The 110,976-nt window shown below is 67.0% G+C and carries 119 protein-coding genes and 3 pseudogenes (2 of these 122 running past the window's edge); 77 read left to right on the forward strand and 45 right to left on the reverse strand.

The window, feature by feature from the left end:
• The 3 genes from BLV92_RS29640 to BLV92_RS29650 form a co-directional block, all read left to right on the forward strand.
• Positions 1-699: the 3' portion of an ABC transporter permease gene (locus tag BLV92_RS29640; RefSeq protein ID WP_090552601.1), read on the forward strand. Its footprint begins 342 nt before the window's first position; 699 of the gene's 1,041 nt are visible here — the last part of the coding sequence; its start codon lies beyond the left edge, outside the window; it ends in the stop codon at positions 697-699.
• A 140-nt stretch (positions 700-839) separates the two neighbouring features.
• Positions 840-2,093, forward strand: a complete 1,254-nt coding sequence (locus BLV92_RS29645; protein WP_090552604.1) for an SfnB family sulfur acquisition oxidoreductase — start codon at positions 840-842, stop codon at positions 2,091-2,093.
• Between the two features lie 56 nt (positions 2,094-2,149).
• On the forward strand, positions 2,150-3,196 hold the full coding sequence (locus BLV92_RS29650) for a substrate-binding domain-containing protein (protein ID WP_090552606.1): 1,047 nt from the start codon (positions 2,150-2,152) through the stop codon (positions 3,194-3,196).
• A 71-nt stretch (positions 3,197-3,267) separates the two neighbouring features.
• Here the strand turns inward: BLV92_RS29650 and BLV92_RS29655 are convergent, their stop codons facing one another.
• From BLV92_RS29655 to BLV92_RS29670, 4 genes are all read right to left on the reverse strand, one after another.
• Positions 3,268-4,164, reverse strand: a complete 897-nt coding sequence (locus BLV92_RS29655; RefSeq protein WP_090552609.1) for a LysR family transcriptional regulator — start codon at positions 4,162-4,164, stop codon at positions 3,268-3,270.
• 150 nt (positions 4,165-4,314) lie between these two features.
• The gene (locus tag BLV92_RS29660; protein ID WP_090552611.1) at positions 4,315-6,489 is read right to left on the reverse strand and encodes a malate synthase G; all 2,175 of its coding nucleotides are present in this window, start codon (positions 6,487-6,489) and stop codon (positions 4,315-4,317) included.
• A 73-nt stretch (positions 6,490-6,562) separates the two neighbouring features.
• Entirely contained in the window at positions 6,563-6,961 is a 399-nt protein-coding gene (locus BLV92_RS29665) for a heme-binding protein (protein WP_090552614.1), read from the reverse strand.
• A 103-nt stretch (positions 6,962-7,064) separates the two neighbouring features.
• Positions 7,065-7,775 carry a GntR family transcriptional regulator gene (locus BLV92_RS29670; protein WP_090552617.1) on the reverse strand — a complete coding sequence of 237 codons (711 nt, stop codon included), beginning with the start codon at positions 7,773-7,775 and terminating at the stop codon, positions 7,065-7,067.
• Between the two features lie 147 nt (positions 7,776-7,922).
• Here BLV92_RS29670 and BLV92_RS29675 point away from each other — a divergent pair, with 147 nt between their 5' ends.
• Positions 7,923-9,143 carry a pyridoxal-phosphate-dependent aminotransferase family protein gene (locus BLV92_RS29675; protein WP_090552619.1) on the forward strand — a complete coding sequence of 407 codons (1,221 nt, stop codon included), beginning with the start codon at positions 7,923-7,925 and terminating at the stop codon, positions 9,141-9,143.
• A gap of 24 nt (positions 9,144-9,167) precedes the next feature.
• Positions 9,168-12,191, forward strand: a complete 3,024-nt coding sequence (locus tag BLV92_RS29680; RefSeq protein ID WP_090552621.1) for an FAD-binding and (Fe-S)-binding domain-containing protein — start codon at positions 9,168-9,170, stop codon at positions 12,189-12,191.
• 115 nt (positions 12,192-12,306) lie between these two features.
• Here the strand turns inward: BLV92_RS29680 and BLV92_RS29685 are convergent, their stop codons facing one another.
• Entirely contained in the window at positions 12,307-13,218 is a 912-nt protein-coding gene (locus tag BLV92_RS29685) for a LysR substrate-binding domain-containing protein (RefSeq protein WP_090552624.1), read from the reverse strand.
• Positions 13,219-13,547: 329 nt separating this feature from the next.
• On the opposite strand from BLV92_RS29685, the gene BLV92_RS29690 reads away from it, so the two are divergent.
• The 9 genes from BLV92_RS29690 (at position 13,548) to BLV92_RS29730 (ending at position 21,372) form a co-directional block, all read left to right on the forward strand.
• A complete protein-coding gene (locus tag BLV92_RS29690; RefSeq protein WP_425287927.1) occupies positions 13,548-14,543 on the forward strand; it encodes an enolase C-terminal domain-like protein in 996 nt (331 codons plus the stop codon).
• 144 nt (positions 14,544-14,687) lie between these two features.
• Complete coding sequence (locus BLV92_RS29695) at positions 14,688-14,990, forward strand: hypothetical protein (protein ID WP_090552628.1); 303 nt, start codon at positions 14,688-14,690, stop codon at positions 14,988-14,990.
• Entirely contained in the window at positions 14,987-16,531 is a 1,545-nt protein-coding gene (locus tag BLV92_RS29700; RefSeq protein ID WP_090552634.1) for a solute symporter family protein, read from the forward strand. Before BLV92_RS29695 ends, BLV92_RS29700 begins: the two co-directional genes overlap by 4 nt.
• Positions 16,532-16,659: 128 nt before the next feature.
• Positions 16,660-17,718 (forward strand): carbon-nitrogen hydrolase family protein, encoded by a 1,059-nt coding sequence (locus BLV92_RS29705; protein ID WP_090552636.1) that lies wholly within the window; start codon positions 16,660-16,662, stop codon positions 17,716-17,718.
• A 485-nt stretch (positions 17,719-18,203) separates the two neighbouring features.
• Entirely contained in the window at positions 18,204-19,328 is a 1,125-nt protein-coding gene (locus BLV92_RS29710) for a SpoIIE family protein phosphatase (RefSeq protein WP_244283973.1), read from the forward strand.
• A gap of 14 nt (positions 19,329-19,342) precedes the next feature.
• On the forward strand, positions 19,343-19,906 hold the full coding sequence (locus BLV92_RS29715) for a SiaB family protein kinase (protein WP_090553165.1): 564 nt from the start codon (positions 19,343-19,345) through the stop codon (positions 19,904-19,906).
• Between the two features lie 20 nt (positions 19,907-19,926).
• Positions 19,927-20,313 (forward strand): DUF1987 domain-containing protein, encoded by a 387-nt coding sequence (locus BLV92_RS29720; RefSeq protein ID WP_090552641.1) that lies wholly within the window; start codon positions 19,927-19,929, stop codon positions 20,311-20,313.
• An 8-nt stretch (positions 20,314-20,321) separates the two neighbouring features.
• On the forward strand, positions 20,322-21,077 hold the full coding sequence (locus tag BLV92_RS29725) for a GGDEF domain-containing protein (RefSeq protein WP_090552643.1): 756 nt from the start codon (positions 20,322-20,324) through the stop codon (positions 21,075-21,077).
• 43 nt (positions 21,078-21,120) lie between these two features.
• Positions 21,121-21,372 carry a UTRA domain-containing protein gene (locus BLV92_RS29730; protein ID WP_244283974.1) on the forward strand — a complete coding sequence of 84 codons (252 nt, stop codon included), beginning with the start codon at positions 21,121-21,123 and terminating at the stop codon, positions 21,370-21,372.
• Here BLV92_RS29730 and BLV92_RS29735 read toward each other — a convergent pair.
• The 3 genes and pseudogenes from BLV92_RS29735 to BLV92_RS32265 form a co-directional block, all read right to left on the reverse strand.
• On the reverse strand, positions 21,365-22,612 hold the full coding sequence (locus BLV92_RS29735) for an alpha-hydroxy acid oxidase (RefSeq protein ID WP_090552647.1): 1,248 nt from the start codon (positions 22,610-22,612) through the stop codon (positions 21,365-21,367). The two genes, BLV92_RS29730 and BLV92_RS29735, sit on opposite strands and share 8 nt — an antisense overlap.
• 69 nt (positions 22,613-22,681) lie before the next feature.
• Positions 22,682-23,427 (reverse strand): annotated as a pseudogene (locus tag BLV92_RS29740) (aldehyde dehydrogenase family protein).
• Positions 23,428-23,441: 14 nt separating this feature from the next.
• The gene (locus BLV92_RS32265; protein ID WP_167627153.1) at positions 23,442-23,579 is read right to left on the reverse strand and encodes a hypothetical protein; all 138 of its coding nucleotides are present in this window, start codon (positions 23,577-23,579) and stop codon (positions 23,442-23,444) included.
• 364 nt (positions 23,580-23,943) lie between these two features.
• Here BLV92_RS32265 and BLV92_RS29745 point away from each other — a divergent pair, with 364 nt between their 5' ends.
• The 5 genes from BLV92_RS29745 to ssuD all read left to right on the forward strand — a co-directional run bounded on the left by BLV92_RS29745 (position 23,944) and on the right by ssuD (position 30,911).
• The gene (locus BLV92_RS29745; protein WP_090552649.1) at positions 23,944-24,573 is read left to right on the forward strand and encodes a rhomboid family intramembrane serine protease; all 630 of its coding nucleotides are present in this window, start codon (positions 23,944-23,946) and stop codon (positions 24,571-24,573) included.
• A gap of 303 nt (positions 24,574-24,876) precedes the next feature.
• Complete coding sequence (locus tag BLV92_RS29750) at positions 24,877-26,217, forward strand: EF-hand domain-containing protein (RefSeq protein ID WP_143040754.1); 1,341 nt, start codon at positions 24,877-24,879, stop codon at positions 26,215-26,217.
• A 506-nt stretch (positions 26,218-26,723) separates the two neighbouring features.
• Entirely contained in the window at positions 26,724-28,214 is a 1,491-nt protein-coding gene (locus tag BLV92_RS29755; RefSeq protein ID WP_090552655.1) for an esterase-like activity of phytase family protein, read from the forward strand.
• Positions 28,215-28,654: 440 nt separating this feature from the next.
• Positions 28,655-29,473: a class I SAM-dependent methyltransferase gene (locus BLV92_RS29760; protein ID WP_244283999.1), complete on the forward strand. Its 819-nt coding sequence runs from the start codon at positions 28,655-28,657 to the stop codon at positions 29,471-29,473.
• Positions 29,474-29,765: 292 nt separating this feature from the next.
• Positions 29,766-30,911 carry an FMNH2-dependent alkanesulfonate monooxygenase gene (ssuD, locus tag BLV92_RS29765; protein ID WP_208862159.1) on the forward strand — a complete coding sequence of 382 codons (1,146 nt, stop codon included), beginning with the start codon at positions 29,766-29,768 and terminating at the stop codon, positions 30,909-30,911.
• Between the two features lie 806 nt (positions 30,912-31,717).
• On the opposite strand, the gene groL is transcribed toward ssuD, so the two are convergent.
• From groL to BLV92_RS29780, 3 genes are all read right to left on the reverse strand, one after another.
• Positions 31,718-33,340 carry a chaperonin GroEL gene (gene groL, locus BLV92_RS29770; RefSeq protein WP_090552662.1) on the reverse strand — a complete coding sequence of 541 codons (1,623 nt, stop codon included), beginning with the start codon at positions 33,338-33,340 and terminating at the stop codon, positions 31,718-31,720.
• Positions 33,341-33,431: 91 nt separating this feature from the next.
• Positions 33,432-33,749 (reverse strand): co-chaperone GroES, encoded by a 318-nt coding sequence (locus tag BLV92_RS29775; RefSeq protein WP_090553166.1) that lies wholly within the window; start codon positions 33,747-33,749, stop codon positions 33,432-33,434.
• A 171-nt stretch (positions 33,750-33,920) separates the two neighbouring features.
• Positions 33,921-34,556 (reverse strand): diguanylate cyclase, encoded by a 636-nt coding sequence (locus BLV92_RS29780; protein WP_090552664.1) that lies wholly within the window; start codon positions 34,554-34,556, stop codon positions 33,921-33,923.
• Positions 34,557-34,763: 207 nt separating this feature from the next.
• Here BLV92_RS29780 and BLV92_RS29785 point away from each other — a divergent pair, with 207 nt between their 5' ends.
• From BLV92_RS29785 to BLV92_RS29805, 6 genes are all read left to right on the forward strand, one after another.
• Entirely contained in the window at positions 34,764-35,204 is a 441-nt protein-coding gene (locus tag BLV92_RS29785; RefSeq protein ID WP_090552667.1) for an Hsp20/alpha crystallin family protein, read from the forward strand.
• Between the two features lie 71 nt (positions 35,205-35,275).
• A complete protein-coding gene (locus BLV92_RS29790) occupies positions 35,276-35,695 on the forward strand; it encodes an Hsp20/alpha crystallin family protein (protein WP_090553168.1) in 420 nt (139 codons plus the stop codon).
• Positions 35,696-35,807: 112 nt separating this feature from the next.
• On the forward strand, positions 35,808-36,053 hold the full coding sequence (locus BLV92_RS31900) for a hypothetical protein (RefSeq protein ID WP_143040755.1): 246 nt from the start codon (positions 35,808-35,810) through the stop codon (positions 36,051-36,053).
• A 58-nt stretch (positions 36,054-36,111) separates the two neighbouring features.
• Complete coding sequence (locus BLV92_RS29795; protein ID WP_090552669.1) at positions 36,112-36,345, forward strand: hypothetical protein; 234 nt, start codon at positions 36,112-36,114, stop codon at positions 36,343-36,345.
• Positions 36,346-36,432: 87 nt separating this feature from the next.
• Positions 36,433-36,732, forward strand: coding sequence for a hypothetical protein (locus tag BLV92_RS31905; protein ID WP_143040756.1), 300 nt, complete (start codon positions 36,433-36,435; stop codon positions 36,730-36,732).
• A 534-nt stretch (positions 36,733-37,266) separates the two neighbouring features.
• The gene (locus BLV92_RS29805; RefSeq protein WP_090729852.1) at positions 37,267-37,629 is read left to right on the forward strand and encodes an autotransporter domain-containing protein; all 363 of its coding nucleotides are present in this window, start codon (positions 37,267-37,269) and stop codon (positions 37,627-37,629) included.
• A gap of 49 nt (positions 37,630-37,678) precedes the next feature.
• Here BLV92_RS29805 and BLV92_RS29810 read toward each other — a convergent pair whose 3' ends face one another.
• The 14 genes from BLV92_RS29810 to BLV92_RS29875 form a co-directional block, all read right to left on the reverse strand.
• Entirely contained in the window at positions 37,679-38,149 is a 471-nt protein-coding gene (locus BLV92_RS29810; RefSeq protein WP_090553169.1) for a hypothetical protein, read from the reverse strand.
• Entirely contained in the window at positions 38,146-38,469 is a 324-nt protein-coding gene (locus tag BLV92_RS29815) for a (2Fe-2S) ferredoxin domain-containing protein (protein ID WP_090552677.1), read from the reverse strand. Before BLV92_RS29815 ends, BLV92_RS29810 begins: the two co-directional genes overlap by 4 nt.
• Positions 38,470-38,480: 11 nt before the next feature.
• Positions 38,481-38,780, reverse strand: a complete 300-nt coding sequence (locus BLV92_RS29820) for a ferredoxin family protein (protein WP_090552680.1) — start codon at positions 38,778-38,780, stop codon at positions 38,481-38,483.
• Entirely contained in the window at positions 38,777-40,087 is a 1,311-nt protein-coding gene (locus BLV92_RS29825) for an FAD-dependent monooxygenase (protein WP_090552683.1), read from the reverse strand. The genes BLV92_RS29820 and BLV92_RS29825 overlap by 4 nt, the downstream gene beginning before the upstream one ends.
• A gap of 10 nt (positions 40,088-40,097) precedes the next feature.
• Positions 40,098-41,201 (reverse strand): electron transfer flavoprotein subunit alpha/FixB family protein, encoded by a 1,104-nt coding sequence (locus BLV92_RS29830; protein WP_090552686.1) that lies wholly within the window; start codon positions 41,199-41,201, stop codon positions 40,098-40,100.
• Positions 41,198-42,046 carry an electron transfer flavoprotein subunit beta/FixA family protein gene (locus BLV92_RS29835; protein WP_090552689.1) on the reverse strand — a complete coding sequence of 283 codons (849 nt, stop codon included), beginning with the start codon at positions 42,044-42,046 and terminating at the stop codon, positions 41,198-41,200. Before BLV92_RS29835 ends, BLV92_RS29830 begins: the two co-directional genes overlap by 4 nt.
• Before the next feature lie 14 nt (positions 42,047-42,060).
• Positions 42,061-42,399, reverse strand: coding sequence for a nitrogenase stabilizing/protective protein NifW (gene nifW / locus BLV92_RS29840; protein ID WP_090552690.1), 339 nt, complete (start codon positions 42,397-42,399; stop codon positions 42,061-42,063).
• Positions 42,400-42,506: 107 nt separating this feature from the next.
• Positions 42,507-43,643, reverse strand: a complete 1,137-nt coding sequence (gene nifV, locus BLV92_RS29845) for a homocitrate synthase (protein ID WP_090552693.1) — start codon at positions 43,641-43,643, stop codon at positions 42,507-42,509.
• 232 nt (positions 43,644-43,875) lie between these two features.
• Entirely contained in the window at positions 43,876-44,211 is a 336-nt protein-coding gene (locus tag BLV92_RS29850; protein WP_090552695.1) for a 2Fe-2S iron-sulfur cluster-binding protein, read from the reverse strand.
• 12 nt (positions 44,212-44,223) lie between these two features.
• Positions 44,224-46,098, reverse strand: a complete 1,875-nt coding sequence (gene hscA, locus BLV92_RS29855; protein ID WP_090552698.1) for a Fe-S protein assembly chaperone HscA — start codon at positions 46,096-46,098, stop codon at positions 44,224-44,226.
• Positions 46,099-46,165: 67 nt separating this feature from the next.
• Complete coding sequence (iscA, locus tag BLV92_RS29860) at positions 46,166-46,489, reverse strand: iron-sulfur cluster assembly protein IscA (RefSeq protein WP_090552699.1); 324 nt, start codon at positions 46,487-46,489, stop codon at positions 46,166-46,168.
• Positions 46,490-46,497: 8 nt separating this feature from the next.
• Complete coding sequence (erpA, locus tag BLV92_RS29865; protein ID WP_090553171.1) at positions 46,498-46,869, reverse strand: iron-sulfur cluster insertion protein ErpA; 372 nt, start codon at positions 46,867-46,869, stop codon at positions 46,498-46,500.
• A 28-nt stretch (positions 46,870-46,897) separates the two neighbouring features.
• Positions 46,898-47,329 (reverse strand): Fe-S cluster assembly scaffold IscU, encoded by a 432-nt coding sequence (gene iscU / locus BLV92_RS29870; RefSeq protein WP_090552703.1) that lies wholly within the window; start codon positions 47,327-47,329, stop codon positions 46,898-46,900.
• Between the two features lie 68 nt (positions 47,330-47,397).
• A complete protein-coding gene (locus BLV92_RS29875) occupies positions 47,398-48,636 on the reverse strand; it encodes an IscS subfamily cysteine desulfurase (protein WP_090552706.1) in 1,239 nt (412 codons plus the stop codon).
• Between the two features lie 295 nt (positions 48,637-48,931).
• Between BLV92_RS29875 and nifA the strand changes: the two genes are divergently transcribed.
• The 15 genes from nifA (at position 48,932) to BLV92_RS29950 (ending at position 59,906) form a co-directional block, all read left to right on the forward strand.
• Positions 48,932-50,659 carry a nif-specific transcriptional activator NifA gene (gene nifA / locus BLV92_RS29880; RefSeq protein ID WP_090552708.1) on the forward strand — a complete coding sequence of 576 codons (1,728 nt, stop codon included), beginning with the start codon at positions 48,932-48,934 and terminating at the stop codon, positions 50,657-50,659.
• Positions 50,660-50,986: 327 nt separating this feature from the next.
• Entirely contained in the window at positions 50,987-52,573 is a 1,587-nt protein-coding gene (gene nifB, locus BLV92_RS29885; RefSeq protein WP_090552709.1) for a nitrogenase cofactor biosynthesis protein NifB, read from the forward strand.
• An 89-nt stretch (positions 52,574-52,662) separates the two neighbouring features.
• Positions 52,663-52,857, forward strand: coding sequence for a 4Fe-4S binding protein (locus BLV92_RS29890; protein WP_090552711.1), 195 nt, complete (start codon positions 52,663-52,665; stop codon positions 52,855-52,857).
• Positions 52,858-52,926: 69 nt separating this feature from the next.
• A complete protein-coding gene (locus BLV92_RS29895; protein ID WP_090552712.1) occupies positions 52,927-53,331 on the forward strand; it encodes a HesB/IscA family protein in 405 nt (134 codons plus the stop codon).
• Positions 53,332-53,345: 14 nt separating this feature from the next.
• Positions 53,346-53,945 carry a hypothetical protein gene (locus tag BLV92_RS29900; protein ID WP_090552713.1) on the forward strand — a complete coding sequence of 200 codons (600 nt, stop codon included), beginning with the start codon at positions 53,346-53,348 and terminating at the stop codon, positions 53,943-53,945.
• Complete coding sequence (locus BLV92_RS29905) at positions 53,942-54,793, forward strand: 4Fe4S-binding leucine-rich repeat protein (RefSeq protein WP_090552715.1); 852 nt, start codon at positions 53,942-53,944, stop codon at positions 54,791-54,793. The genes BLV92_RS29900 and BLV92_RS29905 overlap by 4 nt, the downstream gene beginning before the upstream one ends.
• Positions 54,786-55,184 carry a nitrogen fixation protein NifZ gene (locus tag BLV92_RS29910; RefSeq protein WP_090552716.1) on the forward strand — a complete coding sequence of 133 codons (399 nt, stop codon included), beginning with the start codon at positions 54,786-54,788 and terminating at the stop codon, positions 55,182-55,184. Before BLV92_RS29905 ends, BLV92_RS29910 begins: the two co-directional genes overlap by 8 nt.
• Positions 55,181-55,456 carry a nitrogen fixation protein NifZ gene (locus tag BLV92_RS29915; protein WP_090552718.1) on the forward strand — a complete coding sequence of 92 codons (276 nt, stop codon included), beginning with the start codon at positions 55,181-55,183 and terminating at the stop codon, positions 55,454-55,456. The genes BLV92_RS29910 and BLV92_RS29915 overlap by 4 nt, the downstream gene beginning before the upstream one ends.
• Positions 55,453-55,848 carry a DUF3024 domain-containing protein gene (locus tag BLV92_RS29920; RefSeq protein WP_244283975.1) on the forward strand — a complete coding sequence of 132 codons (396 nt, stop codon included), beginning with the start codon at positions 55,453-55,455 and terminating at the stop codon, positions 55,846-55,848. The genes BLV92_RS29915 and BLV92_RS29920 overlap by 4 nt, the downstream gene beginning before the upstream one ends.
• 22 nt (positions 55,849-55,870) lie before the next feature.
• The gene (locus BLV92_RS29925; RefSeq protein WP_090552719.1) at positions 55,871-57,022 is read left to right on the forward strand and encodes a cysteine desulfurase family protein; all 1,152 of its coding nucleotides are present in this window, start codon (positions 55,871-55,873) and stop codon (positions 57,020-57,022) included.
• Between the two features lie 28 nt (positions 57,023-57,050).
• On the forward strand, positions 57,051-57,269 hold the full coding sequence (gene nifT, locus BLV92_RS29930; protein ID WP_090552721.1) for a putative nitrogen fixation protein NifT: 219 nt from the start codon (positions 57,051-57,053) through the stop codon (positions 57,267-57,269).
• Position 57,270: 1 nt separating this feature from the next.
• Positions 57,271-57,552 (forward strand): hypothetical protein, encoded by a 282-nt coding sequence (locus tag BLV92_RS29935; protein WP_090552722.1) that lies wholly within the window; start codon positions 57,271-57,273, stop codon positions 57,550-57,552.
• Positions 57,539-58,702 (forward strand): DegT/DnrJ/EryC1/StrS family aminotransferase, encoded by a 1,164-nt coding sequence (locus tag BLV92_RS29940; protein ID WP_090552724.1) that lies wholly within the window; start codon positions 57,539-57,541, stop codon positions 58,700-58,702. The genes BLV92_RS29935 and BLV92_RS29940 overlap by 14 nt, the downstream gene beginning before the upstream one ends.
• A gap of 12 nt (positions 58,703-58,714) precedes the next feature.
• Positions 58,715-59,563 (forward strand): SIR2 family NAD-dependent protein deacylase, encoded by an 849-nt coding sequence (locus tag BLV92_RS29945; RefSeq protein WP_090552726.1) that lies wholly within the window; start codon positions 58,715-58,717, stop codon positions 59,561-59,563.
• A gap of 46 nt (positions 59,564-59,609) precedes the next feature.
• Positions 59,610-59,906: a 2Fe-2S iron-sulfur cluster-binding protein gene (locus BLV92_RS29950; RefSeq protein WP_090552727.1), complete on the forward strand. Its 297-nt coding sequence runs from the start codon at positions 59,610-59,612 to the stop codon at positions 59,904-59,906.
• Between the two features lie 64 nt (positions 59,907-59,970).
• On the opposite strand, the gene BLV92_RS29955 is transcribed toward BLV92_RS29950, so the two are convergent.
• From BLV92_RS29955 to BLV92_RS29975, 5 genes are all read right to left on the reverse strand, one after another.
• A complete protein-coding gene (locus BLV92_RS29955; RefSeq protein WP_090552729.1) occupies positions 59,971-60,213 on the reverse strand; it encodes an FmdB family zinc ribbon protein in 243 nt (80 codons plus the stop codon).
• A gap of 14 nt (positions 60,214-60,227) precedes the next feature.
• Entirely contained in the window at positions 60,228-60,662 is a 435-nt protein-coding gene (locus BLV92_RS29960) for a thioredoxin domain-containing protein (protein ID WP_090552730.1), read from the reverse strand.
• A gap of 71 nt (positions 60,663-60,733) precedes the next feature.
• On the reverse strand, positions 60,734-61,354 hold the full coding sequence (locus BLV92_RS29965) for an ankyrin repeat domain-containing protein (protein WP_090552732.1): 621 nt from the start codon (positions 61,352-61,354) through the stop codon (positions 60,734-60,736).
• 100 nt (positions 61,355-61,454) lie between these two features.
• Positions 61,455-62,063 (reverse strand): hypothetical protein, encoded by a 609-nt coding sequence (locus tag BLV92_RS29970; RefSeq protein WP_090552733.1) that lies wholly within the window; start codon positions 62,061-62,063, stop codon positions 61,455-61,457.
• A 99-nt stretch (positions 62,064-62,162) separates the two neighbouring features.
• Complete coding sequence (locus BLV92_RS29975; RefSeq protein WP_090552735.1) at positions 62,163-62,582, reverse strand: group II truncated hemoglobin; 420 nt, start codon at positions 62,580-62,582, stop codon at positions 62,163-62,165.
• A 393-nt stretch (positions 62,583-62,975) separates the two neighbouring features.
• On the opposite strand from BLV92_RS29975, the gene nifH reads away from it, so the two are divergent.
• The 20 genes from nifH (at position 62,976) to BLV92_RS30075 (ending at position 80,091) form a co-directional block, all read left to right on the forward strand.
• On the forward strand, positions 62,976-63,857 hold the full coding sequence (nifH, locus tag BLV92_RS29980) for a nitrogenase iron protein (protein ID WP_090552736.1): 882 nt from the start codon (positions 62,976-62,978) through the stop codon (positions 63,855-63,857).
• 106 nt (positions 63,858-63,963) lie between these two features.
• Positions 63,964-65,427, forward strand: coding sequence for a nitrogenase molybdenum-iron protein alpha chain (gene nifD / locus BLV92_RS29985; protein WP_090552738.1), 1,464 nt, complete (start codon positions 63,964-63,966; stop codon positions 65,425-65,427).
• A gap of 91 nt (positions 65,428-65,518) precedes the next feature.
• The gene (gene nifK, locus BLV92_RS29990; protein WP_090552739.1) at positions 65,519-67,078 is read left to right on the forward strand and encodes a nitrogenase molybdenum-iron protein subunit beta; all 1,560 of its coding nucleotides are present in this window, start codon (positions 65,519-65,521) and stop codon (positions 67,076-67,078) included.
• 13 nt (positions 67,079-67,091) lie between these two features.
• Positions 67,092-67,412, forward strand: coding sequence for a hypothetical protein (locus tag BLV92_RS29995; protein WP_090552741.1), 321 nt, complete (start codon positions 67,092-67,094; stop codon positions 67,410-67,412).
• Positions 67,413-67,851: 439 nt separating this feature from the next.
• Positions 67,852-68,331, forward strand: coding sequence for a hypothetical protein (locus BLV92_RS30000; RefSeq protein ID WP_090552743.1), 480 nt, complete (start codon positions 67,852-67,854; stop codon positions 68,329-68,331).
• Between the two features lie 360 nt (positions 68,332-68,691).
• Entirely contained in the window at positions 68,692-69,513 is an 822-nt protein-coding gene (locus tag BLV92_RS30005) for a hypothetical protein (RefSeq protein WP_090552744.1), read from the forward strand.
• Between the two features lie 222 nt (positions 69,514-69,735).
• Complete coding sequence (gene nifE, locus BLV92_RS30010) at positions 69,736-71,247, forward strand: nitrogenase iron-molybdenum cofactor biosynthesis protein NifE (RefSeq protein WP_090552745.1); 1,512 nt, start codon at positions 69,736-69,738, stop codon at positions 71,245-71,247.
• Positions 71,248-71,268: 21 nt separating this feature from the next.
• Positions 71,269-72,660, forward strand: a complete 1,392-nt coding sequence (gene nifN / locus BLV92_RS30015) for a nitrogenase iron-molybdenum cofactor biosynthesis protein NifN (RefSeq protein WP_090552747.1) — start codon at positions 71,269-71,271, stop codon at positions 72,658-72,660.
• A 25-nt stretch (positions 72,661-72,685) separates the two neighbouring features.
• Positions 72,686-73,102, forward strand: a complete 417-nt coding sequence (gene nifX / locus BLV92_RS30020; protein ID WP_090552748.1) for a nitrogen fixation protein NifX — start codon at positions 72,686-72,688, stop codon at positions 73,100-73,102.
• Positions 73,095-73,589 carry a NifX-associated nitrogen fixation protein gene (locus BLV92_RS30025; protein ID WP_090552750.1) on the forward strand — a complete coding sequence of 165 codons (495 nt, stop codon included), beginning with the start codon at positions 73,095-73,097 and terminating at the stop codon, positions 73,587-73,589. Before nifX ends, BLV92_RS30025 begins: the two co-directional genes overlap by 8 nt.
• 14 nt (positions 73,590-73,603) lie before the next feature.
• The gene (locus tag BLV92_RS30030; protein WP_090552751.1) at positions 73,604-73,801 is read left to right on the forward strand and encodes a CCE_0567 family metalloprotein; all 198 of its coding nucleotides are present in this window, start codon (positions 73,604-73,606) and stop codon (positions 73,799-73,801) included.
• Positions 73,802-73,817: 16 nt separating this feature from the next.
• Positions 73,818-74,123 (forward strand): ferredoxin III, nif-specific, encoded by a 306-nt coding sequence (gene fdxB, locus BLV92_RS30035; protein WP_090552753.1) that lies wholly within the window; start codon positions 73,818-73,820, stop codon positions 74,121-74,123.
• A 12-nt stretch (positions 74,124-74,135) separates the two neighbouring features.
• The gene (locus tag BLV92_RS30040) at positions 74,136-74,705 is read left to right on the forward strand and encodes a nitrogen fixation protein NifQ (protein ID WP_090552754.1); all 570 of its coding nucleotides are present in this window, start codon (positions 74,136-74,138) and stop codon (positions 74,703-74,705) included.
• 103 nt (positions 74,706-74,808) lie between these two features.
• Positions 74,809-75,426, forward strand: coding sequence for a globin family protein (locus BLV92_RS30045; protein WP_177197899.1), 618 nt, complete (start codon positions 74,809-74,811; stop codon positions 75,424-75,426).
• On the forward strand, positions 75,423-75,884 hold the full coding sequence (locus BLV92_RS30050) for a hypothetical protein (protein WP_090552756.1): 462 nt from the start codon (positions 75,423-75,425) through the stop codon (positions 75,882-75,884). Before BLV92_RS30045 ends, BLV92_RS30050 begins: the two co-directional genes overlap by 4 nt.
• A gap of 60 nt (positions 75,885-75,944) precedes the next feature.
• Complete coding sequence (locus BLV92_RS30055) at positions 75,945-76,931, forward strand: LLM class flavin-dependent oxidoreductase (protein WP_090552758.1); 987 nt, start codon at positions 75,945-75,947, stop codon at positions 76,929-76,931.
• A gap of 98 nt (positions 76,932-77,029) precedes the next feature.
• Positions 77,030-77,704, forward strand: coding sequence for a molybdate ABC transporter permease subunit (gene modB / locus BLV92_RS30060; RefSeq protein ID WP_090552759.1), 675 nt, complete (start codon positions 77,030-77,032; stop codon positions 77,702-77,704).
• Positions 77,705-77,720: 16 nt separating this feature from the next.
• On the forward strand, positions 77,721-78,473 hold the full coding sequence (gene modA / locus BLV92_RS30065) for a molybdate ABC transporter substrate-binding protein (protein ID WP_090553176.1): 753 nt from the start codon (positions 77,721-77,723) through the stop codon (positions 78,471-78,473).
• Positions 78,474-78,485: 12 nt separating this feature from the next.
• Complete coding sequence (locus tag BLV92_RS30070; protein WP_090552761.1) at positions 78,486-79,277, forward strand: sulfate/molybdate ABC transporter ATP-binding protein; 792 nt, start codon at positions 78,486-78,488, stop codon at positions 79,275-79,277.
• Position 79,278: 1 nt separating this feature from the next.
• Positions 79,279-80,091, forward strand: coding sequence for a TOBE domain-containing protein (locus tag BLV92_RS30075; protein WP_090552762.1), 813 nt, complete (start codon positions 79,279-79,281; stop codon positions 80,089-80,091).
• A gap of 178 nt (positions 80,092-80,269) precedes the next feature.
• On the opposite strand, the gene BLV92_RS30080 is transcribed toward BLV92_RS30075, so the two are convergent.
• Positions 80,270-81,592: an LLM class flavin-dependent oxidoreductase gene (locus tag BLV92_RS30080; protein WP_090552764.1), complete on the reverse strand. Its 1,323-nt coding sequence runs from the start codon at positions 81,590-81,592 to the stop codon at positions 80,270-80,272.
• 766 nt (positions 81,593-82,358) lie between these two features.
• Positions 82,359-83,522 carry an alpha/beta fold hydrolase gene (locus BLV92_RS30085; protein ID WP_090552766.1) on the reverse strand — a complete coding sequence of 388 codons (1,164 nt, stop codon included), beginning with the start codon at positions 83,520-83,522 and terminating at the stop codon, positions 82,359-82,361.
• A 114-nt stretch (positions 83,523-83,636) separates the two neighbouring features.
• Here BLV92_RS30085 and BLV92_RS30090 point away from each other — a divergent pair, with 114 nt between their 5' ends.
• Positions 83,637-84,590, forward strand: coding sequence for a LysR family transcriptional regulator (locus tag BLV92_RS30090; RefSeq protein WP_090552768.1), 954 nt, complete (start codon positions 83,637-83,639; stop codon positions 84,588-84,590).
• A gap of 335 nt (positions 84,591-84,925) precedes the next feature.
• Here the strand turns inward: BLV92_RS30090 and BLV92_RS30095 are convergent, their stop codons facing one another.
• Both BLV92_RS30095 and aptA read right to left on the reverse strand, forming a co-directional pair.
• Positions 84,926-85,657 (reverse strand): sulfite exporter TauE/SafE family protein, encoded by a 732-nt coding sequence (locus BLV92_RS30095; RefSeq protein WP_090552770.1) that lies wholly within the window; start codon positions 85,655-85,657, stop codon positions 84,926-84,928.
• Between the two features lie 12 nt (positions 85,658-85,669).
• Entirely contained in the window at positions 85,670-87,019 is a 1,350-nt protein-coding gene (gene aptA, locus BLV92_RS30100) for an omega-aminotransferase AptA (protein ID WP_090552771.1), read from the reverse strand.
• Positions 87,020-87,120: 101 nt separating this feature from the next.
• On the opposite strand from aptA, the gene pdxR reads away from it, so the two are divergent.
• The 5 genes from pdxR (at position 87,121) to BLV92_RS30120 (ending at position 91,761) form a co-directional block, all read left to right on the forward strand.
• Entirely contained in the window at positions 87,121-88,620 is a 1,500-nt protein-coding gene (gene pdxR, locus BLV92_RS30105) for a MocR-like pyridoxine biosynthesis transcription factor PdxR (protein ID WP_090552773.1), read from the forward strand.
• 162 nt (positions 88,621-88,782) lie between these two features.
• Positions 88,783-88,950, forward strand: a complete 168-nt coding sequence (locus tag BLV92_RS32270; RefSeq protein ID WP_167627166.1) for a hypothetical protein — start codon at positions 88,783-88,785, stop codon at positions 88,948-88,950.
• A 25-nt stretch (positions 88,951-88,975) separates the two neighbouring features.
• Positions 88,976-89,992, forward strand: coding sequence for a taurine ABC transporter substrate-binding protein (gene tauA, locus BLV92_RS30110; protein WP_090553177.1), 1,017 nt, complete (start codon positions 88,976-88,978; stop codon positions 89,990-89,992).
• Positions 89,993-90,076: 84 nt separating this feature from the next.
• Positions 90,077-90,865 carry a taurine ABC transporter ATP-binding protein gene (locus BLV92_RS30115; protein ID WP_090552775.1) on the forward strand — a complete coding sequence of 263 codons (789 nt, stop codon included), beginning with the start codon at positions 90,077-90,079 and terminating at the stop codon, positions 90,863-90,865.
• The gene (locus tag BLV92_RS30120; protein ID WP_090552776.1) at positions 90,865-91,761 is read left to right on the forward strand and encodes an ABC transporter permease subunit; all 897 of its coding nucleotides are present in this window, start codon (positions 90,865-90,867) and stop codon (positions 91,759-91,761) included. Before BLV92_RS30115 ends, BLV92_RS30120 begins: the two co-directional genes overlap by 1 nt.
• 352 nt (positions 91,762-92,113) lie before the next feature.
• Here the strand turns inward: BLV92_RS30120 and BLV92_RS30125 are convergent.
• A pseudogene (locus BLV92_RS30125) lies at positions 92,114-93,524 on the reverse strand (ISNCY family transposase); the annotation flags it as partial.
• Between the two features lie 190 nt (positions 93,525-93,714).
• The gene (locus tag BLV92_RS30130) at positions 93,715-94,668 is read right to left on the reverse strand and encodes a LysR family transcriptional regulator (protein WP_090552779.1); all 954 of its coding nucleotides are present in this window, start codon (positions 94,666-94,668) and stop codon (positions 93,715-93,717) included.
• A 101-nt stretch (positions 94,669-94,769) separates the two neighbouring features.
• Between BLV92_RS30130 and BLV92_RS30135 the strand changes: the two genes are divergently transcribed.
• From BLV92_RS30135 to BLV92_RS30145, 3 genes are all read left to right on the forward strand, one after another.
• The gene (locus BLV92_RS30135; RefSeq protein WP_090552781.1) at positions 94,770-95,147 is read left to right on the forward strand and encodes a VOC family protein; all 378 of its coding nucleotides are present in this window, start codon (positions 94,770-94,772) and stop codon (positions 95,145-95,147) included.
• Positions 95,148-95,193: 46 nt separating this feature from the next.
• Positions 95,194-96,336, forward strand: a complete 1,143-nt coding sequence (locus BLV92_RS30140) for an alkene reductase (protein WP_090552782.1) — start codon at positions 95,194-95,196, stop codon at positions 96,334-96,336.
• A gap of 68 nt (positions 96,337-96,404) precedes the next feature.
• Positions 96,405-97,118, forward strand: a complete 714-nt coding sequence (locus BLV92_RS30145; RefSeq protein ID WP_090552784.1) for an SDR family oxidoreductase — start codon at positions 96,405-96,407, stop codon at positions 97,116-97,118.
• 54 nt (positions 97,119-97,172) lie between these two features.
• Here the strand turns inward: BLV92_RS30145 and BLV92_RS30150 are convergent, their stop codons facing one another.
• On the reverse strand, positions 97,173-97,805 hold the full coding sequence (locus tag BLV92_RS30150; protein ID WP_090552785.1) for a Rossmann-fold NAD(P)-binding domain-containing protein: 633 nt from the start codon (positions 97,803-97,805) through the stop codon (positions 97,173-97,175).
• A 171-nt stretch (positions 97,806-97,976) separates the two neighbouring features.
• Between BLV92_RS30150 and BLV92_RS32275 the strand changes: the two genes are divergently transcribed.
• The 4 genes from BLV92_RS32275 (at position 97,977) to hisI (ending at position 99,568) form a co-directional block, all read left to right on the forward strand.
• The gene (locus tag BLV92_RS32275) at positions 97,977-98,132 is read left to right on the forward strand and encodes a hypothetical protein (RefSeq protein WP_167627167.1); all 156 of its coding nucleotides are present in this window, start codon (positions 97,977-97,979) and stop codon (positions 98,130-98,132) included.
• Between the two features lie 91 nt (positions 98,133-98,223).
• Positions 98,224-98,709, forward strand: a complete 486-nt coding sequence (locus tag BLV92_RS30155) for a Fur family transcriptional regulator (RefSeq protein ID WP_167627168.1) — start codon at positions 98,224-98,226, stop codon at positions 98,707-98,709.
• Positions 98,710-98,823: 114 nt separating this feature from the next.
• Entirely contained in the window at positions 98,824-99,048 is a 225-nt protein-coding gene (locus tag BLV92_RS30160; protein ID WP_090552789.1) for a hypothetical protein, read from the forward strand.
• Positions 99,049-99,100: 52 nt separating this feature from the next.
• Positions 99,101-99,568: a phosphoribosyl-AMP cyclohydrolase gene (gene hisI / locus BLV92_RS30165; protein ID WP_090552791.1), complete on the forward strand. Its 468-nt coding sequence runs from the start codon at positions 99,101-99,103 to the stop codon at positions 99,566-99,568.
• Between the two features lie 34 nt (positions 99,569-99,602).
• Here the strand turns inward: hisI and BLV92_RS30170 are convergent, their stop codons facing one another.
• From BLV92_RS30170 to BLV92_RS30200, 7 genes and pseudogenes are all read right to left on the reverse strand, one after another.
• On the reverse strand, positions 99,603-100,949 hold the full coding sequence (locus BLV92_RS30170; RefSeq protein ID WP_090553179.1) for a dihydroorotase: 1,347 nt from the start codon (positions 100,947-100,949) through the stop codon (positions 99,603-99,605).
• On the reverse strand, positions 100,943-101,515 hold the full coding sequence (locus BLV92_RS30175) for a 6-pyruvoyl trahydropterin synthase family protein (protein WP_090552792.1): 573 nt from the start codon (positions 101,513-101,515) through the stop codon (positions 100,943-100,945). The genes BLV92_RS30170 and BLV92_RS30175 overlap by 7 nt, the downstream gene beginning before the upstream one ends.
• 16 nt (positions 101,516-101,531) lie before the next feature.
• Positions 101,532-102,092, reverse strand: coding sequence for a gamma carbonic anhydrase family protein (locus BLV92_RS30180; protein ID WP_090552794.1), 561 nt, complete (start codon positions 102,090-102,092; stop codon positions 101,532-101,534).
• A gap of 334 nt (positions 102,093-102,426) precedes the next feature.
• The gene (locus BLV92_RS30185; RefSeq protein WP_090553180.1) at positions 102,427-103,632 is read right to left on the reverse strand and encodes a CobW family GTP-binding protein; all 1,206 of its coding nucleotides are present in this window, start codon (positions 103,630-103,632) and stop codon (positions 102,427-102,429) included.
• Positions 103,633-103,772: 140 nt separating this feature from the next.
• Positions 103,773-104,993 (reverse strand): zinc metallochaperone GTPase ZigA, encoded by a 1,221-nt coding sequence (gene zigA, locus BLV92_RS30190; RefSeq protein WP_090552795.1) that lies wholly within the window; start codon positions 104,991-104,993, stop codon positions 103,773-103,775.
• Between the two features lie 22 nt (positions 104,994-105,015).
• Positions 105,016-105,663 carry a DUF1826 domain-containing protein gene (locus tag BLV92_RS32280; protein ID WP_167627169.1) on the reverse strand — a complete coding sequence of 216 codons (648 nt, stop codon included), beginning with the start codon at positions 105,661-105,663 and terminating at the stop codon, positions 105,016-105,018.
• A 265-nt stretch (positions 105,664-105,928) separates the two neighbouring features.
• Positions 105,929-106,270: pseudogene (locus BLV92_RS30200) on the reverse strand (TonB-dependent receptor); the annotation flags it as partial.
• A 330-nt stretch (positions 106,271-106,600) separates the two neighbouring features.
• Here BLV92_RS30200 and hflK point away from each other — a divergent pair.
• Complete coding sequence (gene hflK, locus BLV92_RS30205; RefSeq protein WP_244283976.1) at positions 106,601-108,514, forward strand: protease modulator HflK; 1,914 nt, start codon at positions 106,601-106,603, stop codon at positions 108,512-108,514.
• Between the two features lie 44 nt (positions 108,515-108,558).
• Here hflK and BLV92_RS32825 read toward each other — a convergent pair whose 3' ends face one another.
• Positions 108,559-108,723 carry a hypothetical protein gene (locus BLV92_RS32825; RefSeq protein ID WP_243842478.1) on the reverse strand — a complete coding sequence of 55 codons (165 nt, stop codon included), beginning with the start codon at positions 108,721-108,723 and terminating at the stop codon, positions 108,559-108,561.
• 39 nt (positions 108,724-108,762) lie between these two features.
• On the opposite strand from BLV92_RS32825, the gene BLV92_RS30210 reads away from it, so the two are divergent.
• The 3 genes in view from BLV92_RS30210 to BLV92_RS30220 are tightly spaced (at most 44 nt apart) and all read left to right on the forward strand, a layout consistent with a single transcriptional unit that may run on beyond the window.
• The gene (locus BLV92_RS30210; RefSeq protein WP_244283977.1) at positions 108,763-109,590 is read left to right on the forward strand and encodes an SPFH domain-containing protein; all 828 of its coding nucleotides are present in this window, start codon (positions 108,763-108,765) and stop codon (positions 109,588-109,590) included.
• Positions 109,591-109,634: 44 nt separating this feature from the next.
• Positions 109,635-110,705 (forward strand): SPFH domain-containing protein, encoded by a 1,071-nt coding sequence (locus BLV92_RS30215; protein ID WP_244283978.1) that lies wholly within the window; start codon positions 109,635-109,637, stop codon positions 110,703-110,705.
• 8 nt (positions 110,706-110,713) lie between these two features.
• Positions 110,714-110,976 carry the start of a heavy metal translocating P-type ATPase gene (locus BLV92_RS30220; RefSeq protein WP_244283979.1) on the forward strand. 1,819 nt of this gene lie beyond the right edge of the window, so the window shows 263 of its 2,082 coding nt (coding positions 1-263); its start codon is at positions 110,714-110,716; its stop codon lies off the right edge, out of view.

Consider the following 110,976-nt stretch of genomic DNA (forward strand, 5'->3'; position numbering starts at 1 on the left):
GCGCTCGGCGTCGGCACCGGGCTGTTCAACGGCCTGCTGATTACGCGGCTGCGCGTGCCGGACCAGCTCGCGACGCTCGGCACGCTGTTCCTGCTTGCCGGGCTGCAACTGATTCCGACCGGCGGCCGCTCGCTCGCAACCGGCACGATCCTGCCGGACGGCACCGAGACGACGGGATCGTTTCCCGATGCGTTCCTCGCGTTCGGCCGCGCGCGCTGGCTCGACGTCGTGCCGGTGCCGGTGCTCGTGCTCGCGGGCGTCACCGTGGTCGCGGTGCTCGTGATGGAGTTCACGCGCTGGGGTCGCGTGCTGTATGCGACCGGCGGCAACGAGACCGCCGCCCGGCTCGCGGGCGCGCCGACCGCGCGTTATCGCATCGGCGCGTATGTCGCGTCCGGCGCGATCGCGTCGCTCGGCGGCGCGCTGATCGCCGCGCGGGTCGGGCGCGGCGACGTCGGCGCGGGGCATTCGCTGCTGCTCGACGCGGTCGCGGCCGCGCTGATCGGTTACGCGGTGTGGGGGCTGAAGCGGCCGAACGTGCTCGGCGCGGTGATCGGCGCGATCTTCGTCGGCGTGCTGCTGAACGGGCTGACGATGCTGAATGCGCCGTACTACATGCAGGATTTCATCAAGGGCGCGCTGCTGGTGGCCGCGCTTGCGTTCACGTTCAGCATCGGCCGGCAGGCGCGCGGGCGATGAATGCGCGAACGCATCCGCGCATAAGCGTAGGAGCGCCGCGCTGAAGTTCTTATCGCAATCGGTCGGTTGGACACGCCGATGTGCGCTGCTAGATTGAAGCGCTACCGATGACGATCAACCGACTGTTCAGGGAGTAAGCCATGTCAGCGATTCCGGAAGCCGCCGCGCGCGAAGCGCAGGCTGTTGCAGCAGACGTTACGCGCGCCGACGCGCGCGTGATCGGCGACGATGCCGAGGCGATCGAGGTCGCGCGCGACCTGGCGTCGGCGTTCGCCAAAGAGGCGGCCGTGCGCGACCGCGAGCGGCGGCTGCCGTACGACGAAGCCGATGCGTTCTCGCAGTCGGGCCTGTGGGCGATCACCGTGCCGAAGGCGTATGGCGGCGCGGGCGTGTCGTTCGTCACGCTGACGCGGGTGATCGAGATCGTCGCGGCGGCCGACCCGTCGATCGGGCAACTGCCGCAGAACCATCTCGGTCTGGTCGACGTGATCGCGCTGACCGGCACCGACGCGCAGAAGCGGTTCTTCTTCGGCGAAGTGCTGAAGGGGCGGCGTTTCGGCAACGGCTTCTCGGAGAAGGGCACGAAGAACGTGCTCGACCTGCGCACGCGCGTCGTCCGGGACGGCGGCGACTACGTGATCGACGGCACGAAGTTCTATTCGACCGGTGCGCTGTTCGCGGACTACGTGCCGATCCTCGGCCTCGACGACGCGCGCCGCGCCTGGCTCGCATACGTGCCGAAGGGAACGGCGGGGCTCGACGTCGTCGACGACTGGTCCGGCTTCGGCCAGCGCACGACGGCGAGCGGCACGGTGATCGCGTCCGGCGTGCGCGTGCCGGCGGCGAACGTGCTGCCCGCCTATGAGGTGTCCGAGCGGCCGACGCTGAACGGGCCGGTGTCGCAGATCATCCAGGCGGCGATCGACGCGGGCATCGCGCGCGCCGCGCTCGACGACACGCTTGCGTTCGTGCGCGAGCGCACCCGGCCGTGGGTCGACAGCGGCGTCGAGCGCGCGGCTGACGATCCGCTCGTGCTGCGCGAGGTCGGCCGCCTGCATATCCAGCTGCATGCAGCCGACGCATTGCTCGAACGCGCGGCGCGCACGCTCGACGAGATCGCCGCGCAGCCGGCGCCGCTCACCGAAGACGACGTCGCGCGCGCATCGGTCGCCGTGGCCGAGGCGAAGGTGCTGACCACCGAGATCGCGTTGCTCGCGGGCGAGAAGCTGTTCGAACTCGCGGGCACGCAGGCGACGCTCGCCGAGCACAACCTCGACCGCCACTGGCGCAACGCGCGCACGCATACGCTGCACGACCCGGTGCGCTGGAAATACCACCTCGTCGGCAACTACTACCTGAACGGCGTCAAGCCCGCGCGCCACGCGTGGAACTGACCGTCCGGCCGCGCGACACGACGCCCGATCCCTTCGACCTTCATCGACCCCTGCCCATGATCGACAAACTGTTTCGCAGCTTCGCAATCGCGGCCTCGCTCGCCGCAAGCCTTTCCGTTCACGCGGCGACCGGCCTGGCCAACGCGCCCGCGCCGTTCGATCGCGGCGGCGTGAAGATCGCGCTCGTGAACTACCTGTCCACCGGCGACTTCTTCCAGGCCTACGAGGCCGGCGCGCAGAAGCAGGCGAAGGCGCTCGGCATCGATCTGCGGATCTACGAAGGACGCCAGGACGCGACGCAGCAGCGCGATCAGATCCAGCAGGCGATCAACGTCGGCGTGTCCGCGATCATCGTGAATCACGGGCTGCCGGAGTCGCTGAAGGACGTCGTGCAGACCGCGCTCGACAAGGGGATCAAGGTCGTGGCGTTCGACGTCGATCTGGCGAACCCGAAGGTGCCGCAGATCGAGCAGAGCGACCACGACCTCGCGACGCTGCTGCTGAACCAGGCGGTGAAGGACAACGGAGCCGCATTCAATGCGGCGTACGTGTACGTGGCGGGGTTCGCGCCGCTCGACCGTCGCGACGCGGTGTGGCAGTCGTTCAAGGCCGCGCATCCGGGCGTGAAGGAGGTCGCGCGGTTCGGCACCGTCGACAATCCGATCGCGCAGTCGGTCGCGAACCAGGCGGGGGCCGCGTATCGCGCGCATCCGGACGTGCGCGTGGTGTTCGCGCCGTACGACGAGTTCGCGCGCGGCGCGAAGCTCGCGGCGGACGAGGCCGGCATCGCGTCGAAGCTGCGCATCTACAGCGCGGACATCTCGACGGCGGACATCGAGGCGATTCGCGCGCCGGGCAGCCCGTGGGTCGCGACGGCGGCGACGAATCCGGCCGTCGTCGGCGCGGTGTCGGTGCGCGCGGCGGCGCTGCTGGTCGCGGGGCAGGACCCGGGGCATCGCATCGAGGTGAAGCCGACGCTGATTACGCGCGACGACCTCGTGAAGAACGACATTCACAACGTCGCGGAACTCGGCGCGAAGTTCGGCGCGTTCCGCCGCGCGGATGTCGTGCGTGCGGCGTGGATTCCGGACGCGAACGATTGAGACAGCGTGCCGGTGGTCGTGGCAGGCTAAGCTAATCGTCCGCACACCCTCGGCCGGTCCACCAGCGCCGTTCAGCTTCGCGCCGTCCCCCGTTCGACTTCGCCGCGCACATACTGCAGGAACGCGCGCACGGCCCGCGAGCGCTCGTGCCGTCGATACAGCAGCGCAAGTTCCGACGGGATCGGCTTGCCGGCCAGCGGCCGGTAGACGACGCCCGGCAGCGACACGCACGCGCTCAGCGCGGCGGGAATGATCGCGACCGTCTCGCCGAGCGACACGCTCGCGAGCACGGCGATCAGCGGGCCGGGCCGCAGCGCGATCCGCGGCGAGAAGCGGCCGCGCCGCGCGACTTCCGCCGTGCCGGACTCCTGCTCGGGCACGGCGAACTGCGCGTCGCGCAACTGCTGCGGGGCGATGACCTGCTGCGAAGCCAGCGCGGAATCTTCCGGCAGCGCGACGACGAACTCGTCCTGCTGCACGCGGGTGGCCTGCAACTCTTCCGGGTAGCGCATCGGCGGCCTCACGTACGCGACGTCGATCCGCCGGTCCACGAGGCGTCCCGGAATCTCGTCCATCGGTATCTCGGCGACCTCGATGTCGATCAGCGGGTGCAGCCGGCGAAACTCCGTCACGGTCTTGCGCATCACGCCGGCGAACGCAGCCGACACGATATAGCCGATCCGGATGCGCCCGAGTTGTCCGCGCTCCGCGAGCAGCCCGAGTTCGCGCGCCTGTTCGAGCTGTGCGAGCGCGGCGGCCGCTGCGGGGATATACGCTTCGCCGGCGGCCGTCAGCGACACCGAGCGGCGGGTGCGCTCGAACAGCCGAAACTTCAGCAGGCGTTCGGCGTCCTGGATCTGCTTCGTCAGCGACGGCGGTGCGATGCCCAGTTCGTCCGCCGCGCGCGCGAAATGCAGATGCCGCGCGACGGCCAGGATGCAGTGCAGGTGACGGATTTCAAGATTCATCGGGCGCAAGCGGTTGCCGCGGCGATTTCTGCGTGCCGGCACGGCGCGCGCCGGGTTGCGAACGCGGGCCGGTTCCGAACCGTTGCGGCTCGAAGCCGGCCTGCGGGAGATGCGATCCAGCGGACGTGGGCCTCGCGGCCAACGCCGCCGTCAGCCCTGCGCCTTCAACGCGAGGCGGAACTTGTGCAGCAGCGGCTCGGTATAGCCGCTCGGCTGCGCGCGGCCTTCGAACACCAGCGCGCACGCGGCCTCGAACGCGAGCGACGCATCGAAGTCCGGCGCCATCGGCCGGTACTCCGGATCACCCGCGTTCTGTCCGTCGACCACCTTCGCCATGCGGCGGAACGTGTCCTCGACCTGCTCGCGCGTGACGACGCCGTGATGCAGCCAGTTCGCGATGTGCTGGCTCGATATGCGCAGCGTCGCGCGGTCCTCCATCAGCCCGACGTCGTTGATGTCCGGCACCTTCGAGCAGCCGACGCCCTGGTCGACCCAGCGCACCACGTAACCGAGAATGCCCTGCGCGTTGTTGTCCAGTTCCTGGCGGATCTCGTCGGCGTTCCAGTTCGCCTTTTCGACGACCGGGATCGTCAGCAGGCCGTCGAGCAGTTCGTCGCGCACGCTCGCGTAGTCGATCTTTTCGAGTTCCTGCTGGACGGCCTGCACGTCGACCTGGTGGTAGTGCAGCGCGTGCAGCGTCGCGGCGGTCGGCGACGGCACCCAGGCGGTGTTCGCGCCGGCCTTCGGATGCGCGATCTTCTGTTCGAGCATCGCGTGCATCAGGTCCGGCATCGCCCACATGCCCTTGCCGATCTGCGCGCGGCCGCGCAGCCCCGCGGCGAGGCCGACCAGCACGTTGCTGCGCTCGTACGCGGTGATCCACGGCGTGGTCTTCATGTCGCCCTTGCGCAGCATCGGGCCGGCTTCCATCGACGTGTGCATCTCGTCGCCGGTGCGGTCGAGAAAACCCGTGTTGATGAACGCGACGCGCGCGGACGCCTCGGCGATCGACGCGAGCAGGTTCACGCTCGTGCGGCGCTCCTCGTCCATGATCCCCATCTTCAGCGTGTTGCGCGCGAGGCCGAACAGGTCCTCGACGCGGCCGAACAGTTCGTTCGCGAACGCGACTTCGAGCGGGCCGTGCATCTTCGGCTTCACGATGTAGATCGAGCCGGTGCGCGAATTGAGCTGGTGCTGGCGGTCGTGCAGCGCGCACAGCGTCGTCAGCACCGCGTCGAGAATGCCTTCGGGAATCTCGCGGCCGTCGCGGTCGAGCACCGCCGGGTTCGTCATCAGATGGCCGACGTTGCGGATGAACAGCAGCGAGCGGCCGTGCAGCGTCAGCGTCGAGCCGTCCGGCGTGCGGTATTCGCGGTCCGGGTTCAGGCGGCGCGTGAAGGTCTTGCCGTTCTTCGTCACCGATTCGCTCAGCGTGCCGGTCATCAGCCCGAGCCAGTTGCGGTACAGCTGCACCTTGTCGTCGGCGTCCACCGCGGCCACCGAGTCCTCGCAGTCGATGATCGTCGTGACGGCGGCTTCGAGCAGCACGTCCTTCACGTGCGCCGCGTCGGTCCTGCCGATCGGGTCGTTCGCGTCGATCTGGATTTCGAAGTGCAGGCCGTTGTGCCGGAGCAGCAGGGCCGACGGCGCGGCCGCGTCGCCCTGGAAGCCGACGAACTGCGCGGGCGTCTTCAGCGCGACGGCGCCGCTCGCGGTCTGCACGGCGAGCTGGCCGTTTTCGACCGCATAACCGGTCGCGTCGGCATGGGAGCCGGTCGCGAGCGGCGCCGCGCCGTCGAGGAACGCGCGGGCGCGGGCGATCACCAGCGCGCCGCGCGCCGGATTGAACGACGCGCCGCGCGCGGCGTCGCCGGTTTCGGGGATCGCGTCGGTGCCGTACAGCGCGTCGTAGAGGCTGCCCCAGCGCGCATTCGCGGCGTTCAGCGCATAACGCGCGTTGGACAGCGGCACGACGAGCTGCGGGCCGGCCTGCGAGGCGATCTCGGTGTCGACGTGGTCGGTCGTCGCCCGCACGCTGGCCGGCGCCGGCACGATGTAGCCGATGCCTTCGAGGAAGGCGCGGTACGCGCGCAGGTCGCGCACCGGGCCGGGGTTCGCGCGGTGCCAGTCGTCGAGGTCGCGTTGCAGCCGGTCGCGCTCGGCGAGCAGCGCGCGGTTCTTCGGCGCGAGGTCATGCACGATCGCGTCGAATCCGGTCCAGAACGCGGCGCTGTCTACGCCGGTGCCGGGCAGGGCTTCCTTCTCGACGAACTCTTCAAGGACGGCGGCCACTTTCAGGCTGCCTCGGTCGGTCATCTGTGTCATGGGTCGGTCTTTACTGGCGACAAGGGCTGGGGGGCGGTCATGCGCGTGCGATGCGGTGCGCGGGGGCGGCCGGTTATACGCTTTGCACGCCGGCACGGGCGATCTGGGCGTCCTGGTCGGGCTTCACGCCGGATACGCCGACTGCGCCGACCACCTGGCCGTCCACGATCACCGGGATGCCGCCTTCGAGCGTACCAGCAAGCGGCGCGCTGAGAAAGGCGGTCCGTCCACCATTGATCATGTCCTCGTACTGCTTCGTCTCGCGGCGGCCGAGCGCGGCGGTGCGGGCCTTCTCGGTCGCGATGTACGCGCCGATCGGCGCGCAGCCGTCGAGGCGCAGCACGCCGAGCGGGTGGCCGCCGTCGTCGACGACGGCGATCGCCACCAGCCACTGGTTGCGTTCGGCTTCCGCGCGGGCGGCCTCGATGATGCGCGTCGTTTCGGTGACCGTCAGAATGGGCTTGCTTTGCACGTTTTAATCTCCTTGCGAATCGGACTGCGGGTGGTGGAGCGGGGGAGTCCCGCCTGTGAGGGGGCCGCGTTTTGCGGCCGTTTTGTGAGCTTTCGCCTTCGGCTCAGGCTTTCATCGCGCTGTCAGCCGGGACCTGCTGAAGCACCGCGTCGCGCTTGTCGAGCAGATGCTGGCGCAGGACGGCGGCCAGCCGCTTGCCGTCGCGCGCGTCGAGCGCCTTCAGCATGGCTTCGTGATCGTCGATTGCGTGGTCCCATTTCGTACTCTGAAAGTTCGAGCGAAAACGCGCCGCCTGGAGCCGGCGGTTGATCGCGACGTACACGTCGCGCAGCGCCTGGTTGCCGGCGGCCTCGTTGATCCGGTCGTGGATCGCCTGGTTGCGACTGTAATACCCGGCGAGATCGTTGCGGACCCGGCAGGCTAGCATGGCGTAATGCAGTTCGCGAATTTCCGCGATGTCGCGTTCGGTGATGCGCAGGCACGCCAGTTCGCCCGAAAGGGCTTCTAGCCCGCTCATCAGCTCGAAATTTTCGCGCAGTTCGCGCTCGGACATCGTCCGCACGAACGCGCCGCGATTGGGAATGATCTCGATCAGGCCGTCCACTTCGAGCGCTTTCAGCGCCTCGCGCAGCGGCGTGCGCGAGATGCCCAGGGTTTCGCACAGTTCGCGCTCGTTCAGCTTCATGCCCGGCGTGAGCACCCCCTCGACGATCAGCCGCCGCAACTGCTCGACCACCGTGTCGTGCAGGCGCGGGCGTTCGAGTTTGGCGATCACGGGCGTTTCCGCCTGTCCGTCAGTCGCGTAATTTTGCATGCAATACTCCATATTCGATTGGACGAATCTTATCACCGTCTAATTTCGGCTAATATGCCGGGTAAACGAGGATTTCTAATCGGAGCCAGCGGCACGTAGCATGGGAAATAGAATTTTGCATGCAATATTCAAACGGGAGAGCCCTCCATGCTGACACTCGATTTCCATCCGGCCGGCCGTCATTTCCTGCAGATTCCGGGGCCGAGCCCGGTGCCCGACCGGCTGCTGCGCGCGATGAGTTATCCGACCATCGACCACCGCGGCCCCGAATTCGGCGCGCTCGGCCTGAAGGTGCTCGACGGAATCCGCCAGATCTTCAAGACCCGGCATCCGGTCGTGATCTACGGCGCGTCCGGCACCGGCGCATGGGAAGCGGCGCTGACTAACACGCTGAACCCGGGCGACGCCGTGCTGATGTTCGAAACCGGCCACTTCGCCACGCTGTGGAAGAAGATGGCCGAAAGCCTCGGGCTCAAGCCCGAGTTCCTCGGCCTGCCGGGCATCGACGGCTGGCGCAACGGCGTGCGCGCCGACATGATCGAGGCGCGCCTGCGCGCGGACACGGACCAGCGGATCAAGGCGGTCTGCGTCGTCCATAACGAGACGTCCACGGGCGTGACCTCGGACATCGCGGCGGTGCGCCGCGCGATCGACGCCGCCGGCCACCCGGCGCTCTTCATGGTCGACACGATTTCGAGTCTCGCGTGCGCCGATTACCGCCATGACGAATGGGGCGTGGACGTCACGGTGTCCGGCTCGCAGAAAGGCCTGATGCTGCCGCCGGGCATCAGCTTCAACGCGGTGTCGCCGAAGGCGCTGGCGGCGAGCGAGACGGCGACGCTGCCGCGCAGCTACTGGGGCTGGCAGGAGATCATCGACGCGAACCGGACCGGCTACTGGCCGTACACGCCGAACACGAACCTGCTGTACGCGCTTCATGAGGCGATCGACATGATCCTCGCCGAAGGCCTCGACAACGTGTTCGCGCGCCACCAGCGGCTCGCGGAAGGATGCCGCCGGGCGGTGCGCGCGTGGGGCCTTGAGATCCAGTGCGCGGACGCCGCCGTGTACAGCCCCGTGCTGACCGGCGTGATGATGCCCGACGGCGTCGACGCCGACGCGGTGCGCAAGCTGATCTACGAGCGCTTCAACCTGTCGCTCGGCACGGGCCTCGGCAAGATGAAGGGGCGCATGTTCCGCATCGGCCACCTCGGCGACTGCAACGAACTCACGCTGATGGCCGCGCTCGCCGGCTGCGAGATGGGGCTGCGGCTGGCCGGCGTGCCGTTAGCGCAAAGCGGCCTGGCCGCGGCGGCGGCGTATTTCGGCGAACCGGCCGCCGGGGCGGACCGGCGGGTCGCGGCCTGACCGGCCTTTCTGCGGGTGACCCTCATGACGCATCCCACCTCGAATCTCGCTGCAAAACCGGTGCACCTCGTTCCTCCGGCGTCGGGCCGCTCCAGTCCGCTCGCGGTCCGTCTGCGCGGCGCGCTGCGCGGCGACGTGCTGTTCGATGCGGCAAGCCGGGGCCGTTATTCGACCGACGCGTCGATCTACCAGATCACGCCGCTCGGCATCGTGGTGCCGCGCGACCAGCAGGACCTGCGCGCGGCGCTCGACGTGGCGCGCAGCGAGGGCGCGCCGGTGCTCGCGCGCGGCGCGGGCACGAGCCAGTGCGGCCAGACGGTGGCCGAGGCGCTCGTCGTCGATACGTCGAAATGGCTGAACAACGTCGTCGATTTCGATCGCGACGCGCGCACCGTGACGGTCGAGCCGGGCATCGTGCTCGACCATCTGAACGCGTGGCTCAAGCCGCACGGGCTATGGTTCCCGGTCGACGTGTCGACGGGCGCGCAGTGCACGATCGGCGGCATGGCCGGCAACAACTCGTGCGGCTCGCGCTCGATCGAATACGGCAACATGGTGCACAACGTCGCCGCCATCGACGCGCTGCTCGCGGACGGCACCGACGCGCACTTCGGCCCGCTCGGCACGCCGCCCGACGGCGCGCGCATGAAGCAGATCGTCGACGGGCTGACGCGGATCGCGCGGCGCGAGCGGGGCGAACTGGCCGAACGGGTGCCGCGCGTGCTGCGCCGCGTGGCCGGCTACAACCTCGACCTGTTCGACTGTCTGAATCCGCGCGCGTACACCGACGACGGCGTCCCGAACCTCGCGCACATTCTGGTCGGCGCGGAAGGCACGCTCGCGTTCAGCCGCCAGCTCACGCTCAGGCTCGCGCCGCTGCCGAAGCACAAGACGCTCGGCGTGGTCAATTTCCCGACCTTCTACGACGCGATGAGCCTCACCCGGCACATCGTCAAGCTGCAGCCGGCGGCGGTCGAACTGGTGGACAGCACGATGATCGGCCTCGCGCTCGACAACCCGGCGTTTCGCCCGGTCATCGGCAAGGCGCTGGTCGGCGAGCCCGATGCGATCCTGCTGGTCGAGTTCGCGGGCGAGGATCGCGGCACGCAGCTGGCGCGGCTCGGGCAACTGGTCGAACTGATGGGCGATCTCGGCCTGCCCGGCAGCGTCGTGGAGATGCCCGGCGCCGGCGAGCAGAAGGCGCTGTGGGACGTGCGCAAGGCGGGGCTCAACATCATGATGAGCATGAAGGGCGACGGCAAGCCGGTGTCCTTCATCGAGGACTGCGCGGTGCCGCTCGAACATCTCGCCGAGTACACGGCGCGGCTCACCGAGGTGTTCCACCGGCACGGAACCGAGGGCACGTGGTACGCGCATGCGAGCGTCGGCACGCTGCACGTGCGGCCGATTCTCGACATGCGCCGTGACGGCGCGGTCAAGATGCGCGCGATCGCCGAAGAGGCGTCGGCGATGGTGCGCGAATACAAGGGCGCGTATTCGGGCGAGCACGGCGACGGCCTGTGCCGCGGCGAATGGGTGGCGTGGCAGTACGGCCCGAAGATCCATCAGGCGTTCACCGAGATCAAGGCGCTGTTCGATCCGGACAACCGCTTCAATCCGGACAAGATCGTGCGGCCGCCGAAGATGGACGACAGCCGCAACTTCCGCTTTCCGCCGACCTATCGCGAACTGCCGGTCGTGCCGGTGCTGGACTGGTCCGCATGGAACGTGAAGCGCGATCCGCTCAGCGGCGAGGAGACGCCGCCCGGCACCGGCGAAAGCCTGAGCGGCGGGCTCGCGAAAGCGATCGAGATATGCAACAACAACGGGCATTGCCGCAAGTTCGACGCGGGCACGATGTGCCCGAGCTACCGCGTCACGCGCGACGAGCAGCATGTGACGCGCGGGCGCGCGAACACGCTGCGGCTCGCCGTTTCCGGCCAGTTGGGCGACGATGGCATCGCGAGCGCCGAGGTGAAGGAGGTGCTGGACCTGTGCGTGTCGTGCAAGGGCTGCCGGCGCGATTGCCCGACCGGCGTCGACATGGCGAAGTTCAAGATCGAGGCGCGCGCCGCGTGGGCGAAGCGCCACGGCCTGCGTCTGCGCGAGAAGCTCATTGCATTCATGCCGCGCTACGCGGCGGCGGCCGCGCGCGTGCCGGCGCTGCTGGCGGCGGCGGACCACGTGCCGTTCGTCTCGCGCGCGTTCAGGCGGGCGCTGGGGCTTGCGCCGCAACGCTCGCTGCCGCGTTTCAGACGCCCGTTCCTCGCGGACGCCGGCGCACGCGCGGCCGCCGTTGCCGCACCAGCCGGCGCGCGTGAAGTGCTGCTGTTCGTCGACACGTTCAACAACGGCATCGAGCCCGGCAACGCGCGCGCGGCCGTGCGCGTGCTGGAGGCCGCGGGTTACACCGTGCGCTTCAACACGAAGGACGGCGAGCGGCCGCTGTGCTGCGGCCGCACGTTTCTCGCGGCGGGGCTCGTCGACGAAGCGCGCAGCGAGGCGCGGCGCATGCTCGACGCGTTCCTGCCGTATGTGAAGCGCGGCGTGCCGATCGTCGGGCTGGAGCCGTCGTGCCTGCTGTCGCTGCGCGACGAGTTTCTTCAGTACGGTTATGGCGAGGACGCGCGGCGGGTGGCGCAGTCGGCGTTCCTGTTCGAGGAGTTTCTGGTGCGCGAGAACGAAGCGGGGCGCCTGAACCTGCCGCTGCGCGCGCTGGACGCGCGCGTTGCGTGGGTCCACGGGCATTGCCACCAGAAGGCGTTCGATGCGTTCCGTCCGGTGCAGACGGTGCTCGGCTGGATTCCGGAACTCGACGTGCGGCCGATCGAGTCGTCATGCTGCGGGATGGCGGGCAGCTTCGGCTACGAGGCCGAGCACTACGAGACCTCGAATGCGATGGCGGAACTGTCGCTGCTGCCGGCGGTGCGCCAGGCCGGGGCGGGCGACCTGATCGTCGCGGACGGCACCAGTTGCCGCCATCAGATTCACGATGGCGCGCAGCGCGACGCGCTGCATGTGGCTCGCGTGCTGGAAATGGCGCTTTGATCCGATTGCTGATTGCTCACGGCGGCGCGGGTTGCGGTTGCCTATGCAAATCGTGACCCGTGGCCGCTACCTGCGCATGAAGCGATTGCGGTGGAGGCAGTGTGTCTTGCTCCGCTCACGCCGGCTTCGCGTCGCCGCCCGCCGCGCGCAGCTCCCCCTTCAGCCACGAGACGAACGACTCGATGTACGTGAACTGCGGCGACGACGCAGACCACGCGGCATAGTACGCGTGCTGTCCACGCGCGCTGATATCGAAGAGCCGCACCAGCAGGCCGCAGTCGAGCCACGACTGCGTCATCAGCTCGCGCGCCAGCGCGACGCCCTGGCCGTGAAGCGCCGCCTCGACCGCCAATCCGACGTCGACGAACTGCGGGCCGACGGCCGGCTCGGCAAGCTCCACGCCCGCCGCCTTGAACCACGGCCGCCATGGCTCGATCGGGCAGCGCAGCAGGTTGGCTTTCGCGAGATCGGCGGGCGTGTCGAACGGACCGTGCCGCTCGACATAAGCCGGACTGCATGCGGGAAAGACCGGCTCGTTCACGAGTTCGGCCACTTCCAGCCCCGGATAACTGCCGCTGCCGAACCGGATCTCCAGATCCGCGTCGTCCGCTTTCAGGCCCACGAACGGGACCGAAAGCTGCAGCACGACGTCCACGTCGGGTTGCAGCTTCTGGAAGCACTGCAGTCTCGGCACGATGACCTGGCGGGCGAACGTCGGCGGCGACGAAATGCGCAGCTGCACGCGGTCGCCCGCCGGCGTGCTGCCGGCCGGATAGCGGCTCAGCGACTCCAGCGACTCGCGCACGACGCTCAGGTATTCGAGCCCGGCCGACGTCAGCTTGAGTTCGTTGACGGTGCGCTTGAACAGGCTGACGCCGAGACTTTCCTCAAGCTGCTTGATCCGGTGGCTGATCGCGCTGGGCGTGACCGACAGTTCGGCGGCGGCGAGCGTCCCGGAGCCGAGGCGTGCGACGGCCTCGAAGGCGATGAGGCAGTGCAGCGGCGGTAAGCGGGCGAAACGTTTCATGACGATGGGTGAACAATGCCGGCGGGCAGGCATTGCAGCGGGAGCCGGCAAGCCTCGTGTTTGCGGAGGGTACCGGCGACCGGGCGCCGTACCGATTCGATAATTTTCAACCGGAGATCAAAAAATTATCAAGCGGGGCAGGCATTCCAGCCATACGGCGGACACCTGAGAATAGCTGATCAAAATTCACGGCACCGGAGCACACCACCATGAACCTCACCCAGCAGGGTTCCGCAGGCCCGCGCGACGCGATCTCCGTCGTGGAAAGCGTGAACGTGCGGCCGGTGATGGTCCCGCTGGAGCCGCCGCTGCGCACCGCGAGCGGCGTGATGGCGTCGGCGCCGCTCGCGCTGGTGGACGTCGTGACGGCGCACGGCGTGGCGGGGCATGCGTATGTGTTTGCGTATAACCCGATCCTGCTGCCCGCGTTGGCGCGCCTGCTCGAGGACGTGTCGAAGCTGCTGCCGGGACAGCCTCTCGCGCCGAGAGCGTTGATGCGCAAGCTGCGCAGCCGCTTTGTGCTGCCCGACACCGCGGGACTGCTCGACATGGCGCTCGCGGGCCTCGACATGGCGCTCTGGGATGCGCATGCGCGGGTGGCCGGACAGCCGCTCGTCCGTCTGCTCGGCGGCGAACCGGCGGCCGTCACGGCCTATGCGAGCTTCGGCATGGACGGGCGCGAACGCGCGGTCGAAGCCGCGTCGCGAAGCGTGGACGCCGGCTTCCGCGCGATCAAGATCAAGATCGGCTATCCGACGCTGAACGAGGATCTCGACGTGGTGCGAAGCGTGCGCGCGGCGATCGGACCCGACGTCGAACTGATGGTCGACTACAACCAGGCGCTTGGCGTGTCCGACGCGATCCGCCGGGGACATGCGCTCGACGGCGAGGGCCTGGCCTGGATCGAGGAGCCGACGTTGTGCGACGACCTCGACGGACACGCGCAGATCGCGGCGGCGCTGAAGACGCCGCTGCAACTCGGCGAGAACAGTTGGGGACCGCGCGGCATCCGCACGATGATCTCGCGCCATGCGTCCGATCTCGCAATGCCGGACCTGATGAAGGTGGGCGGCATCGGCGGCTGGCTCGATGCCGTGGCGGTGTGCGAGGCGAACGGCGTGCCGGTATCGAATCACTTCTATCAGGAGATGAGCGCGCATTTGCTCGCGCTCACGCCGGCGGCGCACTACCTGGAGTATTTCGGCCTCGCCGATGCCGTGCTCGACAATCCGTCGATTGTCGTCGACGGCTGCGTCACGCCATCCGAAGAACCCGGCGGCGGCGTGACGTGGAACGAAGCGGCCGTTGCGCGTTTTGCGCTGTGACCGGCGCGGTTGAATACGGTTTGATCCTTCATCAAATTCATTTCAATAGTCCTGAGCATTGAGATATTTTTGGCTTGCCGATAATGGACCTGTCGACCGTTGAAGCGGAACCGGACGGAAGACGCCCATCCATCGGAGGATCAAGTGAACAACGATACTGTGCTCGATCAGGGGTACGACGAGACGGACAGCGCGGCTCATGGCCGGGTCGCGCTAGCCAAGGCTTTTTCGGTGCTGGTCTTGCTGCCCGCAAGCCTGTTTTTCGGCGTGTTCTGCTTCGCGCCGGAGCAGATGAGCGCGGCGACGCCGTTCGGCGTGCCGGTGTCGATCGTGTCCATTCCCGGACTGATCCTCGTTGCGATCGCAATCAGCGGCGCATTCGTGCGCTTCGCGCGCGCGAACGATCGCGCGTGCGAACGCGCTGCCCGAACCGGAGCGCAGGCATGAACGGGCAACGGATCAGCGCCATGTCGGTCGGCTTCTTCTTCGCCTTTCTCCTCGCCACGATCTGCATCACGGTGTTCGCTTCGCGGCGCAGCCGCTCGGCCAGCGAGTACTTCAACGCGGGCGGCCGCGTGAGCGCGCTGCAGAACGGTCTCGCGATGGCGGGCGAATATCTGAGCGCGGCGGCGTTGCTCGGCATGACCGGCGCGATCTCGCTGAAGGGTTTCGACGGCGTCGTGTACAGCATCGGCGTGTTCCTCGGCTGGCCGCTGATCCTCTTTCTCGTGTCCGAGCCGGTCAAGCGGCTCGGCAAGTTCACGCTCGCCGACGTGATCGCGTGGCGTCTGCGCGCGAAGCCGATCCGGATCGCCGTGGCGCTCGCGAGCCTGCCGATCGTGCTGCTGTACCTCATCACGCAGCTCGTCGCCGCGGGCGGCCTGATCAAGCTGATGTTCGGCATCGCCTATCTGCCCGCCGTCGTTCTGGTCGGCATCATCATGCTGTGCTACGTGTTCTTCGGCGGCATGCTCGGCACGACGTGGGTGCAGATCATCAAGGCCGTGCTGCTGTTCGCGGGCTCGGCCGTGCTCGTCGTGCTGCTGCTCGCGAAGTTCGGCTTCCATCCGTCGGCGATCTTCGTCGCCGCCGCGCAGCAGGCCGATCCGTCGATCACCGCGCCGCACGTCCTCGCTTCGCTCGACCGCTGGGACACGCTGTCGCTCGCGGTGGCGCTCGTGTTCGGCGCGCTCGGCATGCCGCAGATCCTCACGCGCTTCCTGACGGTGGCGAACGCACGCGACGCGCGGCGCTCGGCGTTTTATGCGACGTCGCTGGTCGGCGTCTTCCACATCTTCGTGCTGACCCTCGGTTTCGGCGCATTGGCCCTGATCGGCAAGCACGACATCGTGGCCGCGGGCGGCGCGGGGAACATGGCCGTGCCGCTGCTCGCGCGCCTGCTGGGCGGCGACGCGTTTTTCGGCTTCATCTGCGCGGTGTCGTTCGCGACGATGCTGGCCGTGGTGGCGGGCCTCACGCTGTCGGCGGCCACGACGTTCGCCCATGACATCTGGGCCGGCGTCGTGATGAGCCACACGGACGGCGGCGTGCAGCGGCAACCCCAGGTGGCCCGCGCGGCGGCCGTGGTCGTGGCGGTCGCGTCGGTGCTGCTGGCGCTGCGCTTCGAAGGGCAGAACGTCGCGTTCATGGTGGGCCTGAGTTATTCGATCGCGGCGTCGGCGAACTTCCCGGTGCTGATGCTCGCGCTCTACTGGCGGCGCCTGACGACGGCGGGCGCGGTTGCCGGCATGCTCGCGGGCGCCGCCGCCGCCGTGCTGCTGATCGTCCTGTCGCCGACCATCCAGGTGGAAGTCCTGCATCGGGCGGTCGCCGACGTGGCCGGCCGCTGGTGGTTCGTGCCGCTGCGCAATCCATGCATCGTGTCGCTGCCGTTCGCGCTGTTCGTCGCGTGCGCGGTGTCGCTGCTGCGGCCCCAGACCAGCGAGCAGGCGGGATACGCAAGGATGCACGCGGTGCTGGAGGGCTGATCCGTGAACCGGCCGCGCGCACGGACGCCTTGCATGCGGTCGCGGCGGATCGCCGTCCGCTCCCGGATGTGGCCGGGAGCCGTTGCTGTCCGTGTCGTTCGAAACCATAACCCTCTCAGGAGTGAAACATGAAGCAATACCCGAAGTTCAAGGCCGCGGCCTGCCACGCCGCTCCCATTTATTTCGATGCGCACGCGTGCGTCGAAAAGGCGTGTGCGTGGATCAAGGAAGCGGCGGAGCACGGCGCCGAACTGATCGCGTTTCCGGAGGCGTACCTGTCGTCGTTTCCGGTGTGGTCCGGCGTGTGGGCGCCGGTGGACGTGCACGAGTTCTTCTCGAAGCTCGTCGCGAGCGCCGTGCATATCGACGGTCCGGAGATCGCGCAACTGCGCGACGTCGCGAAGCGTCACGGCGTGTTCGTCTCGATGGGCATCAACGAGAGCACGGAGAACAGCTACGGCTGCGTGTGGGACACGAACGTGCTGATCGGCGACGACGGCTCGCTGCTCAACGTGCACCGCAAGCTGGTCCCGACCTACTGGGAGAAGCTGACGTGGGCGCAGGGCGACGGCAGCGGCCTGCGCGTGGCGGACACGCGCCTCGGACGCATCGGCGCGCTCGTGTGCGGCGAGAACACGAACGCGCTTGCGCGCTTTGCGCTGCTGGCGCAGGGCGAAAGCGTCCACATCTCGTCGTTCTCGCCGCGCTGGCCGACGCATCCGCTCGGCGAAGGCGGCTACGATCTCGAAGCGGCCATCCGGCTGCGCGCCGGCGCGCACGCGTTCGAAGGCAAGCTCTTCAACATCGTCGCGTCGGGTTTCCTGCCGCCGGAGGCGATCGACATCATCAGCCGCGACAACAGCCGCGTGCGCGACCTGCTCGAACAGTCGCCGAAGAGCGTGTCGATGATCCTCGGTCCGGACGGCCAGCCGGTCAGCGACACGCTGCGCGACGACGAGGGCATCGTCTACGCGGACATCGATCTTGCGAAATGCGTGGTGCCGAAGCAGTTCCAGGACGTCGTCGGCTACTACAACCGCTTCGATGTTTTCCAGTTGAAGGTGAATCGCCGCGCGCATGCGCCGGTGCACTTCCACGAGGAGGGCGAGGACGACGCGGGCGGCGCGACGGCCCGCGCGGCGGCGGCCGATTCGTTCGTTGCGCTCGACAGCAGTCTGTATTCCTGAGGCTGTTCACAGGCGTTATCGCGCGGCGGCCGCGCGGTAACGCGTCGGTTGATATTGCCGCATCCATGCCTGCGCCGGGTTCTGCCCGGCCCGCTTTCCGTCGCTGTTTCCAGTGTGATAGACCGCCGCGCGCAAAGCATTTCCACACAACGAGCGATATCGAATGCCGCTGCCTGCCCGGGTCGGGAATAAACGGCGCGATCCCGCATCGCCACTCAATCAATCGACCTCGCCCCCCTTTCCACACGCCGCATCGAAGCCAAAGTGTGGCCGCAAACGTTGTCGTCGACCCATAACGCTGCATGTAACGTAAATGACACAAAGAGGCATTAGCGTGCCTATTCCTTTGCCAACAGGATCGCGTTGCCATGCACCCGGCGCTTGCGCAGTTTAGTCGTCCAGAGATTCAAGGCGGCCCCCGTTGCGCCGGCGATCTGTGCCAGGAAACACCGACTATCGACGCAGCGGATCCGAACTCGCTGGTGATGGAAATCTTCTATTCGCGGCGCGATATGGTCAGCCTCGCCGTGCTCGAAGGCAATCAGCCGATCGGGCTCATCAACCGGGACATCTTCCTGTCGCAGATGAGCAAGCCGTTCCATCGCGAGCTGTACGACAAGAAGAGCTGCATCGCGTTCATGGACAAGGAGCCGCTCATCGTCGACGCCGAAACGAGCGTCGAGGCGCTGACCTTCAGGACGGTCGAGGTCGGCGAGAAAGCCCTGGTCGACGGCTTCATCGTGACGCGGCAGGGCCGTTTCGCCGGACTGGGCAGCGGCCTGCAACTGCTGGGCGCGGTGGCGAAGATCCAGGCCGAGAAGAATCGCCAGATCATGCAGAGCATCGAATACGCGAGCGTGATCCAGCAGGCCATGCTGCGCGCTTCCCGCGAGACGCTGGCGACCACGCTGCCCGATGCGGCGCTGGCGTGGGAGCCGCGCGACGTGGTCGGTGGCGACTTCTATCATTTCGCGTCCTTTGCGGACGGCTGGTTCGGCGCGGCCGCCGACTGCACCGGCCATGGCGTGCCCGGCGCCTTCATGACGCTGCTCGCGTCGGCTTCGCTGTCGCAGGCGCTCGAACGGATCGGTCCGCGCAATCCCGACGCGCTGCTCGCCGCCGTCAACCGCAACGTGAAGAGCCTGCTGAGCCAGGTCGACGGCGCGGGCGAATCGGGCGAACCGGCCAAGTCCAACGACGGTCTGGACGCCGCCTTTTTCTGGTTCGACGCCGGCCAGCACCAGCTTCATTTCGCCGGCGCGCGGATCGCGCTGCATATCCTGAGGCCCGATGCGGACCGCTTCGAGACGATCGCGGGCGAACGCATGGGCGTCGGTTATATCGACAGTCTCGCGGACTACGCGTGGAAGCTGCACGCGGTTGCGGCGCCGCCGGGCAGTCTGCTGTTCATTTCCACCGATGGTCTCGTCGACCAGATCGGCGGCCCGAAAAGAATCGCGTTCGGCAAACGGAGGGCGCTGGATCTGATCCTGGCGCACCGTAACGAAACTCCGTCCACGATCTGCGAAAATCTGCGGCGGGCGCTGGCCGACTGGCAAGGCACGCAGCCTCGCCGCGACGACGTAACCCTACTTTTTGCTCGCGTTTAAATCAGCTTATGAACATGTCCGAACTCCTGGACCAGGATAGCGCTTTTTTCGATCTGGCCCAGCGGCGCAACCTGATTTTTTATCACAAGGGTTATTTCTCCCATAACATCGTCGCGGCGATGAGCGAGGTGGTGAAGCTGCAACTGGAAGTCGCCGGCGTCAGTGGGCCGACCCGACGCCGGCTGTTTTCGTCCTTCATCGAACTCGCGCAGAACATCGTTCACTATTCGTCGGCGTCGCTCGTCGACGGCTGGGAGGAGAAAGGGGCGATCCGCGAGGGCGCGGTGTGCATCCGGACCGAAGGCGAGCGGCACCTGATGCTGTGCGTCAATCCGATTGCCACCGCCGCGGTGGACGACCTTCGCGAGAAGCTCGAACCGCTGCGCAGCATGTCGGTCGACGAGATAAAACAGGCGTATAAGCTATCATTGCGCGCCGACACTCCCGCAGACAGCAAGGGCGCAGGGCTGGGTTTCCTGACCATGGCGCGCGACGCGAGCGAACCGCTCGAATTCGCGTTTCATCCGCGCGCCGACGAACCCGGAACCACGCTGTTCTGCCTTAAGACTATCATCTGAATTAGGTATGTTTGCCAGCCATGGATAACCTGTTCATTGCCGCTACGGCGACGTCACCGGAAGTCGATTTTCGATTCGACCAGAACCTGCTGTCGCTGAAAGGCGAGTCCTATCCGGAGAACGCGGCGTCGTTTTACAGCCCGGTTATCGAGCGCCTGCGCTCGTACCTGGCCGGCTGCACCGAGGCCGCGATCACCGTCGATGTCACGTTGACGTATTTCAACAGTTCCAGCACCAAGATGCTGTTCAGCGTATTCGATGCGCTGGACCAGGCGGCGCTGTCGGGAAACCGCGTGCAGGTGAACTGGTACCGCGACGACGAAGACGAAACCATTCTGGAGTTCGGCGAGGAACTGCAGGCCGATTTCACGGCAATCAACTTCACCGATTGTCCGGTTACCACGTAAGGACGGTCATGGTGGTTTCGAATTCCTCCTCCGACGCGTCGCCGAACGACGCTCCGGATCTGTTCCGGAACGAGAGTGAGGCGCTGGAAAAATCGCGCGCGATTCACGCGATTGCGGGCGCGGACGCGGAGGACTACCGCCAGGCGCTCGGCGAACTCATCGGCCATTTCGAGCGCCTGATGCGCGAGACGCGCCGCCTGATCGGGCGCAGCGATCGCGCCGAGCGCGAAATGCACGCGCTCACCCGGCAGTTGCAGTATCGGGCCACCCACGACGCGCTGACCGAGGTCTTCAACCGCAGCGCGGTGATCGAACGGACCATCAAGGCGTTGCGCGCCGACCGCGCGGTGATGATCCTGCTCGACATCGACGAGTTCAAGAAAGTCAACGACGATTTCGGCCATCCGGCGGGCGACTCGGTGATCCTCGGCATCGTCGATTGCCTGCGGCGCATCGTCGGCGAAAAAGGGCTGATCGGCCGCGTGGGCGGCGAAGAATTTACGGTGCTGCTGCCCGGGTACGACCTGGCCGAGGCGCTGGAACTGGCCGAGCACATGCGCGCCGCGATCAGCCGCTGCGTTTTTCCGCCGCCGGTGAATCGCCGGATCACCGCCAGTTTCGGTGTCAGCGCCAACGCGATGGACACCGATTTCGACACCGCCTACGGGCTGGCCGATTTCGCGCTGTACAACGCGAAGCGCGGCGGGCGTAACCGGGTGGAGTTCGTCGATCCGGAGTCGGCGCCGTCCGGCGCGAACATCTAGTTCGACTCTTCATCTTCCGGGCTCGCATATCGCCGATGCGGACATGTCGGTGACGGCGGTCGCGGCGGCGGGCGACATCGCCGCGTATCGGGAAGTGCCGCCGCGTGCGCCGCTGCTGGTGCTGCGCCGGACCTCGCGGCTCGCGGACGGACGCGTCTGCGAGGCGACGGGGTTTCCATTCGCCCGGAGCGCTTCGACCTGGTCGTGCGCAGCGGGCTGGCGGGATAGTGCGGCAGAGCGCGGGGCGGCTTGCGCGGCCCCAGTCGATCGCTTCGTCGCCGCGTCGTTCAGTTGACCGCGGTAAGCGGGCCGCCTCTTCGATTCGGCCTGACGGTTTCCTGATCGCCGGCTTCACCGCTCCGGCCGAACCACGGGTTCTGTCTTAGCGCATCCGCGCCGGCAGCCTTGAGTTCCGCGATGGTGTGAAAGCCCATCATGTTCAGCGCCGGCCGCATTTCCCCCGCGAGCAGTTCGAGGCAGCGGGCCACGCCTTTTTCCCCGCCCGCGCCCAGCCCGTAGATATAGGCCCGGCCGATGAGCACCGCGGTCGCGCCCAGCGCCAGCGCCTTGAGCACGTCGGCGCCGCGCCGGATGCCGCCGTCCATCAGGATCTCGGTGCGGCCGCCGACGGCCTGGACGATCTCGGGCAGGATGTCGATGGTCGACGGCGCAGGGTCGAGCTGGCGGCCGCCGTGATTCGAAACCACGATGCCGTCGATGCCCTGATCGACGGCGCGGCGCGCATCGTCGGCGTCGAGGATGCCCTTGATGACGATCTTGCCTTCCCAGCGATCGCGCAGCCACCCGATGTCGTTCCACGACAGCGACGCGTCGATCATGCGGCCCAGGTTCACCGCCTGCTCCATCAGCGATTTGCCCAGTTCCGGGTAGGGCCGGCAGTTGCCGACGTTCGGCATGCCGTTGGCGAGCGTGCCGAGACACCACAGCGGATGCCGCAGCATCGACACGAGCATGCCGGGCGAAACGGACGTGCGGGCGCGAAAGCCGTTGCGCTCGTCGCGTTCGCGCACCGGCGCGAACGGCGTATCGACGGTCAGGAAGATCGTTCCGATCTTCGCGCGCCGGCAGCGTTCGAGCATGTGCTCGGTCAGCTCGCGCTTGCGGAACATGTAGAGCTGGAAGTACAGCGAGCCGCGGTGCGACTGCGCGACCTCTTCGAGCGACGCGATCGAAAAGGTCGACAGGACCTGCGCAATGCCGGCCTTCTCCGCCGCGCGTCCCGCCGCGATTTCTCCGTGATGGTGATGCATGCCCGCAAAGCCGATCGGGGCGAGAAGCATGGGAAGCTTGTGCTGCTCGCCGAGATAACCCGTACCGAGGTCGGTCGTATTGTCCTGAATGCCGACCAGCACCTTCTGCTTCAGATCCCAGCGCGCAAAATCGGCGCGGTTCGATTGCATCGTCGTTTCGCTGTTGGCGCCGCCGTACAGATAATCGAAGAAATGCTTCGGCACGTTGCGGCTGGCCATGCGGCGAAGGTCGTCGATGTTCCAGGCTCTGGAAACGTTGGACATGCTGATATCTCCTCGTGTCAGTATTGGTATCGGTATGGCACGCTGCTTCGTCCTGCCGAGCCACCCGGTTCAGTAGCGGATGATGACCGATTTCAGTCCGGTGAAGCGCTCGATGAACGCTTCGCCGAACTTGCTGCCGATGCCCGACGACTTCACGCCGCCGAACGGCATCGCGGGATCGATGTAGTTGTGCATGTCGACCCGCACCGTCCCCGCTCCCACGCGCGGCACGAGACGCAACGCCTTCGGCGGATCGTTCGTCCAGACGCTTGCCGTGAGACCGGAGCGCGTGTCGTTCATGTGGTGAGCAGTTCTTCCTCGTCGTCGTACGCGAGAAAACTCGCGACCGGTCCGAAGGTTTCCCTGGTCATGATCGCGTCGTTCCGCGAGCGCGCCCGGATCGCGGTCGGCTGTACGACGAAACCCGCATCGTCCGCAGCGGCGCCACCATACACGATTTCGCCGTGCTGCCGCCGCGCGTCGTCGAAGAAACTCATGACCTTGCCGAAATGAGCCGCGTTGGCAAGCGGACCGAACTGCGCGCTTTCGTCGAGCGCGGAGCCGATCTTCAGCGTCGCGAGTTTCCTCGCCAGTGCTTCCAGCACGTCGTCGGCCGATGCACACACCTCTCTTTGATGCAGACAAGCGGCCTCCATGATGCCATCGACCGTGCGTTCGACGGGAAAATCGCGCAGGAATCCGGGGCGATGCTTGCCGCCGAGTTCGAGCGTGACGGGTTTGAGGCCGGCCTGCATCGCGGCCACGCCGACGCCGATGCCGGTCGGCACCGAGCCGGTGAACGTGACCTTCGACACTTTCGGATGGGCGATCAGCGCAGGGCCGACGCCAGAGCTTCGACGATGCGTTTCGCGGCTTCGCGCAACGGATCCGGATCGCTGGCGGGATCGGCGAGCACGAGCGGCGCATCGGGCACCTTCACGACGAGGTGCGTGACGTCGGACGGCAATGGCAGGTGCACCGGACGGCGTTCGAGCCAGCGCCTCGTGGCATCGGACGACGCGATTCAGGAGGCGCATGCGGTAAGCGGCGACGCCGACTACATGCTGAAAGGGGGGCGGGCAATCTGGAGCAACTGGCGGATTTCGTGACGAACACCCTGCTGGTCAACGACACGGTCTCGCACGTCCAGTCGCACGTCGTCCTCAAGCAGATGAAGCAGACCCGCCCGTTGCCGACCAGGCGATAGCCTTCGGCCTTGCGCGGCCCCAGCCCCGAATACGACCGCCACGAATTCGACACGCGCGCCGTATTCGCTACAATCGCTCGCTAACCCGCCTCGTTTCCCGCCTCGTTTCCAGTTCCGCATCGGTATGCCACAGCCTTCCCAACCCTATGCCCGCGCCGCGGCATCGGGACCCGACTTCGCGACGCGACTCGAACTGCGAGCCGCGCTGCTCGCTTCGTTCGTCGGCTCCATCTGGGCGGTCTTCATCGTGTCGACCGCGTTTCCGGGACTTCGGCTGGATTCCCATGGCGTGCGGCCGCGCTCCTTCGCAGGCCTGGAGGGCATCCTGTTCGCCCCATGGCTGCACGGGAGCCTTGCGCACATCATGGCGAACACCGGCGGTCTCGTGATCCTCGGCTGGTTCACGATGTGGCCGCGGATAAGCGGGTTCTGGGCGGCGACGATCGGCTCCATGCTCGGCGCCGGACTCTTCGCATGGGTGCTCGGGGCGCCGGACACCATTCACATCGGCGCAAGCGGGATCATCTTCGGTTATGCGGGTTTTCTGGTGGCGCGCGGCTGGTTCACGCGCAACGTCCTCGCGCTCGTCGTGGCCGTCAGCGTGATGGTGTTTTACGGAGCAACCATGCTCGTCGGCGTGTTGCCGCTGTACCCGTTCATCTCGTGGGAGAGCCATCTCGGCGGCGTCGTGGGCGGGGTGGTCATGGCGCGGGTCGTTAGCGTGCGTGGTGCTGGAGGGCGGAAGGGGAGGTAAGGGCGGGCGGCGCGGAACCTCCCCCCGAACTGCCGTGGACCGACGCCGGAGCCGATCCGGACGCGCAGCGCCCACCCGTCTGTGAGAACCCGACTCGATGCAACGAACCCGGCCGCATGCCGGGTTCGTGCTTTAGGGCGTCCGCGAACGTTGCGGTGTTATCCATGCACTGTGTCACGGATTGACTCTCGCGGGCAAGCCACCTGCTGGTCCGGAAGGTCTATTAAGAAATTACAACAAATGCCGATATAAAAAAGTGGCTGTCTGGAGACCGAAGACTTATGCGCGACATGCCACGAGTTCGTGAGCGACCTGGTGCGGAACACCCATCGCCTGCGCCGGTCGGGGCGCGCCATTCGTTGCCAGTCCGATTCATCCACCAACAACAACTCACAGACCAACAGGAGAATCCAGGTAGTGAAGAACAGCAAACTCAATACGGGGATTACGAAACTCGCGCTGGGCGCATCGATGTGCGCGGCACTTGCCGCATGCGGTGGCGGCAGCGACGGCGGCAGCAGTAGTGGCAGTTCCGCAGCGAACGAATCGGTCACGCTCAATGGCCAGGTGACGGATGGCCCGATCCAGGCAGCCGGGATCTGCCTCTATGCCGATGGGCAAAAGGCGAGCGGCGCCGGTGGCTCGCCGATCTGCGCCACGACGCAGGATGACGGCACGTACACGCTGTCGATTCCCAGGAAGCTGGCTTCGGGCTTCCTGACGCTGGTGGCAACCAAAAGCGGCGGCATTGTGCTTGCCTCGACACTGGGCACGACAGCCCAGGTGCTGGCATCGGCAAGCGATGGCAAGAACATTTCGCCGGGCAGCCTGCCTGGCGCCATAGTTACGCACCTTTCCACCGCCGACTTTGCGCTGGCCGACACGAACGGCGATGGCACGGTCTCCCAGGACGAACTGGCCGCCTATGTCCCGGACATCAGCAAGACCGAGGCGGCTGCGACCGCCATCAAGGCCGTCATCGACTACGGCCAGACGAACCTGATCGGCGGGGCGACCACCGACACGCTGAAGCTGGCTTCGGCAGTCGGGCAGGGCCAGGCGATGGGGAATGGCCAGCAGTATGCTCAATGGATTGCCGATCCGACCCAATGGCAGGCGACCTCGGCTGGCACTGCTGCGACGCTGGTCGCTGCGGTCAATAACGATGTGGCAGCAGAACTGGGGAGCGCGTTCACGCAGTACCAGGTTACGCAAACCACGACGGCGTCGAATATTCCGCCTGTAGTGAGCGTCCAGTTCGCTGCCGGCCGTGTGAGCCTGTACTGCGAAGCCGATGCTCCCAACACGGTCTCCACCGAGACGGACAAGATCGCGTTTGACGCAACGCGTGGTATCGCCGTGCTGCAATACACGGGGGACAACGGTAGTCCCGTATCGATGACGGGCAGCTATGACCCGAAGACCGGGGCATTCAGCCTGAACGAAAACGATCCGACGACTGTTTCGTTGAACAGCGGCGACGTCACGTTCTACCAGGCGAGCACGTTCGCGGCCACGGGTACGGTGGATGCGGCCGGAAACATCACGGCCACGTTCAATTCGACGAGCACGGATACCTGGTCGATTAATTCGACGAAGCAGACCTGCACCAGCTCGGGAACCCTCACGGCAAGCAAGTCGTAATGTAATGTCAGTGTGGCGCGTCGTAAAGGTCCGTCGTTTGCGGAGTTGGCAACGGCGCGGCGCCGCCACAGGTTGACAGGAATGCAGGGAGAAACCACTTACCTCTCACGGGGTAGGTGGTTTTATTTTTTCTTTGCAGAATCAACGCCTGTAGTCCGCAGGCCACATGCAAACCATCAAGCTGTTCCAGGTAATCCGGGCGAGACGGGCGAAGCGCGCGTTGTATGCCGTATGCCGCCATAAAGGCGAATTGACGTCGGCCACCATGCGGATACCGCGTAACCGAAGCTCCTTCCTCTCCCATTCGGCCAGAACGTGTCGATGCCCGGCCCGCACATCGCGCGGCCGAAGCGGGTCGCCCTGCGCCCGCTCTGGAGACAGAAAAGCGTAGTTCCACTCGCTAACGAATCCCAGACATCTTCCTTGCCACAAACTTTTCATATCCTGACTATAGCCTTTGATCCTTTAAACAAGTCGACGTAAATAAGGACAAGGAGATAGGGGAAATGTTAGACAGAAAGATGTGCGTGGGCCTGACCTTGACGATGGCCCTTGCCGCCTGCGGCGGCAGCGACGATACGCCCGCGAACCCGGGCGGCAGCGCGCCCCAGACCAAACAGGGCACCGAACTTTTCAGCCAGTCCATCGCGGCGTACACGAACTGGGGCAATGTGCCCATCGTCGGCACCGGCTACGGCTCCGCACTGGCTGCCGCGCCCAACAAAGCCGGCTACTTCTACGGGATGACCGATCGCGGCCCGAATGTCACCGCGCCGGACGGCACCAACAAGATCGAGCCATACCTCGCCTTCCAGCCGGCAATCGCACTGTTCCAGCTGGTCGACGGCAAGGCCAATGTGTCCAGGGTCATCGGCCTTGCGCTGGCCGACGGCACGCCGATGAACGGCCGCGTCAATCCCGAGGCCGACACCGCCGAGATCATCTACGACGTGAACGGCAACGTGCTGCCCACGAGCGCGGCCGGCTTCGATCCGGAAGGCCTCGTCGCCATGGCCGACGGCACATTCTGGGTGTCGGACGAATACGGTCCCTACATCGTTCACTTCGACGCGACCGGCAAGGAAATCTCCCGGCTCAATCCGTACTCCACCGCCACGTCGGGCAACGACGTGGCGCTGCCCGGCGAACTGAAGAAGCGCAAGCCGAACAAGGGCATGGAAGGCCTCACCCTCACCCCCGACGGCAAGTACCTCGTCGGCATCATGCAGTCGCCGCTGGACAAGAACGGCTCCGCGGCGGTCGCTTCCGGCAAGGGTGCGATTACGCGCGTCGTCAAGGTCTCGCTCGCCGATCCGGTGAACGACGTGCACGAGTACCTGTACTCCCTGCACACCAACGGCGCCGGCAACCCCGAAGGTCAGGCCGTGAGCGAGATCACGGCGCTGCCTGACGGCACCTTCATCGTCGACGAGCGCGACGGCAACTTCGAAGGCACCAGCGACGGCACGGCAACCGGCAAGGCCAGGGCCGACAAGAACCTGTGGAAGCTCGACCTCAGCCACGCCACCGACGTCGGCCCGAAATCGCCGCTGATCGGGACGGCCATCGCCGGCGGGGCCGTCGCGTATGACTCCGCGCTGGGCCTCACGGTCGGCGGCAAGACCATCGAGGACCTCGCCGGCACGGTTGACGCGCCGGCCGCGGTGCAGGCGCTCGCCGCCGCCGGCATCACCGTCGGCACCGAGGGACTGTTCCTGAACTACGCCGCGCTGTTCACCGCCATCGATCCGAAGGGCATGTACTTCGGCCATGACAAGGTCGAAGGCGTGGCGGTCGATCCGGCGAATCCGAACACGATCTACATCTCGAACGACTCGGACTTCGGCATCACCGACGAGCCGGCCACGGTGCCGATGGCGACGGCATCGAACCCGTTCCCGCCGAGCGAGAAATTCCTGCCGGACGGCAAGACTCAAGACTTCGGCGAGATCGTCAAGATCGACATGACGCAGGTGCCCGCCCAGTTCAAGCAGTAGACAGAGCACAGGCATCGAGACGAAAAGCGCCCGGGGTCACCCGGGCGCTTTTTTTGTTCGATCGCCGATCGGGACGGAATCTCCACGTCCGGTTTGCCATCTCCTCGATCCTGCCGTCGTGACCATGGAGGATACGGATTGCGCTTCAGTCCGGCGACCGGATCGAAGCCTTGCAGATCGGCGATGCGCACGTGATTTTCGACTATCGTTTCGCGCGGCGTTTTTCGGTCGAAATTTACCCCACGGTAGAGGCCGCCTATCCGCTGCCTTGTCTAAGCCCGCCATTGAACAGAATGCGACGCCATGCAAAGTGGCAATAAACCGCGTATCTTGCGTCTTTGCCCAAACTCGTATCGTCGCCGATGAAATCGAACCGTTGTCGAAAGAAGCATTGGCCGTCACTCGCCATTAGTATTGCACTGGCATCAGCCGTGGCGACGATGACTGGCTGTACGACGCAATCGCAATCGCGCCCGCCTGCTGCCGACTCCCGCGCGGCCCCGATCGGCGCAATCTCTCTCGATGCGGCGGTCGATGGCCCGCAACGCAGCGAACCGGCGAAAGCACGTGACGCATATCGCCATCCGAAGGAAACGCTCCAGTTCTTCGAGCTTGCCCCGACGCAGACGGTGCTGGAGATCGCGCCCGGCGGCGGCTGGTACACCGATATTCTCGCGCCTTATCTGCGCGACGCCGGCCACCTGTACGAGGCGCAATACGTGAGCACGTCCGCGCAGCCGGATGCCGGCGAGCGCGCCGCCGATGCGGCCTTCGCACGCAAGCTTGCCGCCGCGCCCGCGATCTATGGGAACGTCGTGGTGGGCACGCTGCGCGCGGGCGAGTTCAGCGGCTTCGACGCCAGCGAAGACTTCGACCGCGTGCTGACCTTTCGCAATATCCATAACTGGATCAAGGACGGCCAGCTCGATGCGAATCTGCGCGGATTCTATCGGGCGCTGAAACCCGGCGGCGAACTGGGCGTCGAAGAGCATCGCGCGCGGCCGGGCACGACCGTGCAACAGATGATCGACAGCGGCTACGTGACCGAAGCCTTCGTGATCGCGCATGCGCAGGCGGCCGGATTCGTGCTGGCGGCAAGCAGCGAAATCAACGCGAACCCGCGAGACACGAAGGATTATCCGAACGGAGTGTGGTCGTTGCCGCCGACCTACGCCGGAGGCAACGCCGACCGCGCGCGTTATGCCGCGATCGGGGAATCGGATCGGATGACGCTAAGGTTCGTCAAGCCGAGGCAATAGGCCGTCTGGCGTCCCGGCGTGCTTCACGCGTCGACACGCCGGCGGCATGCTCTACCACGGGAGACATGGCACTCCCTGGTGAGCCGTCTCGTATCCGCGATATTCGTCTTTACTCCTACGCCGGCGCGCCTGGGTATTCATCAGATACCGACAGAATCTGGATTGCTTATCACGATTCAATAGATGCCCGAGCCTGAGGCGACACGCACGGCTTGACTGCCATCAAGGCTGACACGAATGGCCAACGGATAATCGGATCTCCTTTTTTGCCTCCGACGGAGACTTCATGGCCATTAACGTCTTCTGGTTTCTTCCGACTCATGGTGACGGACCGTACCTCGGGAGTCCGAAGCACGCCCGCGCGGTAGACCAGACGTATCTGCAACAGATCGCACAGGCCGCCGAACGGCTCGGCTACGGGGGCGTGCTGATTCCGACGGGGCGTTCGTGCGAGGACTCGTGGATCGTCGCGGCGAGCCTCGTGCCCGTGACCCGCAGTCTCAAGTTTCTCGTGGCGCTGCGTCCGACGGCGTTTTCCGTGACGGTCAACGCACGCATGGCGGCGACGCTCGATCGCCTGTCGGGCGGCCGTCTGCTCGTCAACGTGGTGGCGGGCGGGGACAGCGCCGATCTGCAGGCCGACGGCACCTTTCTCTCCCATGACGAACGTTATGCGCAGGCGGACGAATTCCTGACCGTCTGGAAGCAGCTTCTGGCGGGCGAAGCGGTCGACTTCGACGGCGACTACGTGAAGGTGCAGGGCGCACAGCAGGGTTTCCCGGCCGTGCAGCATCCGCATCCGCCGGTCTACTTCGGTGGTTCGTCGGCGGCCGCGCATGAGGTGGCGGCCGAACACGTCGAGCTGTATCTGTCGTGGGGGGAAACGCCGCAGGAAGTAGCCGCCAAGTTCGCGGACGTGCGTGAACGGGCGGCGCGGCTGGGACGGAAGGTGCGTTTCGGCGTGCGTCTGCACGTGATCGTGCGTGAAACCGAGGCGCTCGCATGGGAGGCGGCCGACAAGCTCATCAGCGAACTCGACGACGAAACCATCACGCGCGCGCAAGCCTTGCTGTCCCGCGCCGATTCCGACGGCCAGCGCCGCATGCAGGCGCTGCACGGCGGCCGGCGCGACCGGCTCGAAATCAGCCCGAACCTGTGGGCAGGCGTCGGCCTCGCGCGCGGCGGCGCCGGCACCGCGCTCGTCGGCTCGCCGCAGCAGGTCGCCAGCCGGCTGCTCGAATATGCGGACCTCGGCGCCGATACGTTTGTGCTGTCCGGCTATCCGCACCTTGAGGAAGCCTATCGGTTCGCCGACCTCGTGTTCCCGTTGTTGCCGCTGGCGCTGCGCGAAAAACTGTCGGTTCCGGCGCAGCTTCCCGGCGTGCCTATCGGCGACGCGCTTGCCCATCTGCCGGCGCCTTCGCGGCTGTTGTCGTAGGAGCACCGTACCTCGGCCGGTCCCGTCCGCGGAGTCGCGTGGCGGGACGCCCGATGCAGGGAGCCGTCTAACGAAGCAACCCGTGGATCCCGACGCGCAACGCGACGTGGGACGCCCGCGTGCGGATGAACGCGGCCATCTGGACCGCCACGCTCGTCGGAGGGATAGAAGGGTTGGCGGCGGACGGTGGATCCGGGGGGCGACGCTGGAATCCGCCATGCTGGCCTGCTTCCGTCATGGCTGGGAGGAGTGGGCCTCTGCGTTCGCTGCCGCGCTGGCGATGCGCAATACGGATTCGCCGGTCGTGCAACAGAGTCCGCGCCGCCAGGGACGCCGACTATCGAAGCTTCCCGGCAAGTGGCTCCACGAACGGCATGAGGTCGCTTGCCGACCTGCCGCCGCATGAGGCGACAACCCGGCTCCGTGTAGTGCCGGTCGAGCCGTGTTTCGGCGTCCGCATTCCGCCAGGCACCATCGCCGATCCTGGGGTAATGAGCTGCGATGAGTCGGCCGCCATGACCAGGTCTTGCCGTCGTGCACGAGTTCGTGCCGTTGATCCCGCGATTTCAGCGGCGAGCGCGGATCGCCCAGATCCCGGCGTTGCTCGCGATGGGGCGCGAAGCCAGGTGCACGCTTTGTCGGGCGACTGAGTTCGGTGCCGTAAGCATCGGCGAATTTGTTCGTCAGCCGGTCGAGAGAAGAGAGATCGGTCCGTCCCGCAGTGTCAAAGACATGCCGATGGACGGCACGCTGCACCGGTGTCGCGCCGGCCGCATGGTGCGGCCGGCGCATGACGGATTGCTGCCTCAATAGTCGAACTCGGGTGCCTGAACGGGTCCGGCCTGTTCCTCCTTCGGCGCCTCGGCGACGGTCGCGTCGGTCGTGAGGATCAGCCCGGCGATCGACGCCGCGTTCTGCAGCGCCGTGCGCGTGACCTTGGTCGGATCGACGACGCCGGTTTCGACCAGATCGCCGTATTCGCCGGTCGCCGCGTTGTAGCCGAAGTTGCCCTTGCCTTCGAGCACCTTCGCAATCACGACCGACGGCTCGTCGCCCGCGTTCGATGCGATCACGCGCAGCGGCGCTTCGAGCGCCCGCAACACGATCTGGATGCCGGCGTCCTGATCGGCGTTGCTGCCCTTCAGGTTCGACACGCCCGCCCGGGCGCGCAGCAGCGCCACGCCGCCGCCAGGGACGATGCCTTCCTCGACGGCCGCGCGCGTCGCGTGCAGCGCGTCGTCGACGCGATCTTTCTTCTCCTTCATCTCGACTTCGGTCGCTGCGCCGACCTTGATGACCGCGACACCGCCCGCGAGTTTCGCGACGCGCTCCTGCAGCTTCTCGCGGTCGTAGTCGGACGTGGCCTCGTCGATCTGCACGCGGATCTGTTTGACACGCGCCTCGATGCGTTGCGGGTCGCCCGCGCCGTCGATGATGATCGTGTCTTCCTTGCGCACCTCCACGCGCTTCGCACGGCCAAGGTCGTCGAGCGTCGCCTTTTCGAGCCGCTTGCCGGTCTCTTCCGAAATGACCGTTGCGCCGGTCAGGATCGCGATGTCTTCGAGCATGGCCTTGCGGCGGTCGCCGAAGCCGGGCGCCTTGACGGCCGCGACCTTCAGGATGCCGCGCATCGCGTTGACCACAAGCGTCGCGAGCGCTTCGCCGTCGATGTCCTCGGCGACGATCAGCAGCGGCTTGCCGGCTTTCGCCGCCGCTTCGAGAATCGGCAGCAGGTCGCGGATCGCCGAGATCTTCTTGTCGTGCAGCAGGATCAGCGCGTCGTCGAGCCAGGCGGCCTGCTTTTCCGGGTCGTTGATGAAGTACGGGCTCAGATAGCCGCGATCGAACTGCATGCCCTCGACCACGTCGAGTTCGTTGTCGAGCGACTTGCCGTCTTCTACGGTGATTACGCCTTCCTTGCCGACCTTCTCCATCGCATCGGCGATGATCTTGCCGATCGACTCGTCCGAGTTCGCCGAGATCGAGCCGACCTGCGCGATTTCCTTGTTGGTCGAGATCGGCTTCGACAGCTTGCGCAACTCGTCGAGCACGGCGGCTACCGCCTTGTCGATGCCGCGCTTCAGGTCCATCGGATTCATGCCGGCCGCGACGTGCTTCATCCCTTCCTGCACGATCGCCTGCGCGAGCACGGTGGCGGTTGTGGTGCCGTCGCCGGCCACGTCGGCGGTCTTCGACGCGACCTGCTTGACTACCTGCGCGCCCATGTTCTCGAAGCGGTCCTTCAGTTCGATTTCCTTCGCGACCGACACACCGTCCTTCGTGATGGTCGGCGCGCCGAAACTGCGCTCGATCAGCACGTTGCGGCCTTTCGGACCGAGGGTCACCTTGACGGCGTCGGCCAGCACGTTCACGCCCTTGACGATGCGGGCGCGAGCGCTGTCATGGAATTTGACGTCTTTTGCACTCATGTCGTGGCTCCAGGAAAAGTCGTTGACTCAACACGTCGCGAACAGCCTGGCGAAGGGGGAACAAAGAGGATGTCCGCGACCGGTACGGAGGTCAGGCGGCCTTGCGGGCGGCGCCCTGATCGGCTTCGAGCACGCCCATCACGTCTTCTTCGCGCATGACGAGCAGTTCCTCGCCGTCGACCTTGACGGTCTGGCCGGCATACTTGCCGAAGATCACGCGGTCACCGACTTTCAACTGGAGCGCGCGCTGGGTGCCGTCCTGCAGCAGCCGGCCGCTGCCGACCGCGATGACCGCGCCCTGTTCGGGCTTTTCAGCGGCGGAATCGGGAATGACGATACCGGAAGCCGTCGTGCGCTGCTGTTCGATCCGCTTGACGATAACCCGGTCGTAGAGGGGACGAATCTGCATTTCCATCTCCTGAGCGATAACAGATCACCAAAGGGAATCCGGCTGCGCGGCCATGGCGACAACGGGAATCGTCACGGTATGCAGCCGTGCCAGTCGTTGGCGGAAAGCATGATAGCGGCGCTGTGCGGAGCGTCAAGAGGTCGTCAAACGGCCTGTTTGTAACGAAATGTTTCAGGGTAGCAGGATGCGCCGGATCGCGCCGAGCCGGTACACCGTGCGGCCCGCCGTGTCCGCGCGGCGAGGTTTGGGCGGCACCGGGCAGGGCAGGCGACGGCCGCCGTCGGCGTCGAGCGTGTCGTCGGGTTCGGCCAGCGCCCGCCAGAGTCCGCCCTTGACCGGGCGGAACAACCAGCGCAGGTAGCCGTTGTGCGCGGCGAGCTGCATGAGTTTCGCGCGATCCGGGGCGCCGTCGATAAGGTGTTGATCGCCCGGCGCGCCGTCCCCGTAGTCGCCGAACGCCTGGCGGCAGGCGAGCGCCTCGCCGGCGGAAGCGCCGATCACCGAGCAGGCGCGCCGCTCGACGCGTTCGACTTCCCACGCGCCGAGTTGCCACGCCGCATCGAGCAGCGCCGCGTCGACGGCCTCGAAGCTGTGCCACGGCTGCGCGAACTGAACGGCGGAGCCCGGCACCGGCCGCCGCGGGATGTCGACACCGGGCAGCGCGAGCGGCGTCGCCCGCCGGAAACCATGCCAGTGCAGGATCGCGACGAGCGGCGTGTTGACCCGCGCCACGGCCGTCACGGTCACGGCGTAAAGCGGCAGATTCACGGTGGTCATCTGTTCGTGAAGGGTATCGAAAAGATCCATGAAGCCTCCTTGCAGCAAGGTCCGCTCAGACCTCTTGAAATTTCCGCGCGCTGCATTATTTTAGGTTCCGCTCAGGCAGTCGCGCGAGTCATCCTCGCAAGCGCGCTGCGTGTTTCGATTTGTCAGTCTGTGGGTCTGCCGCGGACGGGTGAACTGGAGCGCGTGGTCCGGTTCGACCTCCGTGCAGGCCCCTTCCAGGAGCCAGCCATGAGTGACCTGATGTTCAGCACCGATCTGCCTCGCGAGTTCGACCGCCTGCAACGGCAGATGACCAGCCTTTTCGCGGGGCTCCCCGCCAGCCTGCGCGCGACGCGCATCGGCCTTTTTCCGCCCGTCAACATCGGCAGCACCGACGACTCGATCGAGATCGTCGCGTTTGCGCCGGGTCTCGATCCCGGCCAGCTCGACGTGTCGATCGACAAGGGGCTGCTCACGATCAGCGGCGAGCGCAAGACGCCGGCGCAGGACGTGCCCGACGACGTGAAGGTGTATGCCGCGGAGCGCTTCACGGGCGCATTCCGGCGGGTGATCGAACTGCCGCCGCATGCGGACCCGGACAACGTGAAAGCGCGTTACGTGAACGGGTGCCTGACGATCAGCATCGGCCGGTCCGAGGCATCGAAGCCGCGTGCGATCACCGTGCAGTGAGCGCCGTGCAGAGGGCCAGGATAACGGGCATCGAACTCATCAAAACCATCGAACGAATGACGGAGGACATCATGAGCAGCAGCACGGAACTGAGCGTGCCGGCGCAGGAAGCCAGTGCAGCCACCACGAACCGCGACGGCGGCCAGGCCGGTGAACCGCGCACGCGTCTTACGCCCACGGTCGATATCTTCGAGGACAGCCGTGGCATCACGCTCTATGCGGACCTGCCGGGCGTGCCCCGCGAGAAGCTGGATGTGCGGGTCCAGGACGGCAATCTGAGTATCGAGGCGGAGGCGGTCGTGCCCGTCCCCCCGGGGGTGCGACTGCACCATGGGGAAATCCGCAACCCGCACTTCGCGCGTGCTTTCACGCTGAGCCCGGATTTCGACGTGTCGCGTATCGATGCGCAGTTGCGTGACGGGGTGCTGAAGCTGACGATTCCGCGCCGCGACGAGGCGAAGCCCCGGCGGATCGAGGTCACCGCGGGCTGACCGGCATAGGGGCTGACGGGGCGAGGCCGCGACCTGCGAGGGTCGCGGCCTCGAATCCGTCCGGTACGAACGAATACCCACGCAGGACAAGAGACGCGAGCATTGGAGGGGCTTGACGAGCGAAATGCGCGTTTCCCGTGCGGCACTACGCAATGCCGGCAGTGCGCCGGTGACGGACATGGCGCCTGTGCATATCGGACGAGAAGGAGAGTCGCCGGTCGACCGGCATCTGCCGCGTTATGCCCGGCGATGGCGTAGTGCGGACGAAGCGCATCGCGAATCGTTCGGTTATGCCGTAAGCGCCATCGATTCGGGCAGCCTCGGCAGAGCCGAGCCGCTGACCGGCCTCGCGGCCTGATCCGCTCCGGGGCGTCATCTGTCCGCAGGCGCGGGTTCATTGTTACTGGGACAAGACGATGCTGAGTCCACACGAATTTTCGACCTTGATGCTGGTCCGCCATGCGCCAGACCAGATCGATATGAATCGGGCCGAACTCGATGCATTGCTCGAACGGCAACTGGTCATGCTTGAACCTTCCGCCGAAGGTCGTCGCTATCCGCAGCTTACGGCGCGAGGGCGATCATTATTGGATGCGTTCAGCCCTGAAAAGCGTGGAAACCGCTTTCAAGGACTTCAATCGGAAGCCTGAAATCTGCGCCTGTCGAGTGGGCCGCTGCAAGATGCTGTCGATACCGCGAATGAATGGATCAATGCCAACAGCGTCAAGGTCCCCCATGTGGAGACGTTGACCAGCGCCAGCGGTGTTGATGGCACGAACTCGACGAGCGAACATGGTGGTCGAGTCTGGTTCGACCGGGAACAGGAAAAGACCGGTCGTGAGCAAGGAAAAACCATCGTTATGGTTACTGCGATTCTCGTCGCAGTGGCCGGTGTTGTCGGAGCAAAGGTCGATGCGAGTGGCAACCCGTCGTGCGAGACCGACGCGATGAAGGGCGCGACCTCGAATCCTTCGCTGACGTTCTGCACGTTCTGCAGGAAGGTCGCATCGCTGACGCCTGGCAAGTCGAGCCATTAACCCCGAAAAGATGCGTGAAAAAACATCGGATACAGCGCCGAATGCGGGCGCTTTCAAAGTACACGCCCGGCCGAAAGTGGATCGGCAAATTGCACGATCAGTTCGCGCATCAAGGCATGGGCGACAGATGCGCCCGGTTTTCGGCCGAGTCTGTCTCGGCGATAGCACACTCGATAGCGGCGGCATTACTGAGCGGGATGTTGGTCTACTTCGTCCACGTCCCTGTCTGGATCGTCCCGCTCTCTGCCGCGGCGATCGGGGTGCTGTACGAAGCGTACGCCATCAGCAATTATGTCGGGAGCCGAGGCGAACGCAGATGAAACCTGGAAGGTCATGAACGGCAAGCGCTTAACGTCGATCGCCTCATCAAGTGCGGCTATCCATGCCGCGCTCGTATCGTTGTTGCTCGGGTATCCGGCTGACGACCGCACCAAATACGGGGCTCCTGTGACGCAGGGCAGCGCAGATGGACCGGCTCAGCCACAAAGGTAAGGGCAGGCGTCGGCTATCGCCGCCCCGTATGTGGGGGTGACGTTGGACCGTGCGTTCGGCGATGCGCTGAAGCCGGTGAACGTGCAGGTGCGGTTGTCGTATGCGCTTGAACTGCTGGATGCGAACCGGGTGGCGAGCGTGGTATCGCAGGACGGCACGGAGTTCACCGCGCCGGGAACGAGCCTGCGGCGTGGTTACCTGACGGTGGGCGCCGGGGTGACGATGCATCCGGCGAAGAACCTGTCGGTGTCGCTGAGCGATGGCGGGATCGTCAACACCATGCAGGCATCGGCTCAGCAGGGGAGCCTGCACGTTGGGTATCAGTTCCGAGGGAGCGGCCCGGTTAACCGGGCCGGTCTTCAGCGCAGCTCCCGCTTCCGGGGACGTTGCGAGCGTCATCGCTGACGGGCTTTGAGCCGAGCCCCACGCGCCGGTAGCGGCAGCGCGCCCTGAACTACGAAAGCAACGCCTCCACGACGCCATAACCGACCCCGTCGGCGGGATCGAGCATCCGCAGCTTGCCGACGAGTTCATGCGCCACCGCGCGTTCGCCGCGGCGGACGCTGATGAATCCGAGCGCCTTGAGCGTGAAGAGCCAGAAGCGGGCCGGTCCGGGCGTCGCGAAATCGGCGTCGCCGGGCTGCACCTCGCGCCAGTCGGAATCGATCGACGCCTGCCGCGCGGCGACCGCGAGCGCCTTGCAGGCCACCTCGTGCGCCTCGTCCAGCTCGCCCTGGCTTGCGTGAAACTTGTACAGCAGGTAGTACGGCGGAAGGCTTTGCGGCGACGTCAGCACGGCGGTCCACAAGATCGCGCCGGTTTCGGCGCGCGATGCGCCGCGCGCCGAATCGATCAGCCGCCGCACCGCCGGCGGCACTTCGCCGCCGAACAGGGCGGTCGATTCGACGCCGGTGAAGAGGTTCACCACACCGCTTCGGGCGCGACGAGCCGCGCGACCGGCTCGCCGCCCTCCAGATGCGACGTGAAAATCTCCGCGACGTCGGCGGCCGTCACGCCGCGATACAGCACCGCGTCCGGATAGACCACCACGTTCGCGCCGTGGTCGCACGGGCCGAGGCAGCCGGAATAAGTGATCGCGACCGTGTCGTATGCGTTGCGCTTCTGCTGCTCGGCCCAGAATGCCTGGACGAGCGCCGTCGAGCCCTTGCCGCCGCACGATCCGCGCGGGTGCTGCGGCGGCCGGTTCTGGGTGCATACGAAAACATGCCGTTGCGGTTTGCTCATCGCCGGATTCCTCAACCGAACTTGAACAGGATGCCGTGCCCGCCGCGCGGGTACTCCCATTCGATGTTGTCGTGCTCCGCGCACAGGATGCGGCAGCTGCCGCATTCGAGACACCCGTCGGTGATCAGCGTGACCGAGCCGTTGCCCTCGGCCTTGTAGCACGACGCCGGGCAGACGAACGTGCAGCTTTTCGCGCCGCAGTCGTTGGTGCAGACGTCCGCGTTCCTGATGCGGATGTGCGGCCGCCCCGCGTCCACGCGGTAGCGGTTCTGGAACAGCTTTTCCTCGACGTTGACAGAGACCGTGCTCATCGGAAGGCCCTCCAAAGTTTGTATGCGTCGCCGACGAGGCCGGTCAGCGAACGGCTCCTGCGGAAGCTCGCGATCACCTCGCGCTCCTTGCTCTTCTTGTCGACGCCGTCGACGGTAATCATCGTGCGGGCGGCGTGCGCGACGAGATCGGGCCACGTCGTGAAGAACTGCGGGTTGTCGTGCAGCACGCCCGGCATGTCGCGATACTTGTGCAGATCCTTCATCACGAAGCTGTCGTCGAGCGCGGCCTTGTACGCCTTCAGCGCGCCCGCGCGATACCCCGCGCCGGCCGCCTTCGCAGCGATCACCGTTTCGGCCGCGAGGCGGCCGGTCGTCATCGCGAGGTTCGACCCTTCGCGGTGCGCCGCGTTGACGAAGCCGCCCGAGTCGCCGACGATCATCCAGCCGTTGCCGTACACCTGCGGGATCGCATGAAATCCGCCTTCGGGGATCAGGTGCGCGCAATACTCCTTCATCTCGCCGCCGTCGATCAGCGGCGCGATCGACGGATGGCGCTTCATCTGTTCGAGCAGCACATAGGGGCTCGTGCGGTTCGGATTCTTCTTGAAGTCGCCCAGCATGCAGCCGACGCCGATCGTCAGCGACTCCTTGTTGGTGTAGAGAAAGCCGGTGCCCATCATGCCGTCCGTGATGCGGCCGACCATCTCGATCACGACGCCTTCTTCCTCGCCGACGTTGAAGCGCTGGCGAATCGTTTCCTCCGGCATGAACAGGATTTCCTTCACCGCGAGCGCGACGTTGCCGGCCTTTATTTCGCCGTGAAAGCCGGCCTTGCGCGCGAGCGTCGAATTCACGCCGTCGGCGAGGATCACGACGTCCGCATACACGTCGCCCTGTTCGCGGTCGCACTGGACGCCGACCACCTGGTCGCCGTCCATGATGAGGTGGTTGACGGTCGTCTCGCAGATCAGCAGCGCGCCGGCCTCACGCACCTTCGACGAGAACCACTTGTCGAACTGCGCGCGGATGATCGTGTAGCGGTTGTACGGCGGCTTGTTGTAATCGTCGCTGCGCACGTGGGTGCCGACGAACGACGTGTCGTCGAGCATCCACATCCGCTGCTCGATGATGTGGCGCTCCAGCGGCGCGTCGTCGCGAAAGTCGGGGATGATCTCTTCGAGCGCGTTCGCGTACAGGATCGCGCCCTGCACGTTCTTGCTGCCGGGGTACTCGCCGCGCTCGATCTGCAGCACCTTGAGGCCGGCTTTCGCCATCACGTAGGCGGCGGCGTTGCCGGACGGGCCGGCGCCGACGACGATCGCATCGAATTGCGAGGTTTTTTTCATCGAGGTCTCCTTACGCGGCCTGCTTGCCGCGCAGCGCGAGGTGGTCCGCGAAGGCCTGCGTGAGCGCCGGCAGCACCTGCAATGCGTTGCCGACGATCCCGTAGTGCGCGAAGTCGAAGATCGGCGCGTTCGGGTCGGTGTTGATCGCGACGATCACGTCCGAGCTTTCCATGCCGACGCGGTGCTGGATCGCGCCGGAGATGCCCGCCGCGATATACAGCTTCGGCCGCACGGTCTTGCCGGTCTGCCCGACCTGGCGGTCGGCCTCGACCCAGCCGGCCTGCACGCACGGCCGCGTCGCGCCGACTTCGCCGCCGAGCACGCGCGCGAGTTCGAACACGAGCCGGAAGTTGTCCGGCTGCTTGAGGCCCTTGCCGCCGCTGACGATCACGTCCGCATACGGCAGGTTGATCCGGTTGCTGTTCGCGTCCGCGATGAAGTCGAGCAGCTTCGTGACGATCTCGGTCTCGACCATGCCGAGCGTTTCCTGCACGATCTCGCCGGCGCGGTCGGGCTGCGGCTGCGGCATCGCCATCACGCGCGGGCGCACGGTCGCCATCTGCGGCCGGTACGCGAGCGTCATGATCGTGCACAGCAGCGAGCCGCCGAAGGTCGGCCGCGTGGCCGCGAGCGCGCGCGAGGCCGGGTCGATGTTGAGCGCGGTGCAGTCGGCGGTGAGGCCGGTCGCCAGCGTGGTCGCGACCGAGCCGGCGAGGTCGCGGCCCATCGACGTCGCGCCGAGCAGCAGGATTTCCGGCTGATAGCGGTTCACGAGATCGGTGAGCCCCTTCGTGAACGGCTCGTTGCGGTAGCCGAGCAGCGCGGGGTCGTGCATCACGTAGGCCTTGTCCGCGCCGTAACCGAACGCCTCGGCGGCGAACCGTTCGAGCGGTTCGTCGGGGCCGCCGAGCACCGCGACCGACACGCCGCTGCCGAGCGTGTCCGCGAGCTTGCGCGCCTCGCCGAGCAGTTCCCACGACACGCTGTGCACATGGCCGCGATCGTGTTCGACGAACACCCAGACGCCCTTGTACGCCTTCAGGTGCTCGGGCAGTTCGAGGTTGCGGCCGGCGGCCCGTTTGACGGGGGCGGCGGGTTTGACGGGTGCGTTCATGGGGCTTCCTTCGTCAGCAGGTCCGCTTCCAGCGTCGGATGGCGGGTGAAGATCTTCTGCAGCAGGTTCATCGATACGTCGCGCAGATTGGACACGTCGAGTTCGAGCAGTTCCGCCTTCTCGCTGCGCGGGGTCGGGCCGAACACCTTGCTGACCACGGTCGGCGAGCCTTTCAGGCCGATCCTGCCGACGTCCTCGATGCCGGCCTGCTCGCGGTTCCACCGGCGCACCGGGAAGCCGGCCGCGTGGATCATCGCGGGCAGCGTCGCGAAGCGCAGTTCGTTGGTGTTTTCGAGCATCGTGACGAGGCACGGCAGCGCGGTCCGCAGCACCTGGACGCCGCCTTCGGCGCGGCGCTCGACGCTCATCGTGCGCTTCTCCGGATCGGTCTCGACGATCCGCGACACGTACGTCAGCAGTTGCAGGCCGAGGCGCTTCGCGATGCCCGGGCCGACCTGGGCGGTGTCGCCGTCGATCGTCTGCTTGCCGGTGAACACGACGTCGACCGCCTGCTCTTTCGCGATCTGCCGGATGGCGGCCGCGAGCGCATACGACGTCGCGAGCGTGTCCGCGCCGGCGAACGCGCGGTCGGTGACGAGTATCGCGTCGTCGGCGCCGTAGCTGATGCACTTGCGCAGCGCCTCCTCGGCCTGCGGCGGCCCCATGCAGAGCGCGGTGACCTTGCCGCCGAAGCGGTCCTTCAGCCGCAGCGCCTCTTCGAGCGAGAACAGGTCGTACGGATTGACGATCGCCGGCACGCCCTGGCGCATGATGGTGTTGGTGACCGGATGGACGCGGATCTGCGCCGAATCCGGCACCTGCTTGATGCAGACGACGATGTGCATGGCGGAACTCCTGATTACGCGGCGTCGCGCGCGGGCAGCGACGCGCGCAGACTGTCGATCGACACGTGCTGGCGGCCTTCGACGTCCTGAAAGACCTTGAACACTTTTTCCTCGGCCGGCGTGGAGACGACGAAGTCGCCGTAGGCCTTCGCCAGCAGGCCGTGATAGGTGGAGTACAGCGCCGCCTCGCCGCAGTCCGGCATCCGGTCCTGCTGGCGGATGTACTGGAAAAAGCGCTTCAGGATGTGCAGCCGGCTCACGTCGACCACCTTCTGGTCGAACGGAATCCCGAAGAAGTGCAGGAAATCCTCGGCCGACGAGAGCGTTTTCAATTGTTCGATGAAGCCTTGCATCGCGGTTGCTCCTCACGGGACACGTCGCGCGGCGACGGGGCGTGCGCCGCTTGCCCGAACGGCACGGCGCGGGTTGATCGGCGCGCGGGGGCCTTTCCGGCCGTTACTCATGACACTTCCTCCAGCGTGCCGCGCACCTCGACGAGGAACCGGTACAGGTCGCTCGCGTCCGGCGCCTGCTTGTAGCGGATCGCGAAGTGGCGGATGCGGGTGAGCAGCAGCGGGACGAGCCGGTCCGCGACGCTCAGGCCGAGCGCGTCGTACGCCTGCCGCACGCTCTGCGACCCGGAATGCTTGCCGAGCACGACCGAGCGTTCACGGCCGAGTTCGGCCGGATCGAAACCTTCGTAGGTGGTCGGGTGCTTCGCGATGCCGTCGGCGTGAATGCCCGATTCGTGCGTGAACACGCCGCCGCCGACGATGCTCTTGTTGAGCGACACGTTGCGGCCCGATGCCTGCTCGACGAGGCGCGAGATGCCGAGCAGCGCGGTGGTGTCGACGCCGGTATCGCGGCCGAGCAGATGGCGCGTGCCCATCACGACTTCTTCGAGCGCCGCGTTGCCCGCGCGTTCGCCCAGCCCGTTGACGGTCGTGTTCGCATGGGTCGCGCCGGCGCGCAGCGCGGCGAGCGTGTTGGCCGTCGCGAGGCCGAGATCGTCGTGCGCGTGAATCTCGATTTCGAGGTCGACCGCCGCGCGCAGCCGCGCGATCGCCTCGTAGGTCGCGAACGGGTCCAGCACGCCGAGCGTGTCGGCGAAGCGCACGCGCTGCGCGCCGCATTGCTGCGCATGCCGGGCGACGTCGGCGACGAATGCCGGGTCGGCGCGCGACGCGTCTTCCATGCCGAGCGACACCTTGCGCCCGCTCTTCGCGGCTTCCGCGATCACGCGCGCGACCTGCGCGAGCACCCAGCTACGCGGCTGCCGCAGCTTGTATTGCAGATGGATGTCCGAAACCGGAATCGACAGGTGAACGATGTCCGGATTGCAGCGCAGCGCCGCCGCGAGGTCCGCGTCGGTCAGCCGTCCCCAGACCATCGTGTCGGCGTCGAGGTTCAGGTCGACGATCGCCTTGATGCACGCGATCTCGTCCTCGCCCATCGCCGGGATGCCGATCTCCAGTTCGGGCACGCCCGCGCGCGACAGCGCGGCCGCGATCGCGCACTTCTCGGCAATCGTGAACGCGACGCCGGCGGTCTGCTCGCCGTCGCGCAGCGTGGTGTCGTTGATGATGGGGGTGGGCATCGGTGACCTCTCTGGTGGTTGCGGACATCGATTGCAAGGGTTATGCCAGCGACGGATGCCACGCGTACAGCGCGCGAGGACGCCGCTTTGCGCGGCACGTGTCGTTATCCGAACGATTCGCGCGCCGTTTGTCCGTGTCGTGAATGTTCTGTTTCGGACAGGCGATGCGGGGCGGGCGGGGCGCCCGTAGACAAGGCGGACGTGTCTGGAACCGCCGGGCGGCGCGAGCCGTTCAGCGTTCGCGCGCGAGATTGCGCGTATGCCGCGGCAGTTCGATGGTCAGGTCCGCGTCGCGCAGCTTCACGCAGCACGCGAGCCGCGACTGCGCGTCGAGCCCCCATGCCTGATCGAGCTGGTCGCTTTCGTCGTCGTCGGGCGGCGCGAGCGAAGCGCCGCCTTCGCGCACGTACACGTGACAGGTCGCGCACGCGGCGACCATCTCGCACGCGTGTTCGAGCGCGATGCCCGAGCGCAGCAGCCCGTCGCACAGCGACGCGCCGCGCTTCACGTCGAGCGTCTGCCCGGCGGGGCACAGTTCGGGATGAGGGAGCACCTGGACGCGGGGCATGGTCTCGTTCGTCTACGCAAGACTGTCGAGTTGGCGCCCGGCGAGCGCCTCGCGAATCGATGCGTTCATGCGGCGCGCGGCGAATTCCTCCGTTGCCCGCGACAGGCCGGCCGCCGCCGCCTTCAGCGTGGCGGGCGGCGCGCCGGTTTCGAGCGCGTCGGCCACGCGGAAGCCGGCCTGCCGGATGTCGGCCCGTTCGGCGGCGGAGAGCAGCGCGGCGTCCGCGGCGAGCGCGGCCTCGGTCGCGTCGAGCAGCCGCCGCGCGTCGATCTGCGCTTCGCGCAGCATGCGCAACTGCATGTCGCCGGCGGAGGTCTCGATCGCCTCCTTCAGCATCGCGGCGACCTGCGCGTCGCTCAGGCCATACGACGGCTTCACCTCGACGTGCGCCTCGGTGCCGGTCGTCTGCTCGCGGGCGGTGACGGCGAGCAGGCCGTCCGCGTCGATCTGGAACGTCACGCGGATGCGCGCGGCGCCGGCGACCGCGGGTGGAATGCCGCGCAGTTCGAATCGCGCGAGCGAGCGGCAGTCCGCGACCGCCTCGCGCTCGCCTTGCACGACATGGATCGACATCGCCGTCTGCCCGTCCTTGAAGGTCGTGAATTCCTGCGCGCGCGCGACCGGCAGCGTCGAGTTGCGCGGAATGATCTTTTCGACGAGGCCGCCCATCGTTTCGACGCCGAGCGACAGCGGGCACACGTCGAGCAGCAGCCAGCCGTCGTCGTTGCGGTTGCCCGCCAGCACGTCCGCCTGTTTCGCCGCGCCGAGCGCGACGACCTGGTCCGGATCGATGTCCGCGAGCGGCTCGCGGCCGAACAACGCGCGCACCGCGTCGCGCGCGAGCGGCATGCGCGTCGAGCCGCCGACCAGCACCACGCCGTCGATGTCGCCGGTCTGGCGTTTCGCGTCGCGCAGCGCGCGCCGGGTGGCCGCGAGCGTGCGCTCGATCAGCGGTTCGCCAAGCGTCGCGAAGGCCGCGCGCGACAGCGTGCGCCGCCAGGCCGTGCCGTCGGGCAGAGCCGCTTCGACCTCGACCGGGTCCGTGTGCGACAGCGCCTCCTTCGCGGCGCGCGCGGCCGTCAGCACCGCGCGCTGTCCGCCGGGCGCGAGCGACGCGAGCCCGGCGACGCCATGCGCTTCGCAGAGCCAGCGGGCGACCGCGTGGTCGAAGTCGTCGCCGCCGAGCGCGGAATCGCCGCCGGTCGCGAGCACTTCGAACACGCCCTTCGACAGCCGCAGGATCGAGATGTCGAAGGTGCCGCCGCCCAGGTCGTAGACCGCGAAGGTGCCTTCGGCCGCGCGATCGAGCCCGTACGCGACGGCGGCCGCGGTCGGCTCGTTCATCAGGCGCAGCACGGTCAGCCCGGCGAGCCGCGCGGCGTCCTTCGTGGCCTGGCGTTGCGCGTCGTCGAAATACGCCGGCACGGTGATTACCACGCCTACGAGTTCGCCGCCGAGCGACGCCTCCGCCTGGACGCGCAGCGCGCGCAGGATCTCGGCCGAGACTTCGATGGGCGAACGCTCGCCGGCGACGGTCGCGATGTTCACCATGCCGGGGCGGTCGACGAACCGGTACGGCAGCGCGCCGGCGTCGGGCAGGTCCGCGAGACGCCGGCCCATGAAACGCTTCACCGACACGAGGGTATTGGCCGGATCGCCGCTCAGGTGCGCGGCGGCTTCGCGTCCGACCTCGGTGGCGCCCGACGGCAGATAGCGCACGACGGACGGCGTCAGCAGCGCGCCGTGCGCGTCCGGCAGCACGCGCGCGAGCGCGCTCTGCACGGTCGCGACGAGCGAGTTCGTCGTGCCGAGGTCGATGCCGGCCGCGAGCCGGTGCTGGTGCGGCGCGGCCGAGCGGCCGGGTTCGGCGATCTGCAGCAGGGCCATGGCGAAAGGTCCTCGGCGGGTGGCGCGGGCGGTGCGGGCGAGTCGGGCGGCGGCGGCGATCCGGGCTTCAGACCGCGAAGCTTTCGCCGCATCCGCAACTGGCTTTTGCGTTCGGGTTGTGGAACCTGAACCCTTCGTTCAGGCCTTCGCGCACGAAATCGAGTTCGGTGCCGTCGAGCATCGGCAGGCTGCGCGGATCGACGACGATCGTCACGCCGTGCGCCTCGAAACACCGGTCCTCGGCATTCGGCGTATCGACGAATTCGAGCGCGTACGCAAAACCCGAACAGCCGCTCGTCTTGACCGCGACGCGCAGTCCGACGCCTGCGCCGCGTTTTTGCAGCGATCGTTCGACGTGCCGCGCCGCGGCGGGGGTAAGGGAAACGGTCATCGCGGGCCTCAGACGGAGAAGGAACTGCCGCAGCCGCAGGTGCTCTGCGCGTTCGGGTTCTGGATCACGAAGCGCGCGCCTTCGAGGCCGTCTTCGTAATCGACGCGCGCGCCGAACAGATATTGCTGACTCATCGCGTCGATCAGCAGCGTGACGCCGTCGGTGACCACCTGCGTGTCGTCGTCGGCCGCCTGGTCGTCGAACGAAAACCCGTACTGGAAGCCCGAGCAGCCGCCGCCCGATACGTACAGCCTCAGCTTGAGCAGCGGATTGCCTTCCTCCTCGATCAGCGACGCGACTTTCGCGGCGGCGCGCGCGGTGAATTCCAGAAAGGCCGGCGTGGATGCCGGCGCGGTAGCGACAGGTTGCAGCGTTTCCATCATGCGGGTCCTCGTGGGATGAGCGCGTTCACTGGGGGCCGGACGCGCAGGCCGGCTGTTCGGTCGTGCGTTCGCCGGCCTCGCGGCGGCGCGACTGGAAATCCGCGACCGCAGCCTTGATCGCGTCCTCGGCGAGGATCGAGCAGTGGATCTTCACCGGCGGCAGCGCGAGCGCGTCGGCGATCTGCGTGTTGCGGATCGTCATCGCCTCGTCGAGCGTCTTGCCCTTCACCCACTCGGTGACGAGCGAACTCGACGCGATCGCCGAGCCGCAGCCGTAGGTCTTGAAGCGCGCGTCCTCGATCACGCCGTCGCGGTTCACGCGGATCTGCAGCCGCATCACGTCGCCGCATGCGGGCGCGCCGACCATGCCGGTGCCGACCGCATCGTCGTCCTTCGCGAACGAGCCGACGTTGCGCGGATTTTCGTAGTGGTCGAGAACTTCGTTGCTGTAGCTCATCGGAGGCTCCTCGCGGCGGAATGCCGGAACGGACTGCGGAAATCGGGGGGCGGCGCGTTGGTCGCCGGTCAGTGATCGGCCCACCGGATCGAAGCGGGATCGACGCCGGCCTGCGCCATGTCCCATAACGGGCTCATGCCGCGCAGCCGTTCGACCACCTGGGTTGTCTGCGCAATCGCGAAGTCGATATCCGCCGCGCTCGTGAACCGGCCGAGCGAAAAGCGGATCGCGCTGTGCGCGAGTTCGTCTGCGCGGCCCATCGCGCGCAGCACGTGGCTCGATTCGAGGCTCGCGGACGTGCACGCGGACCCGGACGACACCGCGATGTCCTTCATGCCCATCAGCAGCGATTCGCCTTCGACACAGCGGAAACTGACGTTCAGGTAGTGAGGCGCGCAGTGCGCGGGGTCGCCGTTCAGCACGACCGCGTCGATCGCGCGAAGGCCGGTCCACAGCCGGTCGCGCAGCGCGCGGATGCGTTCGTTGTCCGCGTGCATGCTCTCGCGTGCGAGCCAGAACGCTTCGCCCATGCCGACGATCTGGTGCGTCGGCAGCGTGCCTGCGCGCATCCCGCGCTCGTGGCCGCCGCCGTGCATCTGCGCTTCGAGACGCACGCGCGGCCGGCGGCGCACGTACAGCGCGCCGATGCCCTTCGGGCCGTAGAGCTTGTGGGCGGACAGCGACATCAGATCGACCGGCAGCGCGTCGAGGTCGATCGGCACCTTGCCGGCGGCCTGCGCCGCATCGACGTGCAGCAGCACGCCCCGGCTGCGGCATATCGCCCCAAGCGCGGCGAGGTCCTGCACGACGCCTGTTTCGTTGTTCACGAACATCACCGACGCGAGCACGGTGCCCGGTTTCAGCGCGGCCTCGAACACGGCCGGGTCGACGCGGCCATCCGGCCGCACCGGCAGCACGGTCGTCTCGAAGCCTTCGCGCTCCAGTTCGCGCATCGTGTCGAGCACGGCCTTGTGCTCGGTCGCGAGCGTCACGAGGCGGCGGCCGCGCGAGCGGTAGAAATGCGCGGCGCCTTTCAGCGCGAGATTGTCCGATTCGGTCGCGCCCGAGGTCCAGACGATTTCGCGCGGGTCCGCGTTCACGAGGCTCGCGACCTGCTCGCGCGCCAGCTCGACGGCCTCGTCGGCCGCCCAGCCGTACGCGTGCGAACGGCTCGCCGCGTTGCCGAACAGTTGCGTCATATACGGCAGCATACGGCGCGCGACGCGCGGGTCCACCGGCGTGGTGGCGGCGTAGTCCAGATAGACCGGCTGGACGCGGCGGTCGGGGTCTCGGGCGACATCCTGCATGGCGGGCTCCCTCGTAGCGGACGAAACAGGCTGCCCAAAAATCGCAACATCCATGCCACGGTTTTTTTCGCCGGGTATCGTTGGTTTTTCGGCCAGGGTTGTTTTTTTTGTACGCCGCCCGAGCCGGATCGCCGTTCGAGGTTGTTGCGGTTGTTGTGTTTGTCGGCTTTGTCGGCCCGCTTCGCGATCGGGCCGGATGCCTGTCCGGCGTGGGCTGAATCTTGCTTTTGTCGCGATTCATGCTGTCGTTGCGCCGTGGCGCGTCGACCGGGCCACAGCGGGAGCGGAGGGATTCATGCAGAAGTCGAGTGCAGGCGAGGCCCGTCGTGAGCTTGACGCGGTCTATGAGGTCAGCAAGACGCTGGTGTCGTCGCTGGACGTCGCGCAGACGTTCCGCACGTCGCTGCAGTACCTGCTGCACGCTCTCGAATGGCGGCGCGCGTTCGTCGTCGTCGCGGAAGCCGACGGCCAGCTGCACGGAATGTGTAGCGCGGGCCTGTCGAGCGACGAGCACCAGCGCATCCGCTTTCATCCGGGCGAGGGCATCGTCGGGCGGGTCTACAAGAGCGGCCTGCCGGCGGTCGTGCCGGACGTGCGCGACGAACCGATGTTTCTCGACCGTACCGGCAGCGCGGGCGAGCCCGGCGAATTCGGCGAATTCGGCACGGCGCGGGTCGCGCTGCTCGCCACGCCGATCCGCCAGGAGCATCACACGCTCGGCGTGCTCGCGGTGTTCTGCGTGAATCCGGACGGCGCGCGGATGTTCGCGGGCGACCTGTATCTGATGAAGATCGTGTCGACGCTGATGGGCCAGGCGCTGCTGCTTCATCGCAGCGTGAGCGCCGCGCACGACCGGATGCAGGAAGAAGTGCGGCGCATGCAGAAGGCGATCCGCCCGTTTCAGCCGCTCGACCAGGTGGTCGGCGTGTCCGAGCCGATGCGGCGGATCTTCGAGCAGGTTCACCAGGTCGCGCCCGCGCGGACCACGGTGCTGCTGCGAGGCGAAAGCGGCACCGGCAAGGAGGTGATCGCGCGCGCGATTCACCGTCTTTCGCCGCGCCGGGAGCAGGCGTTCGTGTCGGTCAACTGCGCGGCGCTGACCGAATCGCTGCTGGAGAGCGAACTGTTCGGCCACGAGAAAGGCGCGTTCACCGGCGCGCAGGGTCAGCGCAAGGGCCGTTTCGAACTGGCGCACGGCGGAACGCTTTTTCTCGACGAGATCGGCGACATCTCGCCGTCGTTCCAGGCGAAGCTGCTGCGCGTGCTGCAGGAGCGCGAGTTCGAGCGGGTCGGCGGCGCGGCGCCGGTGAAGGTGGACGTGCGGCTCATTCTCGCGACCAACCGCAATCTCGAACGGATGGTGAAGGAGGGCGAGTTCCGCGCGGACCTGTACTACCGCATCAACGTGGTGAGCATCCAGTTGCCGCCGCTGCGCGAGCGGCGCGAGGACATTCCGGCGATGGCGCAGTATTTCCTCGATCGCTTCAATCGCGACAACAGCCGCTCGCTGCGCTTCAGCCCGGACGCGATGCGCGTGCTGACGAGCTGCTACTGGCCGGGCAACGTGCGCGAACTGGAGAACTGCGTCGAGCGCACCGCGACGATGACGCACCACGACGTGATCGACCGGCTGGCATTCCTTTGCCAGGAGGACCAGTGCCTGACCCGCGTGCTGCATCACATCGAGCGCGAGGACGCGGTGCGCCCCGCGCGTCTCGTCGACATCCCGATCCGCGAGATTCCGGGCATGCCGGCCGGGCACGCGGGGGCCGGCTCGCGTGACGGCGACCTGCCGTTCGCGCTGCCGGATGGACTGGCGGGCGAACTGGCGGACGACGAAACCGCGGCCGACCTCCACGACGGCGCGCAAGACGGCAAGCCCGAAGGCGAGCGCGAGCGGCTCATCTGGGCGATGGAGCGTTGCGGCTGGGTGCAGGCGAAGGCCGCGCGCCTGCTGAGGATCACGCCGCGGCAGATCGGCTACGCGCTCCACAAGTACGGCATCGAGGTGCGCCGCTTCTAGCAGGCCGGGTGGTTTCGCTGTCGCTGTTTCCTTCCACGACTTCTCCGACGCCATCCGCTTGCGGGTGGCGTCGTCGCATGGACGCGCGCGATTGCGCATCGTCTCTCGCGCACCGGGACGGCGGATCCGGGCGTCATGCGCAAAGCCGTTGTGCGCTTTGTCGCAACAGCGACAGAAACGGGCGCGCCTGTGGGTTCGATCGTCGCCACGGTCCGACAAAGCTCACGCATGAGTCGCTGAAACCGCGTAAACGCAGGCGTTTTTCGAATGGCATGGATCTGGCTTTTATCCCTGCGCGCAACCACTGCCGGTTGCGGGGAGATATCCATGCAAGATCGCGCGAATGCCAGCACGCCGCCCGCTGCCGCCTATATCGGCATTGGGCAGATCAGACCGCTCGGGTCGACCCTCGACGTGCCGGCGGCCGGCGGCTGCGGCTCGCAAGGCGGCGACGGCAAGGCGAGCTGCGGCTCGTCGGGCGGCCCCGACGACATGCCGCCCGACGTGTGGGAGAAGGTCAGGAACCATCCGTGTTATTCGGAAGAGGCGCATCACCACTATGCGCGCATGCATGTGGCCGTCGCGCCCGCCTGCAACATCCAGTGCAACTACTGCAACCGGAAGTACGACTGCTCGAACGAGTCGCGGCCCGGCGTCGTGTCGCAGAAGCTCACCCCCGGGCAGGCGGTGAAGAAGGTCGTCGCGGTCGCGAGCGAGATTCCGCAGATGACGGTGCTCGGCATCGCCGGCCCCGGCGATTCGCTTGCGAATCCGAAGAAAACCTTCGACACGTTCCGCATGCTCCAGCAGCAGGCGCCCGACATCAAGCTGTGTCTGTCCACGAACGGCCTCGCGCTGCCGGACCTCGTCGACGAAATCTGCGAATACAACATCGACCACGTGACGATCACGATCAACATGGTCGACCCCGCCGTCGGCGCGAAGATCTATCCGTGGATCTTCTGGGACCACCGGCGCGTGACCGGCTACGAGGCCGCGCAGATCCTGCACGAGCGGCAGATGAAGGGGCTTGAGATGCTGACCGCGCGCGGCGTGCTCACGAAGATCAATTCGGTGCTGATTCCGGGCATCAACGACGAGCACCTGATCGAAGTGAACCGCGAGGTGAAAAAGCGCGGCGCGTTCCTGCACAACATCATGCCGCTGATCTCCGAGCCGGAGCACGGCACGCACTTCGGGCTGACCGGCCAGCGCGGCCCGACCGCGCAGGAGCTGAAGGCCGTGCAGGACGCGTGCATGGGCGGCGCGAACCTGATGCGCCATTGCCGCCAGTGCCGCGCGGACGCGGTCGGCCTGCTCGGCGAGGACCGCAGCGAGGAATTCACGCTCGACAAAATCGAGCAGATGGAAGTGGTCTACGACCTCGACCGGCGCCGCGAATACCAGAGCCGCGTCGAGGCGGAGCGCGACGCGCAGCATGCGGCGAAGCAGGAGGCGCTGGCGGCCGCGCAGGCGATCGACGTCGCCGGCGACCTGAAGGTGCTGGTCGCGGTCGCGACGAAGGGCGGCGGGCGCGTGAACGAACACTTCGGCCACGTCACCGAATTCCAGATCTTCGAGGTGAGCGCCGCCGAGGCGCTGTTCGTCGGCCATCGCCGCGTGGACCTGTACTGCCAGGGCGGTTACGGCGACGACGAGCAGCTGCCGTCGGTCGTGCGCGCGATCAACGACTGTCATGCGGTGCTGGTCGCGAAGATCGGCGCCTGTCCGCGCGACGAGCTTGCGCAGGCGGGCATCGAGCCGGTGGACCGCTACGTCGGCGAGTTCATCGAGAAGGCCGCGCTCGCGTGGTTCGACGACTACCGCGGCCGCATCGCGAGCGGCGCGATCGTGCACGAGGACCGCGGCGACGCCGCGATCCGGCAGGGCGCGTTCACGGGCGCGGCGGCATAAGCGGCTGCATCGGCCATACAGGCAGTGCGCCGGGCGCGAGTGCCGTCCGGCGCGAATCATACGGATCACCAATTAGAAGGAGTGTCCCCATGGCCCTGAAGATCATCGCGTCGACCTGCACTGGCTGCTCGGCGTGCGAACCGGAGTGTCCGAACGTCGCCATCAGCGAGAAGGGCGGCGTGTTCGCGATCGACCCGAAAAAATGCACGGAATGCGACGGGCATTTCGACAGCCCGCAATGCGTGGCGGTGTGCCCGGTGGACGGCTGCATCGTTCAGGCCTGATCCGTCGCGCGCCGCGCATCGCGGCGGCGGGCATCCGCCCGCGCTGCCCAACTGGAGAAGATCCGCATCATGCTGCTCAACGTTACCGTCACCCCCGCCGCCGAAAAGTTCATGCGCCGCATCGTGCGCTTTTCGGGACTGCCCGCTGGCGCCGGCTTCCGTCTGCTCGTGAGCCCCGGCGGCTGTTCCGGGTACAACGCCGAATTCAGCGCCGAGGCCGCGCCGCAGCCGGGCGAACAGGCGCTGGAAGTGAATGGCCTGCGCCTGTTCCTGCCGGCGGAGAGCCGTCTGCTGCTCGACGGCGTGACGATCGATTTCGTCGATACGCCGACGCAGTCCGGCCTCACGTTCGCGAACCCGAACCAGGCGTCGTGCGCGTGCAGCAGTTCGGGCGCGAGCGAGCCGGGCGTCACGCGCATCGACGTCGGCGCGATCGGCCGCGGGCGTCCGCCGCTGCCGCCGCAGGCATCGTGAAGCGGGCGAACGCCATGACGCCCTCGCTGCCGCCCGATGCCCTGGCCGACGCCGACACGCTCGCGCGCTTCGCACAGTTGGCGCTCGGCGGCGGGCTGCCGCCGGAAGCGGAGGCGCTCGTCGCCGAAGCGGGCCGCCTGCGCGACCGGCCGGACGACGCGCTCGCGCGGCTCGAACGCGCCCGCGCGATCGCGCCGGATCATCCCGCGCCGCTGATCGCGCTGTATCGCTTCCACTTTTATGGTCATCGGCTCGCCGCTGCACGCGCGGTCGGCGAGGACGCGCTGGCAGTCGCGCGGGCGGCGCTCGGCGCGGACTTCGGTGTTCAGCCGCCGTCGCGCGACGCGGTGCGTTACGACGCGGCCGTGCGTTTTTATCTGTTCACGCTGAAGGGCCTGGCGTATCTGCATCTGCGCACCGGTGCGCTGGAGGCGGCGCGCACGCGGCTCGACGAGCTTCGGCGCCTCGATCCCGACGACCAGCTCGGCGGCGCGGTGCTGCTGCACGTGCTGACGCGCCATGCGGATGAGGCGGCCCGTGCGGACCTGGCGGACGCCGACAGCCCGGCGGCGCTGCGCGCCTATCCGGCGAGCGGCTGGGCGGCGCAGCCATGAACGCGCGCAGCGCCGCCCGCGCGCCGTTCGGCGATATCCCGCCGCGCCATTGGCAGGGCGGCCCGGTGGACTGCGCGTCCTGCGAACATCGCGCGCTGCGCGCGCGGCCGGACGAAACCGGCTGCGAGCCGGGCCACGCGTGCATGCAGGATGCGTACGCGCGGCGGATCGACCGCTTCTTCCGCTGGCATCCGGAACTGGGCAACGCGCATCTGGACCATCGTTATTTCGAGGTGCGAGCGATCGCCGCGCGCCATGCCGACGTGTTCCGGCTGCCCGCGCTGATCGACGATCCCGACGAGACGGTCCGGCTGCAGATCGCGCTGCGCCTGCCGCACGCGCACCTCGCGCGCATGGCCGGCGACCCGCACCGCGAAGTGCGGATGCGGGTCGCGCAACGGCTCGACGCGGCGGCGCTCGCGCATCTGCGCACGGACCCCGACTACGGCGTGCGCGAGTGGGTCGCGCGGCGGCTGCCGTCCGCGCTGCTGCCGTTGATGGCGAGCGACGCCGACCGCGCGGTGAGAATGCGCGTCGCGGAGCGCATCGACATGCCGGCGCTGCTGCGCATGGCCGACGACCCGGAAGCGGAGGTGCGGCGCATCGTGGCCACGCGGCTGCCCGCCGCGCTCGTGATGCGTTTCTTCGACGACCCCGACTGGCGCGTGCGCTGGGAGGCCGCGCGGCGTGCGCAGCCGCACGCGTTGACGCCGCTGCTGGCCGACCCCGACGACGAGGTGCGCGCGATGGCGCGCGAGCGTAGCGAAACGCAACGTATCGAGTCCCCGTGCATCGTCGGTCCGTGCGGCGGCGAAGAACGGCCGTTCGCGGGAGCAAGCCATGGGTGACATCAACCGCGACGACGACACGATCGAGATCGCCTTTCCGCCGCGCTTCAGCTTCGGCGAGCGGGTGATCGCGCGCTCGGCGGTCCGCAACGACGGCACGTACACCGGCAAGGACATCGGCGCGGTGCTGGTGAGCAAGGGCGACGTCGGTTACGTCACCAGCATCAACACGTTCCTGCAGCAGTTCTACATCTATGCGGTCGATTTCGTCGAGAGCGGCCATCGGGTCGGCATGCGCGCGAAGGAGCTGTGCACGCTCGACAACCTGCCCGACGACGTGCTGGAGCGCCTCGGCGCGCGCGCGGCCGCGCTGCGCTCGCTCGGCCGGGGAGGCGATGCGGCGGCCGCCGGTGCGGACGCGCAGAACGAAGCGGAGGGCTGCACGCGATGAACTTCGAACCGGTCGAGCCGGCGTACTCGTGGGGCATGCGCGTCGTCGCGCTGGACGATCTGCGCAACGACGGCAGTTATCCGGAGCGCGGCGACGACGAATGCCTCGTCACGGCCGGCGCGCTGGGCGAGATCGTCAACGTGGGGCGCGTGGTCGACAGCGGCGAGCCGGTGTACCTCGTCGAGTTCGGCCGGCAGGTGGTCGGCTGCACCGGGGACGAGATCGCGCCCGCGCCGGCGGGGCTGCTGCCGGAACCGGAGGCGCTCCCATGATGCGTCCGACGACGCGGCTCGGCGGCCACGATCTGCGCGACGGCGTGCGCGGGCCGCACGATGCGTGGCCGGACGACGGCCCCGTGGCGGACTTCACGCAGCATCGGATCGAGCGCGCGTTGCGCGACCGCGTGCGCTACCGGTACGTGCGCCCGCGCGTCGAGCGGGAGCCCGACGGCTATCGGATCGAGAGCCCGTGCTGTTCGCGCAACGTGGACCCGGACGGCGGCGTGATCGACATCGCGAGGCTCGCGCGGGACGAGAGCGGCCTGTGGCGCCTGCACGCGCGCGATCACGCGACGCGCCGCTGGGTCGAGCAGTGCGCGAGCCGGGACCTGACGGCGCTGCTGGACATCCTGTGCGCGGACGCCGCGCGCGTGTTCTGGCCTTGAAGCGCGAACGACGGAGCCTGCGATGATCTACCTCGACCACAACGCGACGACACCGCCCTCGGCGGGTGTCGTGCAGGCCGTGCTCGCGACGATGACCGACGTGTGGGGCAACGCGTCGTCGCAGCATCCGCACGGGCAGCAGGCGAAGGGTGCGCTCGGCGCGGCGCGGGCGAGCGTCGCCCGCGTGCTGGGCTGCAAACCATCCGAGACGATCTTCACGAGCGGCGCGACCGAAGCGAATCATCTCGCGGTGCTGGGCCTCCATGCGGCCGCGCGGCATGCGGGCCGCGGCCGGATCGTGTTCAGCGCGGTCGAGCACGCGGGGCATCTCGCGCTCGCGCAGGCGCTGATCGCACAGCGCCTGCCGGTGGACTTCATCGGCGTGAACGCGGACGGCACCCTCGACCTCGACAGCGCGGCGCGCGCGATCGGCCCCGACGTCGCGGTGGTGTCGCTGATGGCGGCGAACAACGAGACGGGCGTGCTGATGCCGGTCGACGACGTGCGCGCGCTCGCGCAGGCGGCCGGCGCGCGGCTGCACGTCGATGCGACGCAGTTCGTCGGCAAGGCGCCATTCGATTTCGCGCGGTTCGGCGCCGACGCCGTTTCGCTGTCGGCGCACAAGCTCGGCGGCCCGAAGGGGATCGGCGCGCTGCTGCTGCGCCAGGGCATTGCGTTGCAGCCGCAACTGCATGGCAGCCAGGAACGCCGGCGGCGCGGCGGAACCGAAAACCTGCCCGCCGTCGCCGGTTTCGCGGCGGCGCTCGAAGGGCTCGGCGACGTCGCGGCGAAGGCGTCGCGCATCGCGCAACTGCGCGACGCGCTCGAACAGGGGCTGCAACGCGCGCTGCCCCACGTGCACGTATTCGCCGCCGGCGCGCCGCGCGTCGCGGGCACCAGCTATCTGCGGTTCGGCGCGTTGCCCGCGGAGGTGGTGCTGCAACGGCTCGAACAGCTCGGCGTGTGCGCGTCGTCCGGCGCGGCGTGCTCGTCGGGCGGCAGCGAGCCGTCGCACGTGCTGACCGCGATGGGCGTGCCGCGCGACGAGGCGCTCGCGGCCGTGCGCCTGTCGCTCGGCGCAACGACCTCCGCGCGCGACATCGACTATCTGCTGGCCGCGCTGCCGCCGCTGCTTGCTCCGCTGCTCGAAAACGACGCCGCGCACGCGGCATGAATTTCCCCACGAACCAGGAGTTTCCGCCGTGAAAGTGATGATCCGCAGGGACAGCAAGGGCGCGCTGAGCGCCTACGTGCCCAAAAAGGACCTCGAAGAGCCGATCGTCTCGATGGCGCGGCCGCAGATGTGGGGCGGGCTCGTCACGCTCGCGAACGGCTGGCAGCTCGAACTGCCGGCGATGGCGGACGACACCGCGCTGCCGATCACGGTCGAGGCGCGGCGCGTGGCCGGCGCGGGAGACTGACATGGCGCTCGACACGAACCAGATCCGCGTGATCGCCGAGGTGATCCGCACCGCGCCGACGCTCCCCGATGCGGCGGCAAGCTGGCGCGCGCGTTACCCCGGCGTGCGGGCCATGCGGATCAGCGCGGCCGAGATGCGCGACGAAACCCCGGCGCTGGCGTTCGGCGCGCGCCGCGTGTACTTCGCGATGTCGGACGGCGTCTGCGTGTCCGTCACGCGCGAGGCCGGCGAGGCCGACATGCTGATCTTCACCGAGGACGGGACCGCGCATGGAGATCGATGAGATCGCGCTGTCCGAGCCCGCGTGCGGCGCGCGCGAGATCGAACTGGTCAACGCCGTGCTGCAGTCGTCGCGCTGGAGCGACGGGCCGATGGTCGGCTCGTTCGAGACCGCGTTCGCCGGCTGGAGCGGCCGCGCGCACGCGGTCGCGGTGGCGAGCGGCACGCTCGGCGCGTGGATCGCGCTGCGCGCGCTCGGCCTCGGCGCGGGCGACGAGGTGATCTGCGCGTCGCATACGTGGCACCAGATCGCGCAGGCGGTCACGCTGGCCGGCGCGAGACCGGTGTTCGCCGACATCGACTACTGGAGCGGCTGCCTGAGCGCCGCGAAGGCAGAGCAGAAGATCGGCCCGCGCACGCGCGCGATCCTGGCGGGCAACACCAACGGGCATCCGGCCGCATGGGGGCCGCTGCGCGCGCTGGCCGACGCGCACGGCCTGACGCTGATCGAGGACAGCACCGAGGCGCTCGGCTCGCGCTACCGGGGCCGCAGCGTCGGCTCGTTCGGCGACGTATCGGTGTTCGATTTTTCCGCGCCGTCGGCGCTGTGCGCCGGCGAAGGCGGGATGCTCGTCACCGACGACGAACGGCTCGCGCACGAACTGCGTTATCTGCGCCAGCGGCGCATCGCGGACCGCGAGTCGGTGTCGGTCGGCTCGCGCGTGCCGTTGCAGGCCGGCATGAGCGAGCTGACCGCCGCGCTCGGGCTCGCGCAGCTCGCGGGGCTCGACGAGCGGCTCGCGCAGCGCAGGCAGGTCGAGGCCTGGTATCGCGACGCGATGCAGAGCTTCGAGGGCATCAAGCCGCCGTATCTGGCCGAAGACGTCGAGGAAGTGCACTGGATGCTGTACGTCGTGCATCTCGGCAAGCGGTTCACGCAGAGCGCGCGCGCGCAGATGATCGACGACATGAAGGCGTGCGGGATCGAGACGGCGGCCTACAGCCACCCGCTGCACGAGCAGTTCCACTACATGAATTCGGGCGATGCGATCGGGCGCAGGCGCGGCACGCTGCCCGACACCGAGCGCATCGGCGACCGCGCGCTCGCGTTGCCGCTGCACACGCAGCTCGACGCGGGCCAGGTCGGCTACATCGTGAAGACGCTGAAGGACACCGCGACCAATGTCGGCGCGGGAGCCGCCATCTACCTGTGAGGGATCGGAGCCATGAGCGTTCCTGTTTCAATCGACCACATCGCGCGCCGGATCGACGACGGCAGCGTCGTGCCGTATCTCGGTCCGGGCATGCTCGCGCTGTGTCCCGACGCCCGCGTGCCGGCGACGCCCGACGCGCTCGCGCGCATCATGACCGCCCGCGTGTCGGTGCCGCACAAGATCCGCCACCGGCTCACGCAGGCCGCGCAGTTCATCGAGAACTTCAAGCATCGCAAGTCGGTGGTCGGCATCCTGGACGAAGCGTTCGGCCCGACGCCGACGCCGTCCGCGCTGCACCGCGCGCTCGCGGCGAGCGGCGCGGGGCTGTACGTCGACTGCTGGTACGACGACACGTTCGCGGCCGCGCTGGCCGGCGCGCGGCCGGGCGGGCAATGGGCGCAGGTGCAGGGGCTGTCGCAGTCCGAGCACTTCGGGCAGTGGTTTGGCGCGTACGACGCGGCCGGCGCGCCGCTCGACGCCGTGCCGGCCGGCGGCGCGCTGCTGTACAAGCCGATCGGCGCGCATGCACCGGCGTCGAACTATCTGGTCTCGGACAGCGACTACGTGGAGGTGCTGACCGAGATCGACATCCAGACGCCGATTCCGCCCGCCGTGCAGGCCTGGCGCAGCGGACGCAGCTTCCTGTTCGTCGGCTGCCGCTTCGACGACCAGCTCGCGCGCAGCTTCGCCCGCCAGATCATGAAGCGCTCGTCGGACGCGCACTGGGCGGTGCTGCCCGACGAGCCCACCCGCATGGAGGCGCGGTTCCTCGCCGAACAGCGGATCACCCGCATTCCGATGCCGCTCGCGACGTTCGCCGACGAACTCGTGAGCGCGTTGCAACCCGCGCTGGCCGCTTGAGCCGGCTCCATTTCTGTCAATTCACCCTCACCCCCCGACAACCATCATGACGACCCTGACCGTACTGCCTTCGGGCAAGACCTATGACGTGGCGGCCGGCATCACGCTGCTGAAGGCGCTGCTCGACGCAGGCGAGCACATCGCGCACAAGTGCGAAGGCAAGGCCGAATGCGGCTCGTGCCACGTGTTCATCCAGGAAGGACGCAAGAGCCTTTCGAAAGCGCAGCGCGCGGAGAACGACAGGCTCGACACGATCATAGGCGTCGGGTCGAAATCGCGCCTTGCGTGCCAGGCGGTGCTCGGCGACGAAGCCGTGACCGTCGAGCTGCTCAGTTTCGTTTGACGGGACGACACGATCGCCGCCCTGGGGGAGCAGGGCGGCGGCCGGGATTCAGCGGCGGGCTCGCTCAGCCGTCGCGCAGCAGCTTGCCGCGCTCGGCCGCCGAAAAGTGGCTCATATGCCCTTCGCGCGCCGCCTGCCGGCGCGCCGACGCGATGATGGCCTTGCTGCGGCCGGGCGGGACCGGCGCGCTGACCAGCTTGTCCAGCGCGGCACTGCCGCAGCGCGGGCAGACCGGCGTGGCGCCGGCCCGCACCAGCGTCTCGAACTGCGTGTGGCAATCGCGGCATCGATAGTCGTAAAGCGGCATGACAAGGCTCCTGTTCAATCGGGTGACGCCGCGCAGCCGTCCGTCGCGGCCGCGCAACCTTCCAGCGACCGCGGCGCGCGGCTGGCGACGGCATCCGGGCCGAGCCCGACCCACGCATGCACGCGGGCCGTGTCGAACCCCGCCATTCGCGTTTCGCCGGCTTCCATCAACGGCCGGCGGATCAGAAGCGGTTGCGCGAGCAACAGCGCGAGGGCGGCGCCGGCGGTCAACGATTCGGGAACGATCCGCCCGCACTTGACGTCGGGCGCGGCGCGGTTGAACCAGCCGGACACCGGCAGCGGTTCGAGAAACGCGAGCAGAGCGGACGGGGTCCAGCGCCAGTGCAGCAGGTCGCGGACTTCCAATGTGTGGCCGGCGGCGATGAGCAGCGCCTTCTGTTTCGCGTTGCCGCCGCAGCCGGGTTTTTCGTAGAACGTGATGTGAGCCATCGCGCGAGGTCCGTGTCGTGAGCGCAGCAGTCGACGGAATCGGATCGACAGCCGCGCTGTATTCATACCGGTCATGCGGCCTTGTCAGCGAAGACATCGGCAGCGATCGCGGGCGGTTCCGGGTCTGCTATCTGCGAGCCGGCGGCCGACGCGGCCCGCCTGCCTTCGCCCAGCCGGCGCGCCGTGCGCAGCAGTTCGAAACCGCGGTCGGCGGCCATGTCGAACGCGCTGCGCCCGTCCGGCGCATACAGGCCCTCGCTCGCGCCGAGCGACAGCAGCAGTCGCATCACCTCGACCCGGCCGCTCGCCGCCGCCTGCATCAGACACGTGATGTCATGGTCGTTCGCGTGATCGATCTCGATGCCCGCGCCGACGAGACGCAGGATCGGCGCGGGCGCGCCGCCGATGCACGCATGCCACAGCGCGTGGTTGCCTTCGTCGTCGAGCGCGTCGATGCGTGCGCCCGCGTCGAGCAGCGCGGCGACCACCGGATCGTCGCCGTGCAGCGCCGCGAGCATCAGCGGCGTGACGCCGTCGAGACCGCGCGACTGGACATCCGGGAAATCGTGATTCGTAAGCCATACCGCGAGGGCGGCGGGCAGATCGCGTCGCGGGGCCGCGCCGGCGGCCGGCGCGGCATGGCGGCCGGCGCTTTCGCGCGCAACGGGAACGGTGTCGGTATGCAGGGACATGATCGCGCTCCGGCTCGGAGTGATGGCAGGGTGGGGACGCCGGGGCGCGTCGGCGGCGCGACGCGCCCCGGTTTCGGCAAGAACGGTCTTCGCGCCGGCTTCAGACCGGCCGGTTTTCGCCGGGGTCGCGCACCGGTCCCATCAGTTCGAGTCCTTCCGCATAGGTGATCGTGTCGAACGTCACGTCGAACCGCAGCGCCGCGTCGGCGATCGCGTCGAGCTTGCCGGCGGTGTCCTTCTTCTTCAGGTCGTTCTTTTCGAGGTAGAGCAGTTCGAGCATCTCGTTGTAGACCGTCGATTCGAGAATCGGCAGCACGTAGAACATCGCGCCCTTGTACGGCACCTGGTAGCGTTTGCTCAGATCGATGTTGTCGCAGAACAGGAAGTACTTGCCGCCGGCCGACAGCGTGTCGCCGAGCACGTCCGCGACGTCCTTCAGCGACTCGAAGCTCAGCAGCCAGCCGGCGAAGAATGGCAGATGCGGCTCGCCGACCGTCGCGACCGCCATCGCCTGCTCGCACGACAGTTCCGGCGGGCGCGCTTCGTCGGCGAGCTTCGGCGCGAAACGCAGCGCGAGTTCGCCGCGAAAGCCGACCCGGCCGAACGTGTTCGTGAGTCCCTTGAACACCGGGTTGAGCAGGCGGCCTTCGTGTTCGAGGCGCGCGAGGGCGGTGTCGTCGAGTTCCTTGCGGGTGGCGGTGTCGGTCATGACGGATTCCTTGGCTTCGTGGCATCGGGGGCGGCTGCATCGCAGCACGCCGCTTCGTGGGTAGGGCGTACTTCGTCGATAAAAGTCCGGCGGTCCGGCTCAGTCGCCGTTGTTGCGCATCCAGTCCGCGATCCGGAAGAACGCGCGCATCAGCTCGTCGCGCAGCGCCGGGTCGGTGGCGGTTTCGTCGAGCGCCGCGCGCATGCACGCGAGCCACGCATCGCGCTCGGCCGCGCCGATCGAAAACGCCGCGTGGCGCATGCGAAGCCGCGGGTGGCCGCGTTCGTCCGAATAGTGCTTCGGGCCGCCGAGCCATTCGCATAGATAGCGGACCAGCACCGCCTTCACCGGCGCGAGGTCGGGGCCGTGCAGCGCGCGAATGCCGCGTGCGTCGGGCCGCGTGTCCATCTGCCGGTAGAACGCGTCGACGATGCGCGTCACCGCCGGTTCTCCGCCGATGGCGTCGAAATGGACGGAGACGCGGCGCGCGTCGACGACGGGAATCGTGAGCGGGTTCATGGCGTCATGCAGTGCAACAACCGTACCAGCGACAAAACCGCCGGATCGGGCGCGAACCCGCGACCCGATCCCGCGACGGCGGTGTCGTTTGCGACGAAACGCGCACGGTTTGTCGGGAAGCCGACAGCGCGGCCGTCGCCCGCCGGGTTCGATGCGGACGCCGCGAACCGCGCGGCAGGGCCGGTTTATCGCGGATTCCGAAGGATCGGCGCGACATGGCACGAAAGCTGCACCAGAGCGGTCCGCGGACACACTCCGGCCGATGCGTGAATCGACAGAAGAAGACCATACGGACACCGCAGGCTGAGCACACGGTCGCGGCTTTGCAGCTCTGGTTTGCAGCCCTGATCCGCAACCCTGGTTTCAACCCTTTTCCTGAACTGGAGAACGTCAATGTCTCAACTTCGGCAAATCGCCTTTTATGGCAAAGGCGGCATCGGCAAGTCCACCACGTCGCAGAACACTCTCGCGGCGCTCACCGACCTCGGGCAGAAGATCCTGATCGTCGGCTGCGACCCGAAGGCCGACTCGACGCGCCTGATCCTGCACGCGAAAGCGCAGGACACGATCCTGTCGCTCGCGGCGGAAGCCGGCTCGGTCGAGGACCTCGAACTCGATGACGTGATGAAGATCGGCTACAAGGACATCCGCTGCGTCGAGTCCGGCGGTCCGGAGCCGGGTGTCGGCTGCGCGGGCCGCGGCGTGATTACGTCGATCAACTTCCTCGAAGAAAACGGCGCGTACGACGGCGTCGATTACGTGTCGTACGACGTGCTCGGCGACGTGGTGTGCGGCGGTTTCGCGATGCCGATCCGCGAGAACAAGGCGCAGGAGATCTACATCGTGATGTCCGGCGAGATGATGGCGATGTACGCGGCCAACAACATCTCGAAGGGCATCCTGAAGTATGCGAACAGCGGCGGCGTGCGCCTCGGCGGCCTCGTCTGCAACGAGCGCCAGACCGACAAGGAACTCGAACTGGCCGAGGCGCTGGCGGGCATGCTCGGCTCGAAGCTGATCCATTTCGTGCCGCGCGACAACATCGTGCAGCACGCGGAACTGCGCCGCATGACGGTGATCGAGTTCGCGCCGGAGTCGAAGCAGGCCGACGAGTATCGCCAGCTCGCGAGCAAGGTTCACAACAACGCGGGCAACGGCACGATCCCGACGCCGATCACGATGGACCAGCTCGAAGACCTGCTGATGGAGCACGGCATCATGAACGCGATCGACGAAACCCAGGTCGGCAAGACGGCTGCCGAACTGACTGCCTGAACCCACGCTGAACGGACGGCCCGCGCGCATCGCACTCGACGCATGCAAGACGGATGCGCGCGGACGGCCGTGCAGCGACGCACAATCCTCACCTATGGAGCATTCCATGACCGCCACGGTTGAAGAGCGCAAGGCCGCGAACAAGGCCCTGATCGACGAAGTGCTGAAGGCCTATCCGGAGAAGATGGCCAAGCGGCGCGCCAAGCACCTGGGAACCTTCGACGAAGGCAAGCCCGACTGTGGCGTGAAGTCCAACATCAAGTCGCTGCCCGGCGTGATGACGATTCGCGGCTGCGCGTATGCGGGCTCGAAGGGCGTCGTCTGGGGGCCGATCAAGGACATGATCCACATCAGCCACGGCCCCGTGGGCTGCGGCCAGTATTCGTGGGCCGCGCGCCGCAACTACTACATCGGCACCACCGGCATCGACACGTTCGTCACGATGCAGTTCACGTCGGACTTCCAGGAGAAGGACATCGTGTTCGGCGGCGACAAGAAGCTCGACAAGATCATCGACGAGATCCAGCAGCTCTTTCCGCTGAACAAGGGCATCTCGATCCAGAGCGAGTGTCCGATCGGCCTGATCGGCGACGACATCGAGGCCGTGTCGAAGAAGAAGAGCACGCAGTACGGCGGCCACACGATCGTGCCGGTGCGCTGCGAGGGTTTTCGCGGCGTGAGCCAGTCGCTCGGCCACCATCTGGCGAACGACGCGATCCGCGACTGGGTGTTCGACCGGACGGACCCGACGAAGCGCGCCGGGTTCGAATCGACGCCGTACGACGTCGCGATCATCGGCGACTACAACATCGGCGGCGACGCGTGGTCGAGCCGCATCCTGCTCGAAGAAATCGGCCTGCGCGTGATCGCGCAGTGGTCCGGCGACGGCTCGATCGCGGAACTGGAGAACACGCCGAAGGCGAAGCTCAACGTGCTGCACTGCTACCGGTCGATGAACTACATCAGCCGGCACATGGAAGAAAAGTACGGGATTCCGTGGGTCGAATACAACTTCTTCGGCCCGACGATGATCGAGAAGAGCCTGCGCGAGATCGCGAGCCACTTCGACGACACGATCAAGGCGAACGCCGAGCGCGTGATCGCGAAGTACCGTCCGCTGATGGACGCGGTGGTCGCGAAGTTCAGGCCGCGCCTGCAGGGCAAGAAGGTGATGCTGTTCGTCGGCGGGCTGCGCCCGCGCCACGTGATCGGCGCATACGAGGACCTCGGGATGGACGTGGTCGGCACCGGCTACGAGTTCGGTCACAACGACGATTATCAGCGCACGACGCACTACGTGAAGGACGGCACGCTGATCTACGACGACGTGACCGGCTACGAATTCGAGAAATTCGTCGAGCAGGTGCAGCCGGACCTCGTCGGCTCGGGCATCAAGGAGAAATACGTGTTCCAGAAGATGGGCGTGCCGTTCCGCCAGATGCACAGCTGGGACTATTCCGGCCCGTACCACGGTTACGACGGCTTCGCGATCTTCGCGCGCGACATGGACATGGCGATTTCGAGCCCGGTATGGGGGCTCGCCAAGGCGCCGTGGAAGAAGACCGCATAAATCAACCCGTGTTCAGGCGCAAGCGGTCGGCGGCCGGCGAGGCCGCCGCTTCGGTCGCCGACCCCATCGATATCGATTCAGGAGTTTCGCCATGCCTCAATCCGCCGACAAGATTCTCGACCACGAGCTGCTGTTCCGCGAGCCGGAGTACCAGGAAATCTTTCGCAGCAAAAAAGAGAATTTCGAATTCAACCACCCGGACGAGACGGTCAAGCAGATCGTCGAATGGACCAAAACCGACGACTATAAGCAGAAGAACTTTGCGCGCGATTCGCTGACCGTCAACCCCGCGAAGGCGTGCCAGCCGCTCGGCGCGGTGTATGTCGCGAACGGCTTTCACAAGACGCTGTCGTTCGTGCACGGCTCACAGGGCTGCGTCGCGTATTACCGGTCGCATTTCTCGCGGCACTTCAAGGAGCCCACGTCGTGCGTGAGTTCGTCGATGACCGAGGACGCGGCGGTGTTCGGCGGCATGAACAACATGATCGACGGCCTCGCGAACGCGTACAACCTGTACAAGCCGGAGATGATCGCCGTTTCGACCACCTGCATGGCCGAGGTGATCGGCGACGACCTCGACGCGTTCATCAAGAACAGCAAGCAGAAGGGCAGCGTGCCGGAGGACTACGACGTGCCGTTCGCGCACACGCCCGCGTTCGTCGGCAGCCACGTGACCGGCTACGACAACGCGCTGCTCGGCATCCTGAAGCACTTCTGGGACGGCAAGGCGGGTTCGGCCGCGCCGCTTCAGCGCGTGCCGGACGACAGCGTGAACTTCATCGGCGGCTTCGACGGTTTCGTGGTCGGCAACATGAAGGAGATCCGCCGGATCTTCGATCTGTTCGGCGTGAAGGTCAACGTGATCTGCGACCCGTCCGATACGTGGAACACGCCGACCGACGGCGAGTTCCGGATGTACGAGGGCGGCACGACGAAGGAAGAGGTGGAGCGCGCGCTGAACGCGAAGGCGACCTTCGTGTTCCAGGAGTACTGCTGCGAAAAGACCAGCAAGTTCATCGCGGAGCACGGCCAGGAAGTCGTGGTGTTGAACGCGCCGGTCGGCGTCGCCGGCACCGACCGGTTCCTGATGGAGATCGCGCGCGTGACCGGCAAGCCGATTCCGGCGCAGCTCGAAAAGGAGCGCGGCCAGCTCGTCGACGCGATGGCGGACAGCCAGGCGCATCTGCACGGCAAGCGTTTCGCGCTGTACGGCGACCCGGACCAGATGCTCGGCTACACGCAGTTCCTGCTGGAACTCGGCGCGGAGCCCGCGCACGTGCTCGCGACCAACGGCAACGAGGACTGGGCGGCGAAGGTGCGGGCGCTGTTCGACGCGTCGCCCTACGGCGCGGGCTGCAAGGTCTATCCGAAGCGCGACCTGTGGCACATGCGCTCGCTGCTGTTCACGGAGCCGGTGGACTTCCTGATCGGCAACACCTATGGCAAGTATCTGGAGCGCGACACGAAAACGCCGCTGATCCGGATGGTGTTCCCGATCTTCGACCGCCACCACTATCACCGCTATCCGACCTGGGGATACGACGGCGCGCTGCGCGTGCTCGTGATGCTGCTCGACGAGTTCTTCGAGACGCTCGACGCGAACACGATCGTGGCGGCGGAGACCGACTACAGCTACGACATCATCCGTTGAGCGGAGCGCGGCCATGGCGAACCCGGTGCTGGTCAAGCTCACGCAGGACGGCCGCAGGGTCGAGGTGATCGACGGCTGGGTCTGTCTCGCCGGCGTGCGCGAGGCGGATCGCCTGGTGCCGCTCGCCGAACACCCGAACCGGCAGGCGATCGCGCGCAGCGTGCCGGGCGCGACGCACGCGGCCGGGCGGCTGCCGCTGACCCATGCGGAAGCCGCGATCGCACAGGGAGCGATGATGGCCGCGCAACGCGAGTTCGACGCGAGCGCGGCCGGCATTGCGCAGCGCATCCGGCTCGCGGTGTGGGCGAAGACGGCGGCTGACGGGGTGGAGTAGGCGGGCGGTTTTTCTGTACGCGGCCGGAAGATCGGGCGCGGCGGCCGTGGTTTGGCGCAGTGTCTCCACGCTGCGTAGGTGTTGCCCGCCGCCCGTTTCGGGGCGGGACTTTTTCCGGATTCCGGCGCGGGCCGGTCCACGGCGACTCGCGTCCGGATCGATGAAATCAACGGGAGCGGAAGATGATTCGCTGTGATGGCGGCCGAAGGCGACAACCGGTCGTGCAACGGCAGCACGTGCCACTGTGCGTGATGCAACGTGGTCAGCCAGCAGTGGATGAACGAGACGGGCGAACCGGGCTTCCGCCTGCGCGGCCGGTGCGTCGAGTGCGGCGCGTTCGGCTACGTGGCATGGGGCGCGGCCGGGGAGACGGCTTTTCCACACATGCCGATGCCGGTTCCGTTGGGGCCGGCATGGGACGATTCGCTGGGAGCGCGTCGTGATCTACGTGATCGAACAGTGGGCGGACGGCAAGCCGCGCGCGTGGTTCGCTTACGACGACGCGGATTTCGCGCGCAAGGTCGCGGCGTCCGATCCGCTGCCGCCCGAGGCAATCTACGACGTCGCGACGCTGCGCGAACTGCTCGAATTCAGCGGACCGTCACCGGACGCCGACACGCGCGCGAAGTATCCGTCGCTCTGCGCGATCGGCGAAGCAGGCGGCTGGGACGCGCCGCTCTATCGCGCGGACTATCTGCTTGGGCGCGGCGTGTGCCAGAGCGGACTAGTCACGCCGCGCGACGCGTCGCTCGCGGCGCTGGAAGCGCGCGGCGACTGCGTCGTCTACTGGAACGATGACGACGCGATCGCCGCGTTCGAGGGCGCGGACCCGCGCATCGCGGGCGACTCGCATTGGCTGTCGCGGCGAGCGTTGTACGAACAACTGGTCGCGCTCGAAGTCCTCGCGGACGACAACTGACGCACAGGCCGGGGCAAGCGGAATGACGTCGCGTGCGGATCGGGTCAGTGCGGATGCGCTCGCGCCGCCAACTTCCGACGTGCAACCTCGGGACGCGTCATCCCGGCACAAGACGCAAGTCCCTTTCGCCGGCGGACGTCCGCGCAGATTCGCGGGTGGACGCCGAGCCACTGCCTGCCCGGTATCGCGGTCGCGCCGCGCCATCGCCAGTCGTCGCTGGCCGGCATGGCGGACAAACGGCCGCCGCTGCCCGACGACTGACATGAAGCCATCGAGAATCACGGAACGCTCCGGCTCGCCTGCCCCGGCCTGCCTGTCGCGCTGCCGGTCCGACCCAGCCGGAGTGGGAAGGAGCAGCCGATGAGTTGGGCGCAGGACCTGGTCCGTCACGCGTTATGGGCCGCGCAGAGCGAAGCGGCGAAACTCGGCGTCGTCGAGCAGGCGCAGATGGTGACCGCGGTGCAGATGGACGCGATCGAGCGCCTGAGCCCGTCGCAGCGCGGCCGGGTCCTCGGCCGCGCGTTGATGGCGCCGCATCCGGTCGGCTTCTTCGTTGCGATGCGCGACTGCGCCGGGCTGCGGCGCTTGCTGCCCGAATTCGACGCGCTGTTCGGCGTGCCGCTGATTTCCGAGGGTCCCGATCCGGCCGACGTCGGCGAGCATCAGTTGCGCGCGCTGGCTGGCGCCGCGCGACGCGGTGCGCCGCTGGCGGTGCGGTTTGCGGCGCTCGTCCAGCGGATCGGCATGGGGCTCACGCCGCCCGCGCGCTGGCCGAGCCATCCGGGTCATGAAGCGCAGGGCGGCGCGCTGCTGCGCACGCTGGCCGATCGCATCGCGCTGCCGGCCGACGCGCTCGACCTCGCCGCGCTCGCGATCGCCGAGGCCGATTGCGTGCATCGCACGACCGATCGGCGCGTGGCGGCGATGGCCGCGCTGCTCGAACGCGCGTGCGCCGATACGCAAAGCGAACGCTTCGAGCAATTGCTGCTCGTCTGCACGTGCGATTACGCCGCGTGGCCCGGACACGGCGGCGGCGACTACGTGAAGGCGCAGCGCCTGCGCCGCGCGCTCGCCGCGTACCGGTCGGTGCAACGGCCCGCCGACCCGGCGGCGTGGCTCGACGCGCGCGCGTCGGCGATCGCGCGTTCGGTGGCGGACCCACGCCGGCACGACGCGGGATGACGTCGGATGCCGTCGAACGCCATGAACGACGCGAGCGGCGGCGCGCGCTGTCGCGTTTGCGCCGTCGCGTTGTGTCGCAATCCATTCAAACCGCCCAATCCGCGTTTCACCGCCGACGGCCGGCGGCCGGAATCCTGCGGCTGCGGTGCGCGGCGCGCGGGTTGTCGCCGTGGTATGGAACTTGCCAGTTGCGGGAAACCCCACCTCAGTCAGGAGCCTGCCATGTCCGCCTCGCTCAAGGCCAGGATCGCCGAAGTCTTCGACGAGCCCGGTTGCGACAAGAACCAGGGAAAAAGCGCGAAGGAGCGCAAGAAGGGCTGCACGAAGCAGTTGTCGCCGGGCGCGGCGGCGGGCGGCTGCGCGTTCGACGGCGCGAAGATCGCGTTGCAGCCGGTGGTCGACGTCGCGCATCTCGTGCACGGGCCGATCGCATGCGAGGGCAACTCGTGGGACAACCGCCACGCGTCGTCGTCGGGATCGACGCTCTATCGCACCGGCTTCACGACCGACATCAACGAACTCGACGTCATCTACGGCGGCGAGAAGCGGCTGTTCCGGAGCGTGCGCGAGATCATCGAGAAATACGATCCGCCCGCCGTGTTCGTTTATCAGACCTGCGTGACCGCGCTGATCGGCGACGACATCGAGGCGGTCTGCCAGCGCGCGGCGGAGAAGTTCGGCAAGCCGGTGATCCCGGTGAACGCGCCGGGTTTCGCGGGGCCGAAGAACCTCGGCAACAAGCTCGGCGGCGAGGCTCTTCTCGATTACGTGATCGGCACGCGCGAGCCGGAATACACGACGCCGTACGACATCAACATCATCGGCGAATACAACCTGTCGGGCGAACTGTGGCAGACGAAGCCGCTCCTCGACGCACTCGGCATTCGCGTGCTGTCGTGCATTTCCGGCGACGGCCGCTACAACGAGATCGCCAGCGCGCATCGCGCGAAGGTCAACATGATGGTGTGCTCGAAGTCGATGATCAACATCGCGACGAAGATGCAGCAGCGCTACGGCATCCCGTACTTCGAGGGCTCGTTTTACGGGATCGGCGACATGAGCGACACGCTGCGCCAGATCGCGAAGCTGCTGGTGCAGCAGGGCGCGCCCGCTGACCTGCCCGAACGCGCCGAACGGCTGATCGCGGCCGAGGAGGCGCGCGCGTGGGCGCGGATCGCGAAGTATCGCGAGCGGCTGCAGGGCAAGCGCGTGCTGCTGATCACCGGCGGCGTGAAGTCGTGGTCGGTGGTGGCCGCGCTCCAGGAAGCGGGGCTGGAGATCGTCGGCACCAGCATCAAGAAAAGCACGAAGGAGGACAAGGAGAAGATCAGGGAGATCATGGGCGACGAAGCGCACATGATCGACGACATGACGCCGCGCGAGATGTACAACCTGCTGCGCGACGCGAAGGCCGACATCATGCTGTCCGGCGGCCGCTCGCAGTTCGTCGCGCTGAAGGCGCGCATGCCGTGGCTCGACATCAACCAGGAGCGCCATCATCCGTACGGCGGCTACGAGGGCATCGTCGAACTCGTGCACGAGATCGACCGCGCGATCCACAACCCGGTGTGGCAGCAGGTGCGCCGGCCGGCGCCGTGGGGCGACGACGGCGAGACGCTCGGCGCGGTGAACGCGTCGGCGCAGCCGGCCGTGCAGCAGACCGGGCGGCCCGCGCCGCTGCGCGCCGGCGTGCGCGCATGGGCGATGGGCCTCGAACCGGGCGTGGCGGCCTGAACGCGACGGAGAACGAACACCATGGCCGTCGTCGTCGAATCCAAAAAAGCCTGTGCCGTCAATCCGCTGAAGATGAGCCAGCCGCTCGGCGCGAGTTTCGCGTTCATGGGGCTCGACGCCTGCATGCCGGTGATGCACGGCTCGCAGGGCTGCACGTCGTTCGGTCTCGTGCTGCTGGTGCGCCATTTCAAGGAAGCGATCCCGTTGCAGACCACGGCGATGAACGAGGTCACCACCATTCTCGGCGGGTACGAGAACATCGAGGCGGCGCTGCTGAACATCCGCAAGCGCGCCGCGCCCAAGATCATCGCGATCTGCTCGACCGGGCTTACCGAAACGAAGGGCGACGACGTCGACGGTTATCTGGCGACGGTGCGCAAGCGCAAGCCCGAACTCGACGATACCGAGTTCGTGTACGTGTCCACGCCGGACTACGTCGGCGGCTTCGAGGACGGCTACCGGCACGCGGTCGCCGCGATCGTGAAGACGCTGGTCAAGCCGCTGCCCACCGTCGCGCGGCAGGTCACGCTGCTGCCGGGCAGCCATCTGTCGCCGGGCGACATCGACGAGTTGCGCGAGATCGTCGGTGCGTTCGGGCTCGATGCGATCGTGCTGCCGGACCTGTCGCGCTCGCTCGACGGCCACATCGCGCCGGACTGGCGCGGCACGACGCTGGGCGGCACGACGCTCGACCAGATTCGCGCGGCGGGCGCGTCGGCGTTCACGATCGGCGTCGGCGAGCAGACCCGCGAAGGCGCGCAGGCGTTGCAGACGATCGCCGGCACGCCGTTCGACGTCTTCGAGCGGCTGACCGGGCTCGAACCCAACGACCGGCTGTTGCTGCGTCTCGCGCAACTAGCGGGCCGGCCGGTGCCGGAGAAGTATCGCCGGCAGCGCAGCCAGTTGCTCGACGCGATGCTCGACGGCCACTTCTACACCGGCGGCATCAAGGTCGCGCTCGGCGCTGAGCCGGACCTGCTGCTCGCGCTCGGCGCGCTGCTGCACGAGATGGGCGCGGAACTGACCGTGTGCATCAGCACGACCGCGTCGCCGTCGCACGCATGGCTGCCGGCGCGCGAGGTCGTGCTGGGCGATCTGGAAGACATGGAGCGCGCGGCGGCCGGCTGCGACCTGCTGATTACGCATTCGCACGGCCGGCAGATGGCGGAGCGGCTCGGCAAGCCGCTGCTGCGCGCTGGCTTTCCGGTGTTCGATCGGGTGGGCAACGCGCATCGCTGCCAGGTCGGTTATCGCGGCACCATGAACCTGATCTTCGAGATCGCGAACCTCATGATCGAGCAGATTCCGCATCGCCATCCGGGCGACTGGCCGCTGCCGCAGGCGTCGGTCGATCTGGCCGCGCGCGATCCCGCGCGTGAAGTGAAGATTCCGGTCGTCGCGGCCGGCACGTGAACGAACGTCACGAGGAACCCACCCCATGAAAATTGCATTCGCGACCCAGGACAAGGTGCATGTCGACGCGCACTTCGGCTGGGCGAAAAGCATCGTCACGTACGACGTGACCGCCGACGGCCACACGTTCGTCGACACGTTCGACTTCGGCGGCAAGCTCGAAGAGGACGGCGACGAGGACAAGCTCGCGCCTAAGCTCGAAGCGGTGAAGGACTGCGCGATCCTGTACGTCGCCGCGATCGGCGGCTCGGGCGCGGCGCGCGTGGTCGCGCTGAAGATTCACCCGATCAAGGTTGCGCAGCCCGAACCGATCGAGGCCATTCTCGCGAAACTGCGCGACGTGCTGAACGGCACGCCGCCGCCGTGGCTGCGCAAGGCGCTCGCGAAGGACGGCGGGCGCTCATACGATTTCGAAGCGGACGACGAGGTATCCCATGGCTGAAGCCCTCACCGACCGGACGGCTCCCGACGCGGCCCGCGACGACGCGCTGCTCGCGACGCCGTTCGTCCAGCAGCTGATCCGGCAACTGCGCGCGCAGGACACCCACGGCACGTGGGAGCGCAAGAGCGACCTGCAACTGCTGAAGCCGTACATCCTGACGCCGGAAGAGCGCCGCGCGATTCCGATCATGGGCGACCCGGACCCGGAGACGCTGTGGCACCTGGAGCTGTTCTACAACGCGATCGCGGTGGCGATCGAGCGCGAGACCGGCCAGATGGTGTCGCCGATGATGAAGATGAGCCACGAGGGTTTCGGCCGGATGGTGCTGATCGCGGGGCGGCTCGTGGTCGTCAACAAGCAGTTGCGCGACGTGCACCGCTTCGGTTTTCCGTCGCTCGCGAAGCTGGCCGACGCGGGCGGCCGGTTCCTGACCGAAGCCGTGGAGATGATCCGGGCGTATCCGGCCGTTGCGCAGTACGGCGTCTGAGCGGAGAGAACACGATGACCGATGCTGACGAACTGAAGGCGCGTTTGAAGAAGCTCAACGCGCAGGCGACGCAGGCGAAGATGGACCTGCACGATCTGTCCGAGGAACTGCCGACGAACTGGGAGCAGATTCTCGCCGTCGCGCAGCGCTGCCATGACGCGCACGCCGCGTTGATGGACGCGCGCAGGGCCGCCGCCGCGGCTTCCGCGTGAAGCGCGGGAGGCGACGATGAGCGATACCTTCAGCGTGACGCTGCCGAGCGGCGAGACGTGGACGCCGACTTTCGTGTCGACGCTCGACGAGGAGAAGTGCATCGGCTGCGGGCGGTGCTTCCGCGTCTGTCCGCGCGGCGTGCTCGAACTGGTCGGCCTCGACGACGAGGGAGTCCACATTCCGCTGGACGGCGACGACGAAGACGATGAGTACGAAAAGAAAGTGATGACCATCGCGCACCGCGAACGGTGCATCGGCTGTACCGCGTGCGCGAGGATCTGTCCGAAGAAGTGCTATACGCACGCGGCCGCGCCGGTCTGAACGAGTCCGGCGATGGACTTCCACGCGACCCTGATGCGCCACGCGGTGAGCGCCGACAGTCCCACCGTGCTGGCGCTCGCCGGCGTGCTGTCGGCGGCGTTCGACGAGGACGGCGTGCGCGTGCTGCCGATCCGCGGCCTGGATGCGCGCGCGAGCCGCTGGTTGCTCGCGCACTGGTTTCCCGGGGCGGATGCGGCGCTGTCGCTCGCGTGGGACGGTCCGGTCGAGGCGGCGCGGCGCGGCTCGCGGTACGACGAGGTCGAAGACCTGGTGACGCTGTTCATCGAGCATGCCGACCCGCGCGCCGGCGCGCGCGACGAGGTGGCCTGCGTCGCGCACGCGCTCGCGTGCGCGTGCCTCGGCGAGAACCATCTGTGGCAGGACCTGCGGCTTCCGTCGCGACGCGAGCTGTCCGCGCTGCTCGGCTACTGGTTCCCGCGGCTCGCCGCCAAAAACGTCCACGACATGAAGTGGAAGAAGTTCTTCTACAAGCAGTTGTGCGAACTGGAAGGGCTGTTCGTCTGCAAGGCGCCGAGTTGCGGCGTGTGCGCCGACTACGCGCGTTGCTTCGGGCCGGAGTAGGGCGGCTGGGTCACGCGTCCAGGCCTGCTCCTTGCTTTGTCGTGGCTATCGTTATGTATCGCGGTATATAACCGACAAACTGGACAGGACACCCGACACGCCCATGGATCCGACCTCTGAGGCCGCGCCGCGTGCGCGCTGGACACCCTGTACGCGCGCCTGTTACCGGACCCTGCACTGGCCGGTCGCGCAGCCTTCGCGCGACCGGAGCGTGCGGGCCACGCATGCCGCGCGTGCGGTCTGCCCGCCGCTGCCGGCGCCGCCGCACCGGCTGCTCGCGATCTGCGAGGAAGCCGGGCTGCGCGAACTGGTACGCCAGCACATGTGGCGCCTGCGCACGACGCCGCTTTTCGTCCACGCCGGCGACTGCTTCGATTGCGTGACCGAGCGGGTGGCGGACTATGTCGTCGAGGCCTGCGGCGGGCCGCTCTACTACAGCCAGCGTCATGCGCATCTACAGGCGGGCGCGGGGCTGCCGCTGCTGCTCGACGAGGATGGGCGGGAACTGTGGCTCGTGCAGCTGTGGCACGCGTTCGACGACGTGAACTTCCCGCCGGCGCTGCGCGCGGATTTCTGGGGCTGGGCCGAGCCGCTGTCGGTGCATCTGCTCGCGCCGCGCGCGCGTCACGACGGGCTCACCCGCTATGCGTACGACACGGTGCGCAGCTGGTTTGCGACGTCGACGTCGCAGGCTTGTCCGCCGGACGACGGCGCGCGATGACTGCGTCGCCGGCATGCGGGCGGCCGACGGCGAATCCTGCCGCGCCGCTCGCCGAGGTGAACGTCGCCAGCCTGGCGCACGAATTGCAATGGATCGAATGGATGCGGATCGATGGCGAGATGCTCGACGCGCTGCTGACCGGGCGGCGTTTCGTCTACATCGGCGGCCGGCCCGCGAGCGGCGGCATGTTCGTGCCTCACGTCGCGTTGATCGACGCGGACCGCAGCGAGCGGGCCGACCGGTTTGCCGCGTTGTGTGTCGCCCCGCGCGGATGCGGTGCCGTGCGCGCCCGGCACCATCGGCCCCGGCTGGCTTGTCGCGCTGCGCGCCGTCTGTGCGCGTCGAACGTCGCGAGTTTCATCGCGTGTCTGTTGAGGGGGGAGCGCCGGCGGCATGAGCCTTCGGCGGCGTCGCTGTCGACGCAAGGGTGCCGCACGCTGCGCCGGGCATGCGGTTGATTGGCCGGTCCCGGTTCTGCGCCGACGCCGGCCCGCGGACTTGAATCGCTGAACCAGACAATGTCGGATCTACTACAACGCTATGGTGTGTTTCTGAACGTCGAGAACCCCGACGACGACGCGCGCGACGCGCTTCGGCAAACCGTCCGGACCGGAGGCGCGGTGGAGCAGATGGGGTTTCACGACGTGTGGGTGGCCGAGCACCACAACAGCCCGTTCGCGATCGGCAGCGCGTTGACCGTGCTGCTTGCGCAGATCGCGGCCTGCACGTCGACGATCCGGCTCGGCACCGGCGCATCGCTGCTCGCGCTGAACGATCCGTTGCGCGTCGCCGAGGACATCGCGTCGCTCGACCTGCTGAGCGGCGGACGCATCGAGTTCGGCGTCGCGCGCGGCGGCCCGTTTCCCGCGCAGTACCGTTCGGCGGGCATCGCGTCGGCGGACGCGGCGCGCGAGCGCATGCACGAGGCGCTCGCGCTGATCCGGCGGCTGTGGACCGAGCCGCAGACCCGCTTCGACGGACGCTTCTTCCACTGCGAGGACGTCGCGGTCTATCCGCGCCCGCTGCAGCGCCCGGTGCCGGTGTGGCTGGCGAGCCTGAGCGGGGATTCCCCGCGTATCGCGGCGGAGCACGGTTATGGCCTGATGGCGACGCCGTCGGCGGATCTCGGTCAGGTGGCAGAGCAGGTGGCCGCCGAACGCGCGCGTCGCGGCGCGTTTCCGTTCGCGATCGCGCGTTTCTTCCATTGCGACGACGACAGCCGCCGCGCGATCGAACACGGCGTCGCGGCGGTGCGCGCCTACCCGCGGCTGATGGGCGTGCAGTTCCCGCCGGGCAGACTGCCGCCGATGTTCGCGCCCGACGCGCCCGAGGCCGTGATCCTCGCGAACGCGATCATCGGCGATCCCGGGCAGTGCGTGGCGCGCGCCAAACAACTGGGCGAGCGGCTCGGCCCGCACCGGTTGCTGCTGAAGCCGGCGACGCACGACGCGAACGAAGCGCGGGCATCGCTCGCGCGGTTCGCCCGCGCAGCCGGCCTGACCTGACCTGACCGCGCCCGACTCTCTGCCCGGACCGGCCCGCGAATGGCCCACATCTTGCGGTACGTGATGTGTAGCCCGATTCATAACGCGGAGTGTCGGTAATGTCGGATTCCCTACAGCGGATGGACTGGTCGCCGTTCTGGCTGTCGCTGCGGGTCGCGGGCGTCGCCACGGCGCTCGCGCTCGTCGCCGGCGTCGCGCTCGGCTGGCTGTTCGCGCGCCGGCGTTTTCCCGGCGGCGCCGTGCTCGAAGCGGTCTGCATGCTGCCGCTCGTGCTGCCGCCGACCGTGATCGGCTACGCGCTGCTGGTCGCGGCGGGGCGGCGCAGCGTCGTCGGCGGCTGGCTGTACCGGCAGGCCGGCTACACGATCGTCTTCAACTGGCATGGCGCAGTGCTCGCGTCGGCCATCGTCGCGCTGCCGCTCGTGCTGAAGTCCGCGAACGCCGCGTTCGCGGGCGTGGACCGGTCGCTCGAAGCGGCGGCGCGGACCCTGCGCCAGTCGCCGTGGTCCGTGTTCGTGCGCGTCACGCTGCCGCTCGCGTGGCCCGGCATCCTCGCCGGCACGCTGCTCGCGTTCGCGCGCGCGATGGGCGAATTCGGCGCGACGCTGATGGTGGCCGGCGACATCCTGCACCAGACGCAGACGCTGTCGATGGCGATCTACGACGCGATGCAGGACGGCCGCGATCAGGCCGCGCTGTTTCTGGTGTTCGTCACGTCGACGCTATCCGTCGCGGTGCTCGTGCTGTCCGGCCGCTTTTTCTCTGTTCGCTGATTTCGTGGGGTCCTTCGTGAAACGTCTTCGCGTCTTTGTGTTCGTCTTTCTGGTTGCGGCGCTGCCGTCCGTCGCGCTCGCGCAGCAGCTCACCGTGTCGGCCGCAGCCAGCCTGACCGACGCCTTCAACGAAGTGGGCGCGAAGTTCGAGGCCGCGCATCCGGACGTGACGGTGCGCTTCAACTTCGCGGCGTCGGGCGTGCTGTTGCAGCAGATCCGTCAGGGCGCGCCGGTCGACGTGTTCGCGAGCGCCGACGAGCAGACCGTCACGCGCGGCATCGAAGCCGGACTGTTCGACGCGTCCACGCGCCGCGACTTCGCGACCAATGCGCTGGTGCTGATCGTGCCGGCCGCCCAGGGCTCGCCGGTGAAGAGGGTGACCGACCTGGTGAACCCGGCGGTGCGGCGGATCGCGATCGGCAAGACGTCCACCGTGCCGGTGGGCCGCTACACGCAGCAGGCGCTCGAAAAGGCGCTGCTGTGGGACGCGCTCGCGCCGAAGTTCGCGCAGGCCGACAGCGTGCGCCAGGTGCTCGACTATGTGTCCCGGGGGGAGGCCGAGGCCGGTTTCGTCTATCGCACCGACGCCGTGCTGATGCCGGGCAAGGTCGAGATCGTGCAGGCGGTCGGCGGACACGATCCGGTGACCTATCCGGTCGTCACGGTCAGCGCCAGCCGCGAGCCGGCGCTCGCGAAGGCGTTCGTCGACTACCTGATGAGCCCCGCCGCGCAGGAGGTCCTGAGACGCTACGGCTTCTCGCAGTCCTGACGCCGCCGCACGATGATCGACATCGATCTCGATGCGACCGTCTCCGACGGCGCGCGGCATTTCACGCTGGCGATGCGCTTCGTGTCCGACGCGGCGGTGATCGCCCTCTACGGACCTTCGGGCGGCGGCAAGTCGATGACGATGCAGGCCATCGCCGGACTGCTCAGGCCGCAGCATGGACGCGTGTCGATCGGCGGCCGCGTGTTGTTCGATTCGGCGCAGCGCATCGATCTGCCGCCCGAGCAGCGCGGCATCGGTTATCTGTTCCAGCACTACGCGTTGTTCCCGCACTTGAGCGTGCGGGAGAACGTCGCGTTCGGGCTGACGAACTGGCGGCGCCGGAGGCTTGCGCCGGACGACGCCCGCCGCGTCGACGACCTGCTGGAGACCTTCGGCCTCGCCGCACTGGCGGCGAGCCGCCCCGCGACGTTGTCCGGCGGCCAGCAGCAGCGCGTCGCGCTGGCGCGCGCACTGGCGTGCCGACCCGGCCTGCTGCTGCTCGACGAACCGTTTGCCGCGCTGAATCCGCTGCTGCGCGACGAACTGCGCAGGCAATTAGCCGGTGTGTTCGCGCGCTGGCAGATGCCGGTCGTGATGATCACGCACGACATCGACGACGTGCTCGCGCTCGCGCATGTCGCGTTCGTCGTCGAGCATGGCAGCGTCACCCGCGAGGTCGATGTGCGAAGCGGCGAGTCGCGCGCGGCGACGGCTCGCGCGCTGCTGCCCGGACGGATCGCGGAGCCGCCCGGCGGACCTGCGCGCCGCGTGCGCGAACTGCTGCACGTGCAGGCGGAACGCTGACATGCGCAGGAACGCGTCCGTTGCCGGCGGGGCGACGTTGCTCGGCGCCGAGTTGACGCTGGCCGGCCGTCTCGATGCGCGTTTCTTCGCATTGCTGGAGGCGATCGACCAAACCGGTTCGATCAACCGCGCGGCCCGCACGGCGGGCTATAGCTACAAGGGCGCGTGGCTGCTGCTGGAGAGCGCGGCGAATCTCGCCAGCCAGCCGCTGATCGAAACGGGCACGGGCGGCAAGGGCGGCGGCGGCACGCGCCTCACGCCGGCGGCGTTCATGCTGCTCGACGCGTGGCGTCGGCTGCAGGCGGCAAACCGGGCTTTCCTGCACGAGCAGGAAGCGTGGCTCAACCAGTTGCCGGCGGTGGCCGGCCTTCTCAGGAGAATCGCAATGAAGACGACCGCGCGCAACCAGCTCGCCGGGACGATAGACGCCGTGGTGCCGGGGCCGGTCACGACCCAGGTGTCGGTGACGATACCGGGCGGCGAACAGGTGGTCGCCACCGTCACGACGGCCGCGGCAGGGCGGCTGAAGCTCGAACCCGGAAAGGAGGCGATCCTGCTGATCAAGTCGTCGGCAGTGGTGCTCGTGCTCGACTTCGCGGGTTATTCGCTGTCGGCGCGGAATCAGTTTTCCGGCACGATTTCGCGGGTGGAGCGCGGCGCGGTTTCGTCGCTGGTCGTGGTGACGCTGCCGGGCGGGACGAACCTCACGGCGAGCGTCACCAACGACGCCGTCGATGCGCTGGCGCTCGCGGTCGGGATGCCGGCGACGGCGGTGTTCAAGGCCTATTCCGTTATGGTGGCGGTCGCCGGGTGAGAGCGTCAGGGCGTGCCGGTCGGACATCCGGCGTTTTGCGCATGGCGACCGTTAGCAAATCTTTACATGCGATCGCCGTCATATTGAACCCAAAATAATCGGCGCCGACGTGGCATCTTCCATATGACGCATTCGCATCGGCGCCGAATACCGGTTCTCGCAAAGAGATCAGACGAACTCAGGTATGCTTTTCAACGCCGAGATGGTCACGCAAATGTTTTCCGGTATATTCCTTGCGGAAAATTCCGCGACGCTGCAACTCCGGCACAACCTGCGAAACGAAGTCTTCGGTGCCTTGTGGAAAATGCGTGGGAACCGCAAGAAAGCCGTCGCAGGCGTCATTGTCGAGCCATTCCTGCATGGTGTCGGCGATAGTCGTGGGAGCGCCGACCAACTTCATGTAGCTGCCTTCCGCAAAACGTCGAGCGGTTTGCAGAATCGAGAGATTTTCTCCCCGGGCCAGGTTGATGATTGCGTCTCGATGAGACTTGCCTGCGTTGGTTTCCGGCAGGTCGGGCATCGGGCCATTGAGGTCATAGTCCCTGAAGTTAAGACCGCCGGAATGCGGCGCCAGGTGCGTGATGGCCAGCTCTTCAGGAATGAGGTCCCGCATCCGGGTGCGAAAATCTTCGGCTTCCTGATCGGTTTTTCCGACAATGGGAGTGATGCCAGGCAGGATCTTGATCTTGTCGGGGTCGCGGCCGAATCTCACCGCCCGCTGCCGGATGTCTTCGCGGAAGGCTCGACTCGCCTTCATGTCCGTTTGCAAAGTGAAAACCACGTCGGCCGTCCGCGCCGCAAGTTCCCGTCCTGGTTCGGACGAGCCGGCCTGGAATATGACCGGCCGACCTTGTGGACTTCTTCCCATCGTGAGCGGGCCACGCACCTTGAAGAATTTCCCTTCGTGCTTCAGGAAATGCATTTTCTCCACGTCGAAGTACACGCCGCTCTTTTTGTCGCGGATGACGGCGCCTTCGTCCCAGCTGTCCCACAATCCGTTGACTACATCGATGAACTCGCTGGCCCTTTCATAGCGAAGTGAATGCTCCAGATGCGCATCCAGACCGAAGTTTTGGGCCTCACTCTCATTGAAGGACGTGACGAGATTCCAGCCAGCCCGGCCATTGCTGATGAAGTCAATGGATGCAAACCGGCGAGCGAGATTATAGGGCTCGTTGAAGCTTGCGGTTGAAGTCGCTGCAAGGCCGAGATGGGTTGTGGCCATGGCGAGCGCTGGCAGCAGCATCATCGGATCGAAATGCATTGCCCGCGGATTGGCGGCCCCGTAGGTATCACCGTTCATGATGTTGTTGCTACGCGGGATGGCAGCCTGATCTTCAAAGAAAATGGCATCGAGTTTGGCCGCCTCAGCGAGCTTTGCTGCCCGAACATAATGCTCAATACCAAGATCGACTTCCGGAATCGCATCGGGCAGGCGCCAGGCACCGAGATGCTGCCCCGGAAAAAGAAAGAGCGCCAGGCTCATCATCCTGTTGTTCATCAGACTTCCTTGTTTAACGGATCGTTTGCTCAACTCAAATCGGCGAGGCTCGCGTGGCAATAATGTTTACCAAAGCCGCCCGAACTTGCCTGGATTCCCTGGTTGTCCATCCCAGGCTCCGGGAAGGTATGGGGGCGACTCCAGATTCAACCGGCCCTCTCCCGCAGGCGCACTCAAGAGCGATACAGGTGAGAGCTGTCAAGAGAAAGGGATCTCTACCTCATGCACCCCATCATATTACAAATAAATGTGGTGTACCACACATTCGTAACGGGGAGCGAACGCAATAGTTGTGCCAAGATATTTTATGTGCGCTTCGCAGCCAGAAATGCCGTTTCGGGTAGCAATTGTTTCATCCACGCGGTGGGAGTCCCTTCGTCGTGCATTCGCGGCACCGCTTTGGATCGCGGAGATGAGATTTTGCACCAAAGATGGGTACACCACATATCTGCGCGAAGTGGGTCAAACAGCGGACGTAATGAGCGCAGGAAATTACGAGCCATGCCGCTGTGATGGCGTAGGGATTTTGATGGCGAGCTTTCCACTCCTTGAAGTTCACTGCATTCATTTGCGGCCGGTCGATACCTTAAGAGCCGGGCCGTGTTTGATATCGACACCGTTCGAATTCCAGCTTCCCGGCGCAGAAAACAACCGGGGAGTTACCGGCAATCTCGGGCAGTGGGTCGAAGGGGGCAGTACACGGCTGACTCGTGCCGGCAATCAGCCGCGCTTCGTGCAGCGAGGGGCGTCACATCTCCGGCGCCGTTCAGTGCAACCCAGCCGGATTGGAGATCCGCAGCCTCCACCCACCGTCGCGGCCCTTTTCCATGACCTGTGTAGCAGTGCCGCGTTCTTCGTGATCGCGACCGTCCGGTAGCGCCACGTTCAGGGTCCAGTCGAGCAGGATGAGAGCTATGTCGCCGCTCGTCAGTACACGGCGCACTTCGTTACGGATGTGCGGGCGCAATGACAGCAACTGGGCCAGGCCGACGCGCAAACTGGCGGGGCTTTCCTGCACCACCTCGCCATTCGTCATTCGCATCGTGGCCTGGTTGCTGAACATAGCGAGCAAGGCATCGAGATCGCCGGCGTTCAGCGCGGCATCGAAAGCGACCGGGACCTGCTCGGGCGAGTGGCACACGACTGACCGGCTCTCGATCGCAGCGACGAATCGTGCGATGAGCCGCGCGACCTCGGCTGGCGCTTCCAGCGGCGACAGGTGTCCCGTTCCGGGCAGGACGTGCATCGCCGCATGCGGGAGGCGAGGCAGCAGCTCTGCCTGCAGTGTTGCGACGCGATCCACCTGGTCCAGCTCGCCGGAGATGACGATGGTCGGCGCGTCGATCGACGCCGTCGCCGCGGTAATGTCTTCGCGCATGGCCACTTCGGGCCAGCCCGCCTTGGCCTGCGGCGCGCCCTTCAGACTGTCCTCGATGACCTGCTCACGGTGAGCGGCGTCGAGCGGTTTCGCGGTCAATACGTGATCGATGACGAATTCCACCGATTCGCGCGTTTGATAGGCGCCGGTCAACGTCGCCCGTTGGGCGTCGGAAAGGAGCATCGGCGACGGCGGCGACGGCGCGACGAGCACAAGACCTTCGAGGCCGTCCGGCCGGCGCGAAGCGATAAGTTGAGCGACCTTCCCGCCCATCGAATGACCGATCAGAACGTAGCGCCGCAGTCCCAGTGCTTCGATAACGCCTTCGGCGTCAGCGGCGAGATCTGCAATGCGGTAGCCGTCGGCGGGCGCCTCGGAGTCGCCCCAGCCGCGGTGATCGGCGGCGACGATCCGATACCGGTCGGCCAGTTCGTCTGCTACCGCATCCCACGTGCGCGCCGAACCGCCGTAGTAGTGCAGGAACACCAGCGCCAACTCGCCGTTGCCCCGCTGGGTGACGTGAATCCGCGTACCGTTCGACTCGATTACCATTTTTGTGCCCTTGTCCGTTAGCTGATCCCAGCATGGTAGATTCGATTTCCTAATTCGATAATTGTCGGATCGGTGGGTTCAGTCGATAATCGGGTTATCGAATCAGAGGGCAACATGGACCGACTTACGAGCCTCGGCGTATTCGTCGCCGCTGTCGAAGAAGGCAGCCTCGCCGCGGCGGCCCGCCGCTTCGGGCTGTCGGCAGCGATGGCCGGCAAGCACGTGAGCGCCATCGAGGCCGAACTGAATGCACGGCTACTCCACCGCACCACACGGCGCTTGAGTCTGACCGATACCGGCCGGACTTACTACGAACGCTGTAAGCGGATTCTCGAAGCGTTCGACGAAGCGAAGCGGGAAGCGAGCGATTCGCAAGGCACGGCGCGCGGCGTGTTGCGCGTCGCGGCGCCTGTCACGTTCGGCGCGATGCACCTGGGCGAGGTCGTGGCGCGCTACATGGAGGACCATCCGCACGTCAACGTGGAAGTGCAACTCGGAGACCGTTATGTCGATCTCATCGATGCGGGCGTTGACGTCGCAATCCGGATCGGACGGCTGGAGGACCCGGGACTTGTGATGCGCAGGCTCGCGCCGTGCCGAATGGTCATGTGTGCTTCTCCCGCCTACCTTGAGCGCCACGGAACGCCGCGCAAGCCGGACGATTTGCTGGGCGCGCAACGGCTGGCGTTCAGCGAGGCCGTGACGGCCGGAGACTGGACACTGCGCGACCGCAAGAACCGCGCGCACGTCATCGACGGACCTTGCCGGATGACGGCCAACAACACCCAGATGCTGCTCGCCGCCGCGATTGCCGGAGCGGGCATTGTGTACGGCCCGACCTTCGTGTTCGGCGCGCACATCCGGCGCGGCGAACTTGTGGAACTGCTGCCGGCTTATCGCGCCGCTGACCTGACGATTCAGGCGGTTTATCCGGGCGCGCGGCGCATACCGCTCAAAGTGCGCCGGTTTGTCGATTACCTCGCCGGGACGTTCGGCGATGAACCGCCTTGGGATCGCAAGGAGATGCCTCAGAAGAGCGGCTGTTCCGGCTTCGAAAGCGGCCGTTGAGGAGGGGGCAGGTAAAAGCGGCCGCTCAGGGTCGATGACGGTCCGACACCGGCCCATAGGGCAGTATCTGGATCAGCGGCTCGACGGCATCGCGGGTGCGGCGCCCGGCTTCCCGGACGCTCGCGCGCTCGTGACGGCTGCAATCGACCGCGTGCAGAGGGTCGGGGATAGCTGACGCGACGTCATGCATGCGAGCGGGTATCGCAGGCGTCCATCGGCGACAGACACCGCGCGAAGTGGCCACGCTAATGCCACGGCACGTTCACGCAGCGATGGGCGTGCAGCCTGAGCGCCACCGCCGGTTGGACCTCGCAGCACGCGAGCCATGAGGCCTGCTAGAAAACAAGCGCAACGATGCCCGAAGCGAGCAGCAGCGTACTCACCGCGCGGTCGAACCAGCGGGCCGGCAACCGCTGGCCGATCCGTTCGCCGGCGCATACGCCGAACGCAAAAGCGGGCAGGAGCCATGCGGCCGTCGCCAGATGCGCGACGCTCACGCGTCCCTCGGCGGCAAGGACCACGGCCGAGCCGCAGAACAGCAAAGCAAAAAATCCCAGCAGATTCGCGCGCAACGCGGAACCCTGCGCATTACCCGCGAAGTAATAGAACGCAGGAGGACCGCCAAGGCCGCCCAGCGCGGTCAGGACGCCGCTCGCCAGGCCCGCGCCGAGTATCGGCATCCAGCCGCTGCGATGACGCCAGCGCCACCCCGCCACGTGCATTGCGGTAACCGCAAGCACCGAGCAGGCGACCAGCCGCCGCGCCGCGTGCACGTCGACATGGGCCAGTGCGCGCGCGCTGGCGCCGGCGCACAGCACCGCGACGAGGCCGAGCGGCACGACCGCGCGCCAACCGGTTTGCGTGTGCCACTGGCGCACACCCTGCAAAGAGGTCGCCGCGTGCGCCAGCACGATCAGCACGCCGGCGTCCGGCACGGCGATCAGCAGGCTGTACAGCGGCGCCATCACGAGCGCGCCGCCAAATCCGGTTAGTCCTTTCGCGATGCCCGCCAGCGCCGCGATCGCGGCCAGCACCGCGATCAGCGCGGGCGGATAGGGCGCATGCATGGCAACGCACGGTTATAGTGAAGCGATCGTGTCGCGCAATATGCGCACCGTCGCATCGACGTGCTCGCGCGTGAACACGAACTGCGGCGCGAGAATCGCACAGTCGCCGGTGGTCTTCAGGTGCAGGCCGTTGTCGAACAGTTTCTTCTGCAAGTCGTAACCGCGCTGACCCGGCGCGCCGTCCGCTTTCACGTCGATGCCGGCGATCATGCCGAAGCCGCGTATGTCGGTGACGGTCGGCAATTCGCGCAGCGTCGCGACCTGTTCGAGGAAATAGCCCGACAGTTCGCGGGCGCGCTCGAACAGCCGCTCGTCGCGATAGATGTCGAGCGCGGCGAGCGCCGCGGCGCACGACACCGGATGCGCGGACCATGTGTAACCATGAAAGAACTCGATCGCGCCGTCGGGTGCGCCGTTCACGATGGCGTCGTGCACGTGGTCCGCAACCGCGACGGCAGCCATCGGCACCGCGCCGTTGGTGATCGCCTTGGCCATCGTGATGAGGTCGGGCTTGACGCCGAAGCTCTGCGCGGCGAACGGCTCGCCGGTGCGGCCAAAGCCGCAGATCACTTCATCGAACACCAGCAGGATGCCGTTCGCTGTGCAGATCTCGCGCAGGCGTTCGAGATAGCCAACGGGGGGCACCAGTACGCCCGTCGAGCCGGCGACTGGCTCCACCACGCACGCAGCGATGTTTTCTGCGCCATGCAACTGGATCAGCCGCAGCAGATCGTCGGCGCGCTCGCGGCCGAACTGCGGCTGGCCGGACGCGAAGCGGTTTTCTTCCATCCACGTATCGCGCATGTGGACGACGCCGTGTACGACATTGCCATAGGCGCGGCGGTTGTTGACCATGCCCGACAGCGCGACGCCGCCGAAGTTGACGCCGTGATACGCGCGCTCGCGCGACACGAACATCGTGCGGCCCGGCGCGCCCTTCGCGCGCTGATACGCGAGACAGATCTTCATCGCGGTATCGACCGCTTCGGAACCCGAACTGACGAAGAACAGTTTGTCGATGTGCGCCGGGAGCAGCGCCGCGAGGCGATCGGCCAGCTCGAACGATTTCGGATGCGCCCGCAGGAAGCTTGGCGTGAAGTCGAGTTCGAGCAACTGGGCGTGCACCGCATCGGCGATTTCGCGCCGGCCATGGCCGGCGGGCGTCGTGAAAAGGCCCGAGCCCGCATCGAGAATCGCGCGGCCGGCCGGATCGTAGAAATACTGGCCTTGCGCGCGGGCGAAAAGTTTGGGGTCGCTCTTGAACTCGCGGTTCGGCGTGAAAGGCAGCCACTGATGCTTCATCGACGGCGTCTCGGCCCCGGCGGGCGACGCGAACGGCGGAACGGCGGCGAGCGTGCTCATGGCGGCAAGTCCTCGGAAAAAGATTTCGGCCATGATTGCAAGTTTTTTGGCGCCAGCATAATGCCACCACGATCTATCGATGGTGCCAGAGGGGGCAGGGCGTGCGCGGAGGCGAGTACGAACTGATGTGGCGGCAACTGCTGCCCGCGCGCGACGGCTCGCCATTGCAGGTCCAGCTACGCACGGCGCTCGTCAACGCGATGCTCGACGGCCGTCTGCCGATCGGACTGCGCCTGCCGTCCGGCCGCGAACTCGCGCAGCTTGCGCGGGTGTCGCGTAATACCGTCGTGCTGGTTTACGAACGGCTTGTCGCGGACGGTTATCTCGAAGCGCGCCCCCGCGCGGGATACTTCGTCAGCAATGGCGTCGAGCGCGCGGCCGTGCGCAGCGTGCCGTCGTACGATGCCCCCGATCCGCCCGACTGGGCCGCGCGCATGCAGACGAGCGTCGCCGCTCACCGCGCGCTGCGCTGGCTCGACCGTCCGGACGGCTGGCGGCGGTTCCGCTATCCGTTCGTGTTCGGGCAGTTCGATCCGAAGCTGTTTCCGCTCGCGGACTGGCGCGAATGCAATCGTCAGGCGCTGGAGGTGGCTGCTGTCGAAGCGTGGGGCCACGACGGCGAGGGCCACGATTCGCCGATCCTGATCGACCAGTTGATCCGGCGCGTGCTGCCGCGCCGGGGGATTGCCGTCACGCCCGACCAGATACTGCTGACGCTCGGCACGCAGCATGGTCTCTATCTGCTCGCGGAACTGTTCGCGGCGCCCGGCACGCGGCTCGGCATCGAGGATCCGGGCTATATGGACGCGCGCAACATCTTCATGCGGCGCGGCGCGGACATCTCGCCGCAACCCGTGGACGCGCACGGGTTATGCGTGACCGATACGCTGGCGTCGTGCGATTACCTCTACTGCACGCCGAGTCATCAATGCCCGACCGGCGTGACGATGAGCACCGACCGCCGCGTCGCGTTGCTGGCGCACGCGGCGCGCCACGATCAGGTGATCTTCGAGGACGACTACGATCCCGAGACGCAATACGTCGGGCAGCCGCTGCCGGCGCTCAAGGCGATCGACAAGTCCGGTCGTGTGATCTATCTGAGCAGCCTGTCGAAGATGCTCGCGCCCGGCCTGCGCATGGGCTATGTGGTCGCGCCCGCGGAGGTTATCGCGAAGCTGCGGGTGCTGCGGCGTCTGATGATCCGCCAGGCGCCCGGCAACAACCAGCACGCGGCGGCGCTGTTCATCCAGCAGGGCTATTACGACCGGCTGCTGCATCAGACGCGCGAGGCGCTGGCGGCGCGCGCCGCCGTGCTGACCGACGCGCTGGCGAAGCATCTGCCGGAGGCCGCATACGGCGTGCCGCACGGCGGCTCGTCGGTGTGGCTGCGCCTGCCGGGCCGTATCGATACGCTCGCGTTGCGTGCGGCGGCCATTGCACAGGGGCTGTGGTTCGATCCGGGCGAGCCGTTTTTCCACGAAGCGATGACCGAGCCGTGGATACGTGTCGGGTTTTCGTCGATTCCGCTGGAGCGGATCGCGCCCGGCATCGAAGTGCTTGCGCGGCTGGTGAATGCGCACGCGCGGCGTGGCGCGCGCTGAAAACGTTTCGGCTGGGCAGCGCGAGGCACCGGGATCGCGGTGGTGCATCGGCGCACAGCAAGAGGTCCGCACGGGGCCGGCTGCACTGCTTTAGCGCGGCACTGGCGGAACGCATGCGGATTCCAGACGCGTGGGGGCCATGTCGTCGCAACGTTCGCGCGGATGAAAGCCAGTCAAGGACGCAAGTTTGCCGCTGGACCAATCGATATCCGGCGCTGGCACCATCGGCTGGTCGGAAACCTGCATTACCTCGATGCCATGGCGCGCTGCACCGCCATGCCGCCGACTCTTCCAGACAATCGAGGATTATCGAATGAGACCATTCGTTGAACGTGTCATCTCCGCCGTGTCGGACATGGCAACGGGGCGTCGCCTTGCCCATGCCGTCGTTTCGCTCGCGGTCGCGTGCGTATCGGTGCACGCGCTGGCGGCCGACAAGGAAGTGACCATCGCCTATCAGGACATGATGGTGCCGTGGCGCTATGCGCAACAGGCCGACGAAGCCGCGAAGGAGACCGGCTACAAGGTCACGTATCGCAAGTTCGGCGGCGGGGGCGACGTGATCCGCGCGATGGCGTCGGGCAACGTGCAGCTTGGCGAGGCCGGTTCGAGTCCGGTTGCCGCCGGCTTGAGCCAGGGCCTGCCCATCGAACTGTTCTGGATCCTCGACAACATCAACGACGCGGAAGCGCTGGTGGCGCGCAAAGGTTCGGGCGTGACGACGGTCGCGCAACTGAAGGGCAAACGTCTCGGCGTGCCGTTCGTGTCGACCAGCCACTTCCATGCGCTGCTCGCGCTGAAGCAGGCCGGTCTGCAGCCGGGCGACGTCAAGGTGCTGAACATGCGTCCCGCCGAAATCGCCGCCGCGTGGGAGCGCGGCGACATCGATGCGGCCTACATCTGGAATCCGGTGCTGCAGCGCGTGGAAGACAGCGGCACGGTTCTCACCACGTCGGGCAGGATCGCGAAGCAAACGGGGCTCGCGACCTTCGACGGCTTTGTCGTCAACCGCGACTGGGCCAAGGCCAATCCGGAGTTCATGACGGCGTTCGTGAAGATTCTCGCGAACGGGGACGCCGATTATCGCGCGCATCCTGATCAATGGCTGGGCGACACCGCGAAGGGGAAGGCGGTGGCGGCCGTGTCGGGCGGCGAGCCGAAGGACGTGGCGGCGTCGCTCGCGCTGTATCAGTTCCTGAGCCCGCAGCAGCAGGCGTCGAATGCCTGGCTGGGCGGCGGCAGCGCCGGCGGAGCAGCCCGGTCACTGCTCGCGACCGCGAACTTCCTGAAGGAACAAAAGACGCTGCAATCGACGCTGCCGGACTATTCGGTAGGCGTCACCGATCAATACGTGAAGGTTGCGGAAAAGTAGCATCGGCACACGACGCCCATGCGCGGCACGGGTGGGCGCCGCGCGCCGCGTTCATTGCAACACTCTTGTCGGGATGGGCGAATCATGCTGGAAATCAACCAACTGGCGGTCGAATATCGTTCGCGCAAAAGCGCGCCGCATCTTGCGCTCGATGACGTGTCGCTGTCCGTCGCGCCGGGCGAGTTCGTGGTTGCGCTCGGCGCGTCGGGTTGCGGCAAGACGACCTTGCTCAACACGATTGCGGGTTTCGTCGCGCCTACGCGCGGCGAGGTGAGACTGAACGGCCAGCCAATCGACGGCCCCGGTCACGAGCGCGGCGTGGTGTTCCAGAAGCACGCGCTGATGCCATGGATGAACGTGATCGAGAACGTCGAATTCGGACTGCGCCTGCGCAAGATGCCGCTCGATGAGCGTCGGCGCATCGGTATGGAATGCCTGCGCCGCGTCGGGCTTTCGCAGGTCGCGCAACGTCCCGTGTACGAACTGTCGGGCGGCATGCAGCAGCGCGTCGGCGTGGCCCGCGCGATCGCGTCGTCGCCGCAGGTGATGCTGCTCGACGAACCGCTCGGCGCGCTCGACGCGTTTACGCGCGAGTCGATTCAGGAACTGCTGCTGAACCTGTGGTCGGATGCGCAGCGGCTCTTTTTCTTCATCACGCACGATGTGGAGGAGGCGCTGTTTCTCGCGACGCGCCTGATCATCATGGCGCCGAACCCGGGGCGCATCGTGCATGAAATCGAGCTGCCGTTCAGCCGGGAATACATCGCGAATCGCGATGCTCGCGCGACCAAGGCCAGTGCGGCTTTCATCGCGATGCGCGAGCGCGTGCTCACGATGATCCACGAAACGTCCGCGACAGAGGAGGTGCACTGATGGCCGCGACCCAGGGCAGGACGCTGCGACGTGCAGGCGCGGAAGAGGGCGCGGGTTCACAGGCCGGGCAGCACGCATCGGACAGCAGGCCGAAGAAGCGCAGGCGCAACAGCACCGGTTTGCCGGGTGAGGGAGAGACGTGGACGATCAGCGTCGCGACAACCCTGGTCCTGTTTGCGCTGTGGTGGTGCGCGACGCACTTCGGCTGGATCAAGCCGCTCTTTCTGCCGTCGCCGGCGGCGACTTTCGACGCGTTCATCAGCGCGGTCAAGGGAGACACGCAGGGCAATACGCCGCTCGTCGAGCATGTGGAAATCAGCATCATCCGCGTGCTCGCCGCGTTCGTGCTCGCCGTGGTGACGGCGGTGCCGATCGGCATCGCGATGGGGACGTCCCGCATCGCGCGCGGCATCGCCGATCCGTTGATCGAGTTCTACCGGCCGCTGCCGCCGCTCGCCTATCTGCCGCTGATCGTGATCTGGCTCGGCATCGACGAGAGCGCGAAGATCACGCTGATCTTTCTCGCCTGTTTCGCGCCGCTGGCGATGTCGGCGAAGGCAGGCGTGCGCTCGGTGGCGATCGAGCAGATCAACGCGGCGCGCTCGCTCGGCGCGACGCGCTGGCAATTGCTCACGCTCGTCGTGCTGCCCGCCGCGTTGCCGGAAATCCTCACCGGCATGCGGATCGCGATCGGTTTCGGCTGGACCACGCTCGTCGCCGCCGAGATGGTCGCCGCGACGGCGGGCCTCGGCCAGATGGTGCTCAACGCGTCGAACTTCCTGCGCACCGACATCGTCATCATGGGCATCATCGTGATCGGCATACTGGCGTACTGCTTCGATCTGCTGATGCGGCGCGTCGAGACTGCGCTTACGCCGTGGAAGGGGAAGATGTGAATGAGGTCGCCACGGCATCTCTACGCCGGCCTCTTTCGAAAGAGAAACGGATAGCGCCCGGGAAACTGACGCTGGTCTTTGTCGTAACGAGTCAGCACGCCATGCGTTCGGTAGTTGATATTCGGCGGTTGCCGTTGGCGTGGCATTCACAATCCAGCGTCGGCCCGGAATCGGCGTAGCGCTCGTTCATCGCCGGCGCTCCCTGATGGATGTCCGGCGTTCAAACTATCTAAAACACGACATTTCTATTTAGCGGAAACCCGACATTTCTATTTGGGACATGTCGAGGCCATTCTGAAGTGTCGTAGCGGCAGCAAAGTAGAAGTGTCGTCGCTGTGCCTTTGCTATCTCCTTGACTAGCTTTTGAGTACAGCGTCCTGGAGGCTGACTGTCGTTCTGCCAATCGCGGTGTTCAGATCCTCAACCGTGATCTCCCGCTGCTTCTTTGTCCCGGCCTTGCGCTCCTTCAGCTTCGGCGCCTGCCCCTGATTGGTCCGTGACGGCGAGCCTGACGCGCGCCGGTTATCGCGATCGGCCTGAACCAGTTGCGCGACCTGCAGCACGTGACCCAGCCGCTTGTGGTCGACGACCGCGCCCTGATCGATCTCCGAGAGCCGGTCATAAGGCGTGCAGGGAAGGGCGACACCGTCAGCGCGAATCTCGATGCGACCGTCCGGATATTCATACACATCGATGTAGCGTCCGACCAGCCTGCGGTTCGCGTCCGTGTCTTCAAGCAGGTAGATCACCCGGTCGTACTGCAGCGTCAGCGAGCGCGTGACGCGCCGCGGTTCACGCCACGTCAGGATGGTGTCGAGATTCTCATCTGTGCGCAGCGGCCGGTGAGCATTGAACGCGCTGCGTGGTACCTTGCCAAAGCGCGTGTTGTAGTCGGCGATGAAGCGGGGCGCGTAAGCGTTGGCCGCTTCCCGCGTGTCGATCTGGCGTAACCGTAGTTCCTTCACCAGGCGGTCCTGCAGCGTCAGGTTCGCGCGTTCAACACGCCCCTTGGCCTGGCTTGAATTTGCGCACAACCCGTCAATGTTCAGTTCGAACATCGCCCGGCCAAAGTGCGTCACACCTTTGCCTCCCGTGGTCGCCGTCTGCGTCGAGCGGAATACGCTCGCCTTGTCGCTGTAGAACGCGACTGGCTTGCCGTGCAGCTCCAGATACGCCCGTGTCGCCTCGAAGTAGCTGAAAGTCGATTCGGTCGCCGTGAAATGCAGCGCCATGATCCGGCTGGTGGCGTCGTCCACATAGACCAGCAGCGTGCACGCCGGCGCCCGCTCCTCAAACCAGCGATGATCGCTGCCATCGATCTGGATCAGTTCGCCCAGACACGATCGCCGCGCCCGTGGCTGGTAGATCTTCGGTGGCCGCTGCCGGCGTGGAATCCACAGTCCGACCTCCGTCATCAGGTGACGCACCGTTTCCTTCGACAGCACCAGCCCATGACATTCGCGCAGATTCTCGCACGCCAGCGTCGGGCCAAAATCCGGGTAACAATCCCGAATCAGGTTCAACGCGCGCTCGGCCACGCCATCTGCCAACTGGTAGTTGCTCGGATGCCCACGATGCCGTGACAGCAGTCCCGAGGCGCCCTGGCTGCGATAGCGCACCGTCAGCCGCTCAACCTGGCGCCGGCTCAGATGGAGCCGCTCAGCGGCCTGCCACGTCATCAGCAGCCCATCGGCCAGCGACTGGATTGTCCTGAGCCGGTCTACCTCGCGCATCGTCATGGTGATTGTCCCGGATGTCGTCATGCGAGCCTCCCATCAAAGGTCAGCCAGCATGACATGCGACGTTTCAGCTTTGCCCAGATACGACATTACAGCTTTGCCGCAACACTAAAAATATCGATAATTTATATTATGTAATATTATTCCAGCGCCCGACACATCGCGCATAGCCGAAACTCATCGGCATGGGATTGCATGAAGGCGTACCTTGCCTTTACCCCTTGGCAAAGATGCCCGCTGCGCCTGGTTCAAGGAACATCCCGAGATCGCTGGCCGCCTCGGCGAATCGTTCGACCAGGAAATCCAGCAGCACACGCACTCGCGGCGCCATGTACCGGGTATGCGGATAAAGCGCATGCACCGGAACGTGAGGGGTATTCCACTCGGGCAGCAGGATCGTAAGCCGTCCCGCCTGAAGATCGGCGCCGATGTCCCAGATCGATTTCATCGCGATGCCATAACCGTCCACTGCCCATTCGCGCGCCAGCGCGCCGTCATTGGTCTCGCGTGCCGTCGACAGCGGCACCACATACGTTTCCGTCTCGTCGCCGCGGCTGAAGCGCCATTCGTTCGCTGACGACGCCCCCGTACCCAGCACGATGCAGTCGAAACGTCCCAGATCGCGCGGATGCTCGGGCGCGCCGTTCGTCGCCACATAAGCGGGCGACGCGCAAAGCACCCGACGGTTCGGCGCGAGGCGCCGCGCGACCAGCGAACTGTCAGGCGGCACGCCGAAACGGATCGCGAGGTCGATATCGTCGTGCAGCAGGTTCGACAGCGAATCGGACAGCACGACCGACAGAACCACCTCCGGATGCTGCCGGTTGAATGCGTCGAGCCACGCCTTGAGGACATGACGGCCGAAGTCCGAGGTCGCGGCAATGCGCACCTTGCCCCGCACGATGCTCCTTCCCGCCTGCAGCGCCGTGTGCGCATCCTCCAGCGCCTGGACCGCCTGCTGGCAATGAACGAGATAGGTGCGCCCCTCCTCCGTCAGACGCAACTGCCGCGTTGTCCGCTCGAACAACCGCGTGTTCAGGTGCGCTTCGAGCCGGACCAGCCGCGCGCTTGCCGCAGCCGGCGACAAGCCCAGCTTGCGCCCGGCAGCGGACAGGCTGCCCAGACTGGCCGCTTCGACAAAGAGCCGGATATCGGCAAGGCTTTCCACGATATTTCCAGTTTTATTGAAAATGATTCAAATCTCAGCCCAATTATCAAAGCGCAGCCGTGTTTGCACAATGGGGCACTTCTTCAGTCAGCAACGCCGCCATGCAACTCGACCACGCCACCATCGTCACGCCGGACCTCGCAGCCACTGTGCTTTTTTTCACGCGCGTGGCGGGGCTGACCGACGGACCGCGTCCGCCGTTCGGCGTGCCGGGCCACTGGCTATACAGCGATCGACGTCCGGTATTGCATCTCGTGCAGGCGACGCTTGCCGGCCGGGACGAACGCTCGGCCTCGCGCATCGACCACATTGCATTTCGTGTGGGCAGCGCCGGCGAATGGTCGTCGCTGATCGAGCGCCTGAACCGGGACGGCATCGCCTATCAGATCGCCCATGTCCCGCTGACCGGCGAGCGCCAGTTGTTCGTCCGGCTGGCGACCAGCATCGTTATCGAATTCGTGGGCGCGCTGGCTCCCTGAACCGCCCCAACCTTTTCATCGACCGACTCATCCGGAGATTGCCACCATGACGTCCCCCGCTTCACCGCTATTCACGCCGACTACCGTTGCCGGCCTCCCGCTCCCGCACCGCATTGTCATGGCGCCGATGACGCGTGCCCGCAGCACGCAACCCGGCGACATTCCCAACGCGATGATGGCGGGTTATTACGCGCAGCGCGCCGGTGCGGCGTTGATCGTCACCGAGGCGACGCAGATTTCGCCGCAGGGCAAGGGTTATTCGTTCACGCCCGGCGTCTACAGCGCGGATCAGGTTGCGGGGTGGAAACTCGTCACCGATGCGGTTCACGCGGCCGGCGGGCGGATCTTCCTGCAACTGTGGCACGTCGGGCGCATGTCGCATCCGGACTTCCACGGTGGCGAACTGCCGGTGGCTCCGTCCGCGGTGCCATTCGACGGTTCGATCTGGAAAGTCGATCCGGCAACGGGCGTGGGCGCGATGGTCGCGTGCCCGACGCCGCGCGCGCTGTCCATCGAGGAGATTCACGGCATCGTGGCCGACTTCCGGCACGCGGCGCGCAATGCGATGGCCGCGGGTTTCGACGGCGTGGAAATTCATGGCGCGAACGGTTATCTGATCGACCAGTTCCTGCGTACGACGTCGAACCTGCGCACCGACGAATACGGCGGTTCACGCGAAAACCGTCTGCGCTTTCTGATGGACGTCGTCAACGCGGTGGCCGACGAGGTCGGCGCCGAACGCACCGCCATCCGCCTCGCGCCGTTCCTGACCGCGCGCGGCATGAACTGCCCGGACATCCCGCCGACGATGCTCGAAGCCGCCGGGTTCCTGCAGTGGCGCGGCATCGGTTATCTGCATCTCGTCGAAGCCGACTGGGACGATGCCCCGCAATTCACCGAAGCGTTCCGTCAGGACATCCGCGGGCGCTTCACGCGCCCGATCATCGTCGCCGGCAAGTACGACAAGGCGCGCGCCGAATGGGTTTTGTCGAAAGGTTATGCCGATCTCGTTGCATTCGGCCGGCCGTTCGTCGCGAACCCGGACCTCCCGCGCCGCCTGGCGGAGAACCTGCCGCTGGCCGACTTCGACGGCAGCACGCTCTTCGGCGGCACGGAGCACGGCTATAGCGACTACCCGGACTGGGCCGACGAAGACGCCGCAACGAAGCACAACGCGATTGTCTCGTGAGCGAGCGCGCCGCATCACCGTTCGGTCCACAATGGATCAACCCGTAACCTGAACAGGAAATCCGCATCATGAACAAACTGGCATCCACCCGGGTACTCGTCGTCGGCGGCAGTTCCGGAATCGGTCTCGCTACAGCAAAGGCCTTCGCTGAACTCGGCGCGGACGTGCTGATCGCATCGCGCAACGCAGACAAGCTCGCGCATGCGACCGCACAGATCGGCGGCAAGATCAGCACAGCCGTACTCGACACGACCGACGAGGCCGCGGTCGAAGCGTTCTTCAGCCATGCCGGCCAATTCGATCATGTCGTCATCTCGGCCGCGCAGACCCCGGGCGGACCGGTGCGCAAGCTGCCGCTACAGGACGCCTATGCGGCGATGAACAGCAAATTCTGGGGCGCCTATCGGGTCGCGCGAGTCGTCGATATTGCAGCGGGCGGGTCGCTCACGTTCGTTTCGGGTTTCCTGAGCGTGCGACCCAGCCAGAGTTCGGTTCTTCAGGGGGCGATCAACGCCTCGCTGGAGGCACTCGCGCGTGGCCTGGCTCTCGAACTGTCGCCGGTGCGCGTGAATACGGTCTCGCCCGGCCTGATCGCGACGCCGCTCTGGGACAGGCTCGAAGCCGAGGCACGGCAAGCCATGTACGACGGCGCAGCGGCACGGCTGCCGGCAAAGCGTGTCGGCCAGCCCGAAGACGTTGCCAACGCCGTGGTCTATCTGGCGGCGACGCCGTATGCGACCGGTTCGACCGTGCTCGTGGACGGCGGCGGCGCGATCGCCTGAGCGACTGGCCGGGGGCCGTGGCCTGTTCGTCATCAACGGGGTCGGCCCACTGTCTCAGACCATCTCTCTCGACGTCACCATGCGCACGCCGGGCTGCCGTTCGAGCACCGACTCGACCAGCACCTTCGCGATGTTGCCGACGGGATTGACCCGCAACCCACGCGGCAGGAGCGGACGAAGCAGCGTGGCGACAGGCATCACGATCCGCTCGGCAAGACGGAACTCTTCCCGCTCTGCGCCGATCATGCCCGGCCGCACGATAGTGACGGACGGGAATCCGATGCCCTTGATGTCCCGTTCGACCTCGCCTTTGGTCCGGCAATAGAGCAACGGAATGGACAGGGACGCGCCGGGCGACGACACCAGTGCAACAACATCGGCGCCGTTCCGGTGTGCCCGTTCCGAAAAAGCCATCGGCAATTCGTAGTCGACGTGGCGAAACGCGGTTTTCGATCCGGCTTTGCGAATCGTCGTCCCCATTGCGCAGATCACGGCATCCACTTTCCACGCGTTTGCCTCGGGCAACAACTGGTCGAGTTGCGCCGCAACCGGATTCACGAGTTTCGGATGAGGAGGAAGGCGGCGACGCGTCGGCGCAATGACCTGCTCGACACGAGCCTCCGCCAGCGCCCGGGCAAGCGTGGCCTTTCCTGTCACCCCTGTTGCACCCAGAATCAGAATTTTCATGGTCGTCGTATTGTGCCCCGTTACCGGGGCGATTTTTTTTCATCGTGCATCAAAAGCATCCCCGGCCGCCTGCCGCTACCGATTGAAACTGTTTTTCCTCGCGAACCGCTTATCGCTTGCCGGGCGACCCGATAGTCTCGGTCCGCTTTCAACGCAGAAACAGGACTTTTCGTGGCACAGCAACAGGCAACTCACTGGATCGGCGCGCTGTATCGGCTCGAACGCTGGACACCCTGCGGCCAGCCCGCCACCGGCCGTCCGCTCGCCGTCGCCCAGCAGGACAATCTGCAACAGATTTTCGATGAAGGAACACCGCCGCCTGCGTGACAGCGGCCGTATCGCCTGAATGGCGTTGCCCGCGCAGCCAGCACGACGATGTATCATTTCATCACTGGACAGTCTGCAATCACGGTCATTCATGCCCACCCGCCATTCTCCGCGCTCGCCTGCGCCACCCGCCGCTACCGACTGGCCATCGCGCCTGCGCGAGGCGGGGCTTCGCTGCACCGCGCTTACCGTTGCCGTGCTCGAACATCTGGAGAACGCCGGCCAACCCCGTTCGCATGACGAGCTCGCCCGAGATCTGGGCGTCGCGGCAGCTGCGGGGAAAATCGACCGCGTAACCCTGTACCGGATCCTCGACCGGCTGACCACAGCAGGCCTTGTTACCCGCATCCAGGGATCGGACCGCGCCTCGCGCCATGCCATTGCGCAACAGCAGAACTCCGCCGGTTATTTCGAGTGCGATCGGTGCCACAGCATTTCCGCGCTTCCGGAAGACGCGGAACTCGCCGGCGTGCTCGCTCGCATCGAGCGCAGGCTCAGCCGGCGCGGCGTCCATAGTACGAACTCCGCCGTCACGATCCACGGCACCTGCCGCGACTGCTCGACCCACCGCGCGTAAGCGCGCTTGCTCTTTGCGCGCGGCGCGGGCCGGCGCCAGCCATTAACGCCACTCTGTTGCATTAATGGCCAACCCTGCTAACATGGGATTTTCCTCCCGGCACCCGCCGTACCCATGAGCGCACCGATCCCCCGGAGTTTCGCGGCCTGGCAGCACTGCATCGAGCACGAGTGCGGCATCCCGCTGACACCGGCGTTCATCCAGGAACGCCTGGCCATACTGGGCGATGCCGGCAATGCCGAAGCGCAGCGGTTCGCACGGCTCTACGGCGAAGCGCACCGGCAGCGGGTACTGGGCTGGTTCGCCGCCGCCCTCGAAAACACATCGCGTCGGGCGTGATACACGGCGCCCGTTTGCCGGCCGACTCCGTACGCATCAAGAGAACTTCGCCATGACAGCTCTGCTCCCATTCGCTGCCCGCACGTCCGTCGCCGAGGTCGAGGAAGGCCGCTCGCTCTCCCCGAAATTCGGCCCGGACGGGCTGATTCCCTGCGTCGTGACCGATGCCGCGCGCGACGACGTGCTGATGGTCGGCTACATGAACCGGGAAGCCCTTGCCCTCACGATCGAGACCGGCATCGCGCACTACTGGAGCCGCAGCCGCGAGACGCTGTGGTCCAAGGGCGCGACGAGCGGTCTGACCCAGCGGGTGGTCGAGATGCGCATCGACGACGACCAGGACGCGCTATGGATCCGCGTCGACGTGGCAGGCAGCGGCGCAAGCTGCCATGTCGGCTACCGCAGCTGCTTTTACCGGGCCGTGGATCTGCCCGAAACCGGCCTGCGCTTTACGGAAAGCGCGAAGACCTTCGATCCGGCCGCCGTGTACGGCGACGCGCCCAATCCCACGCAGCTCTGACGTTTTCCGGGCGTCAGGCCTGGCGTGATAACCGTCACGCGCGGCCGAACCGGACCGGCTGCCCCATCGGATGCCCCAGTACGACGTCTTCGTGCATCACGACATGGCCGCGAACGATCGTGGCTAGCGGCCAGCCGGTCACCCGCATACCGTCGTAGGGCGTCCACCCGCAGACGCTCGCGATCCAGCGGTTCGTGATTTCGCGCGTTGCCTTGAGGTCGACGAGCGTCAGGTCCGCGTCGTAGCCCACGGCGATGCTGCCCTTTCCCGCCATCCCGAACACCCGTGCAGGCGCGGCGCTCGTCAGTTCCACCAGACGCCGCAGCGACAGCCGCCCCCGGCTGACGTGATCGAGCATGACGGGCAGCAGCGTCTGCACGCCCGGCATGCCGCTGGGCGACTGCGGGTACGGACGCGACTTCTCCTCCAGCGTATGCGGGGCGTGGTCGCTGCCGAGCACGTCTACCGTTCCTTCCCGGAGTGCGCGCCACAGCGCCTCGCGATGCCGCGCATCGCGAACCGGCGGATTCATCTGCGCGAGCGTGCCCAACCGTTCATAACATTCGGGCGCGCACAGCGTCAGGTGATGCGGCAGTACCTCGACCGTCACCCGGTTCCGGTGCGAGGCGAGAAACGCCATTTCTTCCGCCGTCGAGACGTGCAGGATATGCAGCGGCCGCCCCGTTTCGGCCGCCATCCCGACCATCCGGCGCGTCGCATTGATCGCGCTGTCCACGTCACGCCAGCGCCCATGGTCGCGCACGTCGCCCGACGCTTCCACAATCGGACGGCGCTCGCGCAGCCTCGCCTCGTCCTCCGCGTGCACGGCTACGCGCCGCCGGCCATGCGCGAGAATCTGCCGCAGCACGGCATCGTCGTCTGCCAGCAGATCGCCGAACGAGCTGCCCATGAAGACCTTGACGCCGGCGCACCCCGGCAGGGTTTCCAGATGGCCGAGTTCGCCGGCGTTGACGGACGAGCCGCCGATATAGAACGCGACATCGCACCATGCCCGCCCCGACGCAGCCGCGATCTTCCGTTCGAGGTCCGCGCGGTGCAGCGTCGTCGGACGGGTGTTCGGCATCTCGAATACGGCCGTCACGCCGCCCAGCACCGCGCCGCGCGTGCCCGCTTCGAGATTCTCCTTGTGTTCGAGGCCCGGCTCGCGGAAATGCACCTGCGTGTCGATCACGCCAGGCAGCACGTGCAGGCCGTCTGCCTCGACAACCTCACTGGCGCTCCAGCCCCGCGCGTCGAGAGACACGATGCGGCCATCCACGCACGCGATGTCCGCCTCCACGCTTCCTTCCGGCGTGACCACGGTGCCGCTCCGCACCAGCAGATCGGCATGGCGCCTGGCTGCGCCCAGTGTCGTCAGCATGCCGGCGCACACGCCGCAGTGCTGGCCAGTTCGTCCAGGATGCCGGTCGCCGCTTCACGGCGCACGGCATCCGAGAAGCCGATCAGCGCGGGCGCGACGCGTCCCATGCGCGGGTTGTACGCATCCCGCCGGAAGCACTGCGCATAGCCAGTAGCAGTCTCATGCACGATGACCGACTGGACGCTGACGTCCGCCTCGCCATTGCGCATCGGCATCGCGCGCATCACCGCATCGATCAGCACGAAGAACACGCGCGACAGCTGCTCGGCGCTGGGCGACACCGGCAGCGCGATCCACCGCTGCGAGTGGCTGCGGCACATTGCGATATAGGCAGGATCGTCGCACTTCCAGAACACGAGCGTGTGATCGAACGCATCGACGATCTCCCGGACTTCTGCCTTGAGCAGGCCGAAGTCGTAGACCATCTGGCCGTGATCGAGCGCATCGGCTTCGAGGATGATCTCCACGCGATACGAATGGCCGTGGATCGACCATGCGCAACGGTGCGACGACGCGTGCCGCACGACATGTGCGCCTTCGAACGAGAACAGTTTGCGGATCAGCATCAGTATTTCCTTACGGTCACAGCTCGTTCGCGATGCGGCGGTATCCCTGAACGAGCCTCACATTGGTCTGCGCAACGTCCTCGGAGAACTCCGATGCGCTGGCGGTCACCTTCGGGATCGCCGACAGGTCCGTGCCCGGTCCGATGCGCTGGGTCGACGGCACGTAGAAGCCCGCGGGAAGGTTGCAGCCGTCGACCACCGCGTTGTGGCGCACGACGCAGCCTTCGCCGACCGTGCAGTTGAACAGCACGCTGTTGAAGCCGATGAATACGCGGTCGCCGACCTTGCAGGGACCGTGCACGATGGCGCGATGGGCGACGGACGTATGGCAGCCGATCGTGACCGCCGCGCCCGACTTCGAATGAATCACGACGCCATCCTGGATGTTCGAGTGCGCACCGATATGGATCGGCTCGATGCCGCCCTGCGCGTCCGTCTCGTCCGCCCGGATGACCGCATACGGGCCGATGAACACGTTCTCCGCGACGATCACCCGTCCGCAGAGGATGGCAGTCGGATCGACAAACGCGCTTTCATGGACGACCGGCAGATCGCCGCGTGGATTCTTGCGGATCATGCCGGCACTCCGTGGTTCCGGCGCCAGACGGTCCCGTCGGACAGGTCCTCGATCGGGATGCCTGCGCGCAGCGCATCGGCCTCGCCCGATGCGGGCCGCCGGCGTGCCTCGGCGCGGCGGCCCATGGGCAGTTCCACTGAGGCGTCGCCCGTTGTGGACGTCCCGCCGGTATGACCACGCAACGCATCCACCAGCCGGTGCAGGCGGGCGGGCGCGGTTCCAGAGCACGACGCAGCGGGACCGCACGCATACAACGTCACCGCGTCGGACGCCCTGGTCCGCGGAGGCGCCCGCCGGCGGGTCAGCGTCTTGCATAGCGCAACGGGGTGCCTCGTCATCCGGAATGCGCCTCCTGCGCGCGGATGGCGTCCACCGCGCTGAACAGACTGAACGTGGATTCGATCGTTTCGCGTTCGACCGCGCGGGTAATGAACACGATCCGCGAGCGACGGTCCTCACCCGGCCACGCGTCGAGCGGCACCATCGGATGGAATACGTGCTGCACGCCGTGAATGACGATCGGCGTGTCCCTGCCTTCCACGTTCAGGATCCCTTTGATCCGCAACATCGACGGCCCCATCAGCGACAGCAGCACGTCCAGCCAGTCGGTCAGCACCTGGATCGGAATGGGGTCGTCGACCGTGAAGCAGAACGCACGGATCTGGTCGTCGTGACGGTTGACGTCGTGCGCGTGGCCATGATGTTCGTCGTGGTGGTGGGACGCTTCATGGTCATGCGGCTTGCCGGCATGACCCTCATGCGCGTCGTGACGATCATGTCCGCGCCCCTCGTCATGCCGATGCGCATGCGGGTCGTCATGACCATGGCCGTGGCCCGTTTCTTCGTGGCGGTGGCCAGGGTCGCCGGAACGGTACTGCTCCTCGGCCAGCCACCGTTCGACGTCCGCAATCTTGCCGTCCACCGTGAAGAGGCCAAGATCCAGTATCTGGCTGGCCGCCAGTTCGCCGTGACTGACGCGGATGCTCACCGCCGCCGGGTTGATCGCGCGCAGCCGGCCGGCAAGCCGGTCCAGTGCGTCCGCCTCCACGAGATCGGTCTTGGTCAGCAGCAGCCTGTCGGCCATCGCGGCCTGCTTGACCGCCTCGACATGGGCGTCGAGCGTGGCCTCGCCATGGCGGGCGTCGATCGTCGTGACCAGTCCGTCGAGCCGGTAGAGATCCTTCACGTCGCGATGCGTCGCCAGCGTCTGCACGATGGGCGCCGGATCCGCCAGCCCCGTCGTCTCGATCACCACCCGGCTGAACTGACGACGTCCTTCGCGGGCGAATCGCCAGTGAATGTCCTTCAGGGTGCGGACCAGATCGCCCCGGATCGTGCAGCACAGGCATCCGCTGCTCATCTCCACCACGATGTCCTCGCGGCTGTGGGCGACCAGCAGGTGATCGAGCCCGATCTCGCCGAACTCGTTGATGAGCACCAGCGCATCCGCCATTTCCGGCTGCTGCACCAGCCGGTTCAGCACGGTCGTCTTGCCGCTGCCGAGAAAACCCGTCAGCAGGGTTACCGGAATCAGGTCCATTGCGTTCTCCGCGTGTCGTGTGTCCAGCTTGCCGATATCCAGCGGCTGCGCGTCGCTGCCGGTGCGCGACCCGCGCCCGCGTCGCGACGGCCGTTGCCTGTCACGATGCGAACGGCGGGTCGCCGCGCCGGGCAGCGGACTCATGCCGCGCCTTCCTCCTCGGGCACCCGGCCACCCCACGCGGGGAACGGGTCGTCATACTGCGTCCACCCGTGCGGGCCTTCCGCCATTTCGGCGTCGGTCAGCAGGCACGCATCCAGACGCTCGCGCAGTGCCGGCTCGTCCATGTCGATGCCGATCAGCACCAGTTCCTGACGTGCGTCACCGACGTTCGGCTCCCAGCTGCGATCGATGAATTCGAGCGATTCGGGATCGGTCGGCCAATGCGACTTCGGCACCGCCGCCCACCAGAGCCCCGCCATGCCATGCCGGCATACCGCCCCCGCCTGCGACCACGAACCCGCGTGGGTCGGACGGCTCGCGAGCCAGAAGAACCCCTTCGAGCGCACGACGCCCGGCCATTCGCTGTTGACGAGGTCCGAGAAGCGCTTCGGATGCATTGGACGCCGGGCGCGCCACACGAAGCTGCGAATCCCGTACTCCTCGGTTTCCGGCGTGTGTTCGCCGCGCAGTTCCCGCAACCAGCCCGGCGCCTTCGACGCTTCCTCGAAATCGAACAGCTTCGTGTCCAGTACCCGATCGAGCGGCACGCGACCGAATTCGGAGATCTCGATCCCGGCCCGCGGATTCAGGCGGTGCAGGATGGCCATCAAACGCTCGCGGTCTGCCTCGTCGATCAGGTCGGTCTTGTTCAACACGATGACGTCACAGAACTCGATCTGCTCGATCAGCAGGTCAACGACGGTGCGCTCATCCTCGTCGCCGAGCGATTCGCCGCGCGAGCGCAAGCTGTCCTGCGAGCTGTAGTCGCGCAGGAAATTGAACGCATCGACGACCGTCACCATCGTGTCGAGCCGTGCGACGTCGGACAGGCTTTGACCGCCCTCGTCCGCAAACGTGAACGTTTCCGCCACGGGCAGCGGCTCGGAGATGCCGGTCGATTCGATCACGAGCTGGTCGAAGCGGCCCTCCTTCGCGAGGCGGTTGACCTCCAGCAGCAGGTCTTCGCGCAGCGTGCAGCAGATGCAGCCGTTGCTCATCTCGACGAGCTTCTCGTCGGTGCGCGAGAGCTGCGCGCCGCCGTCGCGAACCAGCGCCGCGTCGATGTTCACCTCGCTCATGTCGTTGACGATGACGGCCACGCGCCGTCCTTCGCGATTGTTCAGGATGTGGTTCAGCAGCGTGGTCTTGCCCGCGCCGAGAAAACCTGAAAGGACCGTCACCGGCAGTCGTGCATCCATGAAGTAACTCCTTGTTTCCGTATCAGGGGATATCGATCGCAACCATGACGCGCGGGCCGGCGCCGGGCGGCATCGCCGGCGAACGGTGAATCGCCCCGCGCGAGCGTCTATCGGGCCACCGCTCGCCCTTGAGGACGGCAACGGCGAAGAGGGGAATGCGGTGAACGCCCGCGCTGTCGAGAATCAGGCCCGAGAACTCGTCCGGCAGTCCATTGCTGCCCGGCCCGAGCCGGCTGCGATCGGCACACCGGCCTTCGAGATAGTCGGTGCCGGGACCACGCCACGTACATAACAGTCGTGCTGGCACGTTATCGACGTGAAAGCGCGGGCATGTGGTCCGCGTGGCGACCTCGATGCGCAGCCTTGCACTGCGGCTGCCGAGCAATGCACAGAGCGTCGCCGCCAGCGTTGCAAGCTCGCGCCCGAACGCTGCGGACCCCGGTAGCCGCGGCCACGGGCCGTCGACCGCCGGCTCGTCTTTCTCCCAGAGCGCCATCCAGCGCGCGGCATCGGTACCCGCGCGAATGACCGCATCCAGGTAGCCGCACACGCGTGCGTCGCGGCTCCGCCGCGCCCATGCGATCTCGCACCCCGGTTCGTGGATCGCAGACAGTTCGCTCGCCAGGTGTTCGCACGCCTGTTCGCAGACGCCGACTTCTTCCGCATGCATGACCCGCTTCCTCAGTCCAGCTCCGGAGCCAGGCGGGGACCTTCCCCACGCTCCAGCGTATGCCCGGATTATAGCCATAAATGCAACTTTGTTGCATTTATGAGGCGCCGGCTTTGTGCGGCTGCGCACGGACAGCGGAGAGCGGCCCGGATAGATAGCCAGACTCGTGCAGGCTGCCGGTGACGATCCCGTAACGCTCTGGACTGCGCTGCACCGGAGCGACATGCGCCGGCTCTGGCTTCCGGCGCATGTCCGTGGGGCCATGCTCGATGTCGTAGAACTCCGCCCGCCCGCCGCGATACACGGCGCTCGTTCAGCGCATCGCCGGAGCCGACGCCACCACCTCGTCGTCGTCATTGACCAGACGTCCGGTGTTGTATTCGGTCAGGTCGTTCTTGAACCGGCTGTAGAACACGCCCACGCTGCCCCTGTTGGGGCCGCTCGCGAAGCACAGGGACAGGTGGGTCGATACGGCCTTGTCCTTCTGCGCCTCCGGATTGCCGATGAGACACTGCCCGGCCGCATCATGTGGACCGTTCGCATGCAGTTCGTAAAGCGCCGGTGCGCGCTCCGTGTAGGCGGCGTTGCCGGCAACCGACCAGGCTGGGTCAGCTTGAACGGGCATTCAGACGCCATGGACAACGCCCTGCTTTCAAGGTGGATTGATTGCAGCCGATCGATAAACGACGCCCCTCGGTCATCGAAAGCGTGTTTCCACATGACGCCAGTGTCGATTTGCGGTGCGCACGGCCACACTACCTGACGAATAGATTCCAGTCGCGACGCATAAAACCCATGCACGGCGAGCCGCCCCGCTTGTCTTTGTCGCACTGCAAGGCTAGATTCACGTTCAAACGGTACCAATTCGTGCGGATCACGAATGATCGTCCGTCGTTCGGGCCTGGTGACATTCGAGACCCTTCGAAGGTGACTTGACATGCGGCACGGCAACAGAGGTACCGATCATCATCGCGTCCCCGAAGCAGAAACGTACGCGCATCTCGCCGGGGCGAGTTTCGTGCTGGCCGCGGTGCTTGCAATTTTCGCGTGTTCCGGCACCCTCGGGGCCGAGTTTCGCTGGATCGCCCCGCTTGCCGCCGCCGCGCTGAACGTCCTGCTCGTGGCCGTGGCCGCCCAACTCGCTGCCGAACCGCAGTCGCCGCCCCCCGCGGCGCCCACCGGCCCCACGGACTGGAACCTCCTGCGCGCATCATGGTGGCGCGCCGCCCCCGACTTCGCACGCGCGGCGTTGCGCACGGTTCGGTGGTGGCCCTGGTGCGTGCTGATCGGCGCCACCTTTTCGTTGCTGCTTTGCGCCGCCACCTGGTTCGTCTTCGGCCAGCGGCCCCTCGCATGGAGTCCTTCGGCGCATGGCGCCGTGGTGCTCGCGTGCGCCGCGGCGCTCGTGCTCGCCTTCGTCACGCTCGTCGCCGAACGTCTTTTCGCCGCGCGCGCCAACGCGAACCACGCCGATGCCGTCCTCGCCGGCGCATTGCGCGTCGTGCTCGTCACCGCGCTCGTCGGCGCGGCCTGCGCCGCGCTGTACGCATGGGCATCGGTCGACGCACGCTGGCTCGCCTGGGCAGCCGCGCTTCTGCCCGCCGCGATCGCCTGCGAGTACGCGGTACGCGCCGCGCTCACGTGGTTCATGCCGCCCAGCGCATCGGCCACGCCGGTCCAGGTCGTCGACAGCACGATCGCGCACTGGCTGATGCGTCCGCCCGCATCGCCCGCCGAACTCGGCGCTTCGCTGCGCCGCCGCTATGGCATCGACCTGCGCCAGAGCTGGGTGCTCTACAGCACCGTGCGCATGCTGCCTGCCGTGTGCGTGGCGCTCGTGACCGTCGCATGGCTGCTGAGCGGCGTCACGATCCTGCAGCCCGACCAGCGCGCCGTCTACGAGCGCTTCGGCGCCCCCGTCGCGGTGTGGCAGCCGGGTCTGCACGCGGGGCTGCCCTGGCCGTTCGGCCAGGCCCAGGTGCTCGACAACGGCGCGGTGCGCCAGATCGTCGTGTCCAGCGGCGCGGACGCCATGGACGACGGCGGTGACGGGAGCGCCGCCGCGCCGCCGATCGACGCCGACGCCCGCACGCCCGAACAGCTCGACCGCCTCTGGGACGTCGTCCATCCGTGGGAGACCACCCAGGTGATCGCGGGCGGCAACAGCCAGCAGCAGAACTTCGAGATCGTGAGTGCCGATGTGCGGCTCGACTATCGCGTCGGCGCGAGCGATGCCGACGCACGCGCGTCGCTCTATCGCGCAGCCGACGTCCCCGCCGTCGTGCGTGCCGTCGCGAACCGCGAAGTCGTCCGTTATCTCGCTTCGCATACGCTCGATGCACTGATCGAGGCGCGCCAGACCGTCATCGCCGAGCGCCTCCGCCGCGCCGTGCAGCAGCAGCTCGACACACTCGGCAGCGGCATCGAGGTCGTGGCCGTGGTCATCGAAAGCGTGCATCCGCCCGCGGGCGTGTCGGCGGCGTGGCATGACGTGCAGGCCGCGCAGATCCGCGCGGCGGCGAGTGTCGCGCAGTCCCGCGCGCTCGCGGCGGGATTGATGGGCCAAGCGCAGGAACAGGCGCAGACGGGCATCGCCGCAGCAAGTGCTGCGGCCGCCGAAACGCTCGCTACTGCGCGCGCGCAACAGACCACTTTCGCCGCCGACATCGCCGCCGGACAAGCGGGCGGTCGCGCGTTCGCCTTCGAGTACTACCTGCATAACCTGCAAAAGGGTCTGCAGAACGCCAACCTCACGGTGATCGACGATCGCCTCGTGACCGGCAACCGCGCGACGATCGACCTGCGTTCGTACAACGCGGGCGACGCCGCCGGCGCGAAACGGCTGTATTGAACCTGAACGTCCATTCCAATCGCGAGGAGCATGGATTGAGCGGCTCACACTTTCCTTTCCATCACGGTCACGCGGGCCATGCGCACGCTCATCGCGGTCACGGCGACGCGCAAGCGGGCGGCGGCGGCAAGGGCTTCGCGTGGCGTGTCGCGCTGGCGCTGCTCTGCGTCGTGATCGCAGCGGTAATCGCCAGCGTCGTGCAGGTTCACGAAGGCGAAGCCGCCGTCGTCACGCGCTTCGGAGAACCCGTGCGCGTCGTGCTCGATCCGGGCCTCGCGTGGCGCCTGCCCGCGCCCATCGAAGCCACGGTGCCGGTGGACCTGCGCCTGCACACGACGTCGAGCGGACTGCAGGACGTCGGCACGCGCGACGGCCTGCGCATTCTCGTACAGGCTTACGTGGCGTGGCGCGTGCCCGACAACGCCGCGGACGTGAGCCACTTCGTGCGCGCGGTGCGCAACCAGCCGGACGAAGCCGCACGCCAGATCCGTTCGCTGCTCGGCTCCGCGCTGCAAACCATCACCTCCGGTTTCGACCTCGCGACGCTCGTCAACACCGACCCGAACCAGGTGAAGATCGGCGCCTACGAGGACGAACTGCGACGCCAGATCGACGCGCAGCTTTACGCCACCTACGGCGTCCACGCGGTGCAGGTCGGCCTGGAGCGCCTCACGCTCCCCGCGGCGACGCTCTCCGCGACGGTCGAGCGCATGCGCGCCGAGCGCGAAACGGTTGCGGCGCAGCGCACCGCCGAAGGCAGACTCCTGGCGGCGCAAGTCCGCTCGGACGCCGACCGGGACGCGCGTATCGCCGTCGCCGACGCCAACGCGAAGGCCGCCGGAATCGAGGCGCAATCGCGCCGTGACGCCGCCGCCATCTACGGCAGGAGTTATGCGGGCAACCCGCAGCTCTACACGATGCTGCGCTCGCTCGACACGCTCTCGACCGTCGTGAACGCCAACACGAACCTGATCCTGCGCACCGACGCCGCGCCCTTCCGCGTGCTCGTGCAGGGTCCGCCGGGACTCGATGCGCCCGGCAGCGGCGCCGCCGCCAACGCTCGCCGCGCGCCATGAGCACCGGCTCGTTCGCGTCCCGCCACGGTCCCGGCGCGCAGGCCGTGCGCGCCGCGTTCTGGTTCATTGCCGTGGTCGCGGCGCTGGCCGCCCTCGCGTGGGCATGCTCGAACGTGCAGCGCGTGCCGCCCGACAGCCAGGCCGTCGTGATGCGTTTCGGCAAGTTCGTGCGCCACCAGAGCGCGGGCCTGCTGATTGCCTGGCCGCGCCCGTTCGAAACCGTCGTGCTGCTGCCCGGACCCGCGCGCGTGCTGGTGCAGCCCATCGCCGAACTCGACCGGGACGCGCGTGCGCGCGCGCTAGACCCGGCGCCCGCCGATACGACGACGCCATCCAGCGACAGGTCAACGGGAAGCGTCCATCCTGGCGACGCAACAAGCGCGAACGGCCCCCTGCTCTCCGATGCGCTCGCCGGCTCGGGCTACGTGCTCACGGGCGACGCCGCCGTCGTGCAGTTGGCGGCAACGCTCTACTACCGCGTGAGTTCGCCGTACGACTACGTGGTGCAGCAGCCGCTGCTTTCGTCCGCGCTCGAACGGTTGACCGCATCCGCGGTGGCCGAGGTGGGCGCCTCGCGCGATCTGGATGCGATTCTCGTCGCCCGCCCCGAACTGCTCGCCGCCGATGCCCGGATGGCCGCCCAGCGCGAGCGGCTGCGCGACGACATCGCACGCGCGGTCGAGCGCCGCCTGCAGGCGCTCGAAGCGCGTCATGCGGGACTCGGCATCGAGGTGTCGCGCGTGGACGTGCAGGCGAACCTGCCGGCTGCGGCGGTCGATGCGTTCAACTCGGTCCTCAGTTCGCTGCAGACCGCGGAGCGCAACATCGCCGACGCGCGCACGGCGGCCGAGACGACGCGTCAGGCAGCCCGGCAGCACGCGGACCAGATCCTGCAGAACGCGCAGGCCAGCGTCACCGAACGCGTGACGACAGCCCAGGCGGAAACTCAGACCATCCTGCAGCTCGAAGCGCCACTCGATGCGAACAGCGACCCCGGCCTGCTCGCACGGGCCTACCGCGACCGGGTCGCGCAGATTCTCTCGAAGGCGGGCCGCGTCACGACGATCGATCCGTACGACACGTCGAGCCTCGTGCTTCCCGGGAGGGCACAGTGAACGCAAACGTGGACCCCGTCATTCGTCCGGCCGGGAACTCCGCGCCGGCACGCGCCGAATCGGGCGAGCACGACGCGCACGGGCCAGCCGCGCCTTCGGTTGGCGGCGCCTCCCTGCCCGGCGTCACGCTCGCGCCCGCCGAGCGCCGCGCGATCTCGCGGCGCATCGTGCTCGCGCTCGCGGCGGCCGGCTTGCTGCTGCTCTCGCTGGTCTGGCGCGTCGTGACATCCCAGGGACCGGCGCTCGCCGATCTGCTCGCCGGACTCGCCTC

The sequence above is a fragment of the Paraburkholderia caballeronis genome (genome assembly GCF_900104845.1).
In the GTDB taxonomy this organism is placed as follows: Bacteria; Pseudomonadota; Gammaproteobacteria; order Burkholderiales; family Burkholderiaceae; genus Paraburkholderia; species Paraburkholderia caballeronis.

Bases quoted from the DNA above. Each gene is read 5' to 3' on its own strand.
- BLV92_RS29645 (WP_090552604.1), top strand. From the start codon at position 840: ATGTCAGCGATTCCGGAAGCCGCCGCGCGCGAAGCGCAGGCTGTTGCA.
- BLV92_RS29650 (WP_090552606.1), top strand. From the start codon at position 2,150: ATGATCGACAAACTGTTTCGCAGCTTCGCAATCGCGGCCTCGCTCGCC.
- BLV92_RS29655 (WP_090552609.1), bottom strand. From the start codon at position 4,164: ATGAATCTTGAAATCCGTCACCTGCACTGCATCCTGGCCGTCGCGCGG.
- BLV92_RS29660 (WP_090552611.1), bottom strand. From the start codon at position 6,489: ATGACACAGATGACCGACCGAGGCAGCCTGAAAGTGGCCGCCGTCCTT.
- BLV92_RS29670 (WP_090552617.1), bottom strand. From the start codon at position 7,775: ATGCAAAATTACGCGACTGACGGACAGGCGGAAACGCCCGTGATCGCC.
- BLV92_RS29675 (WP_090552619.1), top strand. From the start codon at position 7,923: ATGCTGACACTCGATTTCCATCCGGCCGGCCGTCATTTCCTGCAGATT.
- BLV92_RS29680 (WP_090552621.1), top strand. From the start codon at position 9,168: ATGACGCATCCCACCTCGAATCTCGCTGCAAAACCGGTGCACCTCGTT.
- BLV92_RS29685 (WP_090552624.1), bottom strand. From the start codon at position 13,218: ATGAAACGTTTCGCCCGCTTACCGCCGCTGCACTGCCTCATCGCCTTC.
- BLV92_RS29690 (WP_425287927.1), top strand. From the start codon at position 13,548: ATGGCGTCGGCGCCGCTCGCGCTGGTGGACGTCGTGACGGCGCACGGC.
- BLV92_RS29700 (WP_090552634.1), top strand. From the start codon at position 14,987: ATGAACGGGCAACGGATCAGCGCCATGTCGGTCGGCTTCTTCTTCGCC.
- BLV92_RS29705 (WP_090552636.1), top strand. From the start codon at position 16,660: ATGAAGCAATACCCGAAGTTCAAGGCCGCGGCCTGCCACGCCGCTCCC.
- BLV92_RS29710 (WP_244283973.1), top strand. From the start codon at position 18,204: ATGGAAATCTTCTATTCGCGGCGCGATATGGTCAGCCTCGCCGTGCTC.
- BLV92_RS29715 (WP_090553165.1), top strand. From the start codon at position 19,343: ATGTCCGAACTCCTGGACCAGGATAGCGCTTTTTTCGATCTGGCCCAG.
- BLV92_RS29720 (WP_090552641.1), top strand. From the start codon at position 19,927: ATGGATAACCTGTTCATTGCCGCTACGGCGACGTCACCGGAAGTCGAT.
- BLV92_RS29725 (WP_090552643.1), top strand. From the start codon at position 20,322: ATGGTGGTTTCGAATTCCTCCTCCGACGCGTCGCCGAACGACGCTCCG.
- BLV92_RS29730 (WP_244283974.1), top strand. From the start codon at position 21,121: ATGTCGGTGACGGCGGTCGCGGCGGCGGGCGACATCGCCGCGTATCGG.
- BLV92_RS29735 (WP_090552647.1), bottom strand. From the start codon at position 22,612: ATGTCCAACGTTTCCAGAGCCTGGAACATCGACGACCTTCGCCGCATG.
- BLV92_RS29745 (WP_090552649.1), top strand. From the start codon at position 23,944: ATGCCACAGCCTTCCCAACCCTATGCCCGCGCCGCGGCATCGGGACCC.
- BLV92_RS29755 (WP_090552655.1), top strand. From the start codon at position 26,724: ATGTTAGACAGAAAGATGTGCGTGGGCCTGACCTTGACGATGGCCCTT.
- BLV92_RS29760 (WP_244283999.1), top strand. From the start codon at position 28,655: ATGACTGGCTGTACGACGCAATCGCAATCGCGCCCGCCTGCTGCCGAC.
- groL (WP_090552662.1), bottom strand. From the start codon at position 33,340: ATGAGTGCAAAAGACGTCAAATTCCATGACAGCGCTCGCGCCCGCATC.
- BLV92_RS29775 (WP_090553166.1), bottom strand. From the start codon at position 33,749: ATGCAGATTCGTCCCCTCTACGACCGGGTTATCGTCAAGCGGATCGAA.
- BLV92_RS29780 (WP_090552664.1), bottom strand. From the start codon at position 34,556: ATGGATCTTTTCGATACCCTTCACGAACAGATGACCACCGTGAATCTG.
- BLV92_RS29785 (WP_090552667.1), top strand. From the start codon at position 34,764: ATGAGTGACCTGATGTTCAGCACCGATCTGCCTCGCGAGTTCGACCGC.
- BLV92_RS29790 (WP_090553168.1), top strand. From the start codon at position 35,276: ATGAGCAGCAGCACGGAACTGAGCGTGCCGGCGCAGGAAGCCAGTGCA.
- BLV92_RS29795 (WP_090552669.1), top strand. From the start codon at position 36,112: ATGCTGAGTCCACACGAATTTTCGACCTTGATGCTGGTCCGCCATGCG.
- BLV92_RS29815 (WP_090552677.1), bottom strand. From the start codon at position 38,469: ATGAGCAAACCGCAACGGCATGTTTTCGTATGCACCCAGAACCGGCCG.
- BLV92_RS29820 (WP_090552680.1), bottom strand. From the start codon at position 38,780: ATGAGCACGGTCTCTGTCAACGTCGAGGAAAAGCTGTTCCAGAACCGC.
- BLV92_RS29825 (WP_090552683.1), bottom strand. From the start codon at position 40,087: ATGAAAAAAACCTCGCAATTCGATGCGATCGTCGTCGGCGCCGGCCCG.
- BLV92_RS29830 (WP_090552686.1), bottom strand. From the start codon at position 41,201: ATGAACGCACCCGTCAAACCCGCCGCCCCCGTCAAACGGGCCGCCGGC.
- BLV92_RS29835 (WP_090552689.1), bottom strand. From the start codon at position 42,046: ATGCACATCGTCGTCTGCATCAAGCAGGTGCCGGATTCGGCGCAGATC.
- nifW (WP_090552690.1), bottom strand. From the start codon at position 42,399: ATGCAAGGCTTCATCGAACAATTGAAAACGCTCTCGTCGGCCGAGGAT.
- nifV (WP_090552693.1), bottom strand. From the start codon at position 43,643: ATGCCCACCCCCATCATCAACGACACCACGCTGCGCGACGGCGAGCAG.
- BLV92_RS29850 (WP_090552695.1), bottom strand. From the start codon at position 44,211: ATGCCCCGCGTCCAGGTGCTCCCTCATCCCGAACTGTGCCCCGCCGGG.
- hscA (WP_090552698.1), bottom strand. From the start codon at position 46,098: ATGGCCCTGCTGCAGATCGCCGAACCCGGCCGCTCGGCCGCGCCGCAC.
- iscA (WP_090552699.1), bottom strand. From the start codon at position 46,489: ATGACCGTTTCCCTTACCCCCGCCGCGGCGCGGCACGTCGAACGATCG.
- erpA (WP_090553171.1), bottom strand. From the start codon at position 46,869: ATGGAAACGCTGCAACCTGTCGCTACCGCGCCGGCATCCACGCCGGCC.
- iscU (WP_090552703.1), bottom strand. From the start codon at position 47,329: ATGAGCTACAGCAACGAAGTTCTCGACCACTACGAAAATCCGCGCAAC.
- BLV92_RS29875 (WP_090552706.1), bottom strand. From the start codon at position 48,636: ATGCAGGATGTCGCCCGAGACCCCGACCGCCGCGTCCAGCCGGTCTAT.
- nifA (WP_090552708.1), top strand. From the start codon at position 48,932: ATGCAGAAGTCGAGTGCAGGCGAGGCCCGTCGTGAGCTTGACGCGGTC.
- nifB (WP_090552709.1), top strand. From the start codon at position 50,987: ATGCAAGATCGCGCGAATGCCAGCACGCCGCCCGCTGCCGCCTATATC.
- BLV92_RS29890 (WP_090552711.1), top strand. From the start codon at position 52,663: ATGGCCCTGAAGATCATCGCGTCGACCTGCACTGGCTGCTCGGCGTGC.
- BLV92_RS29895 (WP_090552712.1), top strand. From the start codon at position 52,927: ATGCTGCTCAACGTTACCGTCACCCCCGCCGCCGAAAAGTTCATGCGC.
- BLV92_RS29900 (WP_090552713.1), top strand. From the start codon at position 53,346: ATGACGCCCTCGCTGCCGCCCGATGCCCTGGCCGACGCCGACACGCTC.
- BLV92_RS29905 (WP_090552715.1), top strand. From the start codon at position 53,942: ATGAACGCGCGCAGCGCCGCCCGCGCGCCGTTCGGCGATATCCCGCCG.
- BLV92_RS29910 (WP_090552716.1), top strand. From the start codon at position 54,786: ATGGGTGACATCAACCGCGACGACGACACGATCGAGATCGCCTTTCCG.
- BLV92_RS29915 (WP_090552718.1), top strand. From the start codon at position 55,181: ATGAACTTCGAACCGGTCGAGCCGGCGTACTCGTGGGGCATGCGCGTC.
- BLV92_RS29920 (WP_244283975.1), top strand. From the start codon at position 55,453: ATGATGCGTCCGACGACGCGGCTCGGCGGCCACGATCTGCGCGACGGC.
- BLV92_RS29925 (WP_090552719.1), top strand. From the start codon at position 55,871: ATGATCTACCTCGACCACAACGCGACGACACCGCCCTCGGCGGGTGTC.
- BLV92_RS29935 (WP_090552722.1), top strand. From the start codon at position 57,271: ATGGCGCTCGACACGAACCAGATCCGCGTGATCGCCGAGGTGATCCGC.
- BLV92_RS29940 (WP_090552724.1), top strand. From the start codon at position 57,539: ATGGAGATCGATGAGATCGCGCTGTCCGAGCCCGCGTGCGGCGCGCGC.
- BLV92_RS29945 (WP_090552726.1), top strand. From the start codon at position 58,715: ATGAGCGTTCCTGTTTCAATCGACCACATCGCGCGCCGGATCGACGAC.
- BLV92_RS29950 (WP_090552727.1), top strand. From the start codon at position 59,610: ATGACGACCCTGACCGTACTGCCTTCGGGCAAGACCTATGACGTGGCG.
- BLV92_RS29955 (WP_090552729.1), bottom strand. From the start codon at position 60,213: ATGCCGCTTTACGACTATCGATGCCGCGATTGCCACACGCAGTTCGAG.
- BLV92_RS29960 (WP_090552730.1), bottom strand. From the start codon at position 60,662: ATGGCTCACATCACGTTCTACGAAAAACCCGGCTGCGGCGGCAACGCG.
- BLV92_RS29965 (WP_090552732.1), bottom strand. From the start codon at position 61,354: ATGTCCCTGCATACCGACACCGTTCCCGTTGCGCGCGAAAGCGCCGGC.
- BLV92_RS29970 (WP_090552733.1), bottom strand. From the start codon at position 62,063: ATGACCGACACCGCCACCCGCAAGGAACTCGACGACACCGCCCTCGCG.
- BLV92_RS29975 (WP_090552735.1), bottom strand. From the start codon at position 62,582: ATGAACCCGCTCACGATTCCCGTCGTCGACGCGCGCCGCGTCTCCGTC.
- nifH (WP_090552736.1), top strand. From the start codon at position 62,976: ATGTCTCAACTTCGGCAAATCGCCTTTTATGGCAAAGGCGGCATCGGC.
- nifD (WP_090552738.1), top strand. From the start codon at position 63,964: ATGACCGCCACGGTTGAAGAGCGCAAGGCCGCGAACAAGGCCCTGATC.
- nifK (WP_090552739.1), top strand. From the start codon at position 65,519: ATGCCTCAATCCGCCGACAAGATTCTCGACCACGAGCTGCTGTTCCGC.
- BLV92_RS29995 (WP_090552741.1), top strand. From the start codon at position 67,092: ATGGCGAACCCGGTGCTGGTCAAGCTCACGCAGGACGGCCGCAGGGTC.
- BLV92_RS30005 (WP_090552744.1), top strand. From the start codon at position 68,692: ATGAGTTGGGCGCAGGACCTGGTCCGTCACGCGTTATGGGCCGCGCAG.
- nifE (WP_090552745.1), top strand. From the start codon at position 69,736: ATGTCCGCCTCGCTCAAGGCCAGGATCGCCGAAGTCTTCGACGAGCCC.
- nifN (WP_090552747.1), top strand. From the start codon at position 71,269: ATGGCCGTCGTCGTCGAATCCAAAAAAGCCTGTGCCGTCAATCCGCTG.
- nifX (WP_090552748.1), top strand. From the start codon at position 72,686: ATGAAAATTGCATTCGCGACCCAGGACAAGGTGCATGTCGACGCGCAC.
- BLV92_RS30025 (WP_090552750.1), top strand. From the start codon at position 73,095: ATGGCTGAAGCCCTCACCGACCGGACGGCTCCCGACGCGGCCCGCGAC.
- BLV92_RS30030 (WP_090552751.1), top strand. From the start codon at position 73,604: ATGACCGATGCTGACGAACTGAAGGCGCGTTTGAAGAAGCTCAACGCG.
- fdxB (WP_090552753.1), top strand. From the start codon at position 73,818: ATGAGCGATACCTTCAGCGTGACGCTGCCGAGCGGCGAGACGTGGACG.
- BLV92_RS30040 (WP_090552754.1), top strand. From the start codon at position 74,136: ATGGACTTCCACGCGACCCTGATGCGCCACGCGGTGAGCGCCGACAGT.
- BLV92_RS30045 (WP_177197899.1), top strand. From the start codon at position 74,809: ATGGATCCGACCTCTGAGGCCGCGCCGCGTGCGCGCTGGACACCCTGT.
- BLV92_RS30050 (WP_090552756.1), top strand. From the start codon at position 75,423: ATGACTGCGTCGCCGGCATGCGGGCGGCCGACGGCGAATCCTGCCGCG.
- BLV92_RS30055 (WP_090552758.1), top strand. From the start codon at position 75,945: ATGTCGGATCTACTACAACGCTATGGTGTGTTTCTGAACGTCGAGAAC.
- modB (WP_090552759.1), top strand. From the start codon at position 77,030: ATGTCGGATTCCCTACAGCGGATGGACTGGTCGCCGTTCTGGCTGTCG.
- BLV92_RS30070 (WP_090552761.1), top strand. From the start codon at position 78,486: ATGATCGACATCGATCTCGATGCGACCGTCTCCGACGGCGCGCGGCAT.
- BLV92_RS30075 (WP_090552762.1), top strand. From the start codon at position 79,279: ATGCGCAGGAACGCGTCCGTTGCCGGCGGGGCGACGTTGCTCGGCGCC.
- BLV92_RS30080 (WP_090552764.1), bottom strand. From the start codon at position 81,592: ATGAACAACAGGATGATGAGCCTGGCGCTCTTTCTTTTTCCGGGGCAG.
- BLV92_RS30085 (WP_090552766.1), bottom strand. From the start codon at position 83,522: ATGGTAATCGAGTCGAACGGTACGCGGATTCACGTCACCCAGCGGGGC.
- BLV92_RS30090 (WP_090552768.1), top strand. From the start codon at position 83,637: ATGGACCGACTTACGAGCCTCGGCGTATTCGTCGCCGCTGTCGAAGAA.
- BLV92_RS30095 (WP_090552770.1), bottom strand. From the start codon at position 85,657: ATGCATGCGCCCTATCCGCCCGCGCTGATCGCGGTGCTGGCCGCGATC.
- aptA (WP_090552771.1), bottom strand. From the start codon at position 87,019: ATGAGCACGCTCGCCGCCGTTCCGCCGTTCGCGTCGCCCGCCGGGGCC.
- BLV92_RS32270 (WP_167627166.1), top strand. From the start codon at position 88,783: ATGAAAGCCAGTCAAGGACGCAAGTTTGCCGCTGGACCAATCGATATC.
- tauA (WP_090553177.1), top strand. From the start codon at position 88,976: ATGGCAACGGGGCGTCGCCTTGCCCATGCCGTCGTTTCGCTCGCGGTC.
- BLV92_RS30115 (WP_090552775.1), top strand. From the start codon at position 90,077: ATGCTGGAAATCAACCAACTGGCGGTCGAATATCGTTCGCGCAAAAGC.
- BLV92_RS30120 (WP_090552776.1), top strand. From the start codon at position 90,865: ATGGCCGCGACCCAGGGCAGGACGCTGCGACGTGCAGGCGCGGAAGAG.
- BLV92_RS30135 (WP_090552781.1), top strand. From the start codon at position 94,770: ATGCAACTCGACCACGCCACCATCGTCACGCCGGACCTCGCAGCCACT.
- BLV92_RS30140 (WP_090552782.1), top strand. From the start codon at position 95,194: ATGACGTCCCCCGCTTCACCGCTATTCACGCCGACTACCGTTGCCGGC.
- BLV92_RS30145 (WP_090552784.1), top strand. From the start codon at position 96,405: ATGAACAAACTGGCATCCACCCGGGTACTCGTCGTCGGCGGCAGTTCC.
- BLV92_RS30150 (WP_090552785.1), bottom strand. From the start codon at position 97,805: ATGAAAATTCTGATTCTGGGTGCAACAGGGGTGACAGGAAAGGCCACG.
- BLV92_RS30155 (WP_167627168.1), top strand. From the start codon at position 98,224: ATGCCCACCCGCCATTCTCCGCGCTCGCCTGCGCCACCCGCCGCTACC.
- BLV92_RS30160 (WP_090552789.1), top strand. From the start codon at position 98,824: ATGAGCGCACCGATCCCCCGGAGTTTCGCGGCCTGGCAGCACTGCATC.
- hisI (WP_090552791.1), top strand. From the start codon at position 99,101: ATGACAGCTCTGCTCCCATTCGCTGCCCGCACGTCCGTCGCCGAGGTC.
- BLV92_RS30170 (WP_090553179.1), bottom strand. From the start codon at position 100,949: ATGCTGACGACACTGGGCGCAGCCAGGCGCCATGCCGATCTGCTGGTG.
- BLV92_RS30175 (WP_090552792.1), bottom strand. From the start codon at position 101,515: ATGCTGATCCGCAAACTGTTCTCGTTCGAAGGCGCACATGTCGTGCGG.
- BLV92_RS30180 (WP_090552794.1), bottom strand. From the start codon at position 102,092: ATGATCCGCAAGAATCCACGCGGCGATCTGCCGGTCGTCCATGAAAGC.
- BLV92_RS30185 (WP_090553180.1), bottom strand. From the start codon at position 103,632: ATGGACCTGATTCCGGTAACCCTGCTGACGGGTTTTCTCGGCAGCGGC.
- zigA (WP_090552795.1), bottom strand. From the start codon at position 104,993: ATGGATGCACGACTGCCGGTGACGGTCCTTTCAGGTTTTCTCGGCGCG.
- BLV92_RS32280 (WP_167627169.1), bottom strand. From the start codon at position 105,663: ATGCATGCGGAAGAAGTCGGCGTCTGCGAACAGGCGTGCGAACACCTG.
- hflK (WP_244283976.1), top strand. From the start codon at position 106,601: ATGCGGCACGGCAACAGAGGTACCGATCATCATCGCGTCCCCGAAGCA.